Here is a 113,279-nt window from a genome sequence, read left to right on the forward strand (position 1 = left end):
CGCCATGGGATCCATGGTGTCGCTCATGATCGGTCCTCCCCGCCAGGCAACGCCCGGCGTGTCAGGCCAACCACGGATCCACCGTTATTCAGACAGTCCCAGCCTACTAGCTGAGGGGGCTTGGGAGGCTGCGGCTCAGGTCAGAAAGTCGGGGTGGGTCTTCGTCCCAGATATTAAATAGCCCGTCCAGGCCGTGTTCCTTCACACGCTGGGCTTCTTCGGCGAAGACTGGCGTGGGCGTCCAGGAAGGCCACGTGGCCGTTGTCCAGCTGTAGTGGAGGAATGAAGTCGTCAACTCTTTCGAGCATCAGCCATGACGTGAAGTCCGGGCCTTCGAATATGGGGTCAACGGTTGGTGTCACCAATTGGCCTGGTTGCACGGTGATCCCGTCGGAGATCAGATAGTTGGCCATCAAGGCAAAGGACAGCCTGACGTCATCGTTCCCGGCTGAAACGCATGTATAGAGTTCGAAGCCGTGTTGGGGGTTCAAAGGACCGTGAATCAGGCCGTAAAGACCGAGCGTCGCATACATATGGAATCGATGACGTGATGTTCCTTTGGGTCACTCGAGTACGCCGACCATGTCTGGATTGTCGTTGAAGCTCCAATACTCGGGTTCCCCGCCAAAGTGCTTCTCATAATGAGCATCTACGGCTTTTACGCTGGTCAAGTCGTTTACCCCCTGTTATTACGATCAGCCACAGCCTAGGGCTTGATTCCTTGCGAGACCCATTCCAGTGGTGCCGCGCTATTTGTTAGGCGGCCATAGCAGCGGGTTGTTGGTAAGGAGTTCCATCGCGGAGCATGGCCCAGAGGACGTTCAGGCGGCGTCTGGCGAGGGATAGGACGGCTTGTTTGTGGTTCTTGCCTTCGCTGCGTTTGCGCTGATAATAGGTGCGGCTTTGGGGGCAGTATCGTGCTGCAGACTGGGCGGCGAGGTAGAAGGCGTTGAGTAGCTGGCGGTCGTAGCGTTTGGGACGGTGGAAGTTGCCGCTGATGCGCCCTGAGTCGCGGGGGACTGGTGCTAGTCCGGCGACGCCGGCCAGGCGGGCGGCGCTGTCGTAGGCGGTCATGTCGCCGCCTGTGGCGGCGAGGAACTCGGACGCAAGGAGCGTACCGAAGCCGGGCATGCTGAGAAGGATCTGCGCGTGTTGGTGTTCGCGGAACCGGGCTTCGATCTGCTTTTCGACTTCTGCCATTTGCTTATGCAGGTCCAGAACAGTGCGTGCCAGAGCGGCAACCAGGTCAGCGCCGACTTCCTGGGCCTGCACCGTGGTGTGTTGTGCGTGGGCAGCAGCGACCGCTCTGGAGGCGATGGTTTTTGCGTTGTAGCAGCCTTGGTTGCGCAGCCAAGCTGCGATGCGGCTTTCGCCGACGCGGCGGATGCCTGCGGGGGTTGTGTACTTCGTGAGGAGGACTACTGCCGCCTTGAGCATGGCATAGTCGAAGGCGGCTTCCAGGGCGGGGAAGTATTCGAGCAGGACGGCGCAGAGTCTGTTGATTGCCCGGGTCCGGTCGCAGACCAGATCAGTGCGTCGGGAGATGAGTAGCCGCAGGTCGGTACTGATTTGGTCGCCGCTGCGGATGGGTTGGAGGTCCCGCCGCATCCTTGCCTGGTCGGCGATGATGGCTGCGTCTTTAGCGTCTGTTTTCCCGTCGCCCCGGTATGTGCGCGAGGCGTGGTAAACGGATCTTCCGGGGATGTAGACAAGCGTCTGGTGGCGGGCTTCGAGGACACCGATCAAGAGCGCGGCTCCGCCGCGGTTCAGGTCCGTCGCCCAGAGGACTTCACGCCCCGCGGCGAGAGCCAAAACATCGGTGAGTAGTTCGGTGAGCGCGGCCTCGTCGTTCGCCACCTTGCGGGATAGCAGCCGGTTTCCTTCATCGTCGAGAAGTACGCAATTAGCGGTCGAGCCATCGCGGGATGCCGGGCGGCCAATCCTTCGGGGCCGTCACGCAAAGTCCGGCCATTTAGCTTTTAGCCATACCCGGCACCCCTGGGTTGGTCGAGAGCCTACAACGCCCCCAATCCAGCCTCAATCACCGTAAGGATTTAGCTTTTGCGCACCAGCGGGGATGATCCGACCGGACCCAACTTTGCCCATCGCTAGGCTAGGCCCTGGTATTGGGGGTGGACGGTGGCCGTGACGAGAGTGGGAACAGCGAACTCGAAGGGTTAGGCCCCGCGGGGAACCCTGTCCGGGTGCACCATGTCTCCGAAGCCGTGCACCATCCACCGGCCGTGGTCGGGCCGCCACACGAGCGTGATCAGCAGCGGGTCGTCCAGGATTGTGGCCGGCGTGATGAACGTATGCTCCTTGGCTTCCCGGATAACGCGCATGTAGCAGACCTCGAGGTCTCCGTGGGCGTAGACGGCTTCCTGGAGCATGCCGGGGTCTTCGATGGAGTCCAGCAGGGCTGCGGCGATTTCGAAGGCCCCCCACAACGGGCGGGACTCCGGGGTCACAATCAGATGCAGGTCATCCAGGTTCCTCGCCCTGTCATGGAGCGCCCTGAAGAACCAATACCCGATCTGCCGCGGATCGTTCGCGATCTCCTGCGATTCCTCCGCGTATTGGCCAAAGTCCTCCGTCATGGCACAAAGGTACTCGTGGGGCCGGGGCGCTGACGAGACTTTCCCGGGAGAGAATTCGTGGCCCGAACCGGGACGGCCGCATCGGCTCGGCTAGGCTGTTTCCATGACGTTGGGGGACGCGGTAGAGCCGCTTGTGCACATCAAAGACTTTCGCATGGATTTCGGGGAGACGACGGTCGTCAAAGACCTGTCCTTCGATGTCCGGGCCGGGGAGACCTTCGGGTTCCTGGGCAGCAACGGATCCGGGAAAACCACCACCCTGCGGGCGCTGCTGGGCATCTACCAGCCCACCGCCGGCACCCTGCACATCGGCGGGAAGGTCTTCGAGCCGCGGGACGGGGCCCGGCTGGGGTACCTGCCGGAGGAACGGGGCCTGTACAAGAAGGAAGCGGTCCTGGACGTGATGGTCTACTTCGGCCGGCTCAAGGGCCTGAGCAAACACGGAGCCCGCGCCTGGTCGCAGACCTACCTGGAACGCGTCGGCCTGGCGGACAAGGCCGCCGTCCGGCTGGACAAGCTCTCGGGCGGCCAGCAGCAGAAGGTCCAGCTCGGCGTCACGATCATGAACGACCCCGACCTGCTCATCCTCGACGAGCCCACGAAGGGCTTCGACCCGGTAAACCGGCGGCTGCTGATGGACATCATCGAGGAGCAGAAGCTCGCCGGCGCCACGGTCATCATGGTCACCCACCAGATGGAGGAAGTGGAACGGCTCTGCGACCGGGTCATCCTCCTCAAGGACGGCACGGCCCGGGCATACGGGACCGTCGCCGAAGTCCAGGACCAGTTCGGCGGCACCGTCTACCGGCTGGGCTACGAGGGCATCCTGCCCGCCTCGGACCTGTACGACGTGGTGCGCGACGGCGACGGGCACGCCGAGCTGGCCCCCGCCGTCGGAGCCGACGAAACAGCGGTGCTGCGGGAACTCATCGGAGCCGGCGTCGCGGTGCGCAGCTTCGCCACGGCGCGGGCGTCGCTCGAGGAGATCTTCATCCAGGTGTACGGGGAACAGCACGAAATGGCGGAGGTCTAGGACCATGGCACGCACAGCATTCAAACAGCACAACCTGGGTACCGTCGTCGGGTTCGAATTCATGCGGACCATCAAGAAGCGCGGGTTCGTTATCGCCACCCTGGCCATCCCGGTGGTCTTTGCAATTATCTTCGCCCTCGTTTACGCCAGCAACTCCAGCACCGAGGCAAACGCAGACGCCCAGAAGAACTCGGCGCTGACCTTCACCTACACCGACGCCTCCGGCCTCATCCCCGCGCCGCTGGCTGAGGCCGCCGGCGGGAGCCTGACAACCAACCCCGGCGCCGCGCTCGAGGCGGTGAAAAACGGCAGCAGCGAGGCCTACTTCGCCTACCCGGCAAATCCCGCCACCGAGCCGGTCAAGGTGTATGGCGCGGACAAGGGCATGTTCGAGAACGGCAAGTACGAGGCCGTGGCCAAGCACCTGCTGGTCACCGCTGCCCAGTCCCGGGTCAATGCACCGGAAGTCACCGCGGCACTGAGCGGGGAGGTGACGTTCGACGCCGAAACGTACCGGGACGGCCGGGTCGCCGGAGGCATCGGCTCAGTGATACCGCCGCTGGTGTTCCTGGTCATTTTCTACGTCAGCATGATTTTGCTTTCCAACCAGATGCTCAACAGCACGCTGGAGGAGAAGGAAAACCGGGTCACGGAGATGATCCTGACCACGCTGAACCCCACCACGCTGGTGACCGGCAAGATCATCTCCCTGTTCGCCGTCGGGCTCCTCCAGATAACGGTGTTCCTCGCCCCGATTGCCGCCGCCTACTTACTCTTCCGTGATTCAGTGGCCCTGCCCGACCTCGACCTGTCCTCCCTGGTGTTCGAGCCCGTGCCGATGATCACCGGCGCGCTGCTGCTGCTGGGCGGCTTCACCCTGTTCACCGGCGTGCTCGTCGCCATCGGCGCAATCATGCCCACGGCCAAGGAAGCCGGCACCATCTTCGGCCCGCTGATGGCACTGATCTTCGTGCCCTTCTACGCGGTCAGCCTCATCATCAGCGACCCCACAGCCCTGATCGTGCAGGTCTTCACCTACTTCCCGCTCACCGCCCCCGTCACCGCGCTGCTCCGCAACGGCTTCGGAACCCTGGGCGCCGTCGAATCAGCCATCGTGATCGCCGAGGTGTTCATCGTGGGGATCCTCATCCTGCGCCTGGCCGTGCACCTGTTCCGCTACGGCTCCATCGAATACGGCCGCAAGCTTTCCATCGCCGGGACGTTCCGCCGGAAGGAACTGACCGCCAAGTAGCCGGTTTGTTGCGGTCCCGGTGCGAGAATGTCCGCATGCTCATTTTCCTGGAAACCGAGCGGCTGGTGCTGCGGCAGTTCAATCCCCACGACGCAGACCTGCTCGTGGAGCTCGACGGCGATCCGCGCGTGATGCGGTACATCACGGGCGGTGCCCCGACGCCCCGGGGTGAGATTGAAAGCGATTACCTTCCAGCATTCCTCGGCTACTACCGGAGATTCCCCGGCTACGGGTTCTGGGCAGCGGTGGAGAAATCAACCGGAGATTTCCTGGGCTGGTTCCACTTCCGGCCCGCCCCCGGCGATCCGCCCGACCAGCCGGAGCTGGGCTATCGGCTGCGCTGCGAGGCGTGGGGGAAGGGGTACGCCACCGAGGGTTCCCGTGCGCTGATCGCCAAGGGGTTTGCCGAGTTCGGCGTGCAGCGTGTCGTTGCTCAGACCATGGCAGTGAACACCGCCTCGCGACGGGTGATGGAGAAATCCGGGATGCGCCTGGTACGTTCCTTCGTCGCTGACTGGCCCGTATCCATCCCGGGCGACGAACACGGGGACGTCGAGTACGCGATCTCCCGGAGTGAATGGGAGCTGAACCCGGCCGGCGCATCCCAGGGGCGCCCCTGGGTCAGATAACGGCCAGGGCGCCCTTCGCACTTTCCACCCGAACATGGGTGGCGGCGGGAAGATGCCTGACCTCGCCGTCAATCTGGCAAGGAACGGCATCCCGCGTGGTGAAGGCGTAGCTGCTGACGCTTGGCTGGTTCCCGAGTCCCAGCGTCACGGCCCGAAGAGTCATCAGGGCCATCTTCCACCGCCCGGAGTGGGGGAGCGTCACAACCTCGAACCGGCCGTCGTCGGGACCGCCCGACTCGCTGACCGTCCCATACTTGGCCATCCGGGAAATGTTGGCCAGGATCAGGCTGTCGAAGCGGGCGGTGGCGCCGTCCGCCCGGACCAGCTCGAACGGCCTCAAATGGGAGAGCGTGCGGGCGACGGAGAGGAGTTCGAGGAATTTGCCCTTTCCGCCGCTTTCGATGCCGATGGCCATCAGTGGTGTAAGTCCGAAGCCTATGTAGGAGTGGGCATAGTGAACCTGCGCCGGCTGTTCCTCCCCGAACGTGATGCGCAGCAGGTCGATGTGCCGGACCCGGCCTTCCCGAACAGCCTCCGGCAACGGCTTGGCGGGCATGCTTCGGTGATGGTCATTGGCGTTCCCCGCCGCGAGCACTGTGCAGACCGCCCTGCTGCCGGGGACATCCATCACCCCGTTGACAACCTCGTTGTACCCGCCGTCGCCGCTGACCGAAACAATGAGCGGTCTTCCTGTCGCCGCGGCTGACCGTGCAAGGTCGCGTGCGTGCCCGGCAAAATCCGTGGGCAGCAGATCAATCTGCAGGTCCGGTACTCCGGCGGACAGTTCCCGCTGCAGCTCGTTGATCCTGGCGGCCATGCCGGGCTTGCCGGGATTGAAGACCAGGACGGCCCGGTCAAAACTGGCTGAAGGTGCCCGGTCGGGAGCGCTCGCTGTCATCAGCCTTTCAGCCCTGTCGATCCACCAGGTCGTCCGCCACGCGGTGCAGGTCCTGGACCCAGCCCGTTGAACGGCTGGGGCCTCCCGAGCTGGCCTCAAAGTTCGCAAGCGCTTCGGCTATGCGGTCCAGTGCTTCCGAGATATTGGCTTTGACGGCCGCATAGCCCTCCTCCGAGCGGGGGTCCGAGGACGCCGAAGACAGCAGTTCCGCTCCGGACTTCATGACCAGTGAGGCCTCATACTCGTTCACTCTTGCACCCGCGGCTTCCTCGTGTTGGACGTGCGGTAACTGTTCGTCAGCACAACCCTACATCGGCGCTCGCTGCCCCGCGGGGAGCCGGAAACGGGCCCGCGCCCTACGTGAAGACGTCCGCCGGGATTCCTCAACGTCGGCTGAAGATTTGCGCAGTTCAGGAAAGGCCCGGTCAAGATTTTCTGAGCTTATCCACATATGCGGCCGAATCGGTTTCGCTGGCCTGCCCGGCATGCTCCCATGTTAGGAGCATGCCGCCATCCACCAGCATCCGGCGGCCTTTTATGGGGAGATCTAATGTCAAAGCATCTGGCACCTGCCGCTGTCCGGCGCACGCCTCAGGACCTGCGTCATGCCGTCCTGGGCCGTCCAGTTCTGAGTCGTGCCGTCAGGATAGGCGCAGGCGCTGCGTTCCTGGCGGTCTATGCTTTTGGATTCCAGGGCGCTGGCCCAGTTCTTTCGTCCGGTCTATCGTCCGGGCAAGTGCCGGCCGACATGCGCGGTGACACCTCAGTCAACGTGCCCCTTGGATCGGCCACGGTGGCTTCGGCTTCCGTTGCTTCGGATGCGGAGGGCTCCGTTTCAGGCACCTTCGTTTCAACCGCCGCTGCCGTCTCGGCCTCGGCGGACGCTTACGTGTCCTACAGCCGTACGGTGGTCTTCACCGCGGCAAAGCCAGTGAGTCAAAAACTCCATGCGGCTTCGAGCAAGGTGCGACGCCCCGCGGCAGGAACCCTGATGGCGCCGTTGGAGGTCCTTACCCCCACCTCCCACTTTGGGCTGCGGACGAGTCCCATCACCGGCTCGGCAGGTGAGTTTCACTGGGGCCAGGACTTCTCCGCCGCCTGCGGAACCCGCGTGTATGCTGCGGATGCCGGCGTGGTGCGGGCCGTTGGATGGCATCCCTGGGGCGGCGGCAACAGAGTGGAAATCGACCACGGCAACGGCCTGATCACCACCTACAACCACCTTGAGGGCATCGGCGTGAAGAAGGGCCAGCCGGTCCAGGTGGGGCAACTCATCGCCAAGGTCGGGACCACGGGGTCATCAACCGGATGCCACCTCCACTTCGAAACCATTCTGAACGGGAAACACACGGACCCCGACAATTGGACTCTGCTGCGGATGCGTCACTCGGGGCCCGTTGCCAACATCAAGATGACCGACTACCGGAAGTCCGGCACCGCTACGGAGACCCCCTCCTGGGCTGTTCCGGTGGAGGCCAGCGCTCGCCATGCAGCGTCGGACGAAGGGCATGAGTCGTCTGCCGTTGTCGTTTCAGCGGCCAGGTCTTCCGCTGCCGCCGCCGCGTCTGTTTCCACAGCGCAGCCTTCGTACTCGTGGGCCGCGGTTCCGGCGCAGTGGGTGGCCTCGCCTAAGCCGGTAACGCCGGCTCCGGCACCGAAGGTGGCCGCGCCCAAGCCCAAGCCCAAGCCGGTGAAGCCGGTTCCGGCACCGAAGGTGGCCGCGCCCAAGCCCAAGCCGGCAAAGCCGGTTCCCGCACCCAGGGTCGTTGCGCCCAAGCCCAAGCCGGTTCCGGCTCCGGTGGTTGCGCCCAAGCCGGCAACGCCAGCTCCGGTTCCTGTGGTTACGCCCAAGCCGGCAACGCCAGCTCCGGTTCCTGTGGTTACGCCAGCTCCGGTTGTTGTGCCGGCTCCTGTGGTTACGCCGGCTCCGGCCCCGGTTGTAGTGCCGGCTCCGGCAACACCAGCTCCGGCCCCGGTTGTAGTGCCGGCTCCGGCAACACCAGCTCCGGCTCCGGTCGTCGCACCGGTTCCCGTGGCCGTTCCGGCTCCGGTCGTCGCACCGGTTCCCGTGGCCGTTCCGGCTCCTGTGGCGGCTCCGGCTCCGGCGCCGGCTGAGGCCCCGGCTCCTGTGCCGGCGCCCCCAGCTGTACCTGCTGCCACTGAGACGGAAGCACCGTAGAGGGGGCTCCTAGAGCTGTCTTCTGGAGCTGATGGCTTCCGCCTGCGAAAATGACCGCATGACCCACGAACAGCACCACACCGCCTTCGAAACCGCCTACCAAGCCGCCCAAAAAAGCCTCCGCGAAGGTGGCATCCCCATCGGAGCAGCGCTCGCCCGTGACGGCCTGGTCATCGCGAGCGGGCACAACGAACGAGTCCAAAACGGGGATCCGATCGCGCACGGCGAAATGTCCGCACTTCGTGCAGCCGGCCGGCAGAAGAGCTACCGGGACACCACGCTCTACACCACCCTTGCCCCGTGTGCCATGTGCACCGGAACTATTATTCAGTTCAAGATTCCCCGCGTGGTGGTGGGTGAAGGGCGCACGTTCGGCGGCGAATTCGAGCTTCTGCGGTCACGTGGTGTTGAGGTGGTGGTCCTGGATGATCCGCGCTGCGTGGACATGATGCGCACCTTTCAGGACAACAACCCGGCCCTGTGGGCAGAGGACATCGCCGAGGAGGACTATTAGAAACATGAAGGGGCCGGAGACCTGCGCTCCTTCACGTCGTCTAGTTGTGGTTCGGCAAGGTGAGGATTTCGGCTCCGTCGTTCGTAATGGCGATCGTGTGCTCGCTGTGAGCCGTCCGGCATCCTGTCGCACTTCGGAGCGTCCACCCGTCGGCATCAGTGACGAGCTGGGCCGTGTCCGCCATGACCCACGGTTCCAGTGCGAGCAGAAGGCCCGGCCGCAGCTTGTACCCTCGGCCGGGCCGCCCGGTGTTTGGAACGTGCGGGTCCTGGTGCATGGTTGATCCGATGCCATGACCTCCGAACTCCGTGTTGATCGGGTACCCCGCCTCGCTGAGGACCGAGCCGATGGCATGGGAAATGTCGCCGATGCGGGCCCCGGGTCCGGCAGCGGCTATCCCCGCACTCAGCGCACGTTCGGTCGCGTCGATCATCGCGACGCTCTCCGCGGGCTTTGATTCGCCCACGATGAAGCTGATGGCGGCGTCTGCAGCGACTCCGCCTTTGGAGACGGCGAGGTCGAGAGTCAGCAGATCGCCGTCCGCAAGCGTGTAGTCGCGTGGCAGCCCGTGGAGCACGGCGTCGTTGACGCCGGTGCAGATGTAATGGCCAAACGGCCCGCGTCCGAAGGACGGCGCGTAGTCGACGTAGCAGGACTCCGCTCCAGCCTCACGGATCATGGCCTGGGTCCAGCGGTCGATCTCCAGGAGGTTGGTGCCCACCGCGCTACGGCTCTTCAGCGTGTGCAGAATGTCGGCGACCAAGGCGCCGGACGCTTTTGCTCGGGCCAGTTCGGCGGGGTTCAGGATCTCGATCATGCGGCGCCCTTCTCATGCTGTTGGCCAATAACTATACCGGCCATATTATCCCGGTATTAGTATTGGAGCCATGGTCAGGTTGCCGCTCACATCCGAAGAAGTCGAACGCGGACAGCGTCTCGGTGCCCTGTTGCGTCGCGCCAGGGGAGGCCGTTCGATGCTCGAGACCGCGCTCGATGCCCGGGTCTCACCGGAGACCCTCCGCAAGATTGAGTCCGGCCGCGTAGCGACCCCTGCCTTCCCGACCATCGCTGCGATCGCCGATGTCCTGGGCCTCTCACTCGACGCAGTCTGGGCCGAAATCACCCGGCCCGAACGCGATGTTGAACCGGCCGGCTCCGGGCGCAGCGCAGGAGGCCGGCTGGCTTCGTAAGCGCAACCATGCAGCTGCATTACCGGGTCCGACAAGGTGCCGTCTCCGCCGCCGGGCTGTCTGGCTTCTTATGCTCGCGGGTCTTATGCGCTGCGGCCGACTACGCGCTCCGGCGCTCCTTCGGCGCCACGCCGCCCAGGCGCTGTGTGGCCTGACGGGCCGCGCTGGCGCAGGCCTCGCCGAGGCTCTGCAGGGTATCGGGCGAGACCCGGAACCTGGGCGCGGGGATGAGGACGGAGGCCACGATGTCGCCGCGGTGGTCGTAGACCGGGGCGGCAATGCCAACTTCCTCGATGGACGTCTCTCCGTAATTGATGGCCCAGCCGCGCTTGGCGACTTCCTTGAGGCGCTGCAGGTACTCCTCGACCGAGTGGTCGTCGAGGCCGGGCAGGGTGATGGTGCCGCTCTGGAGCAGAGTGCGGACGCGTTCGGGCTGTTCGGTGGCCAGGAAGATTTGGACCGAGGCGCTGAGAGCGCTGTTGTAGCGGGCACCGAGCGGGGCGGTGTGCTTGACCTGCTGGCGGCTGGCAATCTGTTCCACGCACATGGACTCGGTGCCGTTCCACACCATGAGTGCGCTGGTCTCGCCGGTGCGTTCGGTCAGTTCGCGCAGCACCGGATAGGCCACGCGGCGCTCCTCGAGTTCGGCCAGCAGCGGCCCGGCCACCGCAATGAGGCCCAGCCCCAGGCGGAAGCGGCGCGTGTCCGGGTCCCGCTCCACCAGGTGCTCCTGCTCGAACGTGGCAAGGATCCGCGACACCGTGCTCTTGTGCAGGCCCACCCGGCTGGCGATCTCCGTGACGCCCAGCATCGGCTCGTCGGCTGTGAAGCTGCGCAGCACGGCGATGGCGTTGACGATCACCGAGGCGCCGCGGGCGTCGCCGTTGCCTGCGTCTTTGCCCATGTCTTTGCCTGCGTCGGGGGCGGTGTTAGCGGGTGTCGCCGGGGGAGTCATGGTGTTCACTATATTTCTTCGCTGTCGTGCTTCCGGTCTTTTGTTGCCTAGCGGAAGCGGGGGCGGGCATGCCCTCCCCGCCGCCCGCCGTCGTCGTACTTAACCCAAGGCTGCTAAAACACAAGCCTTGGCGACAACGGACGGCAGGGGAGGGCATGCCCTGTTTGCTAGTTCACCAGGGCGTTAGGCGCCGATGATGTTGTGCTCGGGGCCGAACGGGAACTTGGTGATGTTCTCGGCGCCGTCCTCGCCCACCACCAGGATGTCGTGCTCACGGTAGCCGCCGGCGCCGGGCTGGCCGTCGAGGACGGTGATCATGGGTTCCATGGAGACCACCATGCCCGGCTCCAGGACGGTGTCGATGTCCTCGCGGAGCTCGAGCCCGGCTTCGCGGCCGTAGTAGTGGCTGAGGACGCCGAAGGAGTGGCCGTAGCCGAAGGTGCGGTTGGCGAGCAGGCCGTGGGACACGTAGATCTCGTTGAGCTCGGCGGCGATGTCCTTGCAGACCGCGCCGGGCTTGATGAGTTCCAGGCCGCGCCGGTGGACCTCCACGTTGATGTTCCACAGTTCGAGGGAACGGGCATCCGGTTCGCCAAAGAACAGCGTCCGCTCCAGCGCCGTGTAGTAGCCGGAGGTCATGGGGAAGCAGTTCAGGGACAGGATGTCGTGTTCCTGGATCTTCCGGGTGGTGGCCCAGTTGTGCGCGCCGTCAGTGTTGATGCCGGACTGGAACCAGACCCAGGTGTCGCGGATCTCCGAGTTGGGGAAGGTGCGGGCGATCTCGTGCACCATGGCCTCGGTGCCGATCAGCGCCACCTCGTACTCCGTGATGCCGGCGGTGATGGCGTTGCGGATGGCTCCGCCGCCCAGGTCGCCGATCCGGGCGCCGTGCTTGATGACCTCGATTTCCTCGGCGGACTTGATCATGCGCTGGCGCATCGCGGCCTGGGCCACGTCCACCAGTGTGGCGCCGGAGAACGCGGCCTGGATCTTGTTGCGGTTGTCCAGCGGCAGGGAGTCGTCCTCGACGCCGAGCCGGCGGACATTGATGCCGCGGGTGCGAAGCACTTCCTGGATGCCAAAGATGTAGTTGTCCCGGCGCCAGTCCGTGTACACGAGGTTGTCGCCGTAGCTGCGGCGCCAGGGCATCCCGGCGTCGATATTTGCGGTGACGGTGACCGTGTCCTCCTTGGTGACCACCATGGCGTACGAGCGGCCGAAGTAGGTGAACAGGAAGTCGGAGTAGTACTTGATCGAGTGGTAGCTGGTCAGGACGACGGCGTCCAGGTCCTTCTCGGCCATGATGCTGCGCAGGCCCGCGAGGCGGCGCTCGAACTCTTCATTCGAGAAAGTCAGGGTGACCTTCTCGCCGTTGTTGAGGACCTTGAGGCGCTCGAGCTTGGCGACGTCGTTGACAGCTTCATTCTCGGTGATGGTCATGCGGTTTTGTCCTTTTCTTTCTTGGGTGGGTGTTGTTGTCAGTGCTGCTGCAGGGGCTTCTTGGAAGTCTCCACGGCGAACAGGACTGCGATGAGGGAAACCAGTGAGGCGGCCACGAGGTACCAGCCGGGGGCCAGCTTGTTGTGCGTGAGGCCGATGAGGAGGGTGGCCATGAACGGGGCGGTGCCGCCGAACAGGGCGTTGGAGAGGTTGAAGCTGACGGCGAAGCCGCTGTACCGGGTCTTCGTGGGGAAGAGTTCGGCAAGGAAGCTGGGCAGGGTGCCGTCGTTGAGGGTGAGCATGCCGCCCAGGAGGATCTGGACCAGGACGATGACAAGGAAGTTGCCCGTGTCCAGGAGCATGAACGCCGGGACCGTCAGCAGCATGAACAGCACGGACGCGGTGATCAGCATCCGCTTGCGGCCGAACCTGTCCGAGGCGATGCCGGTGAGGAAGATGAAGCCGATGTAGCTGGCCAGCGCGATGGTGGTGGCCAGGAAGGACTCGCCCGCTCCGAGGCCAAGTTCCTCGGAGAGGTAGGTGGGCATGTAACTGAGGATGACGTAGAAGCCGACGGCGTTCAGCAGCACCGCGCCGGTGGCGATGATGAGCTGCTTCCTGTTGGTCCGGAACATCTCCCTGGCGGGATTTTTGGTTTTGTTTTCGTCCTCGGCCAGGGCGCGGAAGGCGGGCGTGTCCTCGAGCTTGGTGCGGATGTAGCGGCCGATCAGGCCCATGGGCGCCGCCAGCAGGAACGGCAGGCGCCATCCCCAGTCGTGCAGCTGGCTTTCGCTGAGGACTGACGTGAGCAGCGCAGCCAGGAGGCTGCCCAGCAACAGTCCCGCCGCGGTGCTTGCGGGTACGACGGCGGCATAGAGTCCGCGGCGATGTGCCGGTGCGTACTCCACCAGGAAGGCGGAGGCGCCGGCGTACTCGCCCGAGGCGGAAAACCCCTGGACGACGCGGACCAGCAGGAGCAGGACCGGCGCCATAATGCCGATGGTGCCGTAGCCGGGGATCAGGGCGATGCAGAACGTGGCCACGGACATGATGACGATCGAAAGCGACAGTGCCTTCCGCCGTCCGAGTCGGTCGCCGATGTGGCCCCAGAAGAAGCCGCCCAGGGGACGGACGAAGAAGGAGATGGCGAAGACGCCGAAGGTCGCCAGGAGTGCTGTCTGGCGGTCGGCCTCGGGGAAGAAGACCGTGGAGATGATGCCGGCCAGGTAGCCGTAGACGGCGTAGTCGAACCATTCGACGAAGTTGCCGATGAAGCTCGCGGTGATGACCCGCCGCCGGGTGTCCTTGTTGACCTCCTCGACTTTGAGTTCAGGGTCAGCTGCTTTGGAAGTTTGGGTTGGGGGGTGTTCCATGTGTCCACCAATGAAAGCTTGGGGTTGCTTCTGCTGCAACACTGTTGCACCAGAGTAGGCGTGACCCAGCTCACCCGTCAATGGGCATCTTGTTGTTTCTTTGGCGCATCCCCTTGTCCCCGCTGTAAAGCGGGGTGCCGCGGAGGGAATCCTTTGGTTGCTGTAGCTGCAACAACGTTGTGATCAAGCGAGAAATGCGGGCGCGCCAAGATGCAACGCGTCCTCACCTTTCGTCGGGTTTTTCCTGACGCGTCCTCACCTTTGGTCAGGTTGCCGAGCTCCTTCAGGATGCGGGCGGCCACGAGCGCCTTCTCCGGGGTGTAGTCGAGATGCCCGCGCGTAATCCAGTGAAGTCACCCTGCAGGTGCTGGCCGGCGGTTCGCCAAGGAGTCAGGGGTATGCTCCGCTGCTCGAAGGCTGCGCTGGCTAGCGGTCGTGGTTTTTGGCCCAGCGTCTTTTCAACGTTTTGCTGTTGTGTCGGGCCAGATCCAGGAACTTGGTTAGGGCGTCCGCCTCGTCTGCATACTCTCTGTCAAAGAGCGCGCCCGCCTTCTCATCGGCGTAGTAGAAACGCCATCCGGCGTCCACCTGTTTGGCCGATGGACCGTTGCCGGGATTTCCGCGCTTCGGCGCTCAGGGCCTCAGTAGTTCAGTTCAGCCGTGGGCGTTCGTTGCCTGCTCGTACAGCCAGGTAATGTGCTTGCGCAGCAGGTCAGCGGCAAGGTCGGCGTCTTTGGCTTCAACGGCATCGAAAATGGCGTGGTGATGGGCCCTTAATTCCGCGAGGACAACAGGCCACTGCCCGACGGAAACCAAGGCGTCCTTGATGTAGTCCCGGATTGAGCCACTCAAGGATTCCATGATGGTTTCAACCACTGTGTTGCCGGCCAATGCGCTGAGGGCTAAATGGAACTGCGCATCGAGGGCATGGAAGGTTTCATGATCCATGTCCGGGGCATCCATCGTCAGGAGCAGTTCCCTGGCTTTCTGCAGACCGGCCGGATCATCATGCTGCACAGCCGCCCGGGCTGCTCCTGTTTCCAGCATGATGCGGGCCTCGATAATGTCGTGCAGCGGGAGCCGCCTGCTGGCGATGTGCATGCGGAGCGTGGAGGACAACCCTGCTGACGGTTCTGAGACGATGACCGCGCCGGATTTCGGACCCGCGCCTCCGGAGCTCCGCAGGACCCCCAGGGCGTCCAGAATGCGCATTGCTTCGCGCACAGATGCCCGGGACATCCCGTAGGTTTCCGCCAGGATGCGCTCTCCGGGCAATTGGTCCCCGATCTTGAACCGCCCGGAGCGCAGGCCCGCTTCAACGTCCTGGAGCAGAGCATCGTACGTTCGCTTCGCTGTTGATTCTTCTGCTGCTCCAGTCATTCTTCTATCCTGCCCTATGCCCGGCGGCCTGCTTTCCGGTGCGCACCGCAAGGAGGGCCAGGAAAGGGATATTGGAACGCTTGACAGTTCCAATATCCCCCTGCCTCGGACGTTTCTGCCCCGTCCCGCTTAGATGGCTTTGCCGGGATTCAGGATCCCCTGCGGGTCAAAGACATTGCGGATGGACCGTTGTAGTTCGAGGGAGATGTCTCCGAGCTCTTCCTGGAGCCAGTCCCGCTTGAGAAGGCCGACGCCGTGTTCCCCGGTAAGGGTTCCACCAAGACGCTGAGCCAAGTAGAACATCTCGCCGAGGGCGGCTTTGGCGGGCCCGTCCGTTATGGATTCGCCTTCACCCACGACGATCATCGGGTGGAGGTTTCCGTCGGCAGCATGGGCAACGTTGAAGATACGCACCCCCGTTTTCCGGGAAATGTCTTCCAGCCCGGCGAAAACTGCCGAGAGCTTGTTACGTGGCACGCCAATGTCGCAGATCGAAACGCGGCCAAGGCGTTCCAGCGATGGAATCGCTTCCCTTCGAGTGGCGACGAGCGCATCCGCGTCAGCAATGTCAACAGCCTTCTCGATGTGACTGGCAAACGGTTCGATGGCTTTGAGGAGGACATCCTGTTCCAGGAATGCGCCGTATCCGTCGGTTTGGGCCAACAGGAAGGCGCCGCCTTTTGACCGGTGGTTGGTTCCGAGCGCAGCATCGACGGCCTCGAGGGTGGGACCGTCCATAAGTTCCAGTACTGACGGTTGCAGCCGGGCCGCGATAATGGCGGAAGCAGCCAGGGCGGCGGCGTCGACATCGGGGAAGTACGCGGCTACGGTGGCAGTCTGGATCGGGCGGGGCCGGAGCCGCAGCGTTGCCTCCACCACCACACCGAGAGTTCCTTCAGAGCCGATCATTAGGGCATTCAGGTCATATCCGGTAACGCCCTTGATCGTCTCCCGCCCCGTTTTCAGGATCCGGCCATCGGGCAGCACAACACGGAGCGCCAGGACGGACTCCCGCGTCACGCCGTATTTGGCACACCACATTCCACCGGCGTTCGTGGCAATGTTGCCGCCGATGGAACATATGGCCGTACTGGCAGGGTCCGGCGCGTAGAAGAGGCCATGGGCGTTCGCTGCCGCGTTCACTTCGGCGTTGAGGACGCCGGGCTCAACCACCGCCAACTGCTCCACCGGATCGATATGGAGGATGCGGTTCATCCGGGACAGGTCGAGGACCACTTCTCCTGCCTTCGCTGAGGCTCCGGCCGCCAGCCCGGTCCCGGCACCGCGTGGAACAACGGGGACGTGATGCGCCACTGCAAGTTTCATTGCCTGGACGACGTCGTCCGCGCTGGTGGCATAAACGACACCGTCCGGAAGGCTGGGCGGAACGTAGCCGGAACGGTCCGTGCTCACCCGGACACGCTCGTCCAGATCGGTAGAAGAGTGTGCACTACCGTTGAGAAGAGCTGCTGACGGTGTAACAACTGCTGAAATAGTCATCGAAGTAACCTCTTTGTTTTCTTGGGGCATAAGTCGGTTGGAACCGCTCCGCATTGCCATGTTCGTTTGCGTGGGTGACGCGGAAGTCAAGGAACCATCCAGCCAAGTACCGGGGTTGATTGCAGCCAAACCAGAAGGGTCATGATGCCCAGGAGCCCAAGGCTCCAGCCCAGAAGCTTCCTGAAAAGCGTTCCTTCGGACCCTTCGAGGCCAACAGCAGCTGCAGCTACCGCCAGGTTCTGCAGCGACAGCATCTTGCCCATCACGCCGGCGGAAGAGTTTGCCGCTGCCATCAGCACCGGAGGCAGGCCCGTCTGTTCGGCTGCGGCAACCTGGAGTTGGCCGAAGAGCGAGTTGGATGAGGTGTCAGAGCCGGTCAGTGCGACTCCAATCCAGCCGATTACCGGGGAGAGCAGGGCGAAGAAGCCGCCGGCCGAGGCCAGGGCCAGACCGAGGGAAGTGGTCTGCCCGGACAGGTTCATGACGAACGACAGGGCGAGGACAGATGTCACGGTCACGATGGTCCACCGCAGCTGCTTGAGGGTTTCCCAGTAGATCCGCAGGCCCTGGGAGGCAGGCACGCGGTACAGGACCATGGTGATCGCGCCGGAGATCAAGAGCAGCGTACCGGTGGCCTTGAGATGGTCGAACTTGAACTTCTGCGCGGCAACATGCTGCCCCTCGGCGTCGATCACGTCCAGGCCCGGCCACGCAAAGCTGACGCTTCCGACGACGCTTAGCCAGCTTTTTACCGCGGGAATCTGGGCTATGGAGAAGATGGTCATGATGATCAGGTAGGGGGCGACGGCCATCCAGATCTCCCGTGGTTCGGGCCGCTGTGCGGTGTCGGCCCGCGTCATCACCCGGGTGGTGGCTGCCGCCGATACTGCCTCCGTTACGGAGGCAGAAGCCGGAACTCGTCCCGGGGCGGTGCGGGCGGGCGTGGACGCGCCGGACGGCAGCTCGTCCCCTGGCTGGTCGTCGCCGCTGACCTGGCCTGACATCTCTATGGTTTCCCTGGGTTGCCAGACACGAAGCATGAGGAGCACGGCTGCCACCGTGGCTACGGCGGCCACAACGTCCGTAAGCTCAACGGCGAAATAGTTCGCCGTAATGAACTGGAAAATTCCGAATACCGCGCCGGCCACCAGGGCCACCGGCCAGGTCTGCTTCAGGCCGCGTTTGCCGTCCACGATGAAGACGAGCAGGAGCGGCACGATCAGGGCGATGAATGGCGTCTGACGGCCGGCCATCGAGGAGAGGTCATGAAGGGGCAGGCCGGTGACGCCGTTCAGGGCAATGATGGGTGCGGCCATGGCGCCGAAGGCCACTGGGGCAGTATTTGCGAGGAGCGAGACCACGGCGGACTTTAGCGGTTTCATGCCGGCCGCCATGAGCATTGCTGCCGTGATGGCCACCGGCGCGCCAAATCCGGCCAGGGATTCAAGCAGGGCGCCGAAGCAGAACGCGATCAGGATCGACAGGATGCGCAGGTCATTGGAGATGGACCTGATCGTCCGGCCCAGGGCATCGAACCACGGGGTGGCGACGGTGAGCTTGTAGACCCACAGGGCGTTCACCAGAATCCACAGGATAGGAAAGAGTCCGTAAAAGGCGCCAGCGGCGGTGGCGCTGAGGGCCTGATCCACTGGCATCTGCCACACCGCGACAGCCAGGACGATGGACAGCAGCAGGCTGATGAGGGCGGCTTTGGCTGCTTTAACACGGAAAACACCCAACAGGACAAACAAAAGAATCAACGGCAACGCCGCACACAAGGCGGATAGGCCCAGTGAACCCCAGAGGGGATCAACGACTTGCTGGTAAGTGCTCACAAAAAACTCCTTTGTATTTGGAGCGGGGAGGGAAAGTATGTGGCGCCTAGAGCTGAAAGCGTCATCTCCACCGGGAGGTCCTCAGGCAACTTTGGCGACAATAGAGAGACTCAAACCGATGGGGCGTATTCCGTCATGCGGAAAACATGTTCTGCTTTACGGACCGACCTTACGTATCGGTCTGACCATTAGTCAATGGTCTTCCGCAACTAATTTTTCACCGTTGACAGGCATTGCGGTGCTGGCTAAGTTCTACTTATTGAAAAGTTCTTTCCGCTTTGCGGAATTTTAGGAGTAGGCGAAAAGCATGTCGAATCGAATAGAAATGAACGGCCTCAGCATCGCCGAAGAGCTCTATGCCTTCGTCCGGGACGAGGCGTTGCCAGGCACCGGTCTCGAGGAAGCGGCATTTTGGAGCAGCGCCGGGGCGCTAATCAGGGAGTTCTCGCCGCAAGTCCGCGAGCTGCTGGGCACTCGTGACCGGCTGCAACAGCAGCTCGACGACTTCCACAGCTCGAACGGCCCGGCGCATCCTGAGGTCTACGAGGAGTTCCTGCGTTCGATCGGATACTTGGCCGATGAGCCTGCGGATTTCACCATCACGACCGATCGGGTTGACCCCGAAATCGCCACGGTTTCCGGACCCCAACTGGTGGTGCCGCTGCTGAATGCACGCTTTGCCGTCAACGCGGCCAACGCCCGCTGGGGCTCGCTGTACGATGCCTTGTACGGCGCCGACGTCATCGACGAAGCAGAGGGACGTGAACGAACGGGCGGCTACAACCCTGTCCGGGGTGCCGCCGTCGTCGCCCGCGGGCGACAGTTCCTGGACGAGCACGCGCCCTTGGCGGCCGGCTCGCACGCGAATGTTACCGCCTACCGTGTCGCAGGCGGCGTCCTCGTCGCCGAGACCCCGAACGGCACGACAGAGCTGGCCAAGCCCGACCAGCTCCGCGGCTATCGCGGAACCGCGGAGGAGCCGGAGGCCGTGCTGCTCGTCCATCACGGCCTGCACGTGGAGATCCAGATCGACTTCACCCATCCCGTCGCCAAGGGCGATCCGGCTGGCGTCAAGGACATCGTGCTGGAGTCCGCGGTCACGACAATCATGGACCTTGAGGACTCGGTGGCGGCCGTCGACGCCGAGGATAAGGTGGTCGGCTACCGCAACTGGCTTCAGCTGATGCAGGGCACGCTGACCGCCGAGGTCGCCAAGGGCTCGGGCACTTATACCCGTCGGTTGAACCCCGACCGCGTCTACACCGCACCCGACGGCTCCGAACTGTCTCTGCCTGGCCGCTCGCTGCTTCTCATCCGCCAAGTCGGCCACCTTATGACGAGCGACGCCGTTCTTGATGCGGCCGGTGATCCGGTGCCGGAAGAAATCCTCGACGCCCTGTTCACAGGCCTCGGCTCGGTGCACGACTTGCGCGGGCCGAACGCCGGCCACAACTCTCGGAGCGGCTCGGTATACATCGTGAAGCCAAAGATGCACGGCCCGCGCGAAGTGGCTGTGGCCTGCGCCCTACTCGCGGGCACGGAGTCCGTGCTGCGCCTTGACCCGCTCACCCTCAAGATCGGAATCATGGACGAGGAGCGCCGCACCTCGGCCAACCTCAAAGCGTGCATCTGGGAGGCACGCGATCGCGTCGTATTCATCAACACCGGATTCTTGGACCGCACAGGCGACGAGCTCCACACCTCCATGTTGGCGGCGCCCATGGTGCGCAAGGCCGACATGCGCTCCTCCGCTTGGATTGCCGCCTACGAGGACGCCAACGTCGACATTGGACTGGAGTGCGGATTCCGCGGCCGGGCCCAGATCGGCAAGGGCATGTGGGCGGCGCCGGACAACCTGGCGGACATGCTCGCCCAAAAGATCGCCCACCCGCTTGCCGGGGCCAACTGCGCTTGGGTTCCCTCGCCGACCGCCGCGACTCTCCACGCCATCCACTACCACCAGGTCGACGTGGATGCCCGGCAGGCCGAGCTCGGCGGGGCACGCCGGTCCACGTTGCGGCAACTGCTCACCATCCCGGTCGGGGATCCCTCCGATTGGGACGCCGATGCTCGACGCAACGAGCTGGACAACAATATCCAGAGCACCTTGGGCTACGTCGTGCGCTGGGTGAACGCCGGCGTCGGATGCTCCAAGGTTCCCGACATTCACGGCGTGGCACTCATGGAGGATCGGGCCACCTGCCGTATCAGCTCGCAGCATGTCTCCAATTGGCTCCGGCACGGCGTTGTTACCACGGAGCAGGTGGAAGAATCGCTGCGCAGAATGGCCGCGGTCGTCGACGCGCAGAACGCCTCAGATCCGGACTATCTGCCGATGTCCCCGGCGTTCGACACCGAAGCGTTCCTGGCCGCCCGCGAGCTTGTACTTGACGGCATCGCGCAGCCGTCCGGATACACCGAACCCGTTCTGCACCGGCGGCGGGCCACGCAGAAACACATCGACGACCTTGTCAGGAGCACCCCATGAGCATTGACCTAGCGACTGCCCAATCCATCATCGCCAACGCGTTCGAGTCGGGTCAGCAGCATGGATTCAAACCGCTGACCGTCGTCGTGCTCGACGCCGGAGGCCACGTTATCGCCGTCGCTCGCCAGGACGGCGCTTCGAATAACCGCTTTGAAATTGCCCAAGGCAAGGCCTATGGGGCCGTTGCCCTCGGGATGGGCTCGCGGGCCCTCATGGAGCGCGCGGAGCAGCAGGCCTACTTCATCACCGCTGCGACCGCCGCTCTCGGCGGCCGCCTGATCCCGGTGCCCGGTGGCGTTCTCGTGCGCGATGACGACGGCACGCTCAAGGGTGCCGTCGGCATCAGCGGGGACAGCTCTGACAATGACGAGACCGCGGCGGCGACGGCGATCAAGGCGTCCGGTTTGACGGCGCAGGTGGCCTGACCGACGGTGACCGGACCCGCCGGGCTCACGCTCACGCGCGTGGGCCCGGCGGGTCCCGGCATGACTGGTTCAGTCGTTGCGCACGCTGTAGGTGCTGACGACGTTGCCCTTGCTGGTCCTGTACTGGTCCTGCAGTTCCAGCCTTGTGAGCGGGTCGCCGTCCTCGAACAGCCGCCGCCCACTGCCGGCCACTACGGGATGCGTCATGAGCGTCAACTCATCGAGCAGGCCGGCGAACAGCAGTTGCCGCGTGACTGAAATGCTGCCGCATACGGCGATCTCGCCGCCGTCGCGCTTTTTTAGATCCACTACGAAATCCTCCAGCGGTGCGTCGACCAGGCGCGAGTTTTCCCACTCCAGCGGCTCCGACAGGGTGCGCGATACGACGAACTTCTCCACCGGGTTGATGAAGGCGGCGAAGTCCTCGTCTCGGGAAGCGTTCGGCCAGTAGCCCGCCCATTCCTGATAGCTGACCCGCCCGAGGACGACTGTGTCCACGGTGTTGATCATCTTGGTCAGTCCCTTGCCCAAATCCTCATCGAAGCTGTCGAACTGGAACTTGAACGGGTCCTGCACCACGCCGTCTACGGAGTGGAACAGTCCGGCGGTCACTTTGCGCATCCATGCCTCCAAATAAGGTCGTCGTCAGGCATTACGGTATTCGTCGACGGCCGCCGGGGGAAGGTTTTTCGCTGAAACCGGCGGCGGCTGCCGAGCGGCCGTTGCCAGTATCCTATGCTGGGGCCAGGAATCGGCGTCGAAATCTTTAGGGGGCAACGATGTTGCACCGGGCTGCCTTCGGCCTCACCACGGCCATGGCGCTATTGCTTGCGGGATGTTCGGTGCCGCAGGCGGACCCGGCAGCGGCGTCGGCTGTGCCTTCGGTCCGGCAGGAGATGCCGACGGCGGTGGTGCAAAGTGCGGGAGGCAAGAAGGCCGTGGTGCACGCCGGAGTCTCGTCGGCTCCCGAGCAAGGCGGCCAGCTCATCGGCAGCCTTGCGGCGGACGGGGCCGGATGCATCGTGGTGCGCACTCGCGACGGAGAAACAACAACGCTGGTCTTCCCGGAAGGCACTACTTTCAAGGGCGAATCACTTGCTCTGCCGGATGGTTCATCCCTGTCCGATGGGGACGACGTGGCCCTGGACGGTGCGCGTGTTCCGGCTGATGAGAAATTGAGCCTGTGCCCGAATTACTTCAGGCTCTTCTCAGTCGTGAGAGCCACCGTCAACCCATAGCGGCAGGATGTGAGGAAGCGTCGGGTGGGAAGCGGCAGGATGTGAGGAAGCGACAGGTCGGGCTAGCTGCGGGCGACCAGCACGTTGTCGTGTACCTTTTTCCAGCCCTCTGACTGCAGATGGTTCGTGTCGTAGCCGTCTGTGACGAGCATCGTGGACCCGGCGCCGCGGACATCGACCTTGACGATCTCGCCGTCGGTCACCGGGCTCGAGCAGCTCGATCCCCACATCGGGGGAGTGGCGGTCGGAACAACTATCAGGCATGCCGCATGGGATTCTTGCTTAGTTACGGCGAAGTACTTGACCCCGTCATCCACCGCGAGCAGGCGGATATTCTCCGGATTCTCGACATCGCTGACCTGGACTCCGTCCGGGAGCCGGTCATCCGCCGTCGCCGGGCGGTCGAGTGCCTTGAGTTCTGATGGGGCCGAGCAGCCGGTGAGCAGCAACCCGCCCAATACGGCTGCCATTAGCGGAACTGAGTAACGATTCATAGCGCTGCCCCCTCAGGCGTGGCGTTGCCCTGACGCTACACGTCGGTTCTGGTTTAGGGAACTTTTCGGACTATCGTTTCGAATTCCAGAATGGCGTTCTCTGCCAGCGAGGATGCCAGGTTCTCGTCGCCGTCAGCGATGGCCCTTCCGTGTCCTCAACGCTTCCTCACTTTTCGTCGCCTCACCCCAAACGCTTCCTCACCTCTAGTCGCTTCACCCCAAACGCTTCCTCACCTCTGTTTCCTGGACGTTGAATATCCAGGCGAGCACCGCCGTCGGACTTCCGGATGGGGTATCTTGCGGGTATCCGACCGCCAGCTAAGGGGAGTCATCGTGGAATACATGCTTTTCATCTGTACCGATCCCGCAGCGCCGAAGTATGTGGCCGCAGAGGACAACATTGAGGAATGGGGTGCCGAGATGGAAACCCGCGGTGTGGCCCTGCACGGGGACAGGCTGCGTCCTGTGGAGGATGCGACCACTGTGACGGTTCGCGGGGGAGAAGTGGTGGTTTCGGCCGGGCCGTTTGCGGAGACGCAGGGGTGGATCGCGGGCTATGACATCATCAAATGCACCGATCTCGACGAGGCGATCGAGGTGGCGTCCAAGCACCCCATGGCGAAATTCGGCAAGATCGAGATCAGGCCGGTGTGGCCGCTAGGCGAGTAGCTCTCAGCCCCGCTCCGCCCTTAACGTGAGTGGCCGCCGTCGTCCGCTCCGCCCTTAAGGTGAGTGGCCGCCGTCGTCCGCTCCGCCCTTAAGGTGAGTGGCCGCCGTCGTCCGCTCCGCCTTAACTTTCCAGTTCGGACAGAACGTCTGCCGCGTCCCTGCTGCCGCCGGCGGCGAGGCGCCGAAGTTCTTCGACGTCGCCCTTTTCGGTGGCGAGCTCGACGAGCTGGTCCGCGGCGTCCTGGCTGCCGTTGGCGGCGAGCTGCCGGAGTAAATCGAAGTCCTCCCGTTCCGCGGCGAGTTCGATAAGTTCGCCGATTGCATCGGGATCACCGTTGGCGGCCCGGTCGTGGAGTGCGGAGAAATCAGATCCTGACATTGTGGGACCTCCCTTTTGGCGACAACGGTACCGGTGTCCGGCTCCTCTCCACCAGGCCTTGCAACTCGTCTACTTAGCGTTACTATGTACTGGTAGCTAGTACTACTAAGTAGCTGGAGGAGGTGTCCGGTGGGCAGGCAAATGACGGAGATGCTCAAAGGGACGCTGGAGGGCATCGTTCTTGCCCTCCTCACCGGGAAACCGGCGTACGGATACGAGATCACAACGCTGCTCAGGGACAGGGGCTTCGCCGATATCGCCGAGGGAACCGTGTATGCGCTGCTGGTGAGGACCGAGCAAAAGGGTCTTGTCGACGTCGAGAAGCGTCCGTCAGAGAAAGGCCCGCCGCGCAAGGTGTACACGCTCAACACCCAGGGCGACGAGTACCTGAAGGAGTTCTGGACAACATGGAGCTTTCTGGCCGAGCGGCTCGAACAGCTCCGCGATGAAGGGAATTAGGCATGGCCATGGGATGGATAGAGCAGGTCACCGGCTCGCTCGAACAGAAAAAGCAGTACAAGCAGTACAAGGCACGCACCAAGCAGCTTCCCGCGAACTATCGCACAGCGATCGATGCCTTGGAGCGGTACCTGACGTACTTCGGGGCGATCACAAAAGGGGAGACCCTGGTGAAGATGCTCGAGGATCTGGCGGATCTCTTCGAGCAGAGCGCGGCTGGCGGAACCCCGGTCCGGGAGATCGTCGGGGAGGACCCTGTGGAGTTCGCGGAGACGTTTCTCCAGAACTACTCGGAGGGACAGTGGATCAGCAAGGAGCGGAGACGGCTCAGCGAGGCAATCGCGAGCGTTGCGAAGGAGGAAGTCCCATGAGCGTCAGCGCTTCAGCCGTTCCTGCCATTCGCGTGCGGGGCATGGAGAAGTCGTACAAGTCTTTGCAGGTACTGCGCGGCGTGGACTTCGACGTGGCGGCGGGCAGCATCTTCGCCCTTCTCGGCTCGAACGGGGCAGGTAAGACCACGATGGTGCGGATCCTGTCCACACTGTTAAAGCCCGACGGCGGCACGGCCACCGTGAATGGGTTCGGCGTTGCGTCGGAACCAGTCCGAGTTCGGGAATCCATCAGTCTGACCGGACAGTTCGCCGCGGTGGACGAGATCCTCTCGGGCCGGGAGAACCTGATGCTGGTAGCCAGGCTGCGGCAGCTGAAGGACCCCGGCAAGGTGGCGGATGATCTGCTGGCGCGCTTCGACCTCGCCGGCGCGGGATCGCGGAAGGTGTCCACGTATTCCGGAGGCATGCGCCGCCGCCTCGACATCGCCATGAGCCTGATCGGGGAGCCGAAGGTGATCTTCCTTGATGAGCCGACGACGGGGCTCGACCCCGAAGCGCGCATCGAAGTGTGGCAGGTTGTCAAGGAGCTGGCCAAGCAGGGGACCACCGTTCTGCTCACCACGCAGTACCTCGACGAGGCCGAGCAACTCGCGGACTGGATCGCCATTCTTCATGGGGGGCGGATCATTGCCAACGGCACGCTCGCCGAGCTGAAGCGGCTGCTGCCGCCGGGCGAGGTCCAGTACGTCGAAAAGCAGCCGACCCTGGAGGACATCTTCCTCGCACTGGTGGGGAAGGACGACAAAGTCGGGTCGAGTGCCACACCAGTCGTCGCATCAAGCGTCGCATCACGTGAGGACCGGCCATGAGCAAGCATTTCTTCGGCGACACGGCCGTCCTGCTGGGCCGCTCCCTGCGCCATATCAGCCGCAGCCCGGACACGATCATTACGACGGCGATCACGCCGGTCGCCCTCATGCTGCTGTTTGTCTACGTGTTCGGCGGCGCTATCAAGACAGGCGCCGACAACTACATCAATTACCTGCTTCCCGGGATCATGCTGATCGCGATCGCGTCCGGCATCGCGTACACCGCCGTCCGGTTGTTCACCGACATGAAGAGCGGCATTTTCGAGCGCTTCCAGTCCATGCCGATCGCACGGTCGTCGGTGCTGTGGGCCCATGTCCTGACATCCCTGGCAGCCAACGGGCTCTCGCTCGTGATCATCGTGCTGGTTGCTTTGGTCATGGGTTTCCGGACGTCGGCAGGCCCGCTGGAGTGGCTCGCCGTCGTCGGAATCCTCACGCTGTTCACGCTGGCACTCACTTGGATCGCAGTCATCGCCGGCTTGTCAGCGAAGTCCGTGGACGGCGCCGGCGGTTTCTCCTACCCGCTGATCTTCCTGCCGTTCATCAGTTCGGCCTTCGTCCCCACGGCCACCATGCCGGGACCCGTGCGGGCGTTCGCCGAGAACCAGCCGGTCACGTCGATCGTCAACACCATCCAGGACCTGTTTGCGCAACGGCCGGTCGGCGTCGACATTTGGATTGCCCTGGCCTGGTGCCTCGGGATCCTCGTTCTCGCGTACGTCTTGGCCATGGCGGCTTACCGGCGCAAGATCACGTAGGGCTGCGTGGGCCTTGGTCGCTTCAACCGAAACACTTCTGCGGACTGCAGGAGCGTTTGGGTTTAGGCGACTGGACGTGAGGACGCGTGGGGCTTTGGGCGACTGGACGTGAGGACGCGTCTGATGTCCCGCACGCTTCCTCACTTTTCGTCGCTTCATGCCCAACGCTCCCTCACTCTTGCCGGTTTCCCGGGAACGCTCCCTCACAAGTTGCCGGTATATCCCGAACGTCGTCTTAACTAGGCCGCCGAACAGCGGTGAGCACTGGATCTAGGCCGGTACACCTTGAGTGAGCCGCGGTGCCGGTCTCAGGTAGTCGACAAGAAATCCGATGAGGTTGCCGCCGAAGACCAATGCCAATGCCGGCATGAGCGATATGGGTCCCACGTACGTCCGGATGTCAACGCCGACGAACATCAGGAGGACTGTTACCAGCACGTACGCGAGAGCCAGCAGCGTAGCGACGGCGCCGACGACCTTCCCCCGTGACCAGCGGCTCCTCTTCGGAAACTGCTTGGCATACTCAGCGGCAGTGCCAAATTCATTTCTCGCTGGCACTCCTGTAGCCGCTTCATGCGACCGAACATCTTCCAATGATTCAGCGATTTCACGTTCCGAGAATCCGCGTATCCGGAGATTAAAGGCGAGGTCACGCTCGTATTTCATGGGGTTTCCTGTCTGTCTGCCCGAAAATTCTTCAGCACTTCATCCATCTGAGACCACGCATTCGCCGCTCTTGCCAACTCACGGCGGCCGTGTTCTGTGATGGTGAACTGTTTGCGTCCGGGCCCTGCTGTGTCGTGCTGCCACTCATGGCCGACGAGGCCTTGGTCTTCCAGGCGTTTCAACAGCGGATACAAGGTTCCGCCTTTGATCTTGGGGAACCCGCGGGAGCTCAACACTTCGAGCATGGCGTAACCGTGCATCTCTCCGTTCGTCAGCACCGCGAGTACCGCATGCGGCAGAGCTGCCCTGGTCAGCTCCTGTTGCCAGTCGATTTCATGCACATTTAGATAGTCGCACTACTTAGGTTGCATGGCAAGCTTCACCGTACAACGCGCGCGAACCAGCAGCCGAATCAGCAGGTGATCGGTGTGAGGCGACGGGATGTGAGGAGGCGTCGGGTGGGAGGCGACAGGATGTGAGGAGGCGTCGGGTGTGAGGCGACGGGACGTGAGGAGGCGTCGGGTGGGAGGCGACGGGATGTGAGGAGGCGTCGGGTGGGAGGCGACGGGATGTGAGGAAGGGTCCGGTAGGAGGCGACGGGACGTGAGGAGGCGTCGGGTGGGAGGCGACGGGATGTGGGGAAGCGTCGGGTGGGAGGCGACGGGATGTGAGGAGGGGTTGGGGTTTGGGCGACGGGATGTGAGGAGGCGTTTGGTGGCTGCTAGGGGAGTGGGGCCAGGCGGGTTGCCAGGTGCAGGCCGACGAGGCGGCCCGTGCCCCGGGGATCACCGCCGCAGAGGTCGAAGATGCGCTGCAGCCGGTGGTACATCGACTGCCGTTCCAGGTGCAGCTCGCGTGCCGCCTGCGCAGTGTTGCAACCGGAGTCGAGCCACACCGTCAGAGTATGGAGCAGCTGCGAGTTCCGCTGCTCGTCGTGCTCAAGGATGGGCCCCAGCGTCCGGCGGACGAAATCGCGGCAGGCGCCGGCATCGATGCTCTCGGCAGCCAGGCGTTCCGCGCTAAACGCGTCGGCATCCCGCACCTGCCGGGAGCCACCGCCGGGCCGGCCAGTCCGCGGGGCCAAGTCCAGCGTCCGCCGGCCCTCCGACATGGACCAGGCCGCCTCGCCAATGCCCTGCCCCAGAGGTCCGACGGCGATCGCGGAACCTTCCGGGACTTCCAAATTGCCCAGAGCCTCGATCAGCAACGACCGCGCGGCCCGGGTTCCCTCGCGCGGGAGGCCGGCCAGAGCGATGAGCTCCAGCTTGTCGGCATAGCTGGCAGCATGCGGAACCGCCCCGGCCAGGACCGCGTCCAGCGCCGGGCGCAGCCGGCCCGATGCGGCGGAACGGATCATGACGGCGGCTACCGGACCGTCGACGGCGAACCCCGCCGCCGCGCCGAGCTGCTCCAGCCGCCACGGCTGGGCGCCGGAATGGGCTGCGCGCATCAGCTCCGCCCCCGCCAGCTCCTTCAGGCCGGGCGGCATCCGCTGCAGCAGGGCAAGGCCAAGAATGTCGACGGACCGTTCACCCGCCACCCGGACAAACGTCGGGTCGATCCCTTCGGGCAGCTCCAGCTCCAGCCGGGCGGCCAGAACACCGCGGACCGGAACCTCGACCGCCGTCGTACTCACTGTCCCCGAACCGCCGGTTCCCAAGGCACCGGTCCCCGAACCGCCGGTTGGCGGACCGGCGGCGGAACCGCCGCCGTCGGCCGTTCCAGCACCGGTTCCCGGACCGCCGCCCGAACCCCCGCCGTCGGCCGCTCCGGCACTCCCCAGCGTCAGTCCCGCCGGCGACACCAAACGGACGCTGGTCCCGGTCTGTTCGGCGAGCACGCCGAGCACCTCATCCAGCCCGCCGCCGTGGGCGAGCGCGGCGGCCATGGCGTGGCTGATCTCGTCGCCGCGCTGCAGCAGTTCCACGGACTGGCTGACCAGGATGGAGTTGATTTCCTGCATGATGCCCACGAAGGGCGCCACCTTGCGGAACTCGAACAGCGGCAGGCCGTTGGACTCGGCAGCAACCAGCATCGACTCGGGAATGTCCGGCAGGGAAGGCCCGGTCTCGATGGCCAGGGCCGCCACGCCGCGGCTCGCCAGTTCGCGCACGTAGCCGACCCGCCGCCCATCGGTAGCCGTGGCCAGGGCCTGCCCGCCGCTGAGGAGAAGCTCGCCGCCGCGCAGCAGGGGAGCGATGTCCAGAACCTCGCTGGAGTGGACCCACCGCACCTGCCGGCCGGGCACGCTGTCCGGGGAGGCGCGCAGCAGCGGGTCAGCCGCCTGGACGGTCTGGTGCTTCAGGACGTCTTCGAGGAACACTGATCTTACACTCCGTCATAGGTCAGGCGATTCTGCTAGACAGATCGTACCTTGTTGCTGTGATGTGGCGCACATACGCTTAAGTCATCCCTTCTTCACGGAGGCTCTTCTTCCTCATACGGAGGCTTTTCCGATGCACAACTCCTCAACACCGCAGTCCGGGCCCGCAATGGAGCAGGCCGAGGACTTCGAAGCCTGGCTCCAGCCCATTCCCGAATCCGCGCGCACCCGCAAGGTCTCCGGCCAGTTCTGGATCTGGGCCGGCGCAAACCTCGCCCCGATCAACTGGGTCCTCGGCGCCCTGGGCATCAATCTCGGACTGGGGTTCGCCGACACCGTCACCGTCCTGGTCCTGGGCAACCTGATCGGCATGCTGCTCTTCGGCTGCTTCGTCCTGCTCGGCCAAAAGACCGGCGCCACCGGCATGGTCCTGGCCCGGGCCGCGTTCGGCCGCCGCGGCAACTACCTACCGGCCGCCATCCAGGCGCTGCTGGTGGTGGGCTGGTGCGCCGTCAACACCTGGATCATCCTCGATCTGGTCATGGCCCTGTTCGGCACGTTGGGCTGGGTGGATCCTGCCGCCCACAACTATGCCTGGAAGATCGGCGTCGCCACGTTCATCATGGCCGCCCAGGTCGCCATCGCCTGGTTCGGCTACAAGGCAATCGCCGCCTTCGAAAAATGGACTGTGCCCCCCACCATCATCATCCTGGCAGTCATGTCCGCCGTCGCGTGGTTCGGCCTCAAGATCGACTGGACCTACGCCGGCCCCGCAGGCAACATCCTGGAAGGCTCCGAGCGGATCGCCGCCATGAGCGCGGTGATGACGGCCATCGGCATCGGCTGGGGCATCACCTGGTTCACCTATGCCGCCGACTACTCCCGCTTCGTCAGCACCACCGTGCCCAAGAAAAAGGTCTACCTGGCCTCCGTCCTGGGCCAGTTCATCCCCGTCGTATGGCTCGGCGTCCTCGGCGCCAGCCTCGCCACCAACAGCGGTGAAGTGGACCCCGGCAAGCTCATTGTCCAGAACTTCGGTGCCATGGCGCTGCCTGTGCTCCTGATGGTGCTGCACGGCCCCATCGCCACGAACATCCTGAACATCTACACCTTCTCGGTGGCCACGCAGGCCCTGGACATCACCATCAGCCGCCGCAAACTCAACCTGTTCGTCGGCGTCTTCTCGCTCATCGCCGTCGTCTACTTCATCTTCCAGGAGGACTTCGCCGCCGTTCTCGACGCCTGGCTGATCGGCCTGGTGGCCTGGGTGGCTGCCTGGGGCGGCGTGATGCTGGTGCACTTCTTCTGGCTGGAGAAGCGCTGGCCCGGCAACGTGGAACGGCTGTTCGACGGCGTCGGCACCCGCCGCCTGCCTGTGGTCAACTGGGCCGGTGTGACGTCGCTGCTCGCCGGCATCGTGGCCACCTGGCTGTTCATGTACGGACTGGTTCCGGTAATGCAGGGCCCGATTGCGGTCGCCCTGGGCGGCTGGGACCTGTCCTGGCTGGCGGGCGGGCTCACCAGCGCCGCGGTCTACGCGGTTCTCGGCCCCCGGCTGCACCGGCCGTACGTGACGGTGACGTCCGACGGCGGCCGTGCGGCTGTTGCGGCCAGCGCACCTGACGCTGCGGAGGCACCCCAGCCGGTTCCCGCCGTCGAACTCTAGATCCTTCTGCACCTCTCCACTTCGCCCCCTGACGAAAGGAACCCCGGCATGAGCACCAGCGCCTTCGCGGATTCCCAGCACCCCATCACCTGGCCGGCCGGCTTTACCGCCGCCGCATCCTTCACCTTCGATGTCGACGCCGAATCCTGCGTCATCGCGCACGACCCCACCAGCACCCGGCGCATGTCGCTCATGAGCCACCAGTCGTACGGGCCCAACGTTGCGGTGCCGCGGCTGCTGCAGATCCTGGCGCGGCAGGAGGTCCGCGGGACGTTCTTCATCCCCGGGTTCACCGCCGAAAGCTACCCCGATGTGGTGCGGCAGATCGTCGACGGCGGCCACGAGGTTGCCCACCACGGCTACCTGCACGAGCCGATGCAGGGGATCGACGCCGCCACCGAGGCGAGCTATCTGGACCGGGGGCTGGAGGCGCTGGAGAAGGTCGCGGGGATCCGACCGGTGGGTTACCGGGCACCGTGGTGGGAACTGAACTGGCACTCGCCGGCGCTGCTCGCTGATCGCGGCTTCCTCTACGATTCGAGCCTGCTCGACGGCGATGCACCGTACCGTATGTCCGTCGCCTCGGGTTCTCCTTCCGGTGCCGGTGACACCCGCGACATCGTGGAGATCCCCGTGGACTGGACCCTGGACGACTGGGAGCAGTACGCGTTCTATCCCGGCGTGACGGGCAGCGGCGTGATCGAAAGCCCCGCTAAGGTGCTGGAGATGTGGACGCTCGAGGCGGAGGCGCACCACTCGCAGGGCAGCTGCTTCGTGCTCACGAACCACCCGTTCATCTCGGGCCGGCCGTCGAAGGCGGTGGCCCTGGAGCGGCTGATCGAGCGGGTCAAGGGCATGGACGGCATGTGGGTGACGACGCTGGAGCAGATCGCGGAGCACACCAAGGCGACGGTGAGCGAGGTGCACAGCCACGCCAGGATCGAGGTTCCCGCCGCGCCCGGTTACGGCGCGCGGTTCGTGCCGGGGCAGGTGCAGGTTCCCGCGCTCAGCTAGCGCGGCTTGGTCGAGCGCGAACGGACACTTCAGGCCCTTCAGGCAAGGGCGCCAAGTGTCCGTTCGCGCTTCCCGGGCTTCTGCGTTGTGCGTCGCGGATCGGCCAACGGTCAACCAGGGGCGGGCCACACCCTCACCCGACCTACTACTCTCGCCTTTAGTGCCCGGCCTTTACCGTCAGCACCTTCAGCGCAGCGGCGTTGACCTCCGCCGCGAACGCAGGATTGTGCTGCGCGAGCTGAAGCACCGCGGTGTACATGGCGGGAATGGCGCGGGGGTTAGCGCACAGCAGCATGGTTCCGCCGGCATGGATGTAGCTCGTGGCGCGGGTGCCCAGGGCCCACGGAGCCAACTGCGCCGCGTTGCACAGGTCGTCGGACAGGACGACGCCGGTAAAGTGCAGGTCCGAGCGCAACATCGTCCGCATGATCAGCGGCGAGAAGGGCGCGATGTGGCCGGCGTCGATGCGCGTGTAGTAGGCGCTCGAGACCATCACCCACCGTGCGCCCGCCTGGATTGCTGTCCGGAACGGCAGCAGGTACGGGTCGGTGCGGGTGGTGACGGTGTCCTTCACGTTCCCGGTGGTGTCAGTGTTCAGGGTAACGCGGCCCAGGCCGGGGAAGTGCTTGACGACGGGGGCGATGCCCGCCTGTCGCATGCCGGCTGCAAAGGCGCCGCCGTGGGCTGAGACCGCCTGCGGCGTGAACCCGTATTCGCGGCCAAAGAATCCGATGGGCGCGTTGCGCGGGGCGAACTGTCTGCTCGGCACTGTGTCCAGGACCGGCGCCAGGTTCATGGTGAGCCCGGCCGCGCGCAGCTGGCTTCCCCACACACGCGCGTTGGCCTGGAGGGCCGCCGTCGTCAGTGTTCCCTGCGACAGTGCCGTGGGAATCGTGGAGAACCCCGGCCCGCCGAGGACTTGGACGAAACCGCCCTCCTGGTCCGTCGCGACCGCGAGTCGGATGCCTCCGCTGGTGGCCGCCGACACGGTCGCCGTCATCCGGCGAACGACGGCGGCCGTCGCCGCACTGCCCGCGCGGCTGCGGCCGGCGAGATAGACATTGCCGACGTGGTACCTGGTGAGGTCGGACATGGTGTTGGCGTCCGCTCCGGTGGCCGTGGCCGCCACCATGAACAGCTGGCCGACACGCTGCGCCAGCGTGAGCCGGGCGAGCTGCTGCGCCGGAGTGGGTGCCGCCGTCGCAGCGGCAGTATGGCCGACGACGGGCTTCCGGACAGCACGGGGGACAGCTGCAGGCTGGCCTGTTGAAGGCTGGCTTATAGCGGGATGGGGCATCGCGGGCAGGAACTCGGCCCGTGCTGCTGAAGGGGACTTGCTTGTTGCGGGCTGGGGCGGCCCGCCCGCTGCAGACAGAGCGAGCAAAAGCGCTGCTCCAATAACTGCCAATTTACTCAGATGATGCATAGTCACACGGCTTAGCTGGGGCACCCATATATCAACGAGCGTACGCCGTTTCCGCCGTGCCGGAGATACCCCGCCGCACATCGTTGTGCCAAATAGGGCCGCTTCGAAGCCACTTGGAGCGGCCCCTTTTGGCGAATCGGCGGAGGACGGCGACCGGGAAGGCAGCGGACCAAGGAAGGGGTCTGCCTCAGCCGGCCGACTTGAGCCTGGCGTACACCACGTAGTTGTCGTTGAACAGGCCGGTGGCGGGGTCGTAGCCGTCGCAGGTGATGAGCCTCAACTCCGGGCCTTTGGTATTGCCGTAGACCTCGAAGGTGGGGAAGTCGTTCTTGCTGTACGCGGCGGCCCTGGTCACCGTAAAGACGGTGGCACTCTTGTCGGCGCGCTGCACCCTGATTTCCGCGCCGGTCTTCAAGCCGCGGAGGTTGGCGAAGACTCCCGGGCCGCCGTCAGTGGCGTTGACATGCCCCAGCAGTACGGCCGGACCGGTCTCACCCGGCGACGGCGAACCGGAGTACCAGCCGGCAGGCGCCCCCGGCCCGTCCGGCGGCACTTCCAGCGACCCGTTTGCCCGGAGCTTCAGCTTCACCAGCAGGGACTGGACCCCGATTGACGGAACGGCCACCGACACGGGAGCGGGAGCCGGCCGGGCAGGCGAGGGCACAATCGCTGTCCGGCCGGCCGCCGCCGTCGTGCTTTTGGTTGGTGACGGCGTTTTGGTTGGTGGCGGCGAGGGGGAAGGGGCGGAGGACGGCGCCGCCGGCGGTGCCGTTGCGGTGGGGGCCGACGGCGGCGCCTGGGTTCCGCAGCCAGTCAGGACCAGGCTGCCGAACAGCAGGAGGGCAGCCGCCCTGCGCAGACGCTGGAATGAGGAGTCCATGCCTAGTGGTGTTCTTTCCAGCAGGCCAGGATGGTGGTGGCCACCTGGTAGGCGAAATCGGTGGGAGCTACCTTCTGGGGCCCGACGGCGGCCGGCAGCCCGGTGGCGTTGACGTACAGCGCGCTGCTGTCCTTGAGGAAGATGACCGACCCGTCTGCGGTTTGGGCCGCAGGGAAGCCGAGGTTGGCGAGGCCCCTGATGGGTGCCGCTTCGAGTTTGCCCTGGAGCGCGTCGAAGTATTTGCGTGCCGTGGCGGGATCAGGGAATTCCTTCACCGAGATCACGAGCGGGCCGTCGGCGAGGTGGTAGGTGCAGGTGTAGGTGCTGTCCGCCCAGTTGTCGGCCGTGTGCGGAGCCTGCTTTACTGCCAGAATCGAGGAAATGTCGTCCTTGGTTTCCTGTCCGCAGATCATTTTGGAGGCCTCGGAGGGGCCGGCCGTTTGAGCTGCTGCGCTCGCCGACGACGACGGCGGCGGTGCGCTCGCTGTTTCAGCCCGCCCCGTGCTTCCCGCGGCTGCGGCGCAGCCTGACAGCAGCAGCGATGCCACGGCCAGCGACACCATCGCGTGGTTGCGGTTCTTCGTTGCTCTGATCATCCTCAGCGTCCTGTCCTGGAGTGTGGTTCTTCGATAGGGCGGGCAGAACTCCGGCCGCCGCGGAAGCTCCCAAGGCATCCGCGGCGGCCGGAATCGAAAACCTACGCTGCCTCGGCTGCCCTGCGGCGGCGGATGTTGTAGGTTCCGCCCGCTGCGGCAGCCAGGACGAGGCCGCCGCCCAAAGCCAGCACCCCGGCGTCGTTCTTCTGCGGAGTCTGCGCAACACCGGTGTCCGCGCCGCCCACCGGCATGTTCATCTGGCCGGCGGTGAGGGTGCCGCAGAGGGCCGGCGATGTGGCTGCCAGCGGCAGGCTGGGCACGAGGTCGCTCTTGGCGGCCTGGCCGGCGGCACTCAGGGTTGCGGGGTCCAGCCCGTGGACAACGACGACAGCGGTGCCGTTATGCAGGGCTGCCTTGGTCTCGGCGTTGAGCGGGAAGCTGCGATCGATCGTGTAGGCACCGCCCTGGCCGGCGACCTTGAGGTCCAGGCCGGCCGCCGGGCTGGTATCGCCGCTGGTGGAGAGCGTGGTGCCGATCTTGCCGTAGGCCGGGGCGCCCTCGGTGGTGGAGATGACGCCGTCGCCGTTGGCATCGGCTGAGGGGGCGGGGCACTGGCCCTTGGCGCCTATATGGATGTGCTGCACGTGCGGGTACGGGGCGTTGTTGAACGTCGTGGCGAGGCCGGAGACGTTGAGGACCACGTGCGCCTGGTCGCCGGTGACGTGCAGGGTGACGTTGCCCGACGCGGAGCTGCCGTTCAGCTGGCCAAGGGCGGCCTGGTAGGTGTGGTCGCCGTCGTGGGCCATGGCAGGTGCGCCGGACAGGGCCAGTGCGCCCAGAGCGAGGGTGGGGACTGCCAAAAGTCGCAGGGTCTTATTCATCGGAAGCGTTCTCCTCGTGCGAGTGGTGGTGGATCTCCCGTGGATGGGACACAGGCAGTTCGGAGCAACGCCGCGGCCGGATGGGCGGAAAAGTGAGCTGGCCTACTTTTTCTTCAGTTGTGCGACTCTGGAGCGGCGGACGGATGGGCTCGGAAGCCTTCGGCTGAGGGCATGGAAATGCCGCCCTGCGGTGTTGGGGGCCATCGCAGGACGGCATGGATCAACGGTACTGTGCCGCCCTCCGCTTCGACAGCATTTCCTTTGTGGTGGCGGAAATCTTAACGGTTTTTTAACGCCTCTTCGCGTTTCAAATGCCGCAGGAGGCAGGAGGTCCCTCGCCGGATCAGCCCTTGGCTGGCCCGGGCTCCAAAGCGGCCTGCCGTGGCAAGCCAGACGCGGGTTGCTCCTGGCTCGCGGCCCAGCTGGCCAGCAGTTTGAGGGCGTCTTCTTCGGCCGAACCTGGCTGCGCGCTGTAAGCGGTCAGCGTCAGTCCGGGATCAGCGGGCAGGTCCATGGCATCGAAGGCCAGGTCGAGGTTGCCCACCACCGGGTGGTGGAACTGCTTGAGGCCGGTCCGGTGCAGGCGCACGTTGTGGTCTGCCCACCGGATGCGGAACTCATCGCTGCGGGTGGACAGTTCCCCGATGAGGTCCTGCAGGGCCTTGTCGTACGGGTCCCTGCCGGCCTCGGTGCGCAGCAGGGCGACGGTGGTGTTCGCCGAGTCTTCCCATGCCGGATAGAACGTGAGGGCGCGCGGGTCGAGGAAGCAGAACCGGGCCAGGTTGACCTGCTGCTCCCCGCGGACGAATGCCTCGGAGTACAGCGCCCGTCCCAGATTGTTGATGGCCAGGATGTCCAGCCGCCCGTTGCGCACGAAGGCCGGAGACCCGGTCATCCCGTGAAGGACCGCCTGCAGGCTGGAACGGATCGTCTGTTTCCTCGCAGGTTGACGACGGGCCTTGCCTCCCGCACTGGCCGCGCGGGCAAGGTCGAACAGGTGCTCACGTTCCGCCTCGTCCAGCTGCAGCGCCCTGGCAAGCGCCTCCAGCACGTCATCGGAGGCTCCGGCGAGGTTCCCGCGTTCGAGGCGGGTGTAGTACTCGATGCTGACCCCGGCCAGGAAGGCAACTTCCCCGCGGCGCAGTCCAGGCACGCGCCGGTTGCCGCCGTAATCGGGCAGGCCGGCCTGCTCCGGGGTGATCCTCGCCCTGCGGGAGGCAAGGAAGTCGCGGATTTCGGTGCGGTTGTCCATGGCTATAACGCTAGGGGCATTCCGGTCCTGTGAGGGAGTCCCTGCCGGTACCCCTAAGAACAGAGACTCCCTTACCTGTCCTGTCTGCGGTTGTCTGGTACCTGAAGACGAACAAGAAGGAGAATCACCGTGGAAATTGCGCCCAAGCCGCCCACCGTCAAGAACCCGCCCGAGCAGTTCACCGGGGACGTGTGGCTGGACATGATTGCCAGCCCGCAGAACGACAGCCAGCGCATGGTGGTGGCCAAGGTGCGCTTCGCGCCCGGTGCGCGCACTGCCTGGCACAGCCACTCCAACGGCCAGACCCTGCACATCACCGAGGGGATCGGGCTGGTGCAGTCCCGGGGCGGGGAGCTCTTCGAGGTTCACCCCGGCCAGACCATCTACACGCCGCCCGGAGAACTGCACTGGCACGGAGCCGCCCCGGACAGCTACATGGAGCACCTGGCCATGCTGGAAAGCGGCGGGGACCCGGCCGACGGCGGCTGGTTCGAGCACGTCACCGACGAGGAATACAACGGTCCCCGCACGGTGGCGAAGTAGGAAAGAAGGGAGAAAACGCATGACTGAAAACGAACCGTCCGGCGCCCAGAAGATGTTCGGCGAGTTTGCCCCGAAGCTCGCGCAGCTTACCGACGACGTGCTTTTCGGCGACGTTTGGGAGCGCCCCGAGCTGTCGCCCCGCGACCGCAGCCTGGTGACCATCACCGCCCTGGTCGCCGGCGGCAACAGCGAGCAGCTCGGCTACCACATCTCCCTCGGCCGGAAGAACGGCCTGACCGAAGGCGAGATCAAAGAGGCGATCATCCACCTCGCGTTCTACACGGGCTGGCCGAAAGCCATCACGGCGATCATGATCGCCAAGGACACCTTCACCGGCTGAGCCCCCGCTTGCCGGGTGCGCCGCGTCCCCGGTGCCGGGCTGGGGGATTGCCGAACGCGGGGGAGGCCCTGTCCGCTCTTACCGGACAGGGCCTCGAGCATTGAACGGGACCTTGGTCAGTGCCTCCTGAAGGCGTCCTTGATCTTTTCGCCGGCCTGCTTGAGGTCGGCCCTGATGTGGCGCTCCCTGCCCTCAGCCCTGAGCCGGTTGTCACCGGTGGCGCGTCCGGCTGCTTCCTTGCTTCTGCCGTGGAGTTTTTCGGCGGCATTGTGGATCTTGTCACCCAAACCCATCGTGACCTCCTGTACGGGAAAGCCGGGGCGGCCTGCTGCCGCGGCGGCCACTCTCAGTTTATCGGCGGCGGGGCCAGAAGGCTCCTGCCGTTTAACGCGGAAAGGGCCGCTCCAACCCGGTTCGGATTGCAGCGGCCCTGCCGTGTTTGTGCCTCGCTAGGTTACGACGGCAACGGTTGGCTGACCGGAATCGTCGCCATCCAGTAGTTCGCCTCGGTCGTGTAACCAGGCTTTGACCCTGTGACCTTTACAGTCAAGTACTTGCCGAGGTCCGCTGCCGATAGCGGGTACGTGCTGGCGGTCGCACCCGTGATTGCCGCGCCACCGGCGTACCACTGGTACGTCAGCGTGACCGGTGCCGGACCCCACGTGCCCACCGCAGTGAGGGTCGACCCCACTGTTAGAAAGCCCGAGACGGTAAAGTCTGGCGGCAATGTCAGGACGCCAGCAGCCACCTTGACCGACACCGCGCTGGTCTTGGTAACCGTGGTGAAGCCGGCCTTGGAACCCACGACCGTCACCGTGAGGGTCTTGCCCAGGACTGCGGGAGTCGGCGTGTAGGTGCTTGCCGTGGCACCCGCGATGGCAATGCCGTTCGCCTTCCACTGGTACTTCAAAGTGACGGGTGCCGGACCCCACACGCCTGTGGCCGTGAGGGCGGAACCCACCCTCACCGTGCCGCTGATCACGGGAACAGGAGCAGTCAGTGTCCCGACGGCGGCCCTTGCGGTGAGTGCCGACGTCTTGGCCGCCGTCGTGTAGCCGGCCTTAGAGCCGGTGACCGTGACGCTGATGGTCTTGCCGATCACGGCCGCGGCCGGCTTGTAGGTGCTGGCCGTAGCGCCGGTGATCGCGACGCCGTTCGCCTTCCACTGGTACTTCAGGGTGACAGGAGCCGGACTCCAGGCGCCGGGGACCGCCGTCAGCGTGTAGCCCACCTTTGCGGTGCCCGTGATCCGGGGAACCGGGGAGGCGAGAGTGCCGACGGCGACCCTTGCGGTGAGCGCCGACGTCTTGGCCGCCGTGTTGTAGCCGGCCTTGCTGCCCGTGACCGTGACGCCAATCGTTTTGCCGACAACCGCCGCAGACGGCTTGTAGGTGTTCGCTGTGGCTCCGGCTATGGCGACGCCGTTGGCCTTCCACTGGTACTTCAGGGTGACGGGTGCCGGTCCCCAGGTCCCCGGAACTGCGGTAAGCGTGTAGCCCACCTTGGCCGTTCCGGTGATCCTGGGAGCCGGTGCGGTCAGGACCGGGTTGAGGGCCATGACCGTGCCGGTGGCGGCGGAGGTCTTGGTCACCGTGGTGTAGGTGGCCTTGCTGCCCGTCACGCTGAAGGTCAATGTCTTGCCCACCTGTGCCGCCGTCGGCCTGAACGTGGCGGCGGTGGCACCGGTGATGGCCACGCCGTTGGCCTTCCACTGGTACTTCAGGGCGACCCCGGAGGGACCCCAGGCGCCGGGAGTGGCCGTCAGGGTGTTACCCACTTTGGCTGTTCCCTTGACCGTGGGAGTGGGGGCGGTCAGCGTTGGCACCGACGCCGCATAGGACAGGTTGTGTGTCGTGCCGCTGCCCCTGACGACGCTGACCTTCGTTGCCGTGGCCTCGGTGGTCTTGTTGCCCGAGTAGAGGTCGCCGCGTCCGGACAGGGCTCCGTGCACCTTGATGATGTAGCTGCCGGTGGTGAGCCCCTTCAGGGTGTACGTGCCCGTGCTGCTGGTTATGGTGCTGCGGGTGACAAGCGAACCATCCGGCGTGTACGCCTGAACCTGTGCGATCGCGACCGGCTTTCCGGCCTTGTCCACCACGGTGCCGCTTACAGAGCCACCGGTGGTGAGCGTGGCATTGATATTCTGAACGGTCTGCCCGGAGGTTACCGGGATGGACTGAGCCTTCCCGGCGCCTGCGGATTCAGGCTGGTTCTGGTAGTACTGGGCCTCGTCCTGGGTGAAGCCGCTGGAGCGGTTGAACGCTACCTTGTAGGAACCCGCCGCGAGGCCAACCACGCTGTAGTTGCCGGTGCTGTCCGTGTTGCCAACCTTGACCAGATTGCCGGCTGAGTCCAGGACGTTGAGGGGGTAGTAGGACCCCGCACTTGTTCCCGTCACCTTGCCGCTGATGGTCGCACCCGTTACAACGCTTATATCCACGCCAGTAATGGTCTGCTCTGCGGCCACGGTTACGGACTTGGCATTGGCCGACGCCGCTCCTCCATACCAGGCATCTTCGGCGCCACTTTGCCCGCCGAGGAAGCGCAGCTTGTAGGAGCCCGTTTCCAGCCCGATGATGCTGTATGTGCCATCCGGATCGACATAGCCGTAGACGGATTGCTCGTCAATGGTTCCGGTTTTTGTGGCGATCACCTGCGAGTTGATCAGGATGGTTCCCGCCGGCGCACTGATTGTGCCGGTGATGACGCCGCCCTTGACCAGTGTGGCGTTGATGGCCGTGAGCGTCTGGCCGGCCGTAACTGCCACCGGAGTAGCCGTGTCCAGGGAAGTGGCGTTGTTGTACCACTGGGTCAGTGCACCTGAACCATAGCCGCCGAACTGCAGCTTATAGCTGCCGGCTGGGAGTCCATTCAGTGAGTACGTGCCGTCGCTGTTAACCGAGGTGGACATCAAAACGGAATTGCCGGTGGCCGTGTAGGCGGTGACATTGATGCTGTAGGAGTTCACTCCCTCTGGAAGTGTGACCTTGCCGCTGATGGTCGCACCTTTGGCAAGGGTCGCGTCAACGGCTGCCTTGTCCTGGCCCGCGGTCAAAACAATCGGCGTTGCGGCGGCCTGGGTCTGGACGTCGTTGTACCATTCATCCAGCGCGCCGGAGCCGTAGTTGGAGAATCTGACCTTGTAGCTTCCGGCCGGAAGGCCTTTCACCTTGTACGCGCCGTCGGCGTTCACACTGGCAGAGGTTCCGTACTGGCTGCCCTCACCGCTGGCAGAAACCGATACAGCGGAAAGGTTAACCCCGGGCGGAACGGTGACTTTGCCGCTGATGCTCGCGCCCTTGACGAGGGTCGCATTGATTCCAGTTGCGTCCTGTCCGGTGGTGAGGGACACCGCGGTTGCGGTATCCCGTGAGCTGCCGTTGGGGTACCACTGCTCCGGGGCCCCCGAGTCGTACCCCGAGAAGCGGACCACGTACTTGCCGGGCAAGAGTCCTGTGAGTTTGTAGCTGCCGTTGGATTGCACGGTTGCATAGGCTTTGGCGGACGTCGTGGCGGCGTCATACGCATAGACTGAGACTGCGGAAAGATCGACTCCGGCGGGTGCAGTTACTGTGCCGCCGATGGTCGCTCCCTTGACGAGGACTGTTTCTGCCAGGACCTGCTCCTGGGAGCCGCTGACGGCAACTGCCGTCGCGGCGGCTGAGGTGGGGGTGCCGCCATACCACTGCTCCAGTGTCCCCGAGCTGCCCGTGCTGAACTGGATCTTGTATGACCCCGCCGGGAGGCCGGCGAATTGATAGGAACCGTCGGGGCTGACGCGAGCATACCCGGCGTCGGCAAGGGTATCGGAGCTGTACAGGTACGCCCATACATTCGACAGGTCCACTCCCGGAGAGGAAGTGATCCTGCCGCGGATGGTCGCGCCCTTGGCCAGGTCAGCATTGATGCCGGTCTGATCCTCGCCCGCCGTGACCGCTACCGGTGTGGCAGTGTCAAAGGATGCCGCGCCGTCGTACCACTGCCCCAGCAGCCCGCCGTTCGTCCCGAGGAACTGCACTTTGTAGCTCCCAGTGTTGAGGCCCCTGACGGCGTAGGTGCCATCTGCGCTGACCGAGGAGGACCCCACATAGTTTCGGGTTTGCGAGCCGGCCTCATAGACGTCGACCTGCACGGAAGAAACGTCCGCCCCGGCAGGAGTGGTCACGGTCCCGCTGACTGAACCGCCTGTCACGAGGGCTACATCTATTCCTGCCCTGTCCTGCCCTGCGGCAAGGACTATCGGACTTGCGGCATCGAATGACGAAGCACCGGCGTACCACTGTTGCAGGAGTCCTGTGTCATACGAGGAGAAGAGTAGTTTGTAGCTCCCGGCTGCGAAGCCGCGGAGGCTGTAGGTTCCTTCGGAACTGGCGGAGGAATAGCCGACCGTATTGCCGTTGCTGTCCCGCGCCTCGACCTGCACCCGGCTCGGATCGACGCCAGGAGGAACGGTAACGGTGCCACTAATGGAGCCACCGCGCAGCAGCGTTGCGTTGATGCCCGTCAAATCGTTGCCGGCCGTCAGCGTGACTGGCGTGGCAGCATCGAAGGACGCCGCCGCCGCGTGCCATTGCGTAACAGCGCCGGAGTTCCCCCCGACGAACTGGACCTTGTAGGTTCCCGCAGGCAGCCCGCGGACCGTGTAGTTGCCGTCTGCATTGACCAGAGTGGAAGCGTTGTACCAACCGTCGCTGGTGCTCTGTACGGAAACGTTCACGCCACCGACGTCGATACCATCCGGCGCCGTGATCATGCCGCTGATGGTGGCGCCCTTAACCAGGGTGGCATTGATTGCCGTGAGGCTTTGACCTGCCGCGAGAGTCACAGGTGTAGCGGTCTCGATGGAGGCGGCGCCGGAATACCAATGGTCCAGGGCGCCGGAGTTGTTGAACCCGGTGAACTGAACTTTGTAGGCACCCGCCGGCAGGCCGCTGACAGTGTAAGTGCCGTCGTTGTTTACCTGGGTCTGGCCGGTGTATGAATAGCCACCGGCCGTATGTACGTAGACCTGGGTGGCGGCAAGATCAACACCAGCCGGCGCCGTCACCTTTCCGCTGATCGAGGCGTCGGACAGGTCCACAGCGTTGGCCGGCGCCAACCCCGAGACAACCAGCGCCGAGAGTACCGACAATAACAACGCGATCCTTAATCGGAATCGCCCGCTCCTAACGAGCATTTTTATCCCCCCATGGGTCAGCAAACGGCGCGGCCGCTACTTTTAAATTGTCAAAGAACGCCTCAGTCTAACCGCGGAATAAGGTTTGTCCAACGATTGTGTAACGGGCCTTATTTGTTTAATGCGTGCACTGACCGCTGACAAAGTCTTCGAGTCAGGCGGCTATTGTGGGTGACGAACTATTTCGGGGGAGAGGCTGAAGGCTGCGCATGGAACGAGCAATCTCCCGCCTTCCCGGGGCCTGCATCATCCTGATGGCGGCCTCTCTCCTGGCCCTCCAGCCCGGCGGACTTTTCCGGTTCGTCTGGATCAAGCTTGTGGCGGTCATTCTGGCCGTCCTCGCCGGCCTGCTGTCGCCCGTCAGTGCGCGCCTCCCGCTGGCGGTGAAGGCAGTGATGGCAGCCTGCGTGCTGTGGATCGCCGTCGCGATGCTGCTCTCCGATACGCCTCTTGCGAGTATCGCGGGCCGGTGGCCTCGCTATGAGGGCCTGCTGACACTGGCGGTATACGTGGCTGTTTTTGCCGTGGGTGCAAAAGTCCTCGGAGGTTCCGGCGGGAGTCGGTGGCGCGCCCTACTCAGCCTGTCTCTGGCCGTTGCCGGCATCGCCTTGTTCCTCATTACTGCGCTGGAAAGCGCCGGCCTGCGCCCACTAGGCGGTGCGGCAGATGTGCGGCCGGGAGCGACGCTGGGCAACGCTACAGACCAAGGACTGGTCGGCGTCGTTATTGCCGGAATCCTTGCTGCCCAAGGCGACTTGGACAAGCAGTGGCAGGTTTGGCTGCGCCGCGGGGGTCTGCTGGCCGGCGCCGCTGTTGCTGTCCTGTCCGGATCCCGGGCGGCGCTGGCCGCGCTCCTCATCGTGGCTGTGTGCGGCGCTTCCATGTGGATGAAGACCAGGTCCTGGTCCCCGGTGAAAATCGCCGCCGGAGCCGCGGCCGCTGTGGCGGGCATCGCCGTCGTCGTGCTTCTGGTACCCGCCGCCAGGGACCGGCTGCTGTCCGCCCGAACGGTGGATGGACGGTGGCTGCTGTGGGACCGGAGCCTCGGGCTGATCGCCGACCATCCTTTCTCGGGTGTGGGTCCGAGCGGATTCGTGGACGCGTTGCCTGCGTACCTGAACGGGGAATGGGCGCGGACCGTCGGCGACAGCTTTCCTGCGGACTCACCCCACAGTTGGCCGCTGCAGGCACTGTCCGCAGGAGGGTTTCCGCTGCTGGCGCTCATTCTCACTTTGATCGCCGTGTCGGTGCTGGCCGTGGTCCGCCGGTTGCGGGAGACGGAGCTTGCCAGCGACCGGAGCTATCTCGCCATGGTGCTGGTGACGGTTGCCGCATACGCGCTGGCCCTGCTTACGCACTTCACCTCGATCGGTACAACCGGGCTGGTGGCATTCCTGTGTGGGGGACTTGTGGGACAGGACGGGGGCCGCGCCGCCGTCCGCAACAGTTTCAGGCCGGCGTTTGCTGCCGGGAAACTGCGGGCAGTTCCGAGGCTGGCGGGCGTGTTCTTGGTCCTCGCGGCGCTGGCGATCGCTGTTCCCTCTGCCCTGGCTGAATGGCCCATGGCCGGCGGAGCCAGGGCGGCCGCGGCGGGGAACAATGCTGGGGCGCAGCAGGCATTTGTGCAGGCACGCCAGCTTCGGCCGTGGGACAGTGACACCGCGCTGCTCGCAGCCCAGGCCTTCGCCGGCCCGGCGACGACGGGGGACCAGGAGGCCTCCCGGTACGCGGTGGAGTGGGGAAGGACCGCCCGGGAACGAACCCCCGGTTCGCTGGAGGCGGGCACGGCTTTGGCCGTCGGCTACCTTTACGGCGGTGACGTTGCTGCGGCCAAGGACCTGCTGGACGCGCTGGTCGCTGACGCCCCCTATTCCACGGGGCTCTACGTTCATCGGGGCGTGGCCCAGTTCGGCCTGGGTCGTTCAGCCGAAGCCATCGCCGACCTGGAGCGTGCAGCATCCTTGGATCCTTCGCTGGATACGCCGTGGCGGGTTCTAGCGAATATCCACCAGCGTCTTGGGAATGCGCAGGCGTCCTTGGCCGCCAGGCAGCGGGCAGATGCCCTGGCGGGGAAATAGAGTTCCACCACCTGGAGGCCCAGTGGCAATGAATTACCGAATGTGTCCGTCCGCGGCGCTAACCATGCTAAGAATGCCGCAGGAAAGGATCAAGATTGGCGCAGTTTTTCTAATTCGGACCTTGTTGCATTTTCAGTGTGGTATTAGCTGCCCATTTTTCGAGACCAAGAATTCGCGTGGCATTCCATGCTATGGCAGTTCTTTGGATGCCGGCGGATAATAACAACGGCCTGTGGTTTGCCCAGGCCGTTGACTAAGGCGGAGGGGTGGAGGGGCGGAGGATATTGGCGCAGACGAAGAGGTCTCCTTCGATACCGGGGCGCCCGGGCCTCGACCGGGAGTTGTCGAAGGAGCAGCGCATGCGCATCAAACCCGCCGTCATCACCTGCTTGCGGCGATATTGTGTCTCAGCGGTCCCATGCCCGCGACAGCGTCAAAGGGTGCCCAGGACCGGGAACCCGAAAACGGGGATATAGCATTTGGCCGTTTGGATCCCGCGCCATCGGCGGTTTCAGTCTCTGGACTGCGAGCTCTGACGGTTCCCACCAACGGCGCCTGACCCAGGACCAGGCCAATTTCTCCGACTGGGCCCCTGACGGAAACCGGATTGCTTCGACTTCATCGATGATACGGGCGTCCATATCGCCACGATCGCGCCCACTGGACGGAAGCGGAAAGCCCTGACGACGGCCCGCGGTGTGCAGGAATGCCCGAAGTGGTTACCGGACGGGCAAGTCAATCGTGTACGACTCGTTTCCGGTCGACCAGCCAACGTTCAGCGTGTCAGTCTGGGTAGTGCGCGCCGACGGTTCCAGTCCAAAGCAGCTCACCAGTAACGCACTCGACGTCGAACCAGTGTTCCCGCCCGACGGAAGCCAGATAGCCTTCGGATGCATCACCGGCGACAGCCCCGAAGGGCCCCTCGAAGCCATCTACGTCATCAACTCAGATGGAACAGGGCTGCATCAGGTAGTCCCGCCACGCGCCGGCCTGGAACACCCGGGCTGGTCTCCTGACGGCCGTTCGGTCACTTTCAACATCGAACCCGAAAACGCGAAGGCCCCAGACTACGGATCGATCCTCTCGGTCCAACCCGACGGCACCGGCCTTCGGGTCATCCAGCCAAGGACCCCGGACCTGAAGTTCTTCAAAGCGGTTTGGTCGCCCGACGGGCGCAAGCTGCTCAGCGGCTGCTTCGACACCCAAGCCAAGATCGACAAAATCTGCATGGTTTCCCCGGGCAGACGCCTCACCGCCGTGGTCAGCGGTCCTCCGGGCGTCAACTTCCCATCCTGGGGTCCCGATGAATAATCCAGGGACCGGCTGATCAAGGTGCGCTCGCAGGCTCAGCCGGTAACAGCGCAGACACATTGCACGCTCCCACGTGAAACGTTTTAGAAAACATCGTGGTGCAGGCTGGTCCCATCAACATTTTAATGGAGGGGGACCGGCTGTGGACGAACATTTGACGCTTGAAGTGCAGTCCAGCGCGGAACTGGCGGTGGGCGACGAGGTCGAGGCCTGGCACCGCGGGCGGCTGGCTCACCGGGGGACCGTGAGCAGCACGTTCCGGGACATCGACCTGTTCTGGATCATCGACGCCCGGACCGGCGCACGCCGGCTGCTGGACCTCGAGCAGCTTAGCGTGCGGCGGGTCGCGGCCGGTAAGGCGGCAAACGCCGTCGGGCATTCCAGCGGTACCGGCAAGCCCAAGGCGGCCGACGCCGGGATCCCGGCTAACGCCGTCGGCAAGCCTGCCGCCCGGAGGCGAGGGCCTGTCAGAAGCCTGAGCCAGGTGGTCTTTATGGAGGCGCCGGCCACTCGGTAGGCAGCCACACGGTAGCCGACCACGCGCCAAGCGTCAGGGCAGGTTGCTGAACCGTTCGGCCTGGGTCTTGCTGCCCTGCACGATGATCTGGTCGTCGTCGTACAGGACCGTCTGTGCCGTAGTGTGGCCCCAGATGCCGCCGGGGCGCTTGACCGCCACGATGGTGATGCCGTACTTGTCGCGCAGGCCCAGCACGCCGAGCGGGCGGTCGCGGGCCTCGGCGGGCGGGCTGGTGCGGATCATTACGAAGTCGTCCTCGAACTCGACGTAGTCCAGGAGAGAGCCGCGGACCAGGTGGGCCACCCGCTTGCCCATGTCGTGCTCGGGGCGGATCACGTGGTCCACGCCGAGCTGGTTGAGGATCTCGGCGTGAGGTTCGCTGATGGCCTTGGCCCAGATCTGCGGCTTCTTGAACGTGAGCAGGCGGGATGTGGTGAGGATGCTCGCCTCGATGTCGCTGCCGATGCCCACCACGGCGCGGTCGAACTCGTGGACGGAGAGCTGGCGCAGCACCTCCTCCTTGGTGGAGTCGGCCCGGACCACGTGGGTGAGCCGGCCGTTGTAGGACTGCACGGTGTCCTCGTTGGAGTCGATGCCCAGGACCTCGGTGCCCTGTGCCTCAAGCTCCAGCGCCAGCGATCCGCCGAAGCGGCCGAGGCCGATAACCACCACCGAGTCCGCCTGTGCTGCGGTTTCTGCCGGCCGGGAGAAGAAGTTCTTAGCCAATGAGGGGCCTTTCCTTCGGGTATTCGTAGAGGAGCGGGCGTTCGCGGAGCGCCAGTGCGGCTCCGAGCGTCACCGGGCCGAGGCGGCCGATGAACATCAGCAGGATCAGCACCACCTGCCCGGCCGGCGGCATGGCGGCCGTGATGCCGGTGGACAGCCCCACCGTGGCGAAGGCGGAGATCACCTCGAACAGAATCCGCTCCTGGCCGAAGTCGGTGATGATCATGAGGAACATCGTGGAGCCGACCACCAGCGCGATGGCCAGCAGCACCACCGTGATGGCCTGCCGGTGCACGGCGCGGGACAGGCGCTTGCCGAAGATGTTCACGGCCGTGCCGCCCTGCAGTTCCGTCAGCAGGATGAAGAACAGCACGCCGAAGGTGGTGATTTTCAGGCCGCCCGCGGTGCCGGCCGGGCCGCCGCCGATGAACATCAGGATGTCCATGCCCAGCCAGGACGCCTCGTGCATCTGCCCGATGTCCACGCTGTTGAACCCGGCCGTGCGGGTAATGACGGACTGGAAAAACCCGGCCAGAATGCGCTCACCGGGGTTCAGCCGGCCGAGGGTGGCCGGGTTGGACCATTCGACGGCGGTGAAGAAGACGGTCCCGCTGACGAGGAGCACCCCCGTGCCCACCAGGACCAGCTTGGTGTTCATGCTCCAGTGGATGGGCCGCTGGTACTGCCGGCGCAGTTCGAACAGCACCGGGAAGCCGAGGCCTCCGATGATCACCGCGGCGGCGATGGGCAGGCAGATCCACGGATCCCCGGCGAAGCCGATGAGGTTGTCCGTATGCAGCGCGAATCCGGCGTTGTTAAACGAGGACACCGAGTGGAAGACGCCGTGCCACAGCGCACGGCCGGGCTCGTAGCCGTAACCCGCGACGAGCCTCGCGGCCAGGACGCCCGCGAGCACGATCTCCACGGTCAGGCTGATGGCCAGCACGCCGAGCAGCACACGGCGGACGTCGCCGAAGCCCGTGCTCTTGGTCTCCGCGGCCGCCGACAGCCGTGATCGCAGTCCCAGCCGGCGGGCCATGAGCACGCCCAGCAGGGTGCCGAAGGACATGACCCCGAATCCGCCGATCTGGATCAGCGCCATGATCACCACCTTGCCGAAGCCGCTCCAGTACACCGGCGTGTCGACGGTGATCAGCCCGGTGACGCACACGGACGACGTGGACGTGAACAGGGCGTCGAGGAAGGGTGCGCCCGCGGGGCCGTTCCGCGAGATGGGCAGCATGAGCAGGATCGTGCCGATGGCGACCGCACCGGCGAACCCGAGCACGATCACCTGGGCCGGGTGCTGCGGCGCGAAGACGTTGAGGATGCGCGGGAAGACTTTGGAGCCGCCGGGCCACAGCCCGCTGAACCTGCGGTCCGTTCCGGCCGCAGGCGGGGCCTTCGGGGCAGGAACGTCGCGCATACGCGTCACGCTACCACCGCGGTGTCCCTGGGGCCGGTGTGAAGAAGGTGGCGTTAAGAAAGCGTTAAGATCGCAGGTTTTGGCGCGTTACGGTTTCCGGCCGGTGCTAGGCTCCCGTGGTCATCAGCAAACTGCCCATGTGAATCGAAGGACCCCGTGGCCACCTCAAGCACGCAAGGCCGTGTCCTGCCATGCTGACCCAAAGCGCCCCGTTGCTGTGGCTGATCCTCGGGATCGGCGCAACCGGCTACATGATCTACCGGCTCATCAGAGCAACGAAGTAGCCCCCGCCGTCGGACACCGTCCCGCCGTCCGACGGCGGATTCCTCGAGCGCTTCCCGGCCGACCTCCCGCCGCTCTCCGGCGGCCCGAGAGCGAACGTTCCCAAAATCCAGAAAGACACTCCATGACCGCACCAGCCCAATACTCCGTTCCGGCCAGCGTGCCCAACCCCGAGCGGGAGAACGGCCCCGGCGGCGCGTTCACACGCTGGCTGCTGGAGCACAAGGTGCACCAGCCGGTGGGGCCGGAATCCGCGGAGGGCACGGCGCACCAGCAGAGCTGGTGGAAGGTCATGTGCCTGACCGGAGTGGACTACTTCTCCACGCTGTCCTACCTGCCGGGCATCGCCGCGCTCGCTGCGGGGGCACTGTCGCCGCTGGCCACGCTGCTGATCGTGGCCCTGACGCTGCTGGGCATGCTGCCGATGTACCGCCGGGTGGCGCACGAGAGCCCGCACGGGCAGGGATCCGTGGCCATGCTGGAAAACCTGCTGCCGTTCTGGCGCGGGAAGGTCTTCGTGCTGGTGCTGCTCGGGTTCGTAGCGACGTCGTGGATCATCACCATCACCCTGTCCGCCGCCGACGCCACCGTGCACATGCTGGAGAACCCGTACCTGCCGCCGTTCCTGGAAGGCCAGGCGGTGCCCATCACGGTGGTGATGCTGCTGATCCTGGGCGGTGTGTTCCTGCTGGGCTTCTCCGAAGCTGTGGCCGTGGCCATTCCGCTGGTGGGCGTCTTTCTGCTGCTGAACGCCGTCATCATCGGCACCGGAATTTACGACGCCGTCACCCAGCCGGGTGCCGTCGCCGCCTGGATGGCTTCGCTCGCCTCCTTTGGCGGCGGCTTTGGGAACATCGCCGGTCCCGCGATCCTCGCGTTCCCGCTGCTGGTGCTGGGCCTCTCGGGCTTCGAAACCGGCGTCAGCATGATGCCCCTGGTGAAGGCATCCGGTGCATCCCCGGAGGATGTGCTGCGCAACCGGATCGGCAACACCCGCAAGCTCCTCACGACGGCGGCCGTGGTGATGAGCGTCTACCTGATCGGCAGCAGCTTTGTAACCACCGTGCTGATCCCGGCCGAGGCGTTCCAGGAGGGCGGGCCGGCGAACGGCCGTGCGCTCGCGTACCTGGCACACGAACGGCTCGGCAACGGCTTCGGGTCCGTGTACGACGTCAGCAGCATCCTGATCCTGTGGTTCGCCGGCGCGTCCGCGATGGCCGGGCTGATCAACATCGTGCCCCGGTACCTTCCCTCCTACGGCATGGCGCCCGACTGGTCCCGTGCGGTGCGGCCCGTGGTCCTGGTGTACACGGCCATCAGCATCCTCATCACCATCGGCTTCAAGGCCGACGTCAACGCCCAGGCAGGCGCGTACGCCACCGGTATCCTGTTCATGATGGTCTCCGGCGCGGTGGCCGTGAGCATCTCCGCCGCGCGCAAGAAGAAGCGCGGGGCCGCCGTCGGCTTCACCGTCCTGACTCTCGTGATGCTGTACGCCCTCGTGGAAAACGTGATCGAGAAGCCGGACGGACTGGCGATCTCCGGGTTCTTCATCCTGGGCATCGTGGTGGTGTCGCTGGTGTCCCGGGTCTCGCGGACCACCGAGCTGCGGGTGGACCGGATCGAGTTCGACGAGGCCGCGCGCCGCTTCGTGACGGACACGATCGACTACGACGGGCGGATCAACATCATCGCCAACCGCCCGCAGGCCAGGGACGCCAAGGAGTACGCGGAGAAGGAAGCCGCGCAGCGGGAGAACAACCCCGTTCCCGGCACGGCCGACGTGATGTTCCTGGAGATCGACGTCACGGACCCGTCGGGCTTCAGCGACGTGCTCACGGTGCGGGGCGTGGAGGTTGCCGGGCACCGGGTCCTTCGTGCGAACAGCCCGGCCGCGCCCAACGCCATCGCGGCGATCCTGCTGGCCTTGCACGACGCCACCGGGGTGCGGCCGCACGCGTACTTCGAGTGGGCCGAGGGCAACCCGCTGGCCCACCTGATGCGCTACCTGCTCCTGGGCCGCGGCGACACCGCCCCCGTGGTCCGCGAGATCATCCGCGAAAACGAGCCCGACCCCGCCCGCCGCCCCGGCATCCACGTCGGCTAGCCCGGCGCGGCTCCCGATCCCTTCCTCACCTTTCGTCGCCTTTCCCCCGACCCTTCCTCACGTCTCGTCGGTTGCGCCCTGACCCTTCCTCACCTCCCGTCGGTTGTGCCCTGTCGCTTCCTCACCGCTGTGGGATTTGGCGACGAAAGCTGAGGACGCGTTCGGCGAGAAGCGACGAAAGCTGAGGACGCGTCCGGCAAGAAGCGACGCAAGCTGAGGACGCGTTCCTACGGCGCAGGGGAGGCCGCGACCACCACGTTTTTGCCCCACGGGTCCTCCGTGTAGCAGCTGATCAGCACCACCCGGTTGGGCACGACGTCCCAGATGTCGCTGTCCTTGAGCGTGTTCTTGTCGTGCGTCGTCACTGAATCCACGACGTACTTCAGTGTGCCCGTCGCCGTGGTCACGGTGACCGCCTTGCCCACGAGGGACTTATTGCTGAGGTGGTTGAACGGGGCGTCCCTGCCGTCCCAGCTGTGCCCCACGATGTACGTCGTGTTAGTCGAACCGGTGCCGGGCACCCCGTAGCTGGTTAGCCAGTAGGCGTCGAGGGTCAGCGGCGGCACCAGCGACTCCGAAGCCATCTCGTCCGCGCTGGGCGTCAGCGGCAGGACCCGCACATTCAGATCGGCAGCCTCGATCGACACCGCCGTCGGGGCTGCGGCCAGCGGCCGCAGCGGCTTTCGGGCGGCGGGGGTGCTCGGGGAAACCGCCGCTGACGGAGCGGCGGAAGGCACGACGGCGGTGCGGGCGCCATCGTCCGGGGCCACAGCGTTCGACGGGGCCAGGAAGAGAGCGGCTGCCAAGCCCGCGGCGGCGACCGGGGGCACAGCAAACCAGCGCCAGCGGCTGGGCCGGCGCCGGTGCCGGCCGGACGTTTTTGGCGCTTCCAAGTGACGGGCCTACTTGGGGGTGCGCTCCATGCGGCGCATCCTCATCGCGACCGCTGTCGGGACAGCGATTCCCGCAGCCAGGAGCCCGGCGAGGAGCCCCAGTCCGGGGTCAACACCCGGCTCGGCTTCGACCGCTGTCTGTAAGTTGAGGCCCTTATTCGTTGCGACAGCGGCGGTGCCGCCCCCGGCGGGAGCCGCACTGACCGCACCGGCAACAACTGCCGGCATCGTGCTTCCCGGTGCATTGCCCGGTGTGTTTCCCGGTGCGCTGACCGGCGGAGCGACCGGCGGAACCACCGGGGGAGCGACCGGCGGCGTGACCACGGGATCAACGCCGGGGGAGTCCGGGTCGCAGGCCGTCAGGTACGCCTCGAAAAGGCCCATGAGGTTGGTGGCGGATGCTTCGTCGAGCGAGACGGCTGCCAGCAAGGCTTCGAAGTCGGCGACCGCAGCATCCAAGGCGTCCCGGGCCTGGATGAGCTCCGGTGCAACCAGGGCGGCGTTCAACTCCGACTCCCGCAGCTCCACAGCGTCTCTGGATACTCCACGAGCCTCATCTGCCGTTTCATAAGCGACCTGGGCGGCCTCGATTGCCTCCTGATCACCGGCAGCCTGGGCTTCCTCCAGTGCCTCTTCGGCGGCGTCCTTGGCGGCCTCGTCGGCTGCGAGCTGCGCCTCGGCCGCGGCCAGAGCAGCCTCAGCGTCGTCGACAACCTGTTGGACGGGCATGTACGCAGCTTCGGCAGCCGCCGCCGCGTCGACTGCGGACTCGAGATCGGCAACGGTTGCCTGGGTGATGCCCGCGGCACCGAGTGCCGATTCATATTGGTTGAAGGCCTGCTGGCAGGCGGCGTTGCCGGGTGCCGCGGCGGCTGTCGGGGCTCCCAGAAAAAGGCCGCCGGCGAAAACTGCTGCCGACGAACCGGCAGCGACCCATTTAGATACAGCGGTCATAGTGTGTGCGTCCCCCAAATACACGAAGCGGCCGCCGGGACGGCCCCGGCAGTTTCAGCACGCGGCAGAGCGGCTCAGGGCGGAGGCTCCGAAGAGTCCGGCAGGGCCGTGCAGGAGAGGCGCTCGTACTGCTGATCATCCGAAGTACGACGGCGAGACCCCAGTTTCTGTCTGGATGCCGCCCGAAAGATCGCTGTGAGGCTAAAGTACAGAGCAATTTCGGTTGTGGCAAACATCACTGACTCACTAGCGCGTGCGGCCGGTCCCCTCAGCTGCCGCCAACCGGATCACGTGCAGGGCCAGCGGGTCCAGGAGCTTCCGGGTGCCGGTCCTGGTCTCGAGGATCCAGAACATGCCGAGGACCGGCACGGTTTCCGTCACTTTTCCTTCGTAGTAAAGGCGGCCGTTGTAGCGGGCCTCCACCAGGTCGCCGGGAGAGAGGCTTCGGCAGTCGATGATGCGCCCGGGTGATTTGTCGGTCGCGGCCGATTCAGCCATGGCGGGCTCCGTCCTGGCGCAGTCAGCGCCCTGGTCCTGTTGCGCCACTGGCGCTCCTTCAGGATGGGGCCGCCACATTGCCGGACGGTTTCCACCGGGTGATTTCCGCGTGACCTGCTTTCACGTCGGCCGGTGGGCGACGGAGGTGAGGAAGGGTTTGGGTGTGGGCGGCGGGAGGTGAGGAAGGGTTTGGGTTTGGGCGACGGGAGGTGAGGAAGGGATTACGCGGGGCGGGGGGACTGCAGGCCGGGGGCAATGGAGAGGTTGGGTTCCGTCTGGGTCAGGTCGCGAGCGCGCAGGACTGCCATGGACTTGGCGGCCACCTTCAGCACCGAGCCAGCGCCGATCGGACCGCGCTCCACTCCGGTGCCGGCCGTGTTGATAACCATGTCCCAGGCTTCCGCAAACTCAACCGCCGGGAGCGTGAACTTGACGTCGTCGTCGTGCGCGTTGAAGTACAGCAGGAAGTTCACGTCCGTGATCCGGCGGCCGCGGTCGTCCCGGCCCTGGATGCCGTCCCCGTTGAGGAACACGCCGATGGTCCGGCCGAAGCCGCGGCCCCAGTCCTCCGGAAGCATCTCCATGCCGTCCTCGTTCAGCCACACGATGTCCGGCAGTTTCTCGCCCTTGCCGCGCCGCACCGGTCGGCCGTCGAAGAACGTGCTGCGCCGGAACGTGGGGTGCTGGGCGCGCAGCCGGTTCACGGCGGATGTGAAGTCCATGAGCGGCATGTCGACGGCGTCCCAGTCGACCCAGCTGAGCTTGGAATCCTGGCAGTAGACGTTGTTGTTGCCCTGCTGGGTGCGGCCCATCTCGTCGCCGTGCGCGATCATCGGCACGCCCTGCGACAGCAGCATGGTGGCGATGAAGTTCCGCTGCTGCCGGGCCCTGAGCGACAGCACGGTCGGATCCGTCGTCGGGCCCTCCACACCGCAGTTCCACGAGCGGTTGTGGGATTCGCCGTCGCGGTTGCCCTCGCCGTTGGCGTCATTGTGCTTCTCGTTGTACGAGACCAGGTCCCGGAGGGTGAAGCCGTCGTGCGCCGTGACGAAGTTGATGGACGCCACCGGCCGCCGCCCCGAGCGCTCGTACAGGTCCGCGGAGCCGGTCAGCCGCGACGCGAACTCGCCCAGCGTGGCCGGCTCCCCCCGCCAGAAGTCGCGCACGGTGTCGCGGTACTTGCCGTTCCACTCCGTCCACTGCGGCGGGAAGTTGCCCACCTGGTACCCGCCCGGGCCAACGTCCCACGGCTCCGCGATCAGCTTCACCTGCGACACGATCGGGTCCTGCTGCACCAGTTCAAAGAACGTGGAGAGCCGGTCGACGTCGTAAAACTCCCTGGCCAAAGCGGCGGCGAGATCGAAGCGGAACCCGTCCACGTGCATCTCGGTGACCCAGTACCGCAGCGAATCCATCAGCAGCTGCAGGGAGTGCGGCTGCCGCACGTTGAGGGTATTTCCGGTGCCCGTGTAGTCGACGTAGTACTGCTTGTCGTTGTCCACCAGACGGTAATACGCGGCGTTGTCGATCCCCCTGAAACTCAGGGTGGGGCCGAGGTGGTTCCCTTCCGCCGTGTGGTTATAGACGACGTCGAGAATCACCTCGATCCCCGCCCGGTGCAGCGAGCGGACCATCGACTTGAAGTCCTGGACCTGCTGGCCCATCTGGCCGATCGAGCTGTACGTGTTTTGCGGGGCGAAGAAGCCGATGGTGTTGTAGCCCCAGTAGTTGCCCAGGCCCTTCTCCTGCAGCGTGCCGTCATTGACGAACTGGTGCACCGGCATCAGTTCGATGGCCGTGATGCCCAGCCGCTGCAGGTGCGCAATGACGGCAGGATGGGCGACGCCGGCATAGGTGCCGCGCTGCTCTTTGGGCACCTCCGGATGCAGCTCGGTGAGACCCTTGACGTGCGCCTCGTAGATGACGGAGCGGTGGTAGGGGATCCGTGGCGGCCGGTCCCCGGCCCAGTCGAAGAACGGGTTGATGACCACGCCCAGCATGGTGTGCGGCGCCGAGTCCTGGTCATTGCGGGAGGATGGGTCGCCGTTGTGGGAGAACATGGCCGGGTGCCAGTGCACCTGCCCGGCGACCGCCTTGGCATAGGGGTCCAAGAGCAGCTTGTTCGGGTTGCAGCGCTGGCCCCCGGCGGGGTCATAGGGCCCGTGGACCCGGTATCCGTACTTCTGCCCGGGCTGGATCTGGGGCAGGTAACAGTGCCACACATACCCGTCCGCTTCGAGCAGCTCGACGCGGGTTTCCGTGCCGTCGCCACCTATCAAACACAGCTCGACGGCGGTGGCCGCCTCGCTGAAGAGCGCGAAGTTTGTCCCCATCCCGTCAAAAGTGGCACCCAATGGATACGCGCTGCCCGGCCAGACTTCCATGATCGCTCCTGCGGCTGTTCAGTTGTTTCGAACCATGCTTGATGTCCAGTTGGGGTCCGCGCGCCTCGCCCTGGTCCAAGGTTAAGCACACTTAGTACTTTCGCCAAGCTCGATTCAGGTCCCGGCGCCATGTAAATCAAATCGTTGTGATTCTGGCCTCGTGGAGCCCGGGTTTCGGTCGTGCCGGAACGGCCCCCGCCTACGATAAAGGGGATGACTCCGCCGAACAGCCCGCCGCCCTTCAGCCTCCGCGGCATCGCTGTTCCGGCGTTCGGCCCTGCCCTCCTGTTCAGCGTCGGCCAGGGCGCCATCCTGCCTGTTGTGGCGCTGTCCGCCCGTGAACTGGGCGCATCCGTTGCCGTGGCAGCTCTGATCGTCACGCTCATGGGGCTGGGCTCGTGGCTCTTTAATTTGCCGGCCTCGATGATCACCCTGAAGTTCGGGGAACGGTGGTCCATTGTGGGGGCGGCCGCCGCGGGGGCGCTCGCGCTGCTGGCCGCCGGGGTGTCGCTGGTGATCAGCGACGGGCTCTGGCTGCTCGCGGTGGCGATGGCCGTCGTCGGGATGTCAGCCGCCGTCTTCAGCCTGGCCCGGCAGAAGTACCTCACCGAAGCTGTTCCGGTGGAGTTCCGTGCCCGTGCTCTGTCCACGCTGGGCGGCGTGAGCCGCATAGGAACTTTTATCGGCCCGTTCATCGGCGCCGCAGCCATGGCATTCGTCGGCATCAGCGGGGCCTACTGGGTGGGCGTGGCCGGCATGGCTGCGGCCGCCGTCCTCGCCGTGGCAGTCCCCGACCTGGTGGCGGTGCACGGACCTGATGGCAAGACCGGCCCGGAGCCCACCCTGCGCGGAGTGGCCGTCTCACATGCGGGCGTTTTCCTGACTGCCGGAATGGGCATCCTGCTGCTCAGCGCCCTCCGCGCCTCCCGGCAGGTGGTGATCCCGCTGTGGGCCGACCACCTGGGCCTCGACCCCACGCACGCTTCGCTGGTGTACGGCCTATCCGGGGCGATCGACATGCTGGTCTTTTATCCCGCGGGCAAGGTGATGGACCGGCGCGGGCGGCAGTGGGTGGCCATCCCGTCCACGCTGATCATGGGCGCCGCGCTGGTGCTGATCCCGCTGACCGCCGGGTTCACCAGCCTGCTGCTGGCGGCCCTGCTGATCGGCTTCGGCAACGGGATCAGCTCCGGCCTGGTGATGACGCTGGGTGCCGACTTCTCGCCCGACCGCGGCCGCGGGCAGTTCCTGGGCCTCTGGCGGTTCATGGCTGACGCCGGCTCCACCGGCGGCCCGGTGCTTCTCTCGGCGGTGACGGCCGCGGCCTCCCTCGGCGCCGGGGTGACGGCCACCGGGGTACTGGGGTTCGCGGCGGCAGGTGTGTTCGCCGTCGTACTCCCCAGGCTCAGGCACCGGCGGAACTACTGACCGGTGCCTCCGCTGATAGAGCTGGGCCCACGCCCGCAGGGTTCCCTGGCCGAGCTTGCGAGGCGAGGGTGCGGGTGGGGAATATGACGCCGGCCCCCGCCGCCCGCTTTGGACGAAAAAGTTAGGTTAGCCTACACTCAGCTTGGCCCTTTCGGCCGTTCGCTGTGCGTCTGCCCTTTCCGCAGACATGAATCTAGGTGGTTTCGTTGCGCTCTTCCTTCCCGCTGTCCGTGTCCGTGGGGCTCGTGGCGCTTCTCTCCCTGTCCGCCTGCGGCTTCAGCGGCGAGTCCGGCAAATCCAGCCAGGCGGCCGACCCTGACCAGCGGATCGTCGTCGACAACTTCCGCGCACCCGTGGCGGACTGGGCACTGGAGAGCGACGCCGCCTACATCCTGTCCCTGTCGGGCTGCCTCGAGACGCTGACGCGCTACGACGAGACGCAGGGGAAGATCGTGCCGTCGCTCGCCACGGAGTGGAAGCAGGTCTCCGACCTCGAGTGGGACTTCAAGATCCGTGAGGGCGTCAAGTTCCAGGACGGCGCCGCGCTGGACGCCAAAGCTGTGGTGACCTCGCTGCAGAACGTCCTTGACGCCGAAGTCCCCGCCCGCGCGTTCAGCCCCAAGGTGGTCAAGGCGGTCAAGGCCATCGACGAGCACACTGTCCGCGTGACCACACCGACGGAGAGCCCGCTGGTTCCCTACCGGCTGGCCAGCGTCAACACCGGCGTGCTGTCGCCGGCCGCCTTTAAGGGCGAGACCGTCGACCCGTTCGGCCACTGCACCGGCCCCTTCAAGCCGGTGTCCGAGAAGCCGAAGCAGTCCCTGACGCTGGACCGCAACGAGGACTACTGGGGCGGGCAGGTGCAGCTTGCCGGCGCCGAGGTCCGGTTCATCACCGACGGCGCCACCCGCACCGCGCAGGTCCAGACCGGCGAAGCGGACGTGTCCCTGTCCATCCCCGTCTCCGGCCTGGCCGCGCTGGAGTCGGACTCCAACGTCAAGGTGCTGAAGGCGGACTCGCCGCGCACCGCCACGCTGTACATGAACAACGGCAAGGCCCCGTTCGACGACGTCGACTTCCGCAAGGCGGTGCGCTCGGCTCTCGATCTGGATGCCTTGGCCGCCAGCGTTTATGAAGGCGCTGCGGTCCCGGCCACCGGTCCGTTCGCGCCGTCGGAGCCGTGGGCCATCGAGGGTGCCCAGACGCCGAAGCAGGACCTCGACGCCGCCAAGAAGCTGCTCGCCTCCGCCGGCTACACCGCCGGCCGCCCGCTGGAAATCATCGCGATCGTGGAGCGCGCGGAGTTCGCGGACGTGGCCACCGTCATCCAGGAGAACCTCAAGGCCGTGGGGGTTCCAGTGAAAATCACCACCAAGGAGTACGCCGCCGTGGAACCGGACCTGCTGTCCGGCAACTACGACATGGTGCTGAGCCAGCGCAACCGCCTGATCGACATCGCCGACCCCATCGGCTTCCTCACCGCCGACTACACCTGCGACGGCACCTACAACCTCAGCCACTTCTGCAACGCGGAGTACGACAAGAAGATCGCCCAGGCAGCCACGACGGCCGACGCCCAAGCGCGCTACCGGCTGTACGCCGAGGCCGGCCAGATCCTCCAGGACCAGGCCGTGAACGTTTGGCTGGTCAACGAGCAGGCCACCGACGCCGTCCGCACCGACCTGCAGGCGCACGTCCAGGACCCCCTGGCCCGTTACGTGCTCCGGGCCGAAACGGCCAAGTCCGGATCGTGACGCCCCCGTACCGCGGACCCAAAGCACAGGGGCCGGCATGATGCTGTTCCTCGCCAGGAGAACGGCGGCCCTGCTGGTCGCCGTTCTTCTGGCGTCTTTCGTGGTGTTCCTCATCCCGTACGTCACCCCCGGCGACCCGGTGCGCAAGATCATCCGCTCGCGGGTGGCCGGCGACGCGATCGATGATTCCGCCGTCCAGGCCTTGAGCGCCCAACTCGGGCTCCAGGATCCCCTGTGGACCCAGTACCTGCGCTGGCTGGGGCGGTTCGCGAGCGGCGACATGGGCCTGTCGTACACCAGCCGCACGCCCGTGGTGGACCAGGTGCTGCCGGCGCTCTGGGTCACGCTCAGCCTGGTGGTCATGACCCTGGCCGTGGCGGCTCTGATAGCGGTGATCCTCGGCATTGCCGCCGCGCTGAACGAGGGGCGGGCGGCTGACAAGGCCATCACCGCCGTCTCCCAGGCGTTTATCGCCATGCCGGAATACTGGCTGGCGCCCATGCTGGTGCTGGTCTTCGCACTCGAACTGTCCGTGCTGCCGTCCGCCGGGTGGGAAGGCCCGACGTCGGCAGTGCTGCCCGTGGCGGTCCTCGCCTTGCGTCCGGCCAGCCATTTCACTTCCGCCGTGCGCGAGGGAATGCTCGACGCGCTGGGCGCCGACCACGTCACCGCCGCACGAGGTAGGGGACTGAGCTACTTCCATACCGTGCGGAAGCACGTGATCCCGAACGGCCTGCTGCCGCTCACCACGCTCGCGGCCGTGTGGTTCGCGGGCCTGTTGGGCGGGTCGGTCATCGTCGAGGTCATCTTCGCCATTCCCGGGATGGGACGGCTGCTGTTCGACGGTGTCCTGAACAGCGACATTCCGCTGGCGCAGGGAGCAGTGGTGGTCGTCGTCGGGCTGGCTGTCCTGCTGACCACGGCCGCGGACCTGGTCCACGGGCTCCTCAACCCCCAGGTCAGGATGCGGCATGCGTAAACTTCCCCTGCACATCCGGCTTGCCGCCTGCGTGCTGGCCGTCGTGGTGCTGTCCGTGGCCCTGGCCGGCTGGATCGCGCCCTATCCGTCGGCCGAGCAGGACCTCGCCTCCCGGCTGTCCGCGCCTTCCGGTGCCCACTGGCTGGGCACCGACCACCTGGGCCGCGACACGCTGAGCAGGCTGCTCGACGGCGGCCGTTTCTCCCTGACCATCGCGGCCCTGGCGACGGTGCTCACCGCGGTCATCGGCACGGCGATCGGCGTGATCAGCGCGCGCCGGCGGGGATGGCTGGACGAGTTCTTCACCCGCACCAACGACATCCTGCTGGCCATGCCGGAGACGGTGGTGGCACTGTTCCTGGTGGCCGCGCTGGGAGCGGGCTATCCGTCCCTGCTGCTGGCCCTGACCGTTACAGGCTGGACACCCTTCGCGCGGCTCGCCCGGGCACTGGCCTACGACGTTTCCGCCCGCGGCTTCATCGAGGCGGCCCGCGTGCTGGGCTGCACTCCCTGGTTCACGGTGCGGCGGCACATCCTGCCGCACCTGGCCGGGCCGCTGCTGGGGCAGGCCACGCTCCGGTTCGGGCAGTTCCTGATCAGCGTCGGCGCCCTGTCCTACCTGGGCCTCGGCGTGCAGCCCCCGCAGTCCGACTGGGGCTCGATGCTCGCCGCCGCCCAGCCGTACGCCGTGAGGTCGCCGATGACCATCCTTGCTCCCGGCCTGGTGATCTTCACGGTCGCGTTGTGCGTCACGCTCATTGGCCAGCACCTGGCGCGGATGTCCAGCAGCCGGCTGCTGCTGGCTTCCGCCCCTGCAGCGGAGGTCACCCATGCGTGAGGGCCTGATCATCGAGGACCTGCACCTCAGCCTGCGGGCTCCCGCTGGGGGTTCCTCCGGTTCGTCCGCCCGCCCGGTGCTTTCCGGCGTCGGCCTCACCGTGGCACCCGGCGAGTTCGTCGCCCTAGTGGGGGCGTCCGGAAGCGGCAAGACGATGACCGCGCTGTCCGTCCTGGGACTGCTGCCGCCGCAAATCCAGGCCGCGTCGGGGTCCATCACCCTGGGCGGAACCGATCTGCTTGCGGCCAGCGGCGCGGAGCTCAACCGCCTGCGTGGCGGCCGGATCGGGATGCTGTACCAGCAGCCCAAGCGCATGTTCAACCCCCGGATGACCATTGGCAGCCACCTGGCCGAGCCGCTGAAGCTGCACCGCGGTCTGCGCGGACGCCAGGCCAGGGCGCAGGCGCTGGAACTGCTCACCAACGCCGGGTTCGAGGACCCGGAACGGGTGGCCCGGGCGTACCCGCACCAGCTGTCCGGCGGCATGGCGCAGCGGGCCATGCTGGCCGTGGCCATGGCCGGGCAGCCGGAGCTGCTGCTCGCCGACGAGCCGACTTCCGCGCTGGACAAGGTGCTGGAGCGGCAGATCCTGGAACTGATTGACACGCAGCGGCGCCAGCACGGGCTCGGCGTCCTCTACATCACGCACGACCTGGCCACTGTCTCCGCGTTCGCTGACCGCGTGGTGGTGATGGATGCCGGCCGCGTCCAGGAGGAAGGCCCGGCCAGGGCCGTCCTCGGCGCGCCCCAAACTGCTTGTGCCAGGGAGCTGCTGGAGGCGTGCGCCCTCACCCGCCGTCGTATTGTGGTGGCCGGGGAGGCCCCCGGCCTTGCCCCGTCCCGCGACATCCTGGCGCTGGACGGCGTCACCAAGCGGTTCGCCAAGGGGCGCGGCGCCCGGCCGGCTTTGGAGGACGTCTCGCTGAGCCTCCGCGAAGGCGAGATCCTCGGCGTCCTGGGCCAGTCAGGCTCCGGGAAGAGCACCCTGGCCCGGCTGCTGGTGGACGTTGAGGCCCCGGACCGCGGCAGCATCACAAGGACACTGCCGGCAGGGGACGGCAAGGACGACGGCGGTGGCGCCAGTCGCGGTGTCCCCGGCACCGAGGTGCAGCTCGTCTTCCAGGAACCGCACGACGCCTTCGACCCCCGGATGAAGCTGTTCGCCAGCCTGGAAGCGCCGCTGCTCCGGCAGCGGACGGGCACGGCGGACGGGCGCCGGGAGCGCATCCACCAGGCCGTCCGGGATGTTGAACTGGACCCCGACCTGCTGGACAGGTACCCAAGCCAGTGTTCGGGTGGCCAGCTGCAGCGGCTGACGATCGCCCGGGCGCTGCTGCTGGACCCGGCAGTGCTGATCTGCGACGAGGCGACGTCGGCGCTGGATGCCGTCACGCAGCGTAAGGTCCTGGATCTGCTGCTGCGCCTGCACCGGGACCGCCGACTTTCGCTGATCATGATTTCGCACGACATGAACGTCATCCGGTACATGAGCCACAGGGTGGCGGTGCTGTACCAGGGGGCCCTGGTGGAGCTGGCCGGCACCTCCGAGTTCTTCGCCAACCCCCAGCACGGGCACAGCAAGGAGTTGGTGGCAGCGGCCCGCGCGCATCCGGCGGTCTGCTCTGCTCCGGTGGCCTGCGGTGACCTTGCGGCCTGCGCTCATCGGGTGCTCGGCGCGAATGTTGCTGGTAGCCGCCCCGGGACTTCCCGTCTCCTGGAACTCGTCAGTGCCCCGGACGCCTAGGGACGCCTGGTTTTGAAGTCACACCTGCCTGAAACGCGTATTCTGCTCGGCACCCAGATGGTGTTCAATCTGGGGTTCTACGCGGTGATTCCCTTCCTCGCCGGCGCCATGGGCGGGGATTACGGACTGGACGCCGCCGCCGTCGGCCTTGTTCTGGGCGCCCGCACCTTCAGCCAGCAGGGGATGTTCCTGTTCGGCGGCCTGCTGGCCGACCGCTGGGGTGCCCGGCGGGCGATCCTGACCGGCTGCCTGGTCCGCATCGCCGGGTACGCGACCCTGGCCGCCGCCTCCGATTTCACGCTGTTCCTCCTCGGCGCCGTGCTCACCGGTGCGGGAGGTGCGCTGTTCTCGCCCGCGCTGGAGTCCCAGCTGTCGCATGCGGACCGGGCACATGCCGACGCAACCAGGGAGCGGGCTCCAGGCAAGGGCCGGCGCTCGGTGTTCGTCTGGCTGGCCATCACGGGGGAGATGGGCGCCCTCGTCGGCCCGCTGCTCGGGGCGGCCCTGCTGGGTTGGGGCTTTGACGCGGCGCTGGCGGCGGGAATTGCCATCTTCGTCGCCGTGACGGTCCTGCTGTGGTTCCGCCTCCCCGCCGGGTCACCAGGGAAGCCGGAAACTGCGGGAGCGGGGGAGCCGGAAGCCTCGCCGGGCCAGTCCCGCAGCGCGCTCGGGTGCCTGAAGAACCGGCGCTTTGTGGCGTTCTGCCTGCTCGCCAGCACCAACATGGTGGCCTACAACCAGCTCTACTTCGCGTTTCCGCTTGAGCTGGACCGGCGGGGGCTGGACGCTTCGTGGTTGGCCATGCTGTTCCTGCTAGCCTCCGTGCTGACATTGCTGCTGCAGCTGCCGGTGGCTGCGGCCGGCCAGCGGCTGGGGCCGGGCCGTGCCATGTCGGCAGGTTTCCTGCTGGTGGCAGCTGCGTTGGCCGCCGCCGCTTTGACGTCCGTCCCCGCGGAAGCCGGCGGCTCTGTGGCGGGAGGTTCTGGAGTTGGAGGGTCCGTGCCGACTGGTTCGGCGGAGGCCGGCGCTGTGGCGCTGATGGCGGGCATCGTCGGCACGCTGATCCTCGGTCACATGCTCCTCACGCCCACCATTCTGTCGCTGATCCCGCGGTTCATCCCGCTGGAAGGGGCAGCCTCGGGCCGCGGCGCGTACTACGGGCTGTCCGCCACCTGCGGCGGCATTGCCGTGCTGGCGGGGAATGCACTGCTGGGCTGGCTGCTGGATCTGACGGAACGGAACCACTGGTGGCCGGGAACGCCCTGGCTGCCGATGGTGGGCCTCGCGGTCCTGGCTGCGCTGATGCTGCCGCGGCTGCTGCACGGGATCCACCGCACCAGCACCCTCGGGACGGCGACGGACGCGGCCCCCATGCCCAACTGAAGCGGGCAGGGCCGTCAGGGTGCTGGTTACATCCCCGTCCAGCGGCGGAGCGTGCTGTTCACGAGGCCGATCAGCACGGCCGTCCACCAGCAGGCCTGCGAGATGCTGAGCGCGATCAGCAGGCGCGTGCGCAGCCGGCGGCCCAGTTCGCTGAAGCGTGTTTCCCGCGGAAGCGCGAACATCTTGTGCATGGCCGGCGCGATGCTCAGGCCGTTCAGCATCAGGATGAGCACACAGCCGAGCTTCACGGCGGTCACTGGGTTGGTGATGTCGGGCTGGATGAGCGCTCCCGATGCCAGCAGAAGCGCCAGGCCGCCCCAAATCAGCGGCTTTGTTGCGCGTTCCAGCTTGGGAGATGCATGCATGTGCACCTTGCCCATGAGCCACAGCAGGCCCAGCCAGTCCACGACAAGGATGGTGCCGAAGGCCAGCACCAGGGCGAGGATGTGGCCGGCAAGCCCGATGCGGTGCACTACCGGACCGAACTCCACGAAGTGCCCCACCAGCAGGGAGGCGAGCCAGCCTGCGGTGCAGAGAACTCCGAGCAGGAACAGCCGGATGGTCTGCTTGCGGGACGTGGGAGTCCTTAGTGCGGCGCGGTTGCGGCGGGCGGGGACTGGTCGGTGCTGGGGTTGATACCGGGGTGCGGAGTTTGTCGCGGTACGGGTTTCAGGGCGGGTCAAGGTGGTGCGGGTGTCGGCGAACATAATGCCGGCCTTTCATCACTGTTGTGCTCCCCTGAGAATGGTGCCGGGAGCTGGGCTGGCCGGGGCGTTCCGGACAGCAGGGAAATGCTGGGCTTGTTGGGGGATTTTTTGGGGTCCGGGAGTGGCTGGCGCGCTGCGATGCAGGGCGAGGCCCCTGGAGGTTGTCGCTCCAGAGGAGTTTCGGTCTACCTAAATGAATACGATACAGGTTGATTTCTGGATTAAGCAAAGAAAGAGTTGCCTATTCCATGGCGTTGGCGGTTCTGAAATTCCGCCTGATTTCAGCCAATGCAGGCAATGCGGGCGGGCCTCCCGCGTGAGTGCAGAAGGCCCGCTATGGGGCTTTTCGCCCGGGGGTAAGTTGCGCTTAGTCGTCCGAATCGTGGCCGCCGCTGTCTTTTTTGGGTTCGGCGGTCTTGCGCTGCCCGCCCTTGTCATCGCCCGGTTCCCGGACGGCCCGAAGGCCGCCTTTGTCGTCGCCCGGCTGGACGGGCACCACGGCGGGATCCCCGGCAGTGCCGGCGCCCCCGGACTGGGAACCGATGCTGCCGCCGGGATGGGGCGCGGCAGGGCCGGCGTCGGACGTGCCCGTAACAGTGCCGTCCGTATGATCCCGATCGTCACCAGGCCCGGACGACGGCGGCGGCAGCGTCCGCCGGCCGCTCTTGCCGTCACCGGATTCCGGCGCCCCGGTACTCTTCGCGCGGGCGGTAACTGTGCTGCCACCGTCGACCACGGACGTCACGTTCGGCGTAGCTTTCAGGCCGACGGCGGCGGTCGGTGCCGCAGTGCTGCTGGAGTTGGTTGGCAGGAGGACGCTGTTCGCGTCGCCGGTACCGGACGGCGTACTGCTCAGTACCTGCGTGTTGACGGCTAGAGCGGCGGATCCCGTCACGAGGATCCCGGCCACGGAAAGCGCGAGGGCTGCTCTGGTTTTCAAGGACCACTCCAGGGGTCGTCGGAAAGATTGTTTTTGGGACGTAAGGCACCGGCAGGCATCACCCTCCGTCCTGGATCTCCTGCAAATGCGCCAGCATTGCCTGTTCTGGGTGTCCGGGATGTTCGGAGACGTGCCTGAGCAGTGACAACCGGAGGTCCGATCTCAGACCTTCATCGCCGAGGATTTCGCCGATGAGGCGCATCAGTTGGCGCTGCAGTATGCCGCCCTGGGGAGCGCGCTGTGCTGGCCGGTGGCTGACCCAGGCCGGGTCAGGAACTGCTGCGCCGCCGGCAGCCTGATGAGCAGGCAGCCTTTCCGGTGTGTGGGACTGCCAGTGGCTGTCACCGGGTGAGTGCGGGTCCGGGGTCATCTTATTCACCTTCCACCTTCGCCGCCCCGCGGGCCCTTCCGGCATGCGCTGAGACCGGCGGCGTTGCCGGCAAAATCCCGGTGTGAAGGGGAAGTGCCGTCTGCCGCAATTGTTGCCGCAGGTCATGGTGGATTTGCCGGTGAACCTTGGACCGCAGAAGAGGGTAAGGTCCCCCCAAGCCGGAGAACGCGTCAGCAGTGCGCGGCGGCGAGCGGCCGCTGTTTGGGTGGGGGGTCTCGGTTCTCCAAGGTTGACCGGGATTTTCCTAGGAACCGCTGGCACTCTTTTTCCATCTGGTCCGAAGCCACTGCCGCGAGTGGTCGTTCAGCCAGCTGGCCGGCCCGGCACTGCACCCCCCCTGACGTGCCGGGCCGGCGACCCCCAATCCTTCAGGGATCTGCCGGCCCGCAACTCTGTGGTCGGTAGTGCAACTAGGCCCGGGGCGTTTCCAGCGGAGCCAAGAGCGCGTCCTGCAGCGCTGAGCTCTTGGTGTGCGTGGTGACGTAGCCCAGCGACTGGACATCGTCGTCGTAAATCTTGGCGGTGAGGCCGGACGCCTCACTTTCCGGAGTGGTCCGCAGGACGGTCATGGCAGTTTCCTTGGGTTGGCGGGGATGACGGGGATAAGTCCCGTGGGCAGTTTGATTTCGGCGTCTTCGGGGCGGTCCTGCCCCGCCCGTTCGATGGCCGCCCGGAAGTGGGGCAGGCTGCGCTCCACCATGTCCTCGCTGGCCGTGAGGGACATCCGGAAAAACCCCGCTGTCTCGAACAGGGCGCCCGGAAGCACAAAGACGTCCTCCTGGCCGAGCGCCTCGGTGAAGGCCTCGTCGTCTTGAATGGGGGAATGGATGAACAGGTAGAAGGTGCCTTCGGGCGGCCGGAGCCGGTATCCCATCCCACCCAGCTCCTGGACCAGCCGGTCCCGCTTCTGCTGCAGCTGGCCGACGTCGATGGTGAACGTCTCCAGCCGCGGAAGCGCGTACTGCAGCACGGCGTTGGGGTAGATCCAGCCCATGGCCAGCTGCATCGCCTCGACGGCGGCGCCGAGCTCCTTGCGGTCCGGCATGCTCGGCGGCAGCGCCAGGTACCCGATACGCTCGCCCGGCGCCAGGTGCGTCTTGCCGTAGGAGTAGGCGAGGAGGGTGTAGGGATAGAACTCCGCGGGGCTGTGGAAGCGGGCACCGTCGAAAACGATCCTGTTGTACGGCTCGTCGGACACCAGGTAGATCCGCCGCCCTATCCGCGCCGAGGCCTCGTCGAGGAGGGTTGCCAGCTGGTGGAGGAGTTCGGGCGGGTAGATCCTGCCGGTGGGGTTGTTCGGCGAATTGATGATCACTACCCGGGTCCGCTCCGTGATGGCCGCTTCAATGGCCGCCAGATCGAGGTTGAAGGTCTCGAGGTCGATCCGGACCTTGACCGGGACCAGTCCGGCCTCGACAGCGAGCGGTTCGTAGAGGAACCAGGGCGGAAGGCTGTAGATGACCTCGTCGCCAGGATCGGTAACCGCCTTCAGCGCGAGGGCGATGGCGGTGAAGCCGCCGGTGGTGAGGTACAGGTCCGCGGGTTCGAACGGAACATCGAGCAGCCGGCTCAGTGACTCCGCGGCCGCCTCCCGGGCATCCACCTCATTGGTTTTGTACGCGAACCACTGGTCGTCGTGCGGGTGGAGGGCGTCCCGGAGGGCGTCCACGTAGCCGTCCTGCGGCATCTGGTGCGGGTTGCCCAGGGTGAAGTCGCAGATGCCGGAAAGATGTTTGCGGCGGGCGTAGCTGGAATGGTTGAGGTGCTCGCTGATCCTCCGGAAGGACGGAATGGAGGCCACCTCAAGGGCGCGGCGCGAGGCGGGGGAGTCCGTCACAGCCCGGTTTCCTGGGGCTTGGCATTGGCCTTCGCCGTGAGCAGCAGATACTCCCATTCCATCTGCGCAGGCGTATCGCCGTGGGCTTCGATGTACGTGCTGGCAAGTTCCGTGAGGGCGTCGTCCAGGGCCTTGGCTTTCCCGTCGTCGCCGGACAGGGACTTGTACACGGAGATGGTGGGGCCGTAGTGCGATTTGAAATAGTGCAGGAAGTCTTCAGGCTGGCGGAAGCTCGTGATGGCAACGGTCCGCTTCTGCGCCCGGATGTCGCCCAGCCGGCCGCCGAACAGTTCCCGGACGTGGTCCTCGCTGCCCCACAGCGGCGGAGGCTGCGCGCCGGGCGGAGGGGGCGGCGCGAAGGGTTTCATGGTGGCGAACATCTGGCCGATGAAGCCTTCCGGGGTCCAGTGCAGCAGCCCGACGGTCCCGCCCGGCCTGCAGACTCGCACCAGTTCATCGGCGCTCGCCTGGTGGTGCGGGGCGAACATAGCGCCGAGGCAGGACATGACGACGTCGAACTCGCCGTCCGCAAAGGGGAGGTTCTCGGCGTCGGCCTCAACCCACTCGAGCTCAACGCCGCGGTCGGCGGCCTGCCGGCGGCCGGCGTCGAACATCTCCGGGGTGAGGTCACTGGCTATCACCCGGGCACCCATCATGGCCGCGGGGATGGCCGCATTGCCGGCGCCCGCGCCGACATCCAGGACGCGCTGGCGCGGTTTGATGTTGCAGGCTTCCACCAGGATGGCGCCCAGATCCGCAATCAGCTCGCTGGCGAGGGCAGGGTAGTCGCCCTGCGCCCACATGGCCCGGTGCTTTTCCTTCAGGGCCTTGTCCGCCCCGGCTTGGTCGTTCATTTCCGCGCACCTCTGCTTTCGCAGGTCCAGTTTCAGCGCACTGTTGAGTCAGTGGAGGCTGTGGTGCGACTTATTGTGGGCTCCCCGGCCGGGGTTGTAAAGGTTGCGGGTGGTGGGGACAGGGGAAGCGGAGGCCAGCGCCCTGGTCAGTTCCGGCGTCGGACGGCATACGCGAACAGCGACGTGGTGGCCACGGTGGCAAGGTACCCGGCGATCACGATCAGCGAGATGCCCGCCCAGAAGTAGTTGGTGGTACTGGCCTCCTGGCTAATGCCCGGGGCGATCATGACCAGCGAGTACACGGACACCGCTGCCGAGGCCAGCCCCAGCACCACAGGCAGCCCGATCCACAGCCGTGCCGAGCCCCAGTGGCCGCCGAAGCCGTCCCAGACGTTCCATTCGTGGCCGTCATTGCGGAGAATCAGCCAGCCCGCGGGAATCATGAAGCAGCCCACCACCAGGAAGGCTGCCACCACATCCGCCGGCCGGTGCCACTGGTTCACGAGTGTGGACATGCCCGAGGCGATGGCAAAAGTGCCGCCGACAAAGCCGGCCAGCGGCCGCCACCGCGGGGACGACATCAGGAACACGGCCGCCGCCGCGGACGCCGCCAGCGTGGTGTGACCGGACGGCAGCGAGTTCAGCTCCAGCGTCTCTACGCCCCGGTACGGCCGCACCGGCAGCAGGTCCTTGAGCACCTGCGTTGCGATGTTCGCCGCGACGCACGCCGCCACGGCAATACCCGCGGCCCGCCATCGGCGGTGAATCACCGTTACCAGAAGTACGACGACGGCGGCCATCACCAGGGAGATGGTAGGCAGCCAGTCCAGGAACCGGGTGGTCACCTTGCCCGCGGGCCCGTGGATTTCCACGGCCTCCACCAGGGCGGACTCGTCGATGAACTGGCCCGTGGTGGTGCGGACGAAGTAGTAATAGGTGGCCGCGAGCCCCATGGCGCAAGCCAGGGTGGCAACGGCGAAGAGGAAGCCGGTGCCCGCTGCGAGGCGCATCCGTCCGGCAGGCCGGCGGGGCTTCTGACGGCCCTGCTGCTGGCGGCCCTGTTTCTTACGGCGGGGGTCCCTGAGCTGGAAAGTCATCGTAACAAGGGTGTCACAGTTTGCTGGGAGGCGCCTGTCCTGCCGGTGAGTGCATCCTGTTCGCCCGGCCTTCCCTGATGCTCGACTACATGGGGCAGGGGGATTACGTTGGGGGCATGACCGAAAACGCAGACGAGGCCCGCACTGTTTCCGAAGAGCCCGGTCGCGCAGAAACCGACCGCGGCGAAACCGACCTCAGCACCAAGCTGGATCCGGATTTCATCCCGCAGCAGGGCGAGACCCCCGAAGCCAGGCGCGCCCGGGAGCATCCCGAGGAAACCGGCAGCTGACCCTAGGAAACGGGGGCCTTCCCGGGGGCTAAACGCAGGCCGGCTGACGGCTAAAGTTGGTGCATGGGCGGTCTCGCGGATGTACTTGGCCCCATCCTGGAAATGATGACGTGGGTGGGCTTCCTCCCCGGCGTGCCGTTGCTCACGTGGGGACTCATTATCGAACGGCGCCGTTGCGCCTGGACCAGGACCACGGGTGAGGTTTACACCGCCGGCGGCTTCACCGGCTTCCGCTGGACCGACCAGGAGAACGTCCCGCGCCAGACTCTGGTGGACTCCGACGTCGCGCGGGGCCTCGTGGCTGGCACCCAGGTGGAGCTCCATTACGACCTCTGCCACCCTTCACGCTGGGGCCTGAAACCGCCCAAGCACGACAACGTCATCCTGGTCCTCGGCTGGATCCTTACCGGAGTGGGCATCCTGAGCACCGTCGGCGGCTTCGTGCTGCTGCTCTTCTGAGGGACTGGTTCCCGGGCGGGGGCCGGACAATCCAGCCCGGATAAAACAAATCCAGCCCGGATGAACAAATCCGGGCCGGACATACGTCGGGTACCCGTGCCGCGGCGGGTACCCGGTCTGTGGGGCAGCCGGTGCTGCGTTGTTCGTCTGCTAGACGTGCGGATCCACTGTTGCAGCCCGGCCGTTGCGTGCGGGACGTCCGCCGCGCCGGTTCCGGTCCCGCAGGTGGTCCAGCAGCGCCTGTTCGGGATGCCCGGGGTTCTCCGCGAGATGGCGCAGGAGCCGGCGCCGGACCTCCGATCGCGGATCAGCCGTGGCGAGCACGTTGTGGATAATATCCAGGACCTGTTGATGGAGCTCAGAGTCGTCCACCATCACAGTCGTCGGTTCGCCAAAAGGAGCGTCGACTGTCGCCCCCCACGGCGGGAGGGGTTCATACAGGTCGCGGAAATCCGTGTGCATCACTGGCTCCTTCTTGCGGGGAGAAACTGCTTCTGTGGATTGCCTCCGGGTACGCCTAGCCATTGCTGCTGCCACTCCTGCCGTTGTTGCTGGAGAGACCGCCTTTGTCATCGAGTTGGCTCGAGGACGTTGAATCGTCGGTGGGTGCCGGTGCCGGGGAAGTGACCTGGGCCGGCTCCACGAACTCGACGCCGGACTCCTCGGTGGAGAGCGGGGAGGAGGTGACACCGTTCAGGGGAGCCGATTTAAGCGCCGGTGACGTGGTCACGGGCGAGGCAGCGGGGTCAGTGGCTGGCGACAGCCGCCGATTTTCCGTGGATCCGTCAAGCTTCTGGACCGAGTGGCGGGGGGCCGCTTCGGTAACAATCACGCCCGGTTCCTGTCCTGTTGGAGCCCCGGCAACAGCCTGCGCCCAGACAGTTATTCCGGCGAAACCCACCAGCGGAATGCTCAGCAACGACCACTTCTTCATCGGCCGGCACACCTCCTTCGTGCATTCACTTTGAAGCGTGAAGGTGAGGCAGGGATGAGACGCGGATGAGAGTCTTCTCATCGCCGGGCGGGGCGGGCTCAGCGAGGTTAGGGGGTTTGAACCGGCCCACCATGGCCGTTCATGTCATCAACGGCAAGGGCCACGAGACGATAGCCCACGCCCCGGACGGTTTGGATGCGGTCCGCGCCCAGCTTGTGTCTCAGGTACCGTACGTATACGTCCACCACATTGGACGACCCCTCAAAGTGGTAGCCCCACACCCGGCTCAGAAGCTGCTCGCGGCTGAGCACCTTGCCGGCGTTCTCCATGAAGGTCCGCGCCATGACGAACTCCCTCGCGGACAGGTCGATCACGCGGCCGTGGATCTCTGCCGTGCGGAGGTTCACGTCGAGGGACAGGTCGCCGCAGACGAACGTCGGGGCGGAAGCCACAACCTGTGCGCCGCGGAGCCGGAGCTTGATGCGGGAGAGCAGTTCCTCGAACCGGAAGGGTTTGGTCATGTGGTCGTCCGCACCGCCGTCGAGCGCCGCCACGGTGCTCTCAAGGCTGTCTGCCGCCGTCAGCACGATCACCGGAATCGTTGAGTGCATGTTCCGGAGGTTCTTGAGGACGGTAAGACCGTCCATCCTCGGCATGGTGATGTCCAGGATGAGGAGGTCGAACTCCCCGGACGTCGCGTAATCAAGGGCCTTCACCCCGTCGAAGACCTGGGTGGTGGTGTAGCCGGCCGCTGTGAGGCCTTTGGCGAGGAAGGCCGCAATGCGGGGCTCGTCGTCGGCGATCAGGATCCGCGTCAAGGCGTACCTCCCGTCCGGATGGCCAGTTCAATGCCCGACGCCGGTCCGGCCAGCCTTGGTTTGCCGCCGCGGCGCCGTTTCTTGGGCCGCGCATCATCCTTAGTGTCGAAGCCCTCGGTGTCGCCGCCGGTGTCCGCCGCGGCGGAGCCATCGGTCTCATCGCTCTCATCCGTGCCGCCGGATGGTATTCGGAGGGCAAAGCGGCTGCCTTTGCCCTCCTCCGACTCCAGAAGTACAGTGCCGCCGTGTGCCTCGGCGATGGCTTTGACGATGGAAAGGCCCAGGCCCGAGCCTTCCATGGCCGCCGAGTTGCGGCCCTTGCCGAAGCGCTCGAATATGCGCTCATGCTCGTCCGCCGGAATGCCGGTGCCTGTGTCCGAAACCCAGATTTCCAGCTTCCTGGATCCGGAGTCCCGCGCTGCCGGCTCCCGCACAACTACTGCCCGCCCGCCCTGGGGAGCGCCGTCGTCGTCCTCTACCCAGGCGCCGCCAACGGATATCCGGTCCGACTCGGAGGTGTGGTTGACCGCGTTGGCGGCGAGCTGCTCCAGCGCCTGGGTGAGCCGGCGGCGGTCAGCGCGGATCAGGCCGCCAGGCCTGGCCTCCAGCCGCCACTGGCGCACGCCGAGGACCCGGACGCGGTTCAGGACGTCCTCCAGGAGGTCATCCGCCTCCACCCAGCCGGGCGTCACGAAGTCGGGCCGTCCGCTGCGGGCTAGTAGCAGCAGGTCATCCACCAGCACCTGCATCCGGTCAAGCTCGTCCAGGAGCAGCTCGCGGGTCTGGTCCACGTCGTCGGGGTCCCCGCTGCGGAGCAGCTCCAGGTAGCCGCGGATGATCGTCATGGGGGTGCGCAGTTCGTGGCTGGCGTCGTGGACGAAGCGGCGCTGGTTGTCTGATCCGGACTCCAGCCGTTCGAGCATCCGGTTGAAGTTCATGGCCAGCTGGGCGATGTCGTCGGTGCTGTCCGGCACTTCCACCCGCTTGGTCAGGTCCTCAAATGTCGTGGCCTCTGTGGCCTCGCGGAGCCGCCGGATGGGGCGCAGCAGCCGCCCGGTGACCAGGTAGCCCACCAAGCCGGTCATTGCGAGCGTCGCGGTGGACGCCAGGGCGAAGGTCCACATCGAAGCGAAAACCTCCGCGCGCTGGGCTCCGATCTCGCTCGAGGCAATCAGAAGCCCCTGGTCTCGGCGGCCGCCCGCCAGCGAAACCGACGTGATGGCCAGGCGGACCTGCCGGCCGTCGAGGTCGATGTCCCGCATCACGGTTTGACGGGGGACACTCCAATCCCACATGTTGTCGGTGATAGCGGCCGTGTTGAGCTTGGTCGGCTGGTCCCCGAAGGGCAGGATGACGCTGCGGCCGCGGACCACGGTCATCACCGACTCGTAGCCCCCGGGAGCCCCGCTCCGCAGATAAGTTGTAAACAGGCTGTTCAGGGAGGCATAAGTTGCGCCGGAGTTGGGTTGGCCGCGCTTGGCCAGCTCGTCCAGGTTCTTGCGCGGCAACTGGAGCTCGGCATTGACGCGGTCGTTGAGGCTGTTCAGCTGGGCGGCATGGGTGGCTGCGCCGGCGACAAACAGGCCCACGGCCATGAAGACGAGCAGCGTGGCCAGCAGCCGGAAGCGGACAGAATGTACTTCCGTGCGCAGTGCGCCGGCCGTGGTCATGGGATCACCCGGCCGAATCTGACGTGTGATGCACGTAACACGTCGCGAGGCAGGGCTGGCCACGCAGAATTTTTTTGAAATCCGGGGTCGCCGGCAAAGACGCTCATCGCCGAGTACTCGGAATACTTGGTTGTACCCGGCCCGGCCATGGTCTGTCTCATTGGATCACCCATTTCACGCTGATTCGGCGGTCCTCCGGGGACGAGGATCGCAATAGCACCGCTGTTACTGCGGTAATACGAATCTAGCCCCGGGTTCTTGGGAAAAACTTGGTGTTTCCGGCACCGCTGCATTCCCGGCAAGCGGTTCCAGGGGAGCCGGGGGCCGCCCCAGCCTGGTGGTGGGCCCCTTGATGCGAAAGCAACCAAGTAGTGGACCGGTCGAAATTCGAGTACCCGCTACTCGTGCCCACACTTGCGCGAGTGACAAGTATGAATCCAAGCCATTCATGGGGAATGCAGTTCATGGGGATAGTAGGTGCGCAAAATGGTACAAACTGTTGCAGAAGATACTCGTTGGTCCCGGAGGGTTAACGACGACGAGTACCTTCCGAACTCAATGGAAGACGCCGCTGGAACAACGAGGAAGTTGTCCATCAACATCCTGGGGCCGCTCCGTGTCCGCCGCGGCGGCGTGGAGATCGGATCCCACGAGCTTGGTGGGCCCAAGCCCCGCCAGGTCCTTGAAATCCTGTTGCTCAAGCTGGGGACCCCGGTCTCCAAGAATCACCTGATCGAAGTTTTGTGGAATGGACAGCCGCCGTCCGAGGCACTGTCCACTTTGGAAAGCTATGTCAGCGTCCTGCGCCGCCACCTTCAGCCCGGAAGCGGCAAGGGCGGAGCCCTCCGCACAGTCACTGGGGGGTACATGATCGACCGCACCATGGTTGACCTGGACCTCGATCGGTTCGATGAGCTTCTGAAGCAGGCGGGGCACGCCTCACCGGAGGAATCCTTCCGGCTGCTCGAGAAGGCCCTCGGCATCGCCTCCGTGCCGCTGCTCGGCGATGAGCTGCTGGCCGGCTGGGCAGAGGAAGAGCGTTCGCTCCACTCAGCCCGCGTTGCGAGTATCAAGGCACGGGCCGCGGAAGCAGCCGTCGCCGTCGGACACCCGGAGCGCGCAGTGGCCCTCGCCAGTGAACTGCTCGTGGACGATCCCATCAACGAGCGCGCCTGGACCGCCTTGATCCTGGGTCTGGAAGAATCCGGGCAGTACATGGAAGCACTGCGGGCCTACGGGCGCTGCCGCCGGGTCATGGACCAGGAGATCGGCTGCCTCCCCGGACGCCCGCTTCGGGAAGCGCACGCCCGGCTGCTCCAGGCAACAGCCGCCAGCGAGGATGACATGGACCTCACAGATTCGGGTGCCCAGCCACCGGCAACTTCCCAGGTCACCAGGGAAATCAGCATCCTGACCATCGACGACCACAGCACGTTCACCGAACTGCTGACGGCAGCCCTCGACCGCGAGCCCGACCTGCGGAGCGTCGCTTCGGCCACCACCGCCAAGAGCGGCGTGGAGCAGAGCATCGCCCTCAAGCCCGACGTCGTGATCATGGACTTCCACCTGCCCGACGGCGACGGTCTCACCGCCGCTGCCCGCATCCTGGCTGACGCCCCGGACACCCGGATCGTCATGCTCACCGGCGACCCGACGCCGGAAGCGCTGCGGACCGCCGCCTCGATGGGCATCTGCGCCTTCCTGCCGAAGGGCGGATCGCTGTCCACCCTGCTGGACACCCTCCGCTACGCCCGGGCCGGCAACATGGTGGTGCACCCCTCGCTGGTGGCCCAGTTGGGCATGTCCACCCCGGCTCCGGCCCCCGTGGCCCGGGAAGTGGAGCCCGGCGGACCCGTCCTGACGCCCCGGGAACTGGATGTGCTTCGGCTGATGGCCGGTGGCCACGGGTCGAAGGAAGTGGCCAGCAAGCTGGACATCTCCCTCAACACTTGCCGCGGCTACGTGAAGGCCATCTTCGCCAAGCTCGGAACCCACTCGCAGCTGGAATCGGTCATGGAAGCTTCACGGCGCGGCATGCTCGAGCAGCCGTCCAATGGCTAGGCCATCGCTCCGCAAACCTGCCTTGTTCCACCCGTTCGAATCGCCGGCCTACCACAATTCCGAGGTATTCAACGCCGTCCGGAGGTTCCTGCTGATGGGGCTGGTTGCCCTGGTGGTGGTCACCACCCCGGTGGCCTTCTGGATCTGGTCCGAGGCGGAACGCCATGCGCTGGAGAACTCCAAGGTGGCCACCGACCACCTGGCCAACAACGTTGTGGGTCCGCTGCTGGACAAGGAAGTCCTGTCCGGCGAGCCCACCGCCGTTGAGCGGCTCGACGAGCGCCTCCGCCCCTGGATGGGGGAGAGCTCGGTGTTCGAGATCAGGCTGTGGGACAAAGACGGGCGCATCGTCTATTCAGAGGACCCCAAGCTCATCGGCCAAACCTTCGGCCTGCCACATGAGGCGCAGGAAATCCTGGACGGCGGGGACGTCCCCGCAAACCTGGAGATGCAGAAGGACGAGGTCAACACGCCCAACGTCGAAAACGGCGAGCTCGTGGAGGTCTACGTGCCCGTCGTGGCTCCCGACGGGCAGAAACTGGTGTTTGAGTGCTATTACGACGACGACGGTGTCCGCCAGGAGCAGGCTGCCGTTCTGTTCGGCATGGTCCCGCCGTTCCTGCTGTCACTTGCCGTCCTGCAGCTCGCGCAGCTGTTCCCGGCCGTCCAGCTGGCCCGCAGGATCCAGGCCTACGAAGCCGGCCGGAGCCGCCTGCTTCGCCGGGCCATTGAAGCCTCCGAACTCGAGCGCCAGCGCATTGCCCGGGACCTGCACGACGAGGTGATCCAAGAGCTCTCGGGCCTGTCCTACGTGATGGAGTCTGAGGAACTGCACAGCCCGGTGGGCCAGCGGGCGCTGTTCTCCGACGCCCGGCGGATCCTGCAGGACAACGTCCGCAGCCTGCGGGCCATGACCAGCGAGCTGTACCCGCCGGACCTGAACCGTCTCGGCCTTTCCGGGGCGCTTGCCCGGCTCGGCGATCCGCTCGAGGAGCGCGGGATCAGCCTGGAGCTCGACCTGCCGCAGCAGTGTGAGCTGGACCGGGACCGCGCCGCACTGTTCTACCGGGTGGCCCGTGAGGCCCTGGCCAACACCGCCAAGCATTCCAGGGCGACCAAGGCTGAGCTTCACCTCCATCAGGACGGCCACCGTTCGGAGATCCGCATCCAGGACGACGGCTGCGGCTTCGACCAGAGCCAGGGGTCGCCGGAAGGACACTTCGGCCTGCGCATCATGAAGGACACCATTGGCGAGGCCGGCGGCACGCTCCAGTTGATGTCAGCTCCCGGACGGGGCACCACGGTGATCGCGCGCTTCGGAGTCGGGGGCACCAAGCTTCCGGCCGCCGCCGAGCACGAACAAGCACCGGTTCCCTCGGTATGACTTTCTGATTGGTGGCGGGCGCGCCGGTACAGTGAATCCATGCCTCTCCCGTACCCGCCCCTCGAGGAACTGCTGCAGGGCGCCCGCGTGGTGGTTCTGCCAATGCGGGTGAAGTTCCGCGGGATCCTGGAACGCGAAACGCTGCTCCTCCGCGGTCCAGTGGGATGGGGCGAATTTGGCGCGTTCCCCGAGTACGGCGACGCCGAGGCCTCCCGCTGGCTTGCCGCCGCCATCGAGGCCGGCTGGCAAGGTTTCCCTGAGCCACTGCGGACCAGCATCCCCGTCAACGCCACCGTGCCCGCCATTCAAGCGGAACGGGTACCGGAAATACTGGCCCGGTTCGGCCGCGTGGACGCCGTGAAGGTCAAGGTGGCAGAACGCGGCCAGACGCTCGACGACGATGCAGCCCGCGTCGCTGCTGTCCGCGCCGCGCTTCCGGAGGCTGCCATCCGTGTGGACGCCAACGGCGGCTGGGACGTTCCGGCGGCGGTGGAGGCACTGACCCGACTGTCCGACGTCGGGCTCGAGTACGCTGAGCAGCCCGTGCCGGAGATCGAGGGCCTGGCGGAGGTGCGCCGGCGGCTCCGCGCGGCGGGCGTGCAGGTGCTGATCGCGGCCGACGAAAGTGTCCGCAAGGAAGACGATCCCCTCAAGGTGGCGCGGGCCGGTGCGGCAGACCTCCTCGTCGTGAAGGTGGCGCCGCTCGGGGGAGTCCGGCGCGCGCTGGAATTGGTCGCGCAAGCCGGGATGCCCGCCGTCGTGAGTTCCGCCCTCGATACCTCCGTGGGGATCCGGGCTGGGCTCGCGCTCGCCGCCGCACTGCCGGAACTGCCCTATGCGTGCGGGCTGGGAACAGTGTCGCTGCTCGCCGCGGATGTGATTACCGAGCCGTTGGTGGCCGACGACGGCGCCATCACCCTGCGCGATGCCGTCGCCGACGAGGGGCTGCTTGAGCAGTACGCCGCCCCGTCCGAGCGCCGGGAATGGTGGCTCGCCCGGCTCCGCCGCGCCTACGCCGTTCTGTCCGACCCGGCCTAACCCCCTCCCAACAAACGCGTCCTCAGGTCCTGCGGGCTTTCCCGCGACGCGTCCTCACGTCCTGTCGCGTTTTCCTGCAACGCTTCCTCACGTCCTGTCGCGGTTTCCTGCAACGCTTCCTCAGGTCCTGCGGGCTTTCCCGCGACGCGTCCTCATCAGCATGCCGAGTTCACCGGATCTTCATCTGAGTGTCGGCTTCCGGTTGGCTTTCGCTGGCAGGGTGGCGGTGCCGCAACTAAACCCTTGGAAGGTCTCTCTCCCATGTCTGAAATCTCCGGACGCAAGTTCGCACTGCTGCCCATGCTCGGCCACACCAAAGGCAAGCGCAGCCCTGTCACCTGCGCGCTCAAATGCGACAACGCTTGCGCGGGCGACGTCTGCAACACGAGCTCGAACAGCTACTTCCGCGACATTGCCTCCACCACGCTGTCCCGCCGCGCCGCCCTGGGCTTCGGCGCCGCCGGTGCCCTCGCCGTCGTACTCGGCGGTGCCGTGACGTCCAGTGAGAAGGCCGTTGCCGACGGCGGCACGGGACTGGCTGCCGCCGCGAGGAACGGTTTTGGCCCGGGCGCGTCCAAGCTGCAGTTCACCGCCATCCCTTCCATTGCGTCCGACGTTGACGCCGTGACGGTGCCGGCAGGATTCACCTGGCAGCCCGTGATCCGCTGGGGCGACCCGATCTTCAAGGACGCCCCGGCGTTCGAGCTGGGCAACCAGACCGCAGCAGCACAGGAGCGCCAGTTCGGCTACAACAACGACTACTCGGATATCCTCGAGATCCCCGGAAGCAAGGGCAGGCGTGCGCTGCTGTTCGCGAACCACGAATACACCAACGAGAACATCATGTTCCCTGCCAGCATGCCCGCAGACCAGGTGCGGGCGGTGGGTGCGGCTGCCCACGGCCTGACCGTCGTCGAGTTGGAGCGCAAGAACAAGAACAAGCCTTGGAGCTACGTCCAGGGCGCTCCGCTGAACCGCCGCTACCTGAACAGCACCCGCTACGAGCTGACCGGACCCGTTGCCGGCTCGGACCTGGTCAAGACCGTGGCCGACCCGGAGGGCCGCTGGATCAACGGCACGCTGGGCAACTGTTCCGGCGGAACCACCCCGTGGGGCACCGTCCTCTCGGGCGAGGAAAACTTCAACGGTTACTTCGTCGCTGCGGGTACGTCCGCCTCGGACAAGCGCTACGGCCTCACCAACAAGGCCACGGCGCGGCAGTGGGAGCTGGACGATCCCCGCTTCAACGCCACCAACCGTGGCTACGAGAACGAAACAAACCGCTTCGGCTGGATTGTGGAAGTGGACCCGTTCGACCCCACGTCCACGCCGAAGAAGCACTCATCGCTGGGCCGTTTCAAGCACGAGGGCGCCAACGTGATCGTGGCCAAGTCCGGCCACGTGGTGGCTTACATGGGTGACGACGAGCGCTTCGACTACCTCTACAAGTTCGTCTCCAAGGCCAAGTACCGCGAGGGCGACCGCAAGCACAACATGACGCTCCTCTCCGAGGGCGACCTGTACGTTGCCAAGTTCACCGGCAGCGCCCCGGCCGCGGAGATCGACGGCAACGGCTCCGTTCCTTCGGACGGCTCCTTCGACGGCACCGGCGAATGGCTGCCGCTGGTGGCCGGCGGCAAGTCCATGGTGGGCGGCATGTCCGTCGAGGAAGTGCTCGTGTACACCCGATTGGCTGCGGACAAGGTGGGCCCCACCAAGATGGACCGCTGCGAGGACGTCCAGCCCAGCCTGCACACCGGCAAGGTCTACGTCGCGTGCACCAACAACTCGGACCGCGGCAAGCCCGGCAAGGAAGGCGCCACCGAGGTCAACCCGCGCAACGAAAACCGCGACGGCCACATCGTCGAAATCACGGAGACCGGCGACCAGACCTCCACCAAGTTCACCTGGAACCTGCTGATGGTCTGCGGCGATCCCTCCACCGGCGACGTCACCTACTTCTCCGGCTTCCCGGCCGACCAGGTCTCGCCGATTTCCTGCCCGGATAACCTGGCCTTCGACTCCGTGGGCAACCTCTGGATCTCCACCGACGGCGCCCCCTCCGGCATCGGCAAGGCTGACGGTCTGTTCAAGGTCACCCTGGATGGTCCCGAGCGCGGCCGCGTGGAGCAGTTCCTCGCAGTGCCCCGCGATGCCGAAACCTGCGGGCCGATCGTCCACGACACCGAGCGCAGCGTTTTCGTTTCCGTGCAGCACCCGGGCGAGGAGGGCACCTTCGAGGCGCCGCACTCCTACTTCCCCGACTACGTTGCCGCCGGTGCGACTGCCCGCCCGGGTCAGGTGCGGGCTCCCCGCCCGGCCGTGATCCAGGTGTTCCGCTCTTAGGCTCCTTCTGGTTCTGTACCAAACGCTTACTCACATCTGGTCGGGCTTTTCCCGACGCTCCATCAGATCCTGCCGCTTTTCGGTCGACGCGTCCTCACTTTCCTTGGGAAAGTGAGGACGCGTTGGCGCTTGACCGGCAGGATGTGAGGACGCGTTGGTGGTTAACCGGAAGGATGTGAGGAAGCGTTGGTGGTGTGGTTAACCGGAAGGATGTGAGGAAGCGTTTGGTGTTTGGCGGCAGGATCTGATGGAGGGTCTGTTGGTGGCAGACTGGTTCGGTGACTTCGCACGAACCCACTGAGCCGTCCGCATACACCATCGGCACCCCTGCAGACCCTGCCGGCACTGCCCAACCGGAGCAGCAACCGGCAGCTTCCACGGCCAACCCCGAACCCACGCTGACGTCCATGGCTTCCGCACGGATTGCCGTCGCGACGCTGCTCGACGGCGGCATCCGCTACGTCGTTGTAGCCCCGGGTTCGCGGTCCGCCCCTATGGCTTACGCACTGGCAGAGGCCTCGGCGGCGGGGAAAGTCGAATTGCTGGTCCGGATCGATGAGCGTTCGGCGGGCTTCACAGCACTCGGCCTGGCCCTGGCCACCGGCGCACCGGTGGCCGTGCTGACGACGTCGGGGACCGCCGTCGGGAATCTCCTCCCCGCGGTGATGGAGGCCAACCACGCCGCCGTACCGCTGGTGGTGCTCTCGGCCGACCGCCCGGAAGAGTTGCGCGGCACAGGCGCGAACCAGACCACCGTCCAGCTCGACCTCTTTGGCGAGCATGTCCGCTTCGCCGTGGACATTCCCGCCGGCGAGAGTCCGCAGCGTGCGGTGGAAACATCGCTTGCCGCTGCGACGGGTGCCTTCGAGGACACACCGCCGGGACCGGTACAGCTCAACCTCGCCTTCCGCGACCCTTTGGTGCCCGGGACGGGGGAGCGGCTGCCCGAACAGCGCGGCCACGGAACCTTCCGGATCGGCACCGAACCGCTCACCATGACCCTCGATCCCGCCCCGGCTGACCTTCCGGAACGGCACACCGTGGTCCTTGCCGGGCACGACGCCGGTCCGGTCGCCGAGGCGTTCGCCCGCGCCCACGGGCTGCCGCTACTGGCCGAGCCGTCGTCCAACTCCCGTTTCGGGCCCAACGCCGTGGGACCCTACCGCCTGCTGCTGGAGCACTTCGGCCCGGACTCGGCGCTGCCCATCGAGCGTGCCGTGGTGTTCGGGCGCCCCACGCTTTCCCGGCCAGTGTCGGCGCTGCTGGCCCGGACGGACATCCCGGCAGCCCTGTATGAGCCGGTGCCGGTCGCCTGGTACGAGCCGGGGCGGCGCCGGGAAACGCCGATCGCCAGCCTGGCTGAACTCGCCGAGTTCGCCGGCCGGGGCTCGTCCGCCTGGCTCGACGCCTGGCTGCTCGCAGGCGCCGCGGCCCAGCATGCCGTCGACGGCATACTTGCCGCGGCAGAGGCCGCCACCGGTCCCGCCGTCGGCTCCCTGGTCTGGCAGCACGCCCGCGGCCAGCTGGTCCTCGGCTCATCGAACGGCATCCGCGACGTCGACCTGGCCGGCCAGCCCGCACACGAGCCGTACGCAACGGTCTTCGCCAGCCGGGGCCTCGCCGGGATCGACGGCACCATCTCCACCGCCACCGGCATCGCCCTGGGCGGCCACCAGGAAACCACCCTGCTGCTCGGTGACGTCACCTTCCTGCACGACGCCGGCGGCCTCTTCCTCGGCGCAGGCGAGGAACAGCCGCAGCTGCGCATCGTCGTGCTCAACGACTCTGGCGGGGCCATCTTCAGCCTCCTGGAACACGGCGCAGTCGCCGGGTCCGGCGGCTACGGAGACGCCGTCGAACGCCTCTTCGGCACCCCGCACTCGGTGGACATCGCGGCACTCGCCGCAGCGTACGGCGTCGGACACTGCTCCGTGAGTACGACGGCGGGACTCGCCGAGGCGCTGGCCGCACCGTTCCCGGGACGCACCATCATCGAGGTGCGCACGGACCGGCACGAACTCCGCGCCCTGCATGGCAGGATCAAGGCTGCAGTAGGTTCGGCGGTGGCCGGGGTGCTTGCCGGCTAGGAGCTGGAACTGGCCCGGCGGGCCGCCCAAAACTCCCGGTAATGCAGAACTGCCCTGGGGCTACTGGCCTAACCGGTGGCACCTAGCGTCTTTCGCCGCGGATCCGGTGCCGCGACCGGGACCCGGTCCCGCGACGCGGCTCCGGCCCCTGGACGCGGGTCCGGCCCCGCGACCGGGATTGTGAGGCGAGACGCGCACATGCGGGTGTCCCCAGGTCACATCGGTGTCTTCAGGCAAGGTCCCTGTCCTCAGCAGTTTCAGCACCGGGCCGAAAATGCGTCCTGAGCCAGGAACGGTGTGCTTCATACGGCAGGAGATTGTCCACATAGGCGTAACTGGCCCTTCAGCGGCAGCAAGTCAGCGTGGAACTCTGTCCGCATGACGACACTTCCCCGGCTGATTCTGACCAAGAACTTGACCCGTATCGGAGCCAACCCGCGTCCGCTGTCGGCTGATGCCAAATCGGGCAGACTGGTGCGCATCCGGCAGGGCGTTTATGTTGATGCGGCGGCATGGAACGGGTTGCAGGGATCGGAGCGGTACAGGCTTCGGATTGAGGCCGTGGCCGAGACCTGCATGGCTCCCACGATCTTTTCCCATCACTCTGCAGCGTCGCCGTGGGGCGTGCCAACCATTCAGCGGGGCCAGCCGGTTCACGCCTTAACAACTTTCCATGGCGGCGGCCGGTCCCGGGCAGGCGTACGGCGCCACCTGGTTGACCCCGAAAGAATCGATGCCGAGGAACTGGATGGGCTCCTGGTCACGTCGCGCATCACAACCGTGCTTGATCTCGCGGCGTTCGTTCCGTTCGCCGAGGCACTCGTGCCACTGGATCACGTGCTCAAGCCTGACGACGCGCGGGGCTTCGCGGCCCTCAGCAAGGAGCAGTTGCTCGCCGCGCTGCCGGGTCGATATGTCCCGGCTTTTGAAAGGCGGGTACGAATTGCCATCGAGTTAGCCGACTCAGCGGCGGGCTCTGCCGGAGAATCGTACAGCCGCGGCCTAATTCACGCGGCCGGTTTCGCCCCGCCGGCCCTGCAGTATGAGCTGCGGGATCCAACAGGACGGGTGGGCTACTCAGACTTTTACTGGGCGGAGAGCCGAACGGTGGGGGAGTTCGACGGCATCGCCAAGTACCAGAAGCCCGAATTCCTTAAGGGGCGCACGCCGGGGCAGGCGGTGGTCGACGAGAAGATGCGCGAGGATCGCATCCGGGCAACGGGCCGCAACGTGGTCCGGTGGGTGTGGGCCGACCTGTGGTCGCCGGGCGAATTGGAACGAAAACTGTCGGCGGCGGGGGTGCCGCGCCGTCGTCGTTCCTCCCAGGGACAGGCAAATGATGCCGAGACACCGAAACGGTCCGGGGACACCCGATAATGAGCGTCCCCGGACCGTTTCGGCGTCCTGCTTGCGTTCCCGGGTCCTGCGAGCGTTCCCGCGTCCTGCGAGCGTGCCGGTGTTGCCTGGGTGGGAGGAGCTTACTCCGCGATCTCGATGTGCGTCGGGTCCAGCACGCGGCGGAGGAATTCCTTGGTGCGGCCCTGGGTGGGGGACGAGATGACGTGTTCGGCCACCCCTTCCTCGACCACCACGCCGCCGTCCATGAACACCACGCGGTCCGCGACTTCGCGGGCGAAGCCCATCTCGTGCGTCACCACGAGCATGGTCATGCCTTCCTTGGCCAGGTTCCTCATGACCGAGAGCACGTCGCCCACGGTTTCAGGGTCGAGAGCCGAGGTGGGCTCGTCGAAGAGCATCAGCTCGGGGTCCATGCTCAGCGCGCGGGCGATGGCCACACGCTGCTGCTGGCCGCCGGAGAGCTGGTCCGGGAACCGGTCCGCGAGGTGCCCCAGCCCCACGCGCTCAAGGTTGGCGCGGGCTATCTTGTCCGCTTCGGCCTGCGGGCGCTTCAGCACCTTGGTCTGGGCGATCGTGCAGTTGCGCAGCGCGTTGAGGTGCGGAAACAGGTTGAACTGCTGGAACACCATGCCCACTTTGCGGCGCATCTTGTCGATGTCCACGTCCGGGTCGGTGGCATCGAAGCCGCCCACGTGGATGCTGCCTTCATTGGGCTGTTCCAGTAGGTTGACGCACCGCAGCAGGGTGGACTTGCCGGAACCGGACGGACCGATCAGGCACACCACTTCGCCCGGCGCGACGTCCAGGCTGATGCCCTTGAGGACCTCGTTGGAGCCGTACGATTTGCGCAAATCCTTGATGGCCACACCGGCGGCGTGGACGCGCCCGCTCTGGGTGCGGGAGTGAATTTCGACGTCGTTCATGACTTCCCTGCCTAACGCTTGGTCCGCGCGGAGCGGCTTTCGAACTTCCGGGCCAGGAGGCTCAGCGGGATGGTGACCACGAGATAGAACGCGCCGGCCACGAGGAGCGGAGTGAGTCCTGCACCGAGGCTGGAGATGCCGTCGCGGCCAAACTTGGTGAGTTCGTACTGCGCCGCCGTCAGGCCCAGCACGTAGATCAGCGATGAGTCCTTGGTCAGCAGGATGACCTCGTTGGTCAGCGGCGGGAGGACAATCCTGAAAGCCTGCGGGATGACGATCGTGACCATGGCCCGCCACTGCGGCATGCCCAGTGACCGCGCGGCTTCCATCTGGCCCTTGGGCACGGCCTGCAACCCGGCACGAAGCGTCTCGGCGATGTAGGCGGCCGCCACCATGCCCAGTGAAACCATCACCACGACGGCCACGTTCCACTGGACACCGAACGCGAGCGGGACGCCGTAGCCGAAGGCGATGAAGACCAGCAGCGCCGGGATGCCGCGGAAGAACTCAATGTAGCCCGTGGCGATCCAGCGGTACAACGGGAAGCTGGAGAGCTTCATGAGGGCCAGCAGCAGGCCCCCGGACAGGCCCACGATGAACCCCAGGAACGTGTAGATCAGGGTGTTTTTCAGGCCCGAGAAGAAGATGTCCGGGAACATCGGTCCGATCTTGCCGAAGTTGAAGACGTTGGTGGTGAGGGTCTTCCAGTCGGTGGCCAGGATCAGTGCGGCCACGGCCACAACGAAAATCCCTGCCTGGACGTACAGACTTACTCTGGCCCGCTGTCGTGCGGTCATTGCCATGGTGTACTCACATTCGTTTTGCGCAGTGGAGGCCCCGCACGGACTGCTGAACAGATCCCGGACGAGGCCCCTGCCGCGTAGGTGTCAGGCGCGCCGGTTACTTAGTGGCTTCGCCGAACCAGGTGGTCTCGAACTTCTTGAGGCTTCCGTCGTCGGTCAGGCGCTTCAGCGTCGTGTTGACCTGGTCGAGCATGGCGGTGTTGCCCTTCTTGACCGCGATGCCGAGCTTTTCCCCGGTGGCGTAGTTCTCGACACGCTTGAACTTGGAGTCATCCTTGATGGCGTAGCCGAGGACCGACTGGTTGCCCAGGGCGGCTTCGATGGTGCCGGCCTTGAGCGCCTGGACCAGGAGGCCAGTGTCCTCAAACTGCTGTGCGTCGATGCCCTTGTCCTTCGCGTACTTGGCACCCGTGGTGGCCTGCTGGACGCCAACCTTCTTGCCCTTGGCGCCGTCGACGTTCGTGATGCCGGAGGCCTCGGATGCCACGAGGGTCAGGTCGTCGTTCAGGTAGGGGTCGGAGAAGTCCATGAGGGCCTTGCGGGTATCCGTGATGGAAATGGAGGAGATGGAGACGTCGCAGCCAGTCAGTGCGGTGCCGGTCTCGATGGCCTCGAAGGAGCTGTCCACCACGTTGACTTCGGCCTTCATGTCCTTGGCCAGTTCGCCGGCGATGTCCATGTCGAAGCCCACGATCTTGCCATCCTTCTGGAATTCGAAGGGCTCGTAGGGGACGTCGGAGCAGATGGTGAGCTTTCCGGCATTGATGAGCTGCACGCCGCTGCTGCTGGTGGCAGCCGGGGTGGAGCCGCCGCCGCCGCAAGCGGTGAGGCTGATGGCCCCGACGGCGAGGATTGCGGCTGCCTTGGCGCTGAGTTTGGCCGTGGCACGGGACTTGAGCTGCATTTCTTTACCTTTTGTTGCAGGGGTATGCGGAACTAAATCGGTTCATAGTGTATCGCCGAAGAGGAGATGTGCATCACAGAAAACTAAGTTTCACTATTTGATAACTAAACCACAGCGTTTTTCAAGGGCTTTAATCGTAGGCCTGTCCGGAATCCCGGACGCTCTGATCTCGGCAATAGGGCGTCCGGCCGGATGGCCGGCGAGATCAGATCAGCTGCTGATCCCCAGTGACTCCAGCATCGGCCGGAACTTGGCCCATGTCTCCGCGAGCTCCGCCTCCGGCTGCGAGCCCTCGACGATGCCGCAGCCGGCATATAGCCGGACGGTAGTGGGTGACTCGATGACGGCGCCGCGCAACGCGATGCCCCACTCGCCGTTGCCCGCGGCGTCCAGCCAGCCCACCGGGCCGGCATACGGGCCTCGGTCCAGGTGTTCGAGTTTCCGGATCAGCGCCCCGGCAACCTGCGTGGGTGTGCCGCACACGGCGGCGGTGGGGTGCAGCGCGTTGATCAGCGCAAGGCAGGTGGGAACGTGGCCCTCCACCTCGGTGAGCTCGGCCTTGACGTCGGAAGCGAGATGCCACACGTTGGGCAGCTCCAGGATGAACGGCTCGTCGTGCGCATTCATGGCCTCGGAGAAGGGTGCGAGCTGGGTGGTCAGCGATTGGATGGCGATCTCGTGCTCATGCCGCTGCTTCTCCGAACCGGCCAGGACCCGCTCGGCATAGTCAAGCGGCAGCCCGGCCTCGCCCACGGCGTCCCGACGGTCCAGCGTCCCGGCGAGCACGCGGGCCTGGGCCGTGCGGCCCTCCACCTGGATGAGCATTTCTGGAGTCGCCCCCACGAGGCCGTCGACGCCGTAGGTCCAGCATTCCCGGTAACGGCCGGCCAGCTGCCGCAGCACCTCGGCGGCGTTCACGCCTCCGGGGACCGTCGCCACGATGTCCCGGGCCAGCACCAGCTTCTCCAGCTTCCCGGTCCGGATCTCGGTCACGCCGGCGCTGACAGCGTCCATCCAGTCCTCCTCGCTGAGGGATCCGGTTTTCAGCGTGGCCTGATCCGGGCGCGCGGCCGGGTCTGGAAGTTCGACGGCGGCAACGGGTTCCGCGGTCGGCCCGCCGCCCGCGGGGGAGCCGTCCGTAACGGCGCCGACGGCGGCAGCCGGGTCCGACTCCAGCCACCCCTTCAGGGCGGCGAACGCGCCTGCCTCGGTGAGTTCGCCGTCGTTGGCCGTTATTTGGGTGAGCCAGGCGCGGCCGTCGCGGACGCCCACCACGATCTCCGGCACGATCAGGCGGGATTCGTGGTCTGAAGCCTTGGAGAACGCGAAGGACCCGAACGCCACCGGGCCGGTGCCGGGGCGCTCCACATGGTCGGTGATGTCAGCCTCGATGACCAGGTGACGCCACCAGATGTCCGCCTCGAGGAACCGCTCGGGGCCGGTGGCAGTGAAGCGCGCCGCTTCGCCGAAGCCCACGAGCCCGGCCTCGCGCCGCGTCCAGCAGAGAACGTCGTCCCGCACCAGATACGACGGCAGCCCCTCCGGAGCCGATTCTCCATCCAAAGGGACTGTCAGGGTGCGGAGCGTTCTGGTCATGATGGGTCAACACTACTCCGGCGCAGTAATTTCAGGTGATTCTGGGTGATCCCGGGTGATCCAGCCCGGCCACCACGCCCGGCGGCGGCCGTGTCACGGAGCCTGCGGAACTTTTGAGACAATGACATGGTGAACCGAGCATCCTTGGATAAGCGTCCGGACGAAGTAGCCACGATGTTTGACGACGTCGCACCCAAATACGACGTCGTCAACGATGTCCTCTCAATGGGGCAGACGCGCCGGTGGCGCAAGGTTGTGGTCGAAGCCATGGACGTGCGGGCAGGCCAGCGGGTGCTGGACCTGGCCGCCGGAACAGGAACGTCCAGCGAGCCATATGCCGATGCGGGCATAGACGTGGTGGCCTGCGATTTCTCCCTCGGCATGCTCAAGGTAGGCAAGCGCCGCCGCCCCGACATCGACTTCATTGCCGGTGACGCCACCAACCTGCCCTTCGCCGACAACACCTTCGATGCCAGCACCATCTCCTTCGGGCTGCGCAACGTCAACGAGCCCAAGAAGGCCCTGGCCGAGATGCTCCGGGTGACTAAGCCGGGCGGCAAGCTGGTCATCGCCGAGTTCTCGCAGCCCGTCGTTCCGCTGTGGCGCACCATGTACACCGAGTACCTCATGCGTGCCCTGCCCGCCATCGCCACCAAGGTGTCCTCCAACCCGGATGCGTACGTCTACCTGGCCGAGTCCATCCGGGCCTGGCCGGACCAGGACAACCTCGCCGCGTGGCTGCAGGACGCCGGCTGGGAAGATGTCACCTACCGCAACCTGAGCGGCGGCATCGTGGCCGTCCACCGCGCCCACAAGCCCGTCACGGGCAACGGCTCGGCGGAAGCCATCGCAGCCCACACCGGCCCGGTGGCCAAACTTCGCCGCAACCTTCCGCGGACCGCCCGCTGACACTGTGAAAGTACTGATTGTTGGCGCGGGTCCCGCCGGATCCACCGCCGCGTATTATCTCGCCAAAGCCGGCATCGACGTCACGGTCCTGGAAAAGACCAGCTTCCCGCGCGAAAAAGTGTGCGGCGACGGCCTCACTCCGCGGGCTGTCCGCGAGATCCAGAAGCTCGGACTGCCGCACCCCGAACAGGACGGCTGGCGCAGGAACAAGGGGTTGCGCCTGCTCGCCGGCGGCCGCAGCATTGAACTGCCGTGGCCCGAGGTGTCCGATTTTCCGCAGTACGGCCTGATCCGTACCCGCCTGGGCTTCGACGAGGAACTTGCCCGGCACGCGCAGGCCGCCGGCGCCACCGTCCTGGAACGCCACAGCGTGACGGAGGCGCTCCGCAACGGTGACGGCCGCGTGACCGGCGTGCGCGCAGCGCTCGTGGACGAGTCCGGACGGAAGACGGGGGAGACGCTCGACTTCACCGCCGACGTCGTGCTTGCTGCCGACGGCAACTCCACCCGCACCGCCGTCTCCCTTGGCATCCAGAAGCGCGACGACCGGCCCTTGGGCGTCGCCGTCCGCACCTACTTCACCTCGCCGCGGCATGACGACGACTGGATGGAAGGCTGGCTGGAACTTCCGGGCCGCGACGGCAAGCTCCTGCCCGGCTACGGCTGGGTGTTCGGCGTCGGAGACGGCACGTCCAACGTGGGCCTGGGCATCCTCAACTCGTCCAAGGAATTCGGCAAGCTCGACTATAAGCAGGTGCTCCGCGAATGGACCGCCGGCATGCCCGCCGAGTGGGGCTTCACCCCGGAGAACCAGGTGGGGGAGATCCGCGGTGCCGCCCTGCCCATGGGCTTCAACCGCACCCCGCACTACTCGCCCGGCCTGCTGCTCCTCGGCGACGCTGGCGGCATGGTGTCCCCGTTCAACGGCGAGGGCATCTCCTACGCCATGGAGTCCGCCCGCTTCGCGGCAGAGTTCATCATTGACGCCAGCTCCCGTTCGGCCTCCGGGGGCTGGAACGCGTCCGACGCCGACACCCGGCTCGCAGGGTACGCCGACTATGTCCGTGAACAGTGGGGATCCCACTTCACGCTGGGGCGTGCCTTCGCAGCGCTGATCGGCAAGCCCGCTGTCATGAAGCTCGCGCTGCGGACCGGGATGCCCATTCCCGTGCTGATGCGCTTCGTGGTCCGGCTGCTGGCCAACCTGACCGACCCGTCGGCCAAGGGCTTCGAAGACCGCGTGATCCGTCTCCTCGAACTGCTGGTCCCGGCCACCTCCAACTCTTCCGCCCTTGCCCCCTCCGGCTCCAAATCAGCGGTTTCCGCAACAAAAAGTTAGGGTTAACCCGTGACCAACTCCGCGAACCACAGCTGGACGCACGCCGGGCATGGCCTGCCGGACTCCGAACCCAGCCTCAACACCACTGCCATCGCCACCGGACTGCAGCTGCCGGCAGGCTTTGCGGCCATCGCGGAAGACCCCGACCTGGGTCCGGCCCTCACCACCAACCTGGCCCGGGTGGAGAAGAAACTCCGCGAAGCCATCGCCAACTCCGACCCCCTGGCTGACGCAACGTCGCGTCACCTCGTGGAAGCCGGCGGCAAGCGCATCCGCCCCCTGCTGACCCTGCTGTGCGCCCACCTGGGTGACGCGTCGCTGCCCTCCGTGGTGCAGGCCGCCGTCGTGGTTGAGCTGACGCACCTGGCCACCCTGTACCACGACGACGTCATGGACTCCGCGCCCTTCCGCCGGGGAGCACCAACGGCCCACGAGGTCTGGGGCAACTCGGTGGCCGTCCTCACCGGTGACCTCATCTTCGCCCGCGCCTCCATCCTCGTGTCCGAGCTGGGCGGCCGCGCGCTCGGCATCCAGGCCCGGACCTTCGAGCGACTGTGCCTGGGCCAGCTGCACGAAACCGTCGGGCCGCGGCCGGACGAGGACCCGGTGGAGCACTACCTGTCCGTGATTGCCGACAAGACCGGTTCGCTGGTGGCGGCCTCGGGCCAGTTCGGTGCCATCTTCTCCGGCGCTGATGAGGCATACGAGAACGTCCTGGTGGAGTACGGCGAGAAGGTCGGCGTCGCCTTCCAGCTTGCCGACGACGTCATCGACGTCACGGGCGTCAAGGTCAAGTCCGGCAAATCCCCGGGTACGGACCTGCGTGAAGGCGTTCCCACCTTGCCTGTGCTGCTGCTCCGTAAGGCCGCGGCGGACGGTGACCAGTCCGCCGTCGAACTTCTCAAGCTGATCGACGGCGACCTCTCCTCGGATGAGGCCCTCGCCGAAGCCGTCGCCGGGCTGCGCGAGCACCCTGTCACGGCCGAATCCTGGGTGGTGGCCCGCGCCTGGTCGGCCGAGGCCATCGCCGCGCTGGCCCCGCTGCCCGAGGGGGTTGTGAAGGCCTCGCTGTCCAGCTTCGCGCACGCCGTGGTGGACCGCGCCAGCTAGCCTGGCCACAGCTTTGGGCCCGGTATCCGTGAGGTGCCGGGCCTTCTGGCTTAACCGGCTTAAACGGAACGGCCCCGTTTCCCTGCAGCGTTACGAGTCAAACGCTGCGCGGAACCGGGACCGTCTCTCCGTTCGCATCAAATCCACCGGAGGCATTCAGTGGATCCGAGAAACACTCTATGACAGCTTTGTCACATCTCCAAAATCTCTTGTTAAGCGGCGTGTCACGCAGTCCACTCTCGCGAGGCCGCGCCGTCGTGACCCTGTTTAATCATCCGGGCTGAAAGACACGCCGTCGGCACGGCGCGTCGTGAGGAGCCGGCCGTGAAACCGGGTCATGACGGACGTGTCTGTTTGTGCACATACGCAAACCCGCGGCTCCCCAGCAGCCCCGGGCGCGCGGACCGTGGAGTGATGGACCTTGAGAAATATCTGGTTCGCCGAGGGGGAGTGGCCAAAAGGGGCGATCTGCTGCGCGCCGGGTTCCGCCGTCCCGCCCTTGAGGCTGCGGTGGATTCCGGCCGACTGTACCGGCCGCTGCGCGGGGTCTACGCACTGCACACCGCGGACGACGGCGTCCTGACCGCCTTCAGGGCGAACGGCCGGCTAACGTGCGTGTCGGCGGCCCGCTTCTACAGCCTTTGGGCCCTTCATCCCCCACGGGAAGTGCACCTGAGTTGCGGCAACGGGGTGCCAAAGGTCGGCGTAATTGACCACGCCCCATGTATGCACGCCTCCGAACCGGGCTATCCGGTGGCGGGCCTGGCCGACGTGCTTCTGCACGCACTCAGGTGCCTGCCGGAGCTTGAGGCGCTGGCACTGGTGCAGTCAGCCACCGGCCGGGGCCAGATATCCGCAGACTTCCTGAGGGGAAAACTCACCGGGAACAGGAACGGCCGTGCCCGCACCGTTCTGGGCCTGCTGATACCGCGGGCGGATTCCGTGCTGGAGATATTGGCCCATACCCACTTTGTCCGGGCAGGACTCACTGTCCGCATGCATGTTCCCCTGACTGGGGTGGGCGAGGTTGACTGCCTGGTTGAGGAATGCCTCGTGGTGGAGTTGGACGGGTCCACGCACTTTGAACCCCGGCAGGTCAAGAAAGATCAGCGGAGAAACAACGCCAGCATGCGCGGGGGGTTTCTCACGCTGCGCTATTACTATGACGACGTGGTCTATCACCCCGAGGCCATGGTGGAAGAGGTTTTGGCTGTGCTCCGTCTGCGGACACAAGGCAGGTTCGCTCCCGAGTGACGCCGTCGTGACCCCCTTTGCGGCCGCGGGTCCCGCGACACGCCGAGGAAAGCGGCGAGTCGCAGCGCGGACGCGACCAAACAGGGTCAGGACGGCAGCAAAAAACTAGTCCTCGTCGTTGAAAGCCCAGTCGAACATGTCGAAGACGAACTCCGAGAAGGTGCCTTCCTCGCTCTTCCACTGGCCGCGGGCGTTGTTCCGGCGGTAGACGATGGGGTCGGGTACGCTCAGGTCGCCGGTGCGGAAGCCCCAGGTGAAGTTTTCTTCCTCGTCCTCCAGGAACATGAGGAAGCCTTCGTCGTCCACCTCGAGTTCCTCAGGGTCCCAGAAGTAGTGGTAGGCCTCCATGAGGTCCTCGCACCCGCCGAGTGCCAGGTAGAACTCGCGCAGCACCAGGGGAATGGTGAATTTGTGATCGGAGAGCTCCGCGTCCAGCTCCTCGGCGGACAGCCCGTCCTCTTCCTGCCATTCGTCTTCGAGATACTTCGGAACAAGCGCGCGGAACTTCTCGAGGAACATGTCAGTCATGGCTCTTATCCTAGCTAATCCCGGCCCCTCGAATTCCCAGGTTCGAGCCCCAGGCGGTGCCACCCGCGGACCGCCAGCGGGATGCGCCATGACCTGCGCCAGGCCACCACCCGGAACGCGAAGACCAGGGCCGCCACGGCGCTTGCCGAGAGGGCGTTGAACGCACCCAGCAGCCACAGGATCGTGGTGAGTACGGCGCCCAAGAAGGCCGGCAGCGCGTACAGGTCCCGGGCATCGAACAGCTGGGGCACCACGTTGGCGGTAATGTCGCGCAGCAGGCCGCCGCCCACCGCCGTTGTGACGCCGAGCAGCACGGCAGCGATGGGGTTCATCCCGAAGGACAGGGCCTTGAATGTGCCTGTTATGCAGAACAGGGCCAGGCCGGCGGCGTCGAACAGGGTGAGGAGCGAGGTGAAGCGCTGCACACTGGCGAAGAGGTAGTACACCAGCCCGGTGGCCAGCAGCGGCGGCACCAGATAGGCCGGGTTGCTGAACGCGGCGGGCGGGCCGGAGTTGAGGATGATGTCGCGGATGACGCCGCCGCCGAGCGAGACAAGGGAGGCGAGCAGGAGGGACCCGACGACGTCGAACTGCTTCCGAGCGGCCAGCAGCGATCCGGACACCGCGAAAAAGAAGATGCCGGCCAGGTCCAGCCATGCCAGGGCGATGTCAAAAGAGAATGTCATGGAGCGTCCCGGCATATTCAAGGGGCGGACAGTGCAGCTCCAACGTTACGCTAGCCCCTATGAATAGCCCGATCCTGATCGCCTGCGCCCATGGGACCTCCAATGCGCAGGGAGCCGCGGAGGTCAACGCACTCCGTGACGCCATCGCCGCGCTGCGCCCGGGGCTCGACGTCCGTGAAGCATATGTGGACGTCCAGCAGCCTGATCTGGTGGACGTGGTGGCCGGGCTCCCAGAGGACCAAATCGCGGGAGCACCCCAGACCGCAGGCGGGCCCGGCGCCGCCGCTGCCTCCGCCGTCGTCGTCCCCTTGCTGCTCAGTGTGGGCTACCACGTGAAGGTGGACATCGCGAAGGCCGTGAAGAGCCGGCCGGGGACGGCGGCCGCGGCCCCGCTGGGACCGGACCCCCGCCTCGCCGCCCTGCTGGACCAGCGGCTGCGGGAGGCCGGTGTTACGGACAACGACGCGATCGTCCTCGCCGCCGCGGGCTCGTCCAACCCGAACGCCGCGGTCAGCGTCGAGGAACTGGCCGAGCAGCTGCGGGCCCTGCGCTCCAACCGGATCGTGCCCGCGTACGGCGCCTCGGCCAAGCCGTCGGTGCCGGAAGCCGTGGCCATGCTCCGCGAGGAAGCCGCGGGCGGCGCCGGGGCGGGGGAGTCTGCCGGGGGAGTGAGCGTCGGCGGCCGCGTGGTGGTGGCCTCGTACCTGCTGGCGCCGGGCTTCTTCCACGACCAGCTCGCCAAGGCCGGGGCGGACCTGGTGACCGAGCCGCTGCTGCCCTCGCCGGTGCTCGCGGAAATCGCGCTGGAACGGTACGACGCCGCGCTGGCGGCCCATGCTGTCAGGTCCTGAATAGCGCCGGGAAGCAGGCCGCCTGAAAGCACAGCCGGCGGCGCCGTTCAAGGCCTCCCGGCGAGTCATGACGAAATGTTTCCTTAGGTGACTTAGCATTTCCGGGCCTTTGTGACGTGTTTCGGGGCGGCCCTACAGTCGATGCATGACTGATACAGCTCTAGCCGGAGCGGCCACGGACAAGCCCGCGCGCCCGGCCCGTGCCTCCCGACCCGCCGCCAAGCCCCACGGCCAGTGGAAGGTGGACGGAACCACGCCGCTGAACGCCAACGAAACCTGGAAGCAGGAAGACGATGGCCTCAACGTCCGCGAGCGTATCGAGTCCATCTATGCCAAGGAAGGCTTCGACGCCATCCCCGGCCAGGACCTGCACGGCCGCTTCCGCTGGTGGGGGCTGTACACGCAGCGCAAGCCCGGGATCGACGGCGGCAAGACCGCCACGCTGGAACCGCACGAGCTTGAGGACAAGTACTTCATGCTCCGCGTTCGCATCGACGGCGGTGCGCTGACCACCGAGCAGCTGCGTGTCATCGGCCAGATCTCCGTGGACTTCGCACGAGATTCCGCTGACCTCACGGACCGCCAGAACATCCAGCTGCACTGGATCCGCGTCGAAGACATCCCGGAGATCTGGCGCCGCCTCGAGAGCAACGGCCTGTCCACCACCGAAGCCTGCGGCGACGTTCCGCGCGTCATCCTCGGCTCGCCGGTGGCCGGCATCGCCAAGGACGAGATCATCGACCCCACCCCGCTCATCGAAGAGCTGGGCGAGCGGTTCATCGGCAACCCGCTGCTGTCCAACCTGCCGCGCAAGTACAAGACCGCCATCACCGGCCACCCCAGCCAGGATGTGGTGCACGAGATCAACGACTTCGCCCTGGTCGGCGTCAAGCACCCCGAACTCGGCATCGGCTACGACCTCTGGGCCGGCGGCGCCCTGTCCACCAACCCGATGCTCGGCAAGCGCCTCGGCGCCTTTGTGAAGCCGGAGCAGGCCGCGGACGTGTGGCTCGGCGTCACCAGCATCTTCCGCGACTACGGCTACCGCCGCATGCGCACCAAGGCGCGCCTGAAGTTCCTCATGGCCGACTGGGGTCCCGAAAAGTTCCGCCAGATCCTCGAGGACGAATACCTCGGCTACAAGTTGGCCGACGGTCCCGCCGCCCCCAAGCCGTCCACCCCGGGCGACCACGTGGGCGTGCACGAGCAGAAGGACGGCAAGTTCTTCATCGGCGCCACCCCCATTGCCGGCCGCCTCTCCGGCGCGCAGCTGGTGAAGCTGGCCGATACCCTCGAGGCCCGCGGCTCCTACCGCTTGCGCACCACCCCGCACCAGAAGATCGTGGTGCTGGACGTTCCCAAGGACGAGGTGGAGCCGCTCGTGGCCGAACTCGACGCCCTGGGCCTGTCCGCCCGCCCGTCGGTGTTCCGCCGCGGCACCATCGCCTGCACCGGCATCGAGTACTGCAAGCTGGCCATCGTTGAAACCAAGGTCACCGCAGCCACGGCCGTCGCCGAGCTGGAACGCCGCCTTGCCGACCTCGCGGACAGCGGCCAGCTCCCGCAGGCCCTGTCGCTGCACATCAACGGCTGCCCCAACTCCTGCGCCCGCATCCAGACCGCGGACATCGGACTCAAGGGCATGATGCTCCCCACGCCCGACGGCGACCCCACCCCGGGTTTCCAGGTCCACCTGGGCGGCGGGCTGGCTTCCGTCGAACGCGACGAGGCCGGCCTGGGACGTACGGTCCGCGGCCTGAAGGTCTACGTCGCCGACCTGCCGGACTACGTCGAGCGGGTTGTCCGCAAGTTCGTCGCCGACCGTGCCGAGGGCCAGACCTTCGCCGAGTGGGCCCACGCAGCTGACGAGGAGGCACTTCAGTGACGCCGGTTCAGTCAAAGCGCTCCGCCGAGGAGCTGAAGGCCCTGGCCGAGGCCGGCGGCGCCGAGCTCGGCTGGGACGCCCCGGCCCGCGACGTCATCGCCTGGGTCGAGCGCAACTTCGACATGCCCGCCGTCGCCGTCGCCTGCTCCATGGCTGACGCCGTCCTGCCGGCTTTGGTCGCTGACCAGCTTCCCGGCGTCGACGTCCTATTCTTGGAGACCGGCTACCACTTCCCGGAAACCTACGCCACGCGCGACGAGGTGGCCGCAAGCCTCCGCGTCAACGTGGTCGAGGTGCTCCCCGAGAACACCGTGGAGCAGCAGGACCGGCTTCTGGGCAAGGACCTGTTCGCCCGCGACGCCGCCCAGTGCTGTGCCCTCCGCAAGGTGGCCCCGCTCCGCCGCACGCTCGCCGGCTACGAACTCTGGTTCACCGGCGTCCGCCGCGACGAGGCCCCCACCCGCACCAACACGCCGCTGGTGACCTGGGACGAGGCCAACGGCCTGGTCAAGGTCAACCCGATGGCCGCCTGGACGTTCGACCAGCTGGTCCAGTACTCCGACGACAACCTCCTGCCCGTCAACCCGCTCCTGTCCCAGGGCTACCCGTCCATCGGTTGCCAGCCCTGCACCCGCAAGGTGGCCGCCGGCGAGGACCCCCGCGCCGGCCGCTGGGCAGGAACCAACAAGACAGAATGCGGACTACACGTATGAGCACTTTCATTACTGAGGAGCCCACCCTGGTGACCGACGCCGCTGAATCCACGCGCCTCTCCAGCCTGGACACCCTCGAATCCGAAGCGATCCACATCATCCGCGAGGTTGTGGCCGAGTTCGAGAAGCCGGCACTGCTGTTCTCCGGCGGCAAGGACTCCGTGGTCATGCTGCACCTGGCCACCAAGGCGTTCTGGCCGGGCAAGGTCCCCTTCCCCGTGCTGCACGTGGACACCGGCCACAACTTCCCCGAGGTCATCGACTTCCGCGACCGGACCGTTGAGCGGCTGGGACTGAAGCTCGTCGTCGGCAGCGTCCAGGAATTCATCGACCGCGGCGAGCTGGCGGAGCGTGCCGACGGCACCCGCAACCCGCTGCAGACCGTCCCGCTGCTGGACGCCATCCAGTCCAACAAGTTCGACGCCGTCTTCGGCGGCGGCCGCCGCGACGAGGACAAAGCCCGCGCCAAGGAGCGCATCCTGAGCCTGCGCGACGAGTTCGGCCAGTGGGACCCGCGCAACCAGCGCCCCGAACTGTGGAACCTGTACAACGGCCGCCACACGGTGGGCCAGCACGTGCGTGCGTTCCCCATCAGCAACTGGACCGAGCTGGACGTGTGGCGCTACATCGAGCGCGAAAACATTGAACTTCCGGGCCTGTACTACGCCCACGACCGCGAGGTCTTCGCCCGCGACGGCATGTGGCGCGCGGTGGGCGAGGTGTCCCAGCCGCTGCCGCACGAGGAAGTCATCACCAAGACCGTCCGCTACCGGACCGTCGGTGACATGTCCTGCACCGGCGCCGTCGAATCGGCCGCCGCCACCGTGCGCGACGTCGTGATCGAAGTTGCCGCGTCCACCATCACCGAACGTGGCGCCACCCGTGCGGATGACCGCATCTCCGAGGCCGCCATGGAAGACCGCAAGAAGGACGGCTACTTCTAATGACTACCGACATTGACACCGCCCGCGCCGCGGCGCTCCTGGACGAGGCCCCGCTCGCGTCCGCCTCGCTGTTCCGCTTCGCCACCGCAGGATCGGTCGACGACGGGAAGTCCACTCTGGTGGGCCGCCTCCTGCACGACTCCAAGGCCATCCTCGCCGACCAGCTCGACGCCGTTGCCCGCACCTCCGCGGACCGCGGCTTCGGCGGTGCGGCCGGCGGCATCGACCTCGCCCTGCTGACCGACGGCCTGCGCGCCGAGCGCGAGCAGGGCATCACCATCGACGTGGCCTACCGCTACTTCGCCACGGACCGCCGCAGCTTCATCCTCGCGGACTGCCCCGGGCACGTGCAGTACACCAAGAACACGGTGACCGGCGCGTCCACCGCGGATGCCGTCGTCGTACTCATTGACGCCCGCAAGGGTGTCCTGGAGCAGACCCGCCGGCACCTGTCCGTGCTGCAGCTGCTGCGCGTGGCGCACGTGATCGTGGCCGTGAACAAGATCGACCTCGTGGACTTCAGCGAGTCGGTGTTCCGCGAGATCGAGGCGGACGTTCAAAAGGTTGGCCGTGAGCTGGGCCTCGGTTCGGACGGCATCACCGATCTGCTGGTGGTTCCGGTTTCCGCGCTCGACGGCGACAACGTGGTGGAGCGCTCGGAGCGCACCCCCTGGTACACCGGCCCGGCGCTGCTCGAGGTGCTCGAGACGCTGCCCGCCGCCGATGAGCTCGAAAGCCACCTGGAGAGCTTCCGCTTCCCCGTGCAGCTGGTAATCCGGCCGCAGGGCGCGCTGGCACCGGACGCTGTTGCCGGCGGGCTCGACGTCGAGGAATACCGCGACTACCGTGCCTACGCCGGGCAGATCACCGAGGGCTCGGTGAAGGTGGGGGACAAGGTCAGCGTGCTGACCCCCGGCCAGGACCCGCGCACCACCACGGTCACCGGCATCGATTTCGCGGGCGCCTCGCTGGAGGAAGCCTCCGCCCCGCAGTCCGTGGCGATCCGCCTGGCCGACGAATTCGACGTCGCCCGCGGTGACACCATTGCCGCCGCCGGTACCGTCCGCGAAAGCTCGGCCGACCTGTATGCGCAGCTGTGCTGGCTGTCCCCGAAGCCGCTGCGCGAGGGCGCCAAAGTTCTGGTCAAGCACGGCACCCGCACGGTGCAGGCCCTGGTCCGCAGCGTCAACGGCAAGCTGGACCTGGCCACGTTCAACCTCGAGGGTGCCTCCAGCCTGGAGCTCAACGACATCGGCCACGCGCAGCTCCGGCTCGCCGCCCCGCTGCCGCTTGAGAACTACCTGCACCACCGCCGCACGGGCGCGTTCCTGGTGATCGACCCGCTCGACGGCAACACCCTCGCCGCCGGCCTGGTCAAGGACCACCCGGGCGACCACGAGGACGAGCGCTACAGCATCTGATTCCGCCGGGTACGCCGGAAACCTGCGAGGCCGCCGTAGCGATACGGCGGCCTCGCTGCGTTCCCGCGAACTCGGCGTGCCGGCCTGCCCTTGCCACCTGCTTCCCGCCCCAGCATGATCGTCAGTGGGAGGCGAAGCATGGAATCCATCACCAGCCGGCTCATCAACTGGGCATCCATCCTGGACGAGAAGACCCGCGACCAGGCACTTACCACCTCCCGTCTGCCCTTCATCTACCCGCACCTGGCACTGATGCCGGACGCGCACCTGGGCAAGGGCGCAACGGTGGGGTCTGTCATCCCGACGCTCGGCGCCATCATTCCGGCCGCCGTCGGGGTGGACATCGGCTGCGGCATGATCGCGGTGCGGACCCAGTACACCCTCAAAGACCTGCCGCGGGACCGGAAGCCGCTGCGCGAGAACATCGAGCGCGCCGTTCCGCTGTCCGCGGGCCACAACAACCGCAAGGTGACGGCCACTGCGGAGCCGCGCATCGCCGAACTGCACCGGCGGGCCGAAAAGGCCGGCTTCAACCCGGCGCAGTACGTGGCGAAATGGGACCTGCAGCTTGGCTCACTCGGCTCCGGCAACCATTTCATTGAGGTGTGCACCGACGAGACCGACGCCGTCTGGCTGTTTCTGCACTCCGGCTCACGCGGCATCGGCAACAAAATAGCCCAGCACCACATAAAGGTTGCGCAGGGAGTGGCAAGGGACAAGCGCATCACCCTGGAGGACCCGGACCTCGCGTACCTGGAGGAGGGCACGCCGGAGTTCACGCGATACATCGAGGAGCTGCGCTGGGCCCAGCACTTCGCCCTCCTGAACCGCGAGGAAATGATGGACCGCGTGATCCGGCAGTTCAGTGAATGGGTCGGCGGTACGGTCAAAGAGACGGAGCGGATCAACTGCCACCACAACTTCACCCAGCAGGAAACGCATTACGGGAAGTCGGTCTGGGTGTCGCGCAAGGGCGCCATCAAGGCCGAGGCCGGCGACCCCGGCCTGATTCCGGGATCCATGGGGACGGCGTCCTACGTCGTGGAGGGACTCGGCAACACCGCCTCCCTGAACTCCTCACCGCACGGTGCAGGCCGGGAGTATTCGCGTAATGCGGCGCGCAAGGCATTCTCGCTGGCCCAGCTCAAGGAGGCCATGCACGGCATCGAGTTCCGGGCCACCGAAGCGTTCATCGACGAGATCCCGGCCGCCTACAAGCCCATCGACCAGGTCATGCACGACGCCGCGGACCTCGTGAAGGTACGGCACCGGCTGCGCCAGCTGGTCAATGTCAAGGGGGACTAGCAGCGAAATTCCAGGGGCGCGCAGGCAGGCGGATTTTTGTGGCCGAATATGACGTTGCATGAACCTGCGTGACCCCCGGTTTCCACTCCGTTGAACCCCGTTTACGCCAGTCCCTATGGTGAATCCATGAGTACTTCCAGGCCGGGCATGACCCGCATTGTGGCCGGCGAAAGCCAGACGCCCAAGCGCCGCCGCGCCCTGGAAGTTGCGCTGGCCGTCGGCCTGGTCCTGCTGATCAGTATTGGAGCGGTTGTTGCGTCGGCAGTGGCCCGGGATTCCAACGCCTCGGCGGCCCCGGACGCGGCAGGCACCCCGGCAGCGGAGCTGAAGCTGGGCTACTTCGGAAACATCACGCACGCGCCGGCACTGGTCGGAGTGAAGCAGGGCCTCATTGCCAAAAACCTGGGCGACACCAAGCTCAGCACGCAGGTGTTTAACGCCGGCCCGGCAGCGATCGAGGCGCTGAACGCCGGCGCCATCGACGCCACCTACATCGGCCCGAACCCGGCCATCAACTCGTTCGTCAAGAGCAAGGGCGAATCCATCAGCATCATCGCCGGGGCAGCCTCCGGCGGCGCACAGCTGGTGGTCAAGCCGGAGATCAAGACCGCGGCGGACCTCAAAGGCAAGACCCTGGCCTCCCCCCAGCTCGGCGGCACCCAGGACGTGGCACTGCGCGCCTGGCTCGGCAAGCAGGGCTACAAGACCAACCCCGACGGCGGCGGGGACGTCGCCATCAACCCCACCGAAAACGCCCAGACCCTGAAGCTGTTCCAGAACGGCAAGCTCGACGGCGCCTGGCTGCCCGAGCCGTGGGCCTCCCGCCTGGTCCTCCAGGCCGGCGCGAAGGTCCTGGTCGATGAGAAGGACCTGTGGGACGGCTCGCTGACCGGCAAGCCCGGCGAGTTCCCCACCACGATCCTGATCGTGAACAAGAAGTTCGCCGCCGAACACCCGCAGACCGTGGAAGCCCTGCTCAAAGGCCACGTCGAGGCCGTGAAATGGCTCAGCGATGCCCCGGCTGCCGAGAAGGCCACGGAAGTGAACGCCGCCCTGAAGGAGGCTGCCGGCAAGGCGCTACCGCAGGAAGTCATTGACCGCTCGCTGGAAAATATCGTGTTCACAGTGGACCCGCTGGCCGGGGCATTCAAGAAGCTGCTGCAGGACGGCGTGGACGCCGGCACCACCAAGCAGGCCGACATCAACGGCATCTTCGACCTGGCGAAGCTGAATGAAGTCACCGGTGAAAAGACCTCTGCCGCAGGGCTGGGCAAGGAGTAATCCGGTAAGACATACAAGAAGGATCCGGCGGGGCATTCCCGCCGGATCCTTTTGGATTAAAGCCCTTACAGCACCGCCGAATAGTCCGCGGAATATTCCGGCACGGCCGAATACTCAGGCACGGCAAACGGGTCCTCCGCGTTTTTCAGGGCGTAATAAAAGACCATGCCGTCCGGGCTTTCCTGGCTTCCGACATATTCGGCGGCAACCCATTCTCCGCCAGCCACGGCTCCGGCCCAGGCATGGGCCTCCTCCCAGTGGACGGCGGAGGCCATCCGGCCGGGCTGCAGGCTCATGGACACGGCGACGCGCACCGAGGCTGCACCCTCGGAGGAATGGGGGCAGGTAAAGCCGACGATGTCCACGGAAACTCCCGGGGTGGCCAGGCAAGGCCGGCGGGCCATGGTGGTGGCCGCCGCATCCAAGCCTCCGGAACCGATGTCCTGCCGCGCCAGTGCGTGCACCTGGCTGCGGAAGGTGTTCAGTTCTGCCCCGCACTGCGTCCGGATCCTGTGAACCAAAGCTGTGATCATGTCCCCCTCGATTCAGGGAGGGCGTTACGCCGCCCCGTCGTGATTATGGACTTACACAACCACCCGGTAACTTGCTTCACAATGCCCGGCGACACCCGCCGTCGTGCAACGCAACAGTGCTTCATCTTCCGCAGTTGGGCGTAACAAACGGGCGTGCCGCCGCACGTTGCCGCGCGTGCCGCCCGCAGGAGACGCGCCGTCCTTAGACGTGCATCCGCGCCACGAAACGGAACCTGTCCCCCCGGAACACCGACTCGGTCCACTCCACGGGCTGCCCGTCCGGGGTGAAGCCAAGCCGGTGGACCAGCAGCATGGGGGCGCCCATTTCGACGTCGAGGAGCTGCACCTCGGCCGGTCCGGCCAGCTTCGTCTCCACTGTGTCCTCCACCTCGGAGATCCGGATTTCGTAGTCCTCGCGCAGGGCAGCGTACAGGGAGCCCCGCTCCGCCACGGTCCGCGCCAGGTCCGGCAGCGGCCCCGCAAGGAACGCAACCTCGTGCGCGAGCGGCTCGCCGTCCACCAGCCTTATGCGCTCCACCCGGTGAATTTCCGTTCCCGGCTCCACCGCCAGGCGCCGTGCCGTGGCCGGGTCGGCCGGGAGCACGCTCACGTCCACGATCCGGGCCGCAGCTGTTAGGCCCTGGCTCGCGGCGTCGTCGGTGAAGGATGTGAGCTGGCGGACGTGCGTCACCTTCGGCGGCGCCACATAGGTTCCCCGCCCCTGCGTCCGGTCCAGGCGGCCCTCGGACACCAGTTCGCCGATGGCCTGGCGGACGGTGGTGCGGGATGTTCCGTACTGCTCGGCGAGCGCGCGCTCGGTGGGGATCAGCGTTCCGGGGGCCGCATCCTCGATGAGGGTGAGGATCTGCTCCTTGAGTACGTAGTACTTGGGCAGGGCAGCGGCCGCGGGGGTTTCCATGATTCTGATGGTACCTATTGACACGAAAATTGGTCTAGGCCAAAATGATGGAAATTGGTTTACACCAATTCCCGTTTTGCAACAGTTCCAGACCACCAATCCCCCACCCCACTTCCAAGGACCCAAAGATGTCGTTCCTGCAAGACCTGCGCCAGACGCCCCGCCTCGGCCTTCTGGTCGGCGGCACCGCCGCCACCATCGGCATAATCTACGGCTACGATCTGTCGAATATCGCCGGCGCCCTGCTGTTCATCACCAAGGAGTTCCAGCTCTCCACCAGCCAACAGGAGTTGGTGACCACCGCCGTCGTCATCGGTGAAGTCTTGGGCGCCGTCCTCGGCGGCTGGCTCGCCAACAAACTGGGCCGCAAGGCCTGCATGGTGGGCGTCGCCGGAGCATATGCCGCCTTCGCGGTGCTCAGCGCCCTCGCCGCTGATGTGCCCATGCTGCTCGTCGCCCGCCTGCTCCTGGGCCTGACCATCGGCATCTCCGTGGTGGTGGTGCCCGTCTTCGTGGCCGAGTCGGCGCCGCCCAAAGTGCGCGGCGCCCTGCTCGTGGCCTACCAGGTGGCCACCGTCATCGGCATCATCATCGGTTACCTGGCCGCCTACGTGCTGTCCGCCACCGAAAACTGGCGGCTGATGCTGGGCCTCGCCGCCGTCCCCGCCCTCGCGGTCCTCGCCGTCACCCTCCGCCTTCCGGACACCGCCCGCTGGTACATGATGCGCGGACGCACCGAAGAAGCCCGCCGCACCCTCAGCTCGATCGAGCCGGATGCCGACGTCGACGCCGAACTGGCGGACATGCGCCAGGCCATCAGCGAAGAGCGCGGCGGCGGCCTGCGCGAGATGCTCCGCTCGCCGTACCTGAAGGCGACCGTATTCGTCGTCGGCCTCGGCTTCTTCATCCAGATCACCGGCATCAACGCCGTGGTCTATTACAGCCCCCGAATCTTCGAGGCCATGGGCTTCACGGGCAACGCCGCCCTCCTGCTGCTGCCCGCGCTGGTTCAGGCCGCTTCCCTGGTGGCCGTGTTCGTCTCACTGTCGCTGGTGGACCGGGTGGGCCGGCGCCCCATCCTGCTCGGCGGCATCGGCATGATGATCGTGGCCAACGCCATCCTGGTGGGTGTCTTCATGGCCGGACGCGACTTCGGCGGAGTCCTGACCGTAGTCGGCTTCCTCGGCGTGCTGCTGTTCACCGTGGGCTTCACTTTCGGCTTCGGCGCGCTGGTGTGGGTCTACGCCGGCGAGTCGTTCCCCGCCCGGCTGCGCTCCTTGGGCGCCAGCGCCATGCTCACCTCGGACCTCGTGGCCAACGTGATCGTCGCGGCGTTCTTCCTCACCATGCTGCAGCGGCTCGGCGGTGCCGGCACGTTCGCCGTGTTCGGGGCGCTGGCAATCGCCGGCTTCGTCTTCGTCCACCGCCTCGCCCCCGAAACCAAGGGCCGGAACCTCGAGGAAATCCGCCACTACTGGGAAAACGGCGCACGCTGGCCGGAAGCCACCGGCAACAATGACAGCAGCAGCACGCCGGCGGCCAAGTGATGCGCCACGTCCTCGGCCTGGACATCGGCGGCTCCAAGACGCACGCCATTCTGGCGGACGTTGTTGCGGCAGGCACCGTGCCAACGGACGACGACGGGGGCGCACCGCTCGTTCAGGGCGTCGCCGAGTGCACGGTGGGCAGCGCGAACATCGCCTCCGTCGGGCCGGACGAAGCCGCCGCTGCGCTGGATGACCTCGCCGCCCGGCTGGGCATCGGCGATCCTGCGGCCCACGGAATAGACACCGTGTTTGCCGGCGCCGCGGGAGCGGACACGCCCGCAGCCCGGGAACGCCTGGCGGGCCTGCTCTCCCGCCGGTTCCCCGGAGCCCGGATCCACGTGGACCACGACACCCGCATCATCCTCGCCGCCGGCGGCCTCACCGCAGGCACGGTCCTCATCTCCGGTACGGGCTCCGCCGCCTGGGCGAAGGCCGACTGCGGCCCGGAGGCACGGGCGGGCGGCTGGGGTTATCTGCTCGGCGACGAAGGCAGCGGCTATGCCGTGGCCCGCAGCGCGGTCCGCAACGCGCTGCGGGAATCCGACGACGGCCTGCCAGCCGGGCCGCTGACCGCCCGGCTGCTGGTGCAGACCGGAGCCGCGGAACCCGGGGAGCTGCTGGACCTCTTCTACCGCCAACCGGAGCGCCGGTACTGGGCCGGACTGGCCGGCACCGTGTTCGCCCATGCGGCCTCGGACCCTGCGAGCGCAGCCATCGCCGACGACGCCGCCCAGCAGCTCGCCGGCCTGGCCCTGACGGTGAACCGGAGGCTGGGCACTCTTCCGGCCGCCGCACCGGTCCTGCTGGCCGGCGGAATGCTGGTGAACCAGCCGTCGCTGGCCGGCAGGGTGCGCGAGCTGCTGGTAGCCGGCGGCTTTGCCGACGTCCGCGTGCTGGACCGCGCGCCTGTCTGGGGCGCCGTGCAGCTTGCCCGCCAGCTGGCCAGCGCACCGCCAGCCGCCAAGATCCCCGCCTGATCCCCTTCCCCGCTATCCCCCTTACCCCGCTGATCCCCCAAGGAGACCCATGACCGCCCCACACACCGTCGTCGCGAAAAACACCGCCACCACAGCTCCACTTCCCGGTTCCCTGATGGCCGCCGAAATCCTGGAACAGCCGGAGGCACTCGCCCGGCAGCTTGAGCACGGGCGCTCAGCCATCACCCGGCTGGCCGCCACCCTCCGGGACGCCGACATCAGGTACGTCCTTCTGGCCGCACGCGGCACCAGCGACCACGCGGCCCTGTACGCGAAGTACCTCATCGAGACGGTGCTGGGGCTGCCGGCCGGGCTGGCGTCGCCGTCGAGCCTCACGGTGTACGGCGCGGAACCGAAGATGGACGGGGTGCTGTGGCTGGCGGTCAGCCAGTCCGGCGGCTCTCCGGACCTGGTGGACTCCACCGCCGCTGCCGCCCGGGGCGGCGCCCTCACCGTGGCCGTCACGAACGCCCCGTCCTCACCGCTGGCCGCTGCAGCCCGGCACCACCTGGACATTCTGGCCGGGCCAGAGCGCGCCGTGGCCGCAACCAAGAGCTACACGTCGCAGCTGCTGGCGCTGTGGCAGCTGATCGACGCCTGGGCCGGAGGAAACGGCGCGAAAGCCGCGGACCTGCCGCGTCTCGCGGCCGATGTCCTCGCCAGGCCGGAGATACTGGAGGTTGCAGACCGCTACCGCTTCGTGAACCACATCATCACCACGGGACGCGGCTTTTCCTACCCCACCGCACGGGAGGCGGCACTGAAACTGATGGAAACGTCCTACCTGGCCGCGCACGCCTTCTCCGGCGCGGACCTGCTGCACGGGCCCTTCGCCATGATCGACGCCGACCGGCCGGTCATCGCCGTCGCCTCCTCCGGCGCCGGCGGCCGTGCCCTGCAGCCGGTGCTGGAACGCCTCGCCGAACGGGGCGCCGACGTCTGCCTGGTGGGCGACGCAGGAGCCGCCCGCCCGCTGAACCATGTGGTGCCGCTGCCGGCCATCCACGAACAGCTCTCCCCGATCCTCGAAATCATGCCCCTGCAGCGGCTGGCGCATGCAATGGCGTCAGCCCGCCACAGGGACCCTGACGCTCCCCGCGGCCTGCGCAAGATCACGGAAACCTGGTGAGTCCCACGCTCATTTCTGCTTCCCGGGTCATCCTTCCCGACGCCGTGCTGGAGCCCGGCTGGGTGGAGACCGACGGCGGCCGCATCACCGCGGCTGGTCCCGGGCTGCCGACCCGGGAGCCGGACGCCGCTTTTCCGGACGCCACCCTCGCGCCCGGCTTCGTGGACGCCCACATCCACGGCGGCGGCGGCTTCAGCTTTAACGACGCCGACCCTGCCGCCGCCGCGGTCCGGATCGCCGGGGTGCACCGCTCGCACGGCACCACCACCCTGATGGCCAGCCTGGTCACCGCCCCGCTCACCCAGCTTGAGAAGGCGGTGGCCGCGCTGGCGGCCCTGGTGGAGGAAGGCGTTCTGGCCGGAATCCATTTGGAGGGCCCCTGGCTCAGCCCCGACCACCGGGGCGCCCACGCGGAGCATCTTCTGCTGGCGCCGGAACCGGCCGCCATCGACCGGCTGATGCTGGCTGGGCGGGGTACCGTCCGGATGGTCACGATCGCGCCGGAACTGGAAGGCGGCCTGGCCGCCGTCCGGCAGATCACCAGCTACGGCGCCGTCGCGGCCATCGGCCACACCGGTGCCGGCTACGACCTGGCGCGTCAGGCGATTGCGGCCGGGGCCACCGCCGGGACGCATGTGTTCAACGCGATGCGGCCGCTGCACCACCGGGAACCCGGCCCCGCACTGGCGCTGCTGGAGGATCCCGCGGTGTTTGCCGAGGTGATAGCCGACGGCGTCCACCTCCACCCGGCGCTGGTCCGCTTCATTGCGGCCAGCCCGGCCCGCGCCGTCTTCGTCACCGACGCCATGGCCGCGGCCTGCGCGCAGGAGGGCACATACCAGCTCGGCGGGCTGGACGTCCGGGTGTCCGACGGCGAGGCGCGCCTGGTCAGCGACGGCACCATCGCCGGCAGCGTCCTCACGCTGGACGCGGCGGTACGGCACGCTGTCCACGACGCCGGCATCCCGCTGGCCGATGCCGTCCGCGCGGCCAGCCAGAACCCGGCGGACATGCTGGGGCTCTCCGACGTCGGCCGCATCGGCAGCGGACAGAAGGCGGACCTGGTGGTCCTCACGGCGGAGCTCGAGGTGGCCGCCGTGATGAAGGAAGGCGAGTGGCTCGCTGGCTGAGCCCCGCTGGTTGAGCGGCGTCAGTCGCTAGTCGTCCGGGCTCTGGTTCAGCACCTGGAAGTTGGGGCCGATGTTGACTTCCACCTCGGACCCGTCGCTCTTACGGATCTCGACCTCGTAGGAGGAACCGGCGTCGTCGCCCCGTTCGACCTCGGTGACCTGTCCGGGGCCGACTTTGGCCATTGCGGCGTCGACTGCTTTGTCGCGGTCGGTCTGGTTCAGCGGCTGCTGGGTGCTCCCGCTGCCCGTTGTGTCGTCATCGAAGGGGTTCACGGAAGCCGCAGCCACCGACGCGCCTCCCAAAGCCGCCGCAGCGACCGCTGCTCCGATGATCCACGCTGTTCTCTTGCGCACGGCAGACTCCTTTACGTTGTTTTTCCAGTGTCCCCCTGCGGAGGGAACCGGACAAGGAGCGTTCTTTAGCCGCCGTCGCCGTATGACTGCCGTGCCAGGCGGGCGAACTCCGTGATGAGAACCGACGGATCGTCCTTCCAGTACGCGAGGAACACGGAAATGGGCGGCGCGTCCCGGACAACCTTGTAGGCCACGCCGGGCCGTGGGTACTGCGTGGCTGTCGCCTCAGAGGACATCCCCATGGCCTGTCCGGTGGAGATCAGTGTCAGCCAGTCGTCCACTCCCTGGACCGGGCGGAGGGTGGCGGGCTGCGCGTCCGGGCTCCACAGGTCCGCCGAGGTGGTTCCCGTCCGGCTGTCCACGGCGAGCGCCCGCCCGGCAAAGTCGGCCATGCGCAGGAAGCGCCGGCGGGCCAGCGGGTCCGTGGCGGCTACCGCGGCGTAGCGCCGTTCCGTTCCAATCAGCGTCTCGGCGAAGCGGGGATCGCTAAGCGGCTTGCGGACGACGGCGACATCAACAGTCCCGTTGGCCAGGCTGGCAGCCGGCGAACCGGATTGCACCCAGACCAGCGGGACAGCAGGGTTCGAATCCTCCCAGCGCCGCTGCACGGCAAGGGTCCGGCTGCCCACCGCGGACCAGGCGTACCCCACCCTGAGTTCACCAGCGTCACCGCGCGCTGCCTCTTCCAGCAGACGGGCTTCGTCCAGGACCCGCCGGGCGTGCTCAATGATCCGATTGCCGGTCGCCGTTGGCGTGACACTGCGCGTCGTCCGCTGGAAAACGCGCACACCGAGTGCCCGCTCCAGCGCAGCAACGGACCGCGAGACGCTGGCCTGCGACGTCCCTAGGGCGATGGCCGCGTCGGTGAACGTCTGCGCCTCGGCAACGGCCACGAGGGCCCGAAGATGGCGCAGTTCCAGATTCATACGGCAATCGTATAGAACCGGCGGCGGGAACATTTATGGGTTTGCGGATCTGCCCGCACACTCTTTGTCTATGGAGACTTTCGTAGAGCACGGCACCGGCCGGGGCCGCAGTCAGTCAGCCCCAGCCCAGGGCTGGCTCCTGGGCGGTGTCCTGACCATGACCGGCAGTGGAATCAGCAACCAGGTGGGCGCCGGCATCGGCGCACACGCATTTTCGGCAGTCGGGCCCGCCGGCGTGGTGGCCGTGCGCCAGCTCGTCGCTGCCGCCGTGCTCCTGCCCGTGGCCCGGCCTCCCCTGCACCGTTTCACCTGGCGCCAGTGGTGGCCGACTATCCTCCTGGGCGCTGCCATCGCCCTGATGAACATCTGCCTGTACGTCGCCATCCAGCGGATCGGCCTCGGCCTGGCCGTGACGCTGGAGTTCCTCGGCCCGCTGGCCATAGCCCTAATGCGCTCGCGGACCTGGCTGGACATGCTGTGTGCGGCCTGCGCCGGCTGCGGGGTCTACGTCCTGGTGCTGCCCGGTCCCAGCAGCGATTTCGCCGGAATCGGCATCGCGATGGCCGCAGCCGCCTGCTGGGCGGCCTACATCGTCCTGAACAGGGTTGCCGGGCAGCGGCTGCCGGGCCTGCAGGCGCCCGCGGCCGCCACCGCGGTTTCCCTCGTCTTTTACCTGCCAGTGACGGCGTATCTGCTGGCCCAGGGTTCGCTGGCCGGTCCTGCGCTGGGTTACTCGGTCATCGCCGGCATGCTGTGCTCGGTCATCCCCTACGCCGCGGACCTCATCGCGTTGCGGCACGTCCAGCCCGGCTTTTTTGGCGTTTACATGAGCATCAACCCGTTGCTGGCTGCACTCTCCGGGACGGTCGTGCTGGGCCAGTTCCTCGCGCTGCATGAGTGGCTGGGCATGGCGATCATCGTCGCCACCAACGTGGCGGCCATTCTGCTCGCCGGACGCAGAAGGCGCCCGTTTTTGCCGGCATCCCGGGGGTAGCCTTGGGGCAGGAGGGCAACATGGCTGTCAGGAGTGCAGGGCTTCTGCTGTATCAGCAGAACAGCGGGGCGGAAGTGGACGTGTGGATCGCCCACATGGGCGGACCCTTCTGGGAGCGCAAGGATGAGCGCGCCTGGTCGATTCCCAAGGGCGAGTACCCCGAAGGCGAGGACCCGCTCGTGGCCGCGCAGCGTGAGTTCGCCGAGGAAATGGGGGTCCCGGCGCCGTCCGCGGACTACGTGCTGCTCGGTACCTTCCGGCAGCCCTCGGGCAAGCTCATCACCGCGTTCGCCGCCGAGTCCGCTTTCGCGCCCGAGAAGATCCTGAGCAACACTTTTCCGTTGGAATGGCCCAAGGGGTCCGGGACAGTCCAGGACTTCCCCGAGATCGACCGCGCCGAGTGGATCGGTGAATCCGAGGCCCGCATCAAGCTGGTCAAAGGCCAGCTGCCAATCCTCGACGCGCTGCTCGAGCACCTCAGAGAACGACGCCCGTGAGATCCGCGTACCTGCACCTGGCGACAGTCATTATGGAACCCGCCGGCGACGACATGCCTGCTCCTGATATTGCCGCCTTGGGTGCCGCAGTCACCCTTGAGCTGTGCGGAAGCTGGGATCATCCGCCGCCCTGCCCGCTGGCGCCGCACCACACCCAGCCGGACAGGGACGGGGACACGGTTACCCTGCGGATCATCTTCGCCACCGAACCGGGGAACGAAGCCCTGGTGCGCACCCGCATCGACAGCGCCCTCCGCGAGGGAAACCTCACGGGCCCGGATGGCCGCACCAGCCGCTGGGCATTCCTCGGCGGCGGCCCCGGCGAACTCGACCCCTCTGAGGCCGAGCACGCCCGGCGCCTCACAGACGGCTAGCGTGTCCCGGTTCCCCCAGAATCGTCCGGTAGATCCCGGTGTGGTCGAGGTCGCCGTCGCCGGCATCGACCATTAGCTCGAAGGCACCGCGGACGCTGGCGGAGAGCGGCAGCTCCAGCCCGGCGTCCTTGGCAATCTCGGCAATGAAGTTCAGGTCCTTCAGCTGGTTTTTGGCAGAGCCGCCGCCTTCGAAGTCCTGATCGATCCAGCGCTGTCCCTTCTGC

General features: G+C 66.3%; 106 protein-coding genes and 2 pseudogenes (1 of these 108 running past the window's edge). 55 read left to right on the top strand and 53 right to left on the bottom strand.

What is annotated here, in order from left to right:
* Positions 1-756: 756 nt before the first annotated feature.
* Both CXZ05_RS03665 and CXZ05_RS03670 read right to left on the bottom strand, forming a co-directional pair.
* Complete coding sequence (locus CXZ05_RS03665) at positions 757-1,941, bottom strand: IS110 family transposase (protein WP_102971274.1); 1,185 nt, start codon at positions 1,939-1,941, stop codon at positions 757-759.
* 236 nt (positions 1,942-2,177) lie between these two features.
* Positions 2,178-2,597, bottom strand: coding sequence for a hypothetical protein (locus tag CXZ05_RS03670; RefSeq protein ID WP_102971275.1), 420 nt, complete (start codon positions 2,595-2,597; stop codon positions 2,178-2,180).
* 103 nt (positions 2,598-2,700) lie between these two features.
* Between CXZ05_RS03670 and CXZ05_RS03675 the strand changes: the two genes are divergently transcribed.
* From CXZ05_RS03675 to CXZ05_RS03685, 3 genes are read left to right on the top strand one after another with little or no spacing between them, the layout of a single operon-like run.
* Positions 2,701-3,630 (top strand): ABC transporter ATP-binding protein, encoded by a 930-nt coding sequence (locus CXZ05_RS03675; RefSeq protein ID WP_102971276.1) that lies wholly within the window; start codon positions 2,701-2,703, stop codon positions 3,628-3,630.
* Between the two features lie 4 nt (positions 3,631-3,634).
* Positions 3,635-4,882, top strand: coding sequence for an ABC transporter permease (locus CXZ05_RS03680; RefSeq protein ID WP_102971277.1), 1,248 nt, complete (start codon positions 3,635-3,637; stop codon positions 4,880-4,882).
* 35 nt (positions 4,883-4,917) lie between these two features.
* Positions 4,918-5,511: a GNAT family N-acetyltransferase gene (locus CXZ05_RS03685; RefSeq protein WP_102971278.1), complete on the top strand. Its 594-nt coding sequence runs from the start codon at positions 4,918-4,920 to the stop codon at positions 5,509-5,511.
* Here the strand turns inward: CXZ05_RS03685 and CXZ05_RS03690 are convergent.
* A complete protein-coding gene (locus tag CXZ05_RS03690; protein ID WP_102971279.1) occupies positions 5,504-6,409 on the bottom strand; it encodes a diacylglycerol kinase family protein in 906 nt (301 codons plus the stop codon). The two genes, CXZ05_RS03685 and CXZ05_RS03690, sit on opposite strands and share 8 nt — an antisense overlap.
* A 7-nt stretch (positions 6,410-6,416) precedes the next feature.
* The gene (locus CXZ05_RS03695) at positions 6,417-6,659 is read right to left on the bottom strand and encodes a hypothetical protein (protein WP_180987260.1); all 243 of its coding nucleotides are present in this window, start codon (positions 6,657-6,659) and stop codon (positions 6,417-6,419) included.
* Between the two features lie 486 nt (positions 6,660-7,145).
* Between CXZ05_RS03695 and CXZ05_RS03700 the strand changes: the two genes are divergently transcribed.
* Together CXZ05_RS03700 and CXZ05_RS03705 are read left to right on the top strand one after the other, a co-directional pair.
* The gene (locus CXZ05_RS03700) at positions 7,146-8,588 is read left to right on the top strand and encodes a M23 family metallopeptidase (RefSeq protein ID WP_258006428.1); all 1,443 of its coding nucleotides are present in this window, start codon (positions 7,146-7,148) and stop codon (positions 8,586-8,588) included.
* 58 nt (positions 8,589-8,646) lie between these two features.
* Complete coding sequence (locus CXZ05_RS03705) at positions 8,647-9,102, top strand: nucleoside deaminase (RefSeq protein ID WP_102971560.1); 456 nt, start codon at positions 8,647-8,649, stop codon at positions 9,100-9,102.
* Positions 9,103-9,142: 40 nt separating this feature from the next.
* Here CXZ05_RS03705 and map read toward each other — a convergent pair whose 3' ends face one another.
* Entirely contained in the window at positions 9,143-9,919 is a 777-nt protein-coding gene (map, locus tag CXZ05_RS03710; RefSeq protein ID WP_102971280.1) for a type I methionyl aminopeptidase, read from the bottom strand.
* Between the two features lie 70 nt (positions 9,920-9,989).
* Here map and CXZ05_RS03715 point away from each other — a divergent pair, with 70 nt between their 5' ends.
* Positions 9,990-10,292 carry a helix-turn-helix domain-containing protein gene (locus tag CXZ05_RS03715; RefSeq protein ID WP_102971281.1) on the top strand — a complete coding sequence of 101 codons (303 nt, stop codon included), beginning with the start codon at positions 9,990-9,992 and terminating at the stop codon, positions 10,290-10,292.
* A 100-nt stretch (positions 10,293-10,392) separates the two neighbouring features.
* Here CXZ05_RS03715 and CXZ05_RS03720 read toward each other — a convergent pair whose 3' ends face one another.
* From CXZ05_RS03720 to CXZ05_RS03745, 6 genes are all read right to left on the bottom strand, one after another.
* Positions 10,393-11,247: an IclR family transcriptional regulator gene (locus CXZ05_RS03720; RefSeq protein WP_374754623.1), complete on the bottom strand. Its 855-nt coding sequence runs from the start codon at positions 11,245-11,247 to the stop codon at positions 10,393-10,395.
* Between the two features lie 183 nt (positions 11,248-11,430).
* Positions 11,431-12,687 (bottom strand): aminopeptidase P family protein, encoded by a 1,257-nt coding sequence (locus CXZ05_RS03725; protein WP_102971282.1) that lies wholly within the window; start codon positions 12,685-12,687, stop codon positions 11,431-11,433.
* Between the two features lie 38 nt (positions 12,688-12,725).
* A complete protein-coding gene (locus CXZ05_RS03730) occupies positions 12,726-14,060 on the bottom strand; it encodes an MFS transporter (RefSeq protein WP_102971283.1) in 1,335 nt (444 codons plus the stop codon).
* 654 nt (positions 14,061-14,714) lie between these two features.
* Positions 14,715-15,440: a FadR/GntR family transcriptional regulator gene (locus tag CXZ05_RS03735; RefSeq protein WP_102971284.1), complete on the bottom strand. Its 726-nt coding sequence runs from the start codon at positions 15,438-15,440 to the stop codon at positions 14,715-14,717.
* A 129-nt stretch (positions 15,441-15,569) separates the two neighbouring features.
* Positions 15,570-16,940: an FAD-binding oxidoreductase gene (locus tag CXZ05_RS03740; RefSeq protein WP_102971285.1), complete on the bottom strand. Its 1,371-nt coding sequence runs from the start codon at positions 16,938-16,940 to the stop codon at positions 15,570-15,572.
* A gap of 86 nt (positions 16,941-17,026) precedes the next feature.
* Entirely contained in the window at positions 17,027-18,775 is a 1,749-nt protein-coding gene (locus CXZ05_RS03745; RefSeq protein WP_102971286.1) for an L-lactate permease, read from the bottom strand.
* Positions 18,776-19,082: 307 nt separating this feature from the next.
* Here CXZ05_RS03745 and CXZ05_RS03750 point away from each other — a divergent pair, with 307 nt between their 5' ends.
* Entirely contained in the window at positions 19,083-21,263 is a 2,181-nt protein-coding gene (locus tag CXZ05_RS03750) for a malate synthase G (RefSeq protein WP_102971287.1), read from the top strand.
* A complete protein-coding gene (locus CXZ05_RS03755) occupies positions 21,260-21,688 on the top strand; it encodes a heme-binding protein (protein ID WP_102971288.1) in 429 nt (142 codons plus the stop codon). The genes CXZ05_RS03750 and CXZ05_RS03755 overlap by 4 nt, the downstream gene beginning before the upstream one ends.
* 69 nt (positions 21,689-21,757) lie before the next feature.
* On the opposite strand, the gene CXZ05_RS03760 is transcribed toward CXZ05_RS03755, so the two are convergent.
* Positions 21,758-22,309 carry a dihydrofolate reductase family protein gene (locus tag CXZ05_RS03760; protein WP_102971289.1) on the bottom strand — a complete coding sequence of 184 codons (552 nt, stop codon included), beginning with the start codon at positions 22,307-22,309 and terminating at the stop codon, positions 21,758-21,760.
* A 158-nt stretch (positions 22,310-22,467) separates the two neighbouring features.
* Here CXZ05_RS03760 and CXZ05_RS03765 point away from each other — a divergent pair, with 158 nt between their 5' ends.
* Positions 22,468-22,926, top strand: a complete 459-nt coding sequence (locus CXZ05_RS03765) for a hypothetical protein (protein ID WP_102971290.1) — start codon at positions 22,468-22,470, stop codon at positions 22,924-22,926.
* A 62-nt stretch (positions 22,927-22,988) separates the two neighbouring features.
* Here the strand turns inward: CXZ05_RS03765 and CXZ05_RS03770 are convergent, their stop codons facing one another.
* A complete protein-coding gene (locus tag CXZ05_RS03770; RefSeq protein WP_102971291.1) occupies positions 22,989-23,396 on the bottom strand; it encodes a hypothetical protein in 408 nt (135 codons plus the stop codon).
* 366 nt (positions 23,397-23,762) lie between these two features.
* Here CXZ05_RS03770 and CXZ05_RS03775 point away from each other — a divergent pair, with 366 nt between their 5' ends.
* Positions 23,763-24,089 (top strand): YciI family protein, encoded by a 327-nt coding sequence (locus tag CXZ05_RS03775; protein WP_102971292.1) that lies wholly within the window; start codon positions 23,763-23,765, stop codon positions 24,087-24,089.
* Between the two features lie 121 nt (positions 24,090-24,210).
* On the opposite strand, the gene CXZ05_RS03780 is transcribed toward CXZ05_RS03775, so the two are convergent.
* Complete coding sequence (locus CXZ05_RS03780; protein ID WP_102971293.1) at positions 24,211-24,468, bottom strand: hypothetical protein; 258 nt, start codon at positions 24,466-24,468, stop codon at positions 24,211-24,213.
* Between the two features lie 129 nt (positions 24,469-24,597).
* On the opposite strand from CXZ05_RS03780, the gene CXZ05_RS03785 reads away from it, so the two are divergent.
* Genes CXZ05_RS03785 through CXZ05_RS03800 form a run of 4 tightly spaced genes read left to right on the top strand, consistent with a single transcriptional unit; the run spans position 24,598 to position 26,886 of the window.
* The gene (locus CXZ05_RS03785) at positions 24,598-24,927 is read left to right on the top strand and encodes a PadR family transcriptional regulator (protein WP_102971294.1); all 330 of its coding nucleotides are present in this window, start codon (positions 24,598-24,600) and stop codon (positions 24,925-24,927) included.
* Between the two features lie 2 nt (positions 24,928-24,929).
* A complete protein-coding gene (locus CXZ05_RS03790; RefSeq protein WP_102971295.1) occupies positions 24,930-25,298 on the top strand; it encodes a DUF1048 domain-containing protein in 369 nt (122 codons plus the stop codon).
* A complete protein-coding gene (locus tag CXZ05_RS03795) occupies positions 25,295-26,128 on the top strand; it encodes an ABC transporter ATP-binding protein (RefSeq protein ID WP_102971296.1) in 834 nt (277 codons plus the stop codon). The genes CXZ05_RS03790 and CXZ05_RS03795 overlap by 4 nt, the downstream gene beginning before the upstream one ends.
* On the top strand, positions 26,125-26,886 hold the full coding sequence (locus CXZ05_RS03800) for an ABC transporter permease (RefSeq protein WP_102971297.1): 762 nt from the start codon (positions 26,125-26,127) through the stop codon (positions 26,884-26,886). The genes CXZ05_RS03795 and CXZ05_RS03800 overlap by 4 nt, the downstream gene beginning before the upstream one ends.
* Positions 26,887-27,156: 270 nt before the next feature.
* On the opposite strand, the gene CXZ05_RS03805 is transcribed toward CXZ05_RS03800, so the two are convergent.
* The 3 genes from CXZ05_RS03805 to CXZ05_RS03815 form a co-directional block, all read right to left on the bottom strand.
* The gene (locus CXZ05_RS03805; RefSeq protein ID WP_102971298.1) at positions 27,157-27,552 is read right to left on the bottom strand and encodes a hypothetical protein; all 396 of its coding nucleotides are present in this window, start codon (positions 27,550-27,552) and stop codon (positions 27,157-27,159) included.
* Positions 27,549-27,893 (bottom strand): PadR family transcriptional regulator, encoded by a 345-nt coding sequence (locus tag CXZ05_RS03810; protein ID WP_219726528.1) that lies wholly within the window; start codon positions 27,891-27,893, stop codon positions 27,549-27,551. The genes CXZ05_RS03805 and CXZ05_RS03810 overlap by 4 nt, the downstream gene beginning before the upstream one ends.
* Before the next feature lie 380 nt (positions 27,894-28,273).
* Positions 28,274-29,875: a PucR family transcriptional regulator gene (locus CXZ05_RS03815; protein WP_102971299.1), complete on the bottom strand. Its 1,602-nt coding sequence runs from the start codon at positions 29,873-29,875 to the stop codon at positions 28,274-28,276.
* Between the two features lie 133 nt (positions 29,876-30,008).
* On the opposite strand from CXZ05_RS03815, the gene CXZ05_RS03820 reads away from it, so the two are divergent.
* On the top strand, positions 30,009-31,541 hold the full coding sequence (locus CXZ05_RS03820) for a cytosine permease (RefSeq protein ID WP_102971300.1): 1,533 nt from the start codon (positions 30,009-30,011) through the stop codon (positions 31,539-31,541).
* Positions 31,542-31,589: 48 nt separating this feature from the next.
* The gene (locus tag CXZ05_RS03825; protein ID WP_102971301.1) at positions 31,590-32,555 is read left to right on the top strand and encodes a polysaccharide deacetylase; all 966 of its coding nucleotides are present in this window, start codon (positions 31,590-31,592) and stop codon (positions 32,553-32,555) included.
* A gap of 157 nt (positions 32,556-32,712) precedes the next feature.
* On the opposite strand, the gene CXZ05_RS03830 is transcribed toward CXZ05_RS03825, so the two are convergent.
* From CXZ05_RS03830 to CXZ05_RS03850, 5 genes are all read right to left on the bottom strand, one after another.
* Positions 32,713-33,939, bottom strand: a complete 1,227-nt coding sequence (locus tag CXZ05_RS03830) for a glycoside hydrolase family 3 N-terminal domain-containing protein (protein WP_258006430.1) — start codon at positions 33,937-33,939, stop codon at positions 32,713-32,715.
* A gap of 229 nt (positions 33,940-34,168) precedes the next feature.
* Positions 34,169-34,861 (bottom strand): sortase domain-bontaining protein, encoded by a 693-nt coding sequence (locus CXZ05_RS03835; RefSeq protein WP_102971303.1) that lies wholly within the window; start codon positions 34,859-34,861, stop codon positions 34,169-34,171.
* A gap of 2 nt (positions 34,862-34,863) precedes the next feature.
* Positions 34,864-35,457, bottom strand: coding sequence for a hypothetical protein (locus CXZ05_RS03840; RefSeq protein WP_258006431.1), 594 nt, complete (start codon positions 35,455-35,457; stop codon positions 34,864-34,866).
* A 101-nt stretch (positions 35,458-35,558) separates the two neighbouring features.
* Positions 35,559-36,338 (bottom strand): hypothetical protein, encoded by a 780-nt coding sequence (locus CXZ05_RS03845; protein WP_102971304.1) that lies wholly within the window; start codon positions 36,336-36,338, stop codon positions 35,559-35,561.
* A 343-nt stretch (positions 36,339-36,681) separates the two neighbouring features.
* Complete coding sequence (locus CXZ05_RS03850; RefSeq protein ID WP_102971305.1) at positions 36,682-37,590, bottom strand: helix-turn-helix transcriptional regulator; 909 nt, start codon at positions 37,588-37,590, stop codon at positions 36,682-36,684.
* Positions 37,591-37,719: 129 nt separating this feature from the next.
* Here CXZ05_RS03850 and CXZ05_RS03855 point away from each other — a divergent pair, with 129 nt between their 5' ends.
* Positions 37,720-38,133, top strand: coding sequence for a cupin domain-containing protein (locus CXZ05_RS03855; protein ID WP_102971306.1), 414 nt, complete (start codon positions 37,720-37,722; stop codon positions 38,131-38,133).
* A 19-nt stretch (positions 38,134-38,152) separates the two neighbouring features.
* Positions 38,153-38,473, top strand: coding sequence for a carboxymuconolactone decarboxylase family protein (locus CXZ05_RS03860; protein ID WP_102971307.1), 321 nt, complete (start codon positions 38,153-38,155; stop codon positions 38,471-38,473).
* 116 nt (positions 38,474-38,589) lie between these two features.
* Here CXZ05_RS03860 and CXZ05_RS03865 read toward each other — a convergent pair whose 3' ends face one another.
* Both CXZ05_RS03865 and CXZ05_RS23000 read right to left on the bottom strand, forming a co-directional pair.
* On the bottom strand, positions 38,590-38,766 hold the full coding sequence (locus CXZ05_RS03865) for a CsbD family protein (RefSeq protein ID WP_102971564.1): 177 nt from the start codon (positions 38,764-38,766) through the stop codon (positions 38,590-38,592).
* A gap of 161 nt (positions 38,767-38,927) precedes the next feature.
* The gene (locus tag CXZ05_RS23000; protein WP_180987261.1) at positions 38,928-43,604 is read right to left on the bottom strand and encodes an S-layer family protein; all 4,677 of its coding nucleotides are present in this window, start codon (positions 43,602-43,604) and stop codon (positions 38,928-38,930) included.
* A 254-nt stretch (positions 43,605-43,858) separates the two neighbouring features.
* On the opposite strand from CXZ05_RS23000, the gene CXZ05_RS03875 reads away from it, so the two are divergent.
* The 3 genes from CXZ05_RS03875 (at position 43,859) to CXZ05_RS23005 (ending at position 47,555) form a co-directional block, all read left to right on the top strand.
* The gene (locus tag CXZ05_RS03875) at positions 43,859-45,727 is read left to right on the top strand and encodes an O-antigen ligase family protein (RefSeq protein ID WP_102971309.1); all 1,869 of its coding nucleotides are present in this window, start codon (positions 43,859-43,861) and stop codon (positions 45,725-45,727) included.
* Between the two features lie 780 nt (positions 45,728-46,507).
* Complete coding sequence (locus tag CXZ05_RS03880; RefSeq protein WP_180987262.1) at positions 46,508-47,038, top strand: PD40 domain-containing protein; 531 nt, start codon at positions 46,508-46,510, stop codon at positions 47,036-47,038.
* Positions 47,039-47,180: 142 nt separating this feature from the next.
* Positions 47,181-47,555 carry a hypothetical protein gene (locus CXZ05_RS23005; protein WP_180987263.1) on the top strand — a complete coding sequence of 125 codons (375 nt, stop codon included), beginning with the start codon at positions 47,181-47,183 and terminating at the stop codon, positions 47,553-47,555.
* A 33-nt stretch (positions 47,556-47,588) separates the two neighbouring features.
* Here the strand turns inward: CXZ05_RS23005 and CXZ05_RS03890 are convergent, their stop codons facing one another.
* Positions 47,589-48,281 carry a TrkA family potassium uptake protein gene (locus CXZ05_RS03890; protein ID WP_102971311.1) on the bottom strand — a complete coding sequence of 231 codons (693 nt, stop codon included), beginning with the start codon at positions 48,279-48,281 and terminating at the stop codon, positions 47,589-47,591.
* Entirely contained in the window at positions 48,274-49,707 is a 1,434-nt protein-coding gene (locus tag CXZ05_RS03895; RefSeq protein WP_102971312.1) for a TrkH family potassium uptake protein, read from the bottom strand. The genes CXZ05_RS03890 and CXZ05_RS03895 overlap by 8 nt, the downstream gene beginning before the upstream one ends.
* 406 nt (positions 49,708-50,113) lie before the next feature.
* Between CXZ05_RS03895 and CXZ05_RS03900 the strand changes: the two genes are divergently transcribed.
* Positions 50,114-52,096 (top strand): APC family permease, encoded by a 1,983-nt coding sequence (locus CXZ05_RS03900; protein WP_102971313.1) that lies wholly within the window; start codon positions 50,114-50,116, stop codon positions 52,094-52,096.
* 227 nt (positions 52,097-52,323) lie between these two features.
* On the opposite strand, the gene CXZ05_RS03905 is transcribed toward CXZ05_RS03900, so the two are convergent.
* The 4 genes from CXZ05_RS03905 to glgX all read right to left on the bottom strand — a co-directional run bounded on the left by CXZ05_RS03905 (position 52,324) and on the right by glgX (position 56,825).
* Positions 52,324-52,989, bottom strand: a complete 666-nt coding sequence (locus tag CXZ05_RS03905; protein ID WP_102971314.1) for a class F sortase — start codon at positions 52,987-52,989, stop codon at positions 52,324-52,326.
* Positions 52,990-52,998: 9 nt separating this feature from the next.
* Positions 52,999-53,943: a hypothetical protein gene (locus tag CXZ05_RS03910; protein WP_102971315.1), complete on the bottom strand. Its 945-nt coding sequence runs from the start codon at positions 53,941-53,943 to the stop codon at positions 52,999-53,001.
* Positions 53,944-54,189: 246 nt separating this feature from the next.
* Positions 54,190-54,489, bottom strand: coding sequence for a hypothetical protein (locus CXZ05_RS03915; RefSeq protein ID WP_258006432.1), 300 nt, complete (start codon positions 54,487-54,489; stop codon positions 54,190-54,192).
* 173 nt (positions 54,490-54,662) lie between these two features.
* The gene (gene glgX, locus CXZ05_RS03920) at positions 54,663-56,825 is read right to left on the bottom strand and encodes a glycogen debranching protein GlgX (RefSeq protein WP_102971316.1); all 2,163 of its coding nucleotides are present in this window, start codon (positions 56,823-56,825) and stop codon (positions 54,663-54,665) included.
* Between the two features lie 213 nt (positions 56,826-57,038).
* Here glgX and CXZ05_RS03925 point away from each other — a divergent pair, with 213 nt between their 5' ends.
* The 6 genes from CXZ05_RS03925 (at position 57,039) to CXZ05_RS03950 (ending at position 64,951) form a co-directional block, all read left to right on the top strand.
* Positions 57,039-58,253, top strand: a complete 1,215-nt coding sequence (locus CXZ05_RS03925) for an MFS transporter (RefSeq protein ID WP_102971317.1) — start codon at positions 57,039-57,041, stop codon at positions 58,251-58,253.
* A gap of 206 nt (positions 58,254-58,459) precedes the next feature.
* Positions 58,460-60,007, top strand: a complete 1,548-nt coding sequence (locus CXZ05_RS03930) for an ABC transporter substrate-binding protein (RefSeq protein WP_102971566.1) — start codon at positions 58,460-58,462, stop codon at positions 60,005-60,007.
* A gap of 37 nt (positions 60,008-60,044) precedes the next feature.
* Positions 60,045-60,986 (top strand): ABC transporter permease, encoded by a 942-nt coding sequence (locus tag CXZ05_RS03935; RefSeq protein WP_102971318.1) that lies wholly within the window; start codon positions 60,045-60,047, stop codon positions 60,984-60,986.
* Positions 60,979-61,824, top strand: coding sequence for an ABC transporter permease (locus CXZ05_RS03940; RefSeq protein WP_102971319.1), 846 nt, complete (start codon positions 60,979-60,981; stop codon positions 61,822-61,824). Before CXZ05_RS03935 ends, CXZ05_RS03940 begins: the two co-directional genes overlap by 8 nt.
* Positions 61,817-63,568 carry an ABC transporter ATP-binding protein gene (locus CXZ05_RS03945; protein WP_102971320.1) on the top strand — a complete coding sequence of 584 codons (1,752 nt, stop codon included), beginning with the start codon at positions 61,817-61,819 and terminating at the stop codon, positions 63,566-63,568. The genes CXZ05_RS03940 and CXZ05_RS03945 overlap by 8 nt, the downstream gene beginning before the upstream one ends.
* A gap of 12 nt (positions 63,569-63,580) precedes the next feature.
* Positions 63,581-64,951 (top strand): MFS transporter, encoded by a 1,371-nt coding sequence (locus CXZ05_RS03950; protein WP_258006433.1) that lies wholly within the window; start codon positions 63,581-63,583, stop codon positions 64,949-64,951.
* A 26-nt stretch (positions 64,952-64,977) separates the two neighbouring features.
* Here the strand turns inward: CXZ05_RS03950 and CXZ05_RS03955 are convergent, their stop codons facing one another.
* From CXZ05_RS03955 to CXZ05_RS03980, 7 genes are all read right to left on the bottom strand, one after another.
* Positions 64,978-65,658, bottom strand: coding sequence for a hypothetical protein (locus CXZ05_RS03955; protein WP_102971322.1), 681 nt, complete (start codon positions 65,656-65,658; stop codon positions 64,978-64,980).
* A gap of 367 nt (positions 65,659-66,025) precedes the next feature.
* Positions 66,026-66,598, bottom strand: coding sequence for a hypothetical protein (locus tag CXZ05_RS03960; RefSeq protein ID WP_102971323.1), 573 nt, complete (start codon positions 66,596-66,598; stop codon positions 66,026-66,028).
* Positions 66,599-66,656: 58 nt separating this feature from the next.
* Positions 66,657-66,968: a hypothetical protein gene (locus CXZ05_RS03965; protein WP_102971324.1), complete on the bottom strand. Its 312-nt coding sequence runs from the start codon at positions 66,966-66,968 to the stop codon at positions 66,657-66,659.
* Positions 66,969-67,399: 431 nt separating this feature from the next.
* Positions 67,400-67,558: a hypothetical protein gene (locus tag CXZ05_RS23010; RefSeq protein ID WP_180987265.1), complete on the bottom strand. Its 159-nt coding sequence runs from the start codon at positions 67,556-67,558 to the stop codon at positions 67,400-67,402.
* The gene (locus CXZ05_RS03970; protein WP_102971325.1) at positions 67,555-68,826 is read right to left on the bottom strand and encodes an aminotransferase class I/II-fold pyridoxal phosphate-dependent enzyme; all 1,272 of its coding nucleotides are present in this window, start codon (positions 68,824-68,826) and stop codon (positions 67,555-67,557) included. The genes CXZ05_RS23010 and CXZ05_RS03970 overlap by 4 nt, the downstream gene beginning before the upstream one ends.
* Positions 68,823-69,680 carry a class I SAM-dependent methyltransferase gene (locus tag CXZ05_RS03975; protein ID WP_102971326.1) on the bottom strand — a complete coding sequence of 286 codons (858 nt, stop codon included), beginning with the start codon at positions 69,678-69,680 and terminating at the stop codon, positions 68,823-68,825. Before CXZ05_RS03975 ends, CXZ05_RS03970 begins: the two co-directional genes overlap by 4 nt.
* A gap of 146 nt (positions 69,681-69,826) precedes the next feature.
* Positions 69,827-70,777 carry a phosphatase PAP2 family protein gene (locus tag CXZ05_RS03980; protein WP_102971327.1) on the bottom strand — a complete coding sequence of 317 codons (951 nt, stop codon included), beginning with the start codon at positions 70,775-70,777 and terminating at the stop codon, positions 69,827-69,829.
* A 116-nt stretch (positions 70,778-70,893) separates the two neighbouring features.
* On the opposite strand from CXZ05_RS03980, the gene CXZ05_RS23015 reads away from it, so the two are divergent.
* On the top strand, positions 70,894-71,067 hold the full coding sequence (locus tag CXZ05_RS23015; RefSeq protein ID WP_180987266.1) for a hypothetical protein: 174 nt from the start codon (positions 70,894-70,896) through the stop codon (positions 71,065-71,067).
* 63 nt (positions 71,068-71,130) lie between these two features.
* Positions 71,131-71,526 (top strand): hypothetical protein, encoded by a 396-nt coding sequence (locus CXZ05_RS03990; RefSeq protein ID WP_102971329.1) that lies wholly within the window; start codon positions 71,131-71,133, stop codon positions 71,524-71,526.
* A gap of 150 nt (positions 71,527-71,676) precedes the next feature.
* On the opposite strand, the gene CXZ05_RS03995 is transcribed toward CXZ05_RS03990, so the two are convergent.
* From CXZ05_RS03995 to CXZ05_RS04010, 4 genes are all read right to left on the bottom strand, one after another.
* Positions 71,677-71,988 (bottom strand): hypothetical protein, encoded by a 312-nt coding sequence (locus CXZ05_RS03995; protein ID WP_102971330.1) that lies wholly within the window; start codon positions 71,986-71,988, stop codon positions 71,677-71,679.
* Between the two features lie 55 nt (positions 71,989-72,043).
* On the bottom strand, positions 72,044-72,460 hold the full coding sequence (locus tag CXZ05_RS04000; protein WP_102971331.1) for a hypothetical protein: 417 nt from the start codon (positions 72,458-72,460) through the stop codon (positions 72,044-72,046).
* A gap of 107 nt (positions 72,461-72,567) precedes the next feature.
* Positions 72,568-73,278, bottom strand: coding sequence for a response regulator transcription factor (locus tag CXZ05_RS04005; protein ID WP_102971332.1), 711 nt, complete (start codon positions 73,276-73,278; stop codon positions 72,568-72,570).
* Positions 73,275-74,948: a cell wall metabolism sensor histidine kinase WalK gene (locus CXZ05_RS04010; protein WP_102971333.1), complete on the bottom strand. Its 1,674-nt coding sequence runs from the start codon at positions 74,946-74,948 to the stop codon at positions 73,275-73,277. Before CXZ05_RS04010 ends, CXZ05_RS04005 begins: the two co-directional genes overlap by 4 nt.
* Positions 74,949-75,434: 486 nt before the next feature.
* On the opposite strand from CXZ05_RS04010, the gene CXZ05_RS04015 reads away from it, so the two are divergent.
* The 6 genes from CXZ05_RS04015 (at position 75,435) to CXZ05_RS04040 (ending at position 85,241) form a co-directional block, all read left to right on the top strand.
* Positions 75,435-77,009 carry a BTAD domain-containing putative transcriptional regulator gene (locus CXZ05_RS04015; RefSeq protein WP_102971334.1) on the top strand — a complete coding sequence of 525 codons (1,575 nt, stop codon included), beginning with the start codon at positions 75,435-75,437 and terminating at the stop codon, positions 77,007-77,009.
* Complete coding sequence (locus tag CXZ05_RS04020) at positions 77,002-78,393, top strand: sensor histidine kinase (RefSeq protein ID WP_102971335.1); 1,392 nt, start codon at positions 77,002-77,004, stop codon at positions 78,391-78,393. The genes CXZ05_RS04015 and CXZ05_RS04020 overlap by 8 nt, the downstream gene beginning before the upstream one ends.
* Positions 78,394-78,432: 39 nt before the next feature.
* Positions 78,433-79,431 (top strand): o-succinylbenzoate synthase, encoded by a 999-nt coding sequence (locus tag CXZ05_RS04025; protein ID WP_102971336.1) that lies wholly within the window; start codon positions 78,433-78,435, stop codon positions 79,429-79,431.
* Positions 79,432-79,692: 261 nt separating this feature from the next.
* Positions 79,693-81,777: a PhoX family phosphatase gene (locus CXZ05_RS04030; RefSeq protein WP_102971337.1), complete on the top strand. Its 2,085-nt coding sequence runs from the start codon at positions 79,693-79,695 to the stop codon at positions 81,775-81,777.
* 407 nt (positions 81,778-82,184) lie between these two features.
* Entirely contained in the window at positions 82,185-83,864 is a 1,680-nt protein-coding gene (gene menD / locus CXZ05_RS04035) for a 2-succinyl-5-enolpyruvyl-6-hydroxy-3-cyclohexene-1-carboxylic-acid synthase (protein ID WP_102971567.1), read from the top strand.
* A gap of 378 nt (positions 83,865-84,242) precedes the next feature.
* Positions 84,243-85,241, top strand: coding sequence for a hypothetical protein (locus tag CXZ05_RS04040; protein ID WP_102971338.1), 999 nt, complete (start codon positions 84,243-84,245; stop codon positions 85,239-85,241).
* Positions 85,242-85,342: 101 nt separating this feature from the next.
* Here CXZ05_RS04040 and CXZ05_RS04045 read toward each other — a convergent pair whose 3' ends face one another.
* The 4 genes from CXZ05_RS04045 to CXZ05_RS04060 all read right to left on the bottom strand — a co-directional run bounded on the left by CXZ05_RS04045 (position 85,343) and on the right by CXZ05_RS04060 (position 89,449).
* The gene (locus tag CXZ05_RS04045) at positions 85,343-86,146 is read right to left on the bottom strand and encodes an amino acid ABC transporter ATP-binding protein (RefSeq protein ID WP_102971339.1); all 804 of its coding nucleotides are present in this window, start codon (positions 86,144-86,146) and stop codon (positions 85,343-85,345) included.
* Positions 86,147-86,157: 11 nt separating this feature from the next.
* The gene (locus CXZ05_RS04050; protein WP_102971340.1) at positions 86,158-86,949 is read right to left on the bottom strand and encodes an amino acid ABC transporter permease; all 792 of its coding nucleotides are present in this window, start codon (positions 86,947-86,949) and stop codon (positions 86,158-86,160) included.
* A gap of 97 nt (positions 86,950-87,046) precedes the next feature.
* Complete coding sequence (locus CXZ05_RS04055; RefSeq protein WP_102971341.1) at positions 87,047-87,853, bottom strand: ABC transporter substrate-binding protein; 807 nt, start codon at positions 87,851-87,853, stop codon at positions 87,047-87,049.
* Positions 87,854-88,063: 210 nt separating this feature from the next.
* Entirely contained in the window at positions 88,064-89,449 is a 1,386-nt protein-coding gene (locus tag CXZ05_RS04060; RefSeq protein WP_102971342.1) for an isochorismate synthase MenF, read from the bottom strand.
* A gap of 129 nt (positions 89,450-89,578) precedes the next feature.
* Here CXZ05_RS04060 and CXZ05_RS04065 point away from each other — a divergent pair, with 129 nt between their 5' ends.
* From CXZ05_RS04065 to CXZ05_RS23660, 4 genes and pseudogenes are all read left to right on the top strand, one after another.
* Positions 89,579-90,358, top strand: a complete 780-nt coding sequence (locus CXZ05_RS04065; RefSeq protein ID WP_180987276.1) for a demethylmenaquinone methyltransferase — start codon at positions 89,579-89,581, stop codon at positions 90,356-90,358.
* A gap of 4 nt (positions 90,359-90,362) precedes the next feature.
* Positions 90,363-91,697 carry a geranylgeranyl reductase family protein gene (locus CXZ05_RS04070; RefSeq protein WP_102971344.1) on the top strand — a complete coding sequence of 445 codons (1,335 nt, stop codon included), beginning with the start codon at positions 90,363-90,365 and terminating at the stop codon, positions 91,695-91,697.
* A gap of 9 nt (positions 91,698-91,706) precedes the next feature.
* Positions 91,707-92,807, top strand: a complete 1,101-nt coding sequence (locus CXZ05_RS04075) for a polyprenyl synthetase family protein (RefSeq protein ID WP_102971345.1) — start codon at positions 91,707-91,709, stop codon at positions 92,805-92,807.
* Positions 92,808-93,221: 414 nt separating this feature from the next.
* Positions 93,222-93,353: pseudogene (locus tag CXZ05_RS23660) on the top strand (hypothetical protein); the annotation flags it as partial.
* Between the two features lie 200 nt (positions 93,354-93,553).
* Here CXZ05_RS23660 and CXZ05_RS23665 read toward each other — a convergent pair.
* Positions 93,554-93,883, bottom strand: a complete 330-nt coding sequence (locus tag CXZ05_RS23665; protein ID WP_374754624.1) for a hypothetical protein — start codon at positions 93,881-93,883, stop codon at positions 93,554-93,556.
* On the opposite strand from CXZ05_RS23665, the pseudogene CXZ05_RS23670 reads away from it, so the two are divergent.
* A pseudogene (locus tag CXZ05_RS23670) lies at positions 93,858-94,061 on the top strand (endonuclease domain-containing protein); the annotation flags it as partial. The gene CXZ05_RS23665 and the pseudogene CXZ05_RS23670 sit on opposite strands and share 26 nt — an antisense overlap.
* A 105-nt stretch (positions 94,062-94,166) precedes the next feature.
* Here the strand turns inward: CXZ05_RS23670 and CXZ05_RS04085 are convergent.
* Entirely contained in the window at positions 94,167-94,589 is a 423-nt protein-coding gene (locus CXZ05_RS04085) for a hypothetical protein (RefSeq protein ID WP_102971347.1), read from the bottom strand.
* Between the two features lie 14 nt (positions 94,590-94,603).
* Complete coding sequence (locus tag CXZ05_RS04090) at positions 94,604-95,275, bottom strand: trimeric intracellular cation channel family protein (protein ID WP_102971568.1); 672 nt, start codon at positions 95,273-95,275, stop codon at positions 94,604-94,606.
* Positions 95,276-95,334: 59 nt separating this feature from the next.
* Between CXZ05_RS04090 and CXZ05_RS04095 the strand changes: the two genes are divergently transcribed.
* From CXZ05_RS04095 to CXZ05_RS04125, 7 genes are all read left to right on the top strand, one after another.
* Complete coding sequence (locus CXZ05_RS04095) at positions 95,335-96,126, top strand: sirohydrochlorin chelatase (RefSeq protein ID WP_102971348.1); 792 nt, start codon at positions 95,335-95,337, stop codon at positions 96,124-96,126.
* A gap of 145 nt (positions 96,127-96,271) precedes the next feature.
* Positions 96,272-98,011 (top strand): nitrite/sulfite reductase, encoded by a 1,740-nt coding sequence (locus CXZ05_RS04100; protein WP_102971349.1) that lies wholly within the window; start codon positions 96,272-96,274, stop codon positions 98,009-98,011.
* Positions 98,008-98,724 carry a phosphoadenylyl-sulfate reductase gene (locus CXZ05_RS04105; protein WP_102971350.1) on the top strand — a complete coding sequence of 239 codons (717 nt, stop codon included), beginning with the start codon at positions 98,008-98,010 and terminating at the stop codon, positions 98,722-98,724. The genes CXZ05_RS04100 and CXZ05_RS04105 overlap by 4 nt, the downstream gene beginning before the upstream one ends.
* The gene (gene cysD, locus CXZ05_RS04110; RefSeq protein ID WP_102971351.1) at positions 98,721-99,668 is read left to right on the top strand and encodes a sulfate adenylyltransferase subunit CysD; all 948 of its coding nucleotides are present in this window, start codon (positions 98,721-98,723) and stop codon (positions 99,666-99,668) included. Before CXZ05_RS04105 ends, cysD begins: the two co-directional genes overlap by 4 nt.
* Positions 99,668-101,089, top strand: coding sequence for a sulfate adenylyltransferase subunit 1 (locus CXZ05_RS04115; RefSeq protein ID WP_258006434.1), 1,422 nt, complete (start codon positions 99,668-99,670; stop codon positions 101,087-101,089). Before cysD ends, CXZ05_RS04115 begins: the two co-directional genes overlap by 1 nt.
* A 138-nt stretch (positions 101,090-101,227) precedes the next feature.
* Entirely contained in the window at positions 101,228-102,394 is a 1,167-nt protein-coding gene (locus CXZ05_RS04120) for an RtcB family protein (RefSeq protein ID WP_102971352.1), read from the top strand.
* A gap of 126 nt (positions 102,395-102,520) precedes the next feature.
* Positions 102,521-103,675 carry an ABC transporter substrate-binding protein gene (locus CXZ05_RS04125; RefSeq protein WP_258006435.1) on the top strand — a complete coding sequence of 385 codons (1,155 nt, stop codon included), beginning with the start codon at positions 102,521-102,523 and terminating at the stop codon, positions 103,673-103,675.
* Positions 103,676-103,740: 65 nt separating this feature from the next.
* On the opposite strand, the gene CXZ05_RS04130 is transcribed toward CXZ05_RS04125, so the two are convergent.
* Both CXZ05_RS04130 and CXZ05_RS04135 read right to left on the bottom strand, forming a co-directional pair.
* Positions 103,741-104,208, bottom strand: a complete 468-nt coding sequence (locus CXZ05_RS04130; protein ID WP_102971354.1) for a hypothetical protein — start codon at positions 104,206-104,208, stop codon at positions 103,741-103,743.
* A gap of 202 nt (positions 104,209-104,410) precedes the next feature.
* Positions 104,411-105,127 (bottom strand): GntR family transcriptional regulator, encoded by a 717-nt coding sequence (locus tag CXZ05_RS04135; protein WP_102971355.1) that lies wholly within the window; start codon positions 105,125-105,127, stop codon positions 104,411-104,413.
* 128 nt (positions 105,128-105,255) lie between these two features.
* Between CXZ05_RS04135 and CXZ05_RS04140 the strand changes: the two genes are divergently transcribed.
* Genes CXZ05_RS04140 through nagA form a run of 4 tightly spaced genes read left to right on the top strand, consistent with a single transcriptional unit; the run spans position 105,256 to position 109,910 of the window.
* Positions 105,256-106,674, top strand: a complete 1,419-nt coding sequence (locus CXZ05_RS04140) for a sugar porter family MFS transporter (protein WP_102971356.1) — start codon at positions 105,256-105,258, stop codon at positions 106,672-106,674.
* A complete protein-coding gene (locus CXZ05_RS04145) occupies positions 106,674-107,651 on the top strand; it encodes an N-acetylglucosamine kinase (RefSeq protein ID WP_180987277.1) in 978 nt (325 codons plus the stop codon). Before CXZ05_RS04140 ends, CXZ05_RS04145 begins: the two co-directional genes overlap by 1 nt.
* Before the next feature lie 49 nt (positions 107,652-107,700).
* Positions 107,701-108,780, top strand: a complete 1,080-nt coding sequence (locus tag CXZ05_RS04150) for an SIS domain-containing protein (protein WP_102971358.1) — start codon at positions 107,701-107,703, stop codon at positions 108,778-108,780.
* On the top strand, positions 108,777-109,910 hold the full coding sequence (nagA, locus tag CXZ05_RS04155) for an N-acetylglucosamine-6-phosphate deacetylase (protein WP_102971359.1): 1,134 nt from the start codon (positions 108,777-108,779) through the stop codon (positions 109,908-109,910). The genes CXZ05_RS04150 and nagA overlap by 4 nt, the downstream gene beginning before the upstream one ends.
* Positions 109,911-109,937: 27 nt before the next feature.
* On the opposite strand, the gene CXZ05_RS04160 is transcribed toward nagA, so the two are convergent.
* Entirely contained in the window at positions 109,938-110,264 is a 327-nt protein-coding gene (locus tag CXZ05_RS04160) for a PepSY domain-containing protein (RefSeq protein WP_180987267.1), read from the bottom strand.
* A gap of 65 nt (positions 110,265-110,329) precedes the next feature.
* Complete coding sequence (locus CXZ05_RS04165; protein WP_102971361.1) at positions 110,330-111,190, bottom strand: LysR family transcriptional regulator; 861 nt, start codon at positions 111,188-111,190, stop codon at positions 110,330-110,332.
* 70 nt (positions 111,191-111,260) lie between these two features.
* Here CXZ05_RS04165 and CXZ05_RS04170 point away from each other — a divergent pair, with 70 nt between their 5' ends.
* From CXZ05_RS04170 to CXZ05_RS04180, 3 genes are read left to right on the top strand one after another with little or no spacing between them, the layout of a single operon-like run.
* Positions 111,261-112,184, top strand: coding sequence for a DMT family transporter (locus tag CXZ05_RS04170; RefSeq protein ID WP_102971362.1), 924 nt, complete (start codon positions 111,261-111,263; stop codon positions 112,182-112,184).
* Between the two features lie 20 nt (positions 112,185-112,204).
* Positions 112,205-112,681, top strand: a complete 477-nt coding sequence (locus tag CXZ05_RS04175) for an NUDIX domain-containing protein (protein ID WP_102971570.1) — start codon at positions 112,205-112,207, stop codon at positions 112,679-112,681.
* Positions 112,678-113,055 carry a hypothetical protein gene (locus CXZ05_RS04180; protein ID WP_102971363.1) on the top strand — a complete coding sequence of 126 codons (378 nt, stop codon included), beginning with the start codon at positions 112,678-112,680 and terminating at the stop codon, positions 113,053-113,055. The genes CXZ05_RS04175 and CXZ05_RS04180 overlap by 4 nt, the downstream gene beginning before the upstream one ends.
* On the opposite strand, the gene CXZ05_RS04185 is transcribed toward CXZ05_RS04180, so the two are convergent.
* Positions 113,042-113,279, bottom strand: partial view of an NAD(P)-dependent oxidoreductase gene (locus CXZ05_RS04185; RefSeq protein ID WP_102971364.1) — the final stretch only. It continues 689 nt past the right edge of the window; 238 of the gene's 927 nt are visible here — the last part of the coding sequence; the start codon falls outside the window, past its right edge; the stop codon is at positions 113,042-113,044. The two genes, CXZ05_RS04180 and CXZ05_RS04185, sit on opposite strands and share 14 nt — an antisense overlap.

This window comes from Arthrobacter sp. AFG20 (assembly GCF_002892795.1).
In the GTDB taxonomy this organism is placed as follows: Bacteria; Actinomycetota; Actinomycetes; order Actinomycetales; family Micrococcaceae; genus Arthrobacter.

Coding starts and splice junctions, on each gene's coding strand:
- CXZ05_RS04040 (WP_102971338.1), top strand. CDS start 84,243: ATGACGACACTTCCCCGGCTGATTCTGACCAAGAACTTGACCCGTATC.
- CXZ05_RS03715 (WP_102971281.1), top strand. CDS start 9,990: ATGGTCAGGTTGCCGCTCACATCCGAAGAAGTCGAACGCGGACAGCGT.
- CXZ05_RS03780 (WP_102971293.1), bottom strand. CDS start 24,468: ATGTCAGGATCTGATTTCTCCGCACTCCACGACCGGGCCGCCAACGGT.
- glgX (WP_102971316.1), bottom strand. CDS start 56,825: ATGGAAGTCTGGCCGGGCAGCGCGTATCCATTGGGTGCCACTTTTGAC.
- CXZ05_RS04015 (WP_102971334.1), top strand. CDS start 75,435: ATGGTACAAACTGTTGCAGAAGATACTCGTTGGTCCCGGAGGGTTAAC.
- CXZ05_RS03860 (WP_102971307.1), top strand. CDS start 38,153: ATGACTGAAAACGAACCGTCCGGCGCCCAGAAGATGTTCGGCGAGTTT.
- CXZ05_RS04025 (WP_102971336.1), top strand. CDS start 78,433: ATGCCTCTCCCGTACCCGCCCCTCGAGGAACTGCTGCAGGGCGCCCGC.
- CXZ05_RS03770 (WP_102971291.1), bottom strand. CDS start 23,396: ATGGCAGCCGTATTGGGCGGGTTGCTGCTCACCGGCTGCTCGGCCCCA.
- CXZ05_RS03935 (WP_102971318.1), top strand. CDS start 60,045: ATGATGCTGTTCCTCGCCAGGAGAACGGCGGCCCTGCTGGTCGCCGTT.
- CXZ05_RS04135 (WP_102971355.1), bottom strand. CDS start 105,127: ATGGAAACCCCCGCGGCCGCTGCCCTGCCCAAGTACTACGTACTCAAG.
- CXZ05_RS04095 (WP_102971348.1), top strand. CDS start 95,335: ATGAATAGCCCGATCCTGATCGCCTGCGCCCATGGGACCTCCAATGCG.
- CXZ05_RS03805 (WP_102971298.1), bottom strand. CDS start 27,552: ATGAAATACGAGCGTGACCTCGCCTTTAATCTCCGGATACGCGGATTC.
- CXZ05_RS04145 (WP_180987277.1), top strand. CDS start 106,674: ATGCGCCACGTCCTCGGCCTGGACATCGGCGGCTCCAAGACGCACGCC.
- CXZ05_RS04170 (WP_102971362.1), top strand. CDS start 111,261: ATGGAGACTTTCGTAGAGCACGGCACCGGCCGGGGCCGCAGTCAGTCA.
- CXZ05_RS04120 (WP_102971352.1), top strand. CDS start 101,228: ATGGAATCCATCACCAGCCGGCTCATCAACTGGGCATCCATCCTGGAC.
- CXZ05_RS03910 (WP_102971315.1), bottom strand. CDS start 53,943: ATGACCGCTGTATCTAAATGGGTCGCTGCCGGTTCGTCGGCAGCAGTT.
- CXZ05_RS03895 (WP_102971312.1), bottom strand. CDS start 49,707: ATGCGCGACGTTCCTGCCCCGAAGGCCCCGCCTGCGGCCGGAACGGAC.
- CXZ05_RS03800 (WP_102971297.1), top strand. CDS start 26,125: ATGAGCAAGCATTTCTTCGGCGACACGGCCGTCCTGCTGGGCCGCTCC.
- CXZ05_RS03835 (WP_102971303.1), bottom strand. CDS start 34,861: ATGGACTCCTCATTCCAGCGTCTGCGCAGGGCGGCTGCCCTCCTGCTG.
- CXZ05_RS04050 (WP_102971340.1), bottom strand. CDS start 86,949: ATGGCAATGACCGCACGACAGCGGGCCAGAGTAAGTCTGTACGTCCAG.
- CXZ05_RS04000 (WP_102971331.1), bottom strand. CDS start 72,460: ATGAAGAAGTGGTCGTTGCTGAGCATTCCGCTGGTGGGTTTCGCCGGA.
- CXZ05_RS03680 (WP_102971277.1), top strand. CDS start 3,635: ATGGCACGCACAGCATTCAAACAGCACAACCTGGGTACCGTCGTCGGG.
- CXZ05_RS04030 (WP_102971337.1), top strand. CDS start 79,693: ATGTCTGAAATCTCCGGACGCAAGTTCGCACTGCTGCCCATGCTCGGC.
- CXZ05_RS04010 (WP_102971333.1), bottom strand. CDS start 74,948: ATGACCACGGCCGGCGCACTGCGCACGGAAGTACATTCTGTCCGCTTC.
- CXZ05_RS04115 (WP_258006434.1), top strand. CDS start 99,668: ATGACTACCGACATTGACACCGCCCGCGCCGCGGCGCTCCTGGACGAG.
- CXZ05_RS03685 (WP_102971278.1), top strand. CDS start 4,918: ATGCTCATTTTCCTGGAAACCGAGCGGCTGGTGCTGCGGCAGTTCAAT.
- CXZ05_RS03825 (WP_102971301.1), top strand. CDS start 31,590: ATGAGCACCAGCGCCTTCGCGGATTCCCAGCACCCCATCACCTGGCCG.
- CXZ05_RS23010 (WP_180987265.1), bottom strand. CDS start 67,558: ATGACCGTCCTGCGGACCACTCCGGAAAGTGAGGCGTCCGGCCTCACC.
- CXZ05_RS03865 (WP_102971564.1), bottom strand. CDS start 38,766: ATGGGTTTGGGTGACAAGATCCACAATGCCGCCGAAAAACTCCACGGC.
- CXZ05_RS04055 (WP_102971341.1), bottom strand. CDS start 87,853: ATGCAGCTCAAGTCCCGTGCCACGGCCAAACTCAGCGCCAAGGCAGCC.
- CXZ05_RS03900 (WP_102971313.1), top strand. CDS start 50,114: ATGACCGCACCAGCCCAATACTCCGTTCCGGCCAGCGTGCCCAACCCC.
- CXZ05_RS03675 (WP_102971276.1), top strand. CDS start 2,701: ATGACGTTGGGGGACGCGGTAGAGCCGCTTGTGCACATCAAAGACTTT.
- CXZ05_RS03875 (WP_102971309.1), top strand. CDS start 43,859: ATGGAACGAGCAATCTCCCGCCTTCCCGGGGCCTGCATCATCCTGATG.
- CXZ05_RS03725 (WP_102971282.1), bottom strand. CDS start 12,687: ATGACCATCACCGAGAATGAAGCTGTCAACGACGTCGCCAAGCTCGAG.
- CXZ05_RS04085 (WP_102971347.1), bottom strand. CDS start 94,589: ATGACTGACATGTTCCTCGAGAAGTTCCGCGCGCTTGTTCCGAAGTAT.
- CXZ05_RS03790 (WP_102971295.1), top strand. CDS start 24,930: ATGGCCATGGGATGGATAGAGCAGGTCACCGGCTCGCTCGAACAGAAA.
- CXZ05_RS03795 (WP_102971296.1), top strand. CDS start 25,295: ATGAGCGTCAGCGCTTCAGCCGTTCCTGCCATTCGCGTGCGGGGCATG.
- CXZ05_RS03760 (WP_102971289.1), bottom strand. CDS start 22,309: ATGCGCAAAGTGACCGCCGGACTGTTCCACTCCGTAGACGGCGTGGTG.
- CXZ05_RS03955 (WP_102971322.1), bottom strand. CDS start 65,658: ATGTTCGCCGACACCCGCACCACCTTGACCCGCCCTGAAACCCGTACC.
- CXZ05_RS03705 (WP_102971560.1), top strand. CDS start 8,647: ATGACCCACGAACAGCACCACACCGCCTTCGAAACCGCCTACCAAGCC.
- CXZ05_RS03845 (WP_102971304.1), bottom strand. CDS start 36,338: ATGAATAAGACCCTGCGACTTTTGGCAGTCCCCACCCTCGCTCTGGGC.
- cysD (WP_102971351.1), top strand. CDS start 98,721: ATGAGCACTTTCATTACTGAGGAGCCCACCCTGGTGACCGACGCCGCT.
- CXZ05_RS03820 (WP_102971300.1), top strand. CDS start 30,009: ATGCACAACTCCTCAACACCGCAGTCCGGGCCCGCAATGGAGCAGGCC.
- CXZ05_RS04100 (WP_102971349.1), top strand. CDS start 96,272: ATGACTGATACAGCTCTAGCCGGAGCGGCCACGGACAAGCCCGCGCGC.
- CXZ05_RS04175 (WP_102971570.1), top strand. CDS start 112,205: ATGGCTGTCAGGAGTGCAGGGCTTCTGCTGTATCAGCAGAACAGCGGG.
- CXZ05_RS03975 (WP_102971326.1), bottom strand. CDS start 69,680: ATGAACGACCAAGCCGGGGCGGACAAGGCCCTGAAGGAAAAGCACCGG.
- CXZ05_RS03690 (WP_102971279.1), bottom strand. CDS start 6,409: ATGACAGCGAGCGCTCCCGACCGGGCACCTTCAGCCAGTTTTGACCGG.
- CXZ05_RS03945 (WP_102971320.1), top strand. CDS start 61,817: ATGCGTGAGGGCCTGATCATCGAGGACCTGCACCTCAGCCTGCGGGCT.
- CXZ05_RS03990 (WP_102971329.1), top strand. CDS start 71,131: ATGGGCGGTCTCGCGGATGTACTTGGCCCCATCCTGGAAATGATGACG.
- CXZ05_RS03765 (WP_102971290.1), top strand. CDS start 22,468: ATGTTGCACCGGGCTGCCTTCGGCCTCACCACGGCCATGGCGCTATTG.
- CXZ05_RS04045 (WP_102971339.1), bottom strand. CDS start 86,146: ATGAACGACGTCGAAATTCACTCCCGCACCCAGAGCGGGCGCGTCCAC.
- CXZ05_RS03925 (WP_102971317.1), top strand. CDS start 57,039: ATGACTCCGCCGAACAGCCCGCCGCCCTTCAGCCTCCGCGGCATCGCT.
- CXZ05_RS04165 (WP_102971361.1), bottom strand. CDS start 111,190: ATGAATCTGGAACTGCGCCATCTTCGGGCCCTCGTGGCCGTTGCCGAG.
- CXZ05_RS03740 (WP_102971285.1), bottom strand. CDS start 16,940: ATGACTATTTCAGCAGTTGTTACACCGTCAGCAGCTCTTCTCAACGGT.
- CXZ05_RS04125 (WP_258006435.1), top strand. CDS start 102,521: ATGAGTACTTCCAGGCCGGGCATGACCCGCATTGTGGCCGGCGAAAGC.
- CXZ05_RS03980 (WP_102971327.1), bottom strand. CDS start 70,777: ATGACTTTCCAGCTCAGGGACCCCCGCCGTAAGAAACAGGGCCGCCAG.
- CXZ05_RS03750 (WP_102971287.1), top strand. CDS start 19,083: ATGTCGAATCGAATAGAAATGAACGGCCTCAGCATCGCCGAAGAGCTC.
- CXZ05_RS04060 (WP_102971342.1), bottom strand. CDS start 89,449: ATGACCAGAACGCTCCGCACCCTGACAGTCCCTTTGGATGGAGAATCG.
- CXZ05_RS03775 (WP_102971292.1), top strand. CDS start 23,763: ATGCTTTTCATCTGTACCGATCCCGCAGCGCCGAAGTATGTGGCCGCA.
- CXZ05_RS03850 (WP_102971305.1), bottom strand. CDS start 37,590: ATGGACAACCGCACCGAAATCCGCGACTTCCTTGCCTCCCGCAGGGCG.
- CXZ05_RS03940 (WP_102971319.1), top strand. CDS start 60,979: ATGCGTAAACTTCCCCTGCACATCCGGCTTGCCGCCTGCGTGCTGGCC.
- CXZ05_RS03670 (WP_102971275.1), bottom strand. CDS start 2,597: ATGACGGAGGACTTTGGCCAATACGCGGAGGAATCGCAGGAGATCGCG.
- CXZ05_RS03730 (WP_102971283.1), bottom strand. CDS start 14,060: ATGGAACACCCCCCAACCCAAACTTCCAAAGCAGCTGACCCTGAACTC.
- CXZ05_RS04130 (WP_102971354.1), bottom strand. CDS start 104,208: ATGATCACAGCTTTGGTTCACAGGATCCGGACGCAGTGCGGGGCAGAA.
- CXZ05_RS23015 (WP_180987266.1), top strand. CDS start 70,894: ATGACCGAAAACGCAGACGAGGCCCGCACTGTTTCCGAAGAGCCCGGT.
- CXZ05_RS04020 (WP_102971335.1), top strand. CDS start 77,002: ATGGCTAGGCCATCGCTCCGCAAACCTGCCTTGTTCCACCCGTTCGAA.
- CXZ05_RS03735 (WP_102971284.1), bottom strand. CDS start 15,440: ATGACTGGAGCAGCAGAAGAATCAACAGCGAAGCGAACGTACGATGCT.
- map (WP_102971280.1), bottom strand. CDS start 9,919: ATGATCGAGATCCTGAACCCCGCCGAACTGGCCCGAGCAAAAGCGTCC.
- CXZ05_RS03965 (WP_102971324.1), bottom strand. CDS start 66,968: ATGACCCCGGACCCGCACTCACCCGGTGACAGCCACTGGCAGTCCCAC.
- CXZ05_RS04140 (WP_102971356.1), top strand. CDS start 105,256: ATGTCGTTCCTGCAAGACCTGCGCCAGACGCCCCGCCTCGGCCTTCTG.
- CXZ05_RS03995 (WP_102971330.1), bottom strand. CDS start 71,988: ATGCACACGGATTTCCGCGACCTGTATGAACCCCTCCCGCCGTGGGGG.
- CXZ05_RS03840 (WP_258006431.1), bottom strand. CDS start 35,457: ATGATCAGAGCAACGAAGAACCGCAACCACGCGATGGTGTCGCTGGCC.
- CXZ05_RS04090 (WP_102971568.1), bottom strand. CDS start 95,275: ATGACATTCTCTTTTGACATCGCCCTGGCATGGCTGGACCTGGCCGGC.
- menD (WP_102971567.1), top strand. CDS start 82,185: ATGGCTTCCGCACGGATTGCCGTCGCGACGCTGCTCGACGGCGGCATC.
- CXZ05_RS03720 (WP_374754623.1), bottom strand. CDS start 11,247: ATGACTCCCCCGGCGACACCCGCTAACACCGCCCCCGACGCAGGCAAA.
- CXZ05_RS04150 (WP_102971358.1), top strand. CDS start 107,701: ATGACCGCCCCACACACCGTCGTCGCGAAAAACACCGCCACCACAGCT.
- CXZ05_RS03755 (WP_102971288.1), top strand. CDS start 21,260: ATGAGCATTGACCTAGCGACTGCCCAATCCATCATCGCCAACGCGTTC.